Source organism: Quadrisphaera setariae (assembly GCF_008041935.1).
GTDB lineage: Bacteria > Actinomycetota > Actinomycetes > Actinomycetales > Quadrisphaeraceae > Quadrisphaera > Quadrisphaera setariae.
In genome coordinates, this window is sequence record NZ_VKAC01000003.1 from 56,382 (window position 1) to 170,690 (window position 114,309).

At 74.4% G+C, this 114,309-nt stretch carries 109 protein-coding genes (2 of these 109 running past the window's edge); 49 read left to right on the forward strand and 60 right to left on the reverse strand.

All coding sequences use genetic code 11. From position 1 onward, the window contains the following. Positions 1-727: the start of a xylulokinase gene (locus FMM08_RS05590; RefSeq protein ID WP_147925393.1), read on the reverse strand. Its footprint begins 893 nt before the window's first position; the window shows 727 of its 1,620 coding nt (coding positions 1-727); its start codon is at positions 725-727; its stop codon lies off the left edge, out of view. Positions 728-834: 107 nt separating this feature from the next. Between FMM08_RS05590 and FMM08_RS05595 the strand changes: the two genes are divergently transcribed. Together FMM08_RS05595 and FMM08_RS05600 are read left to right on the forward strand one after the other, a co-directional pair. Continuing rightward, a complete protein-coding gene (locus FMM08_RS05595; RefSeq protein ID WP_147925394.1) occupies positions 835-1,497 on the forward strand; it encodes a hypothetical protein in 663 nt (220 codons plus the stop codon). Between the two features lie 132 nt (positions 1,498-1,629). Continuing rightward, a complete protein-coding gene (locus tag FMM08_RS05600) occupies positions 1,630-3,147 on the forward strand; it encodes a PepSY-associated TM helix domain-containing protein (RefSeq protein WP_147925395.1) in 1,518 nt (505 codons plus the stop codon). A gap of 27 nt (positions 3,148-3,174) precedes the next feature. On the opposite strand, the gene FMM08_RS05605 is transcribed toward FMM08_RS05600, so the two are convergent. Further along, positions 3,175-4,164 carry an alpha/beta hydrolase gene (locus tag FMM08_RS05605; RefSeq protein ID WP_222710451.1) on the reverse strand — a complete coding sequence of 330 codons (990 nt, stop codon included), beginning with the start codon at positions 4,162-4,164 and terminating at the stop codon, positions 3,175-3,177. A 93-nt stretch (positions 4,165-4,257) separates the two neighbouring features. Between FMM08_RS05605 and FMM08_RS05610 the strand changes: the two genes are divergently transcribed. The 4 genes from FMM08_RS05610 to FMM08_RS05625 all read left to right on the forward strand — a co-directional run bounded on the left by FMM08_RS05610 (position 4,258) and on the right by FMM08_RS05625 (position 9,094). Further along, positions 4,258-5,037, forward strand: a complete 780-nt coding sequence (locus FMM08_RS05610; protein ID WP_255472092.1) for a triose-phosphate isomerase — start codon at positions 4,258-4,260, stop codon at positions 5,035-5,037. Positions 5,038-5,186: 149 nt separating this feature from the next. After that, positions 5,187-6,185 (forward strand): NAD-dependent epimerase/dehydratase family protein, encoded by a 999-nt coding sequence (locus FMM08_RS05615; protein WP_147925396.1) that lies wholly within the window; start codon positions 5,187-5,189, stop codon positions 6,183-6,185. Between the two features lie 121 nt (positions 6,186-6,306). Further along, positions 6,307-7,896 (forward strand): methyl-accepting chemotaxis protein, encoded by a 1,590-nt coding sequence (locus FMM08_RS05620; RefSeq protein ID WP_255472093.1) that lies wholly within the window; start codon positions 6,307-6,309, stop codon positions 7,894-7,896. 196 nt (positions 7,897-8,092) lie between these two features. Continuing rightward, a complete protein-coding gene (locus FMM08_RS05625) occupies positions 8,093-9,094 on the forward strand; it encodes a hypothetical protein (protein WP_147925398.1) in 1,002 nt (333 codons plus the stop codon). On the opposite strand, the gene FMM08_RS05630 is transcribed toward FMM08_RS05625, so the two are convergent. The 4 genes from FMM08_RS05630 to FMM08_RS05645 all read right to left on the reverse strand — a co-directional run bounded on the left by FMM08_RS05630 (position 8,989) and on the right by FMM08_RS05645 (position 12,883). Next, positions 8,989-9,618: a DedA family protein gene (locus tag FMM08_RS05630; RefSeq protein ID WP_147925399.1), complete on the reverse strand. Its 630-nt coding sequence runs from the start codon at positions 9,616-9,618 to the stop codon at positions 8,989-8,991. The genes FMM08_RS05625 and FMM08_RS05630 overlap by 106 nt on opposite strands. Beyond that, positions 9,615-10,493 carry a COG4705 family protein gene (locus FMM08_RS05635; RefSeq protein ID WP_147925400.1) on the reverse strand — a complete coding sequence of 293 codons (879 nt, stop codon included), beginning with the start codon at positions 10,491-10,493 and terminating at the stop codon, positions 9,615-9,617. Before FMM08_RS05635 ends, FMM08_RS05630 begins: the two co-directional genes overlap by 4 nt. A 138-nt stretch (positions 10,494-10,631) precedes the next feature. After that, the gene (locus FMM08_RS05640; RefSeq protein ID WP_147925401.1) at positions 10,632-11,984 is read right to left on the reverse strand and encodes a sensor histidine kinase; all 1,353 of its coding nucleotides are present in this window, start codon (positions 11,982-11,984) and stop codon (positions 10,632-10,634) included. Between the two features lie 125 nt (positions 11,985-12,109). Then, on the reverse strand, positions 12,110-12,883 hold the full coding sequence (locus FMM08_RS05645) for a response regulator transcription factor (RefSeq protein ID WP_222710452.1): 774 nt from the start codon (positions 12,881-12,883) through the stop codon (positions 12,110-12,112). Positions 12,884-13,057: 174 nt separating this feature from the next. Here FMM08_RS05645 and FMM08_RS05650 point away from each other — a divergent pair, with 174 nt between their 5' ends. Together FMM08_RS05650 and FMM08_RS05655 are read left to right on the forward strand one after the other, a co-directional pair. Further along, entirely contained in the window at positions 13,058-13,471 is a 414-nt protein-coding gene (locus FMM08_RS05650; protein WP_147925402.1) for a hypothetical protein, read from the forward strand. A gap of 112 nt (positions 13,472-13,583) precedes the next feature. Continuing rightward, a complete protein-coding gene (locus FMM08_RS05655) occupies positions 13,584-14,399 on the forward strand; it encodes an OBAP family protein (RefSeq protein WP_147925403.1) in 816 nt (271 codons plus the stop codon). 38 nt (positions 14,400-14,437) lie between these two features. On the opposite strand, the gene FMM08_RS05660 is transcribed toward FMM08_RS05655, so the two are convergent. Next, on the reverse strand, positions 14,438-14,641 hold the full coding sequence (locus FMM08_RS05660) for a hypothetical protein (RefSeq protein WP_147925404.1): 204 nt from the start codon (positions 14,639-14,641) through the stop codon (positions 14,438-14,440). 146 nt (positions 14,642-14,787) lie between these two features. Further along, entirely contained in the window at positions 14,788-16,224 is a 1,437-nt protein-coding gene (locus tag FMM08_RS05665) for an amino acid permease (protein ID WP_187279570.1), read from the reverse strand. Between the two features lie 99 nt (positions 16,225-16,323). Here FMM08_RS05665 and FMM08_RS05670 point away from each other — a divergent pair, with 99 nt between their 5' ends. From FMM08_RS05670 to FMM08_RS05695, 6 genes are all read left to right on the forward strand, one after another. Then, on the forward strand, positions 16,324-17,268 hold the full coding sequence (locus FMM08_RS05670; RefSeq protein ID WP_222710453.1) for an AEC family transporter: 945 nt from the start codon (positions 16,324-16,326) through the stop codon (positions 17,266-17,268). A 143-nt stretch (positions 17,269-17,411) separates the two neighbouring features. Then, entirely contained in the window at positions 17,412-18,491 is a 1,080-nt protein-coding gene (locus tag FMM08_RS05675) for a LacI family DNA-binding transcriptional regulator (protein ID WP_147925405.1), read from the forward strand. Positions 18,492-18,535: 44 nt separating this feature from the next. Further along, positions 18,536-18,937 (forward strand): BlaI/MecI/CopY family transcriptional regulator, encoded by a 402-nt coding sequence (locus FMM08_RS05680; RefSeq protein WP_147925406.1) that lies wholly within the window; start codon positions 18,536-18,538, stop codon positions 18,935-18,937. Further along, the gene (locus tag FMM08_RS05685; RefSeq protein ID WP_147925407.1) at positions 18,934-19,830 is read left to right on the forward strand and encodes a M56 family metallopeptidase; all 897 of its coding nucleotides are present in this window, start codon (positions 18,934-18,936) and stop codon (positions 19,828-19,830) included. Before FMM08_RS05680 ends, FMM08_RS05685 begins: the two co-directional genes overlap by 4 nt. A 110-nt stretch (positions 19,831-19,940) precedes the next feature. Next, complete coding sequence (locus FMM08_RS05690; RefSeq protein ID WP_147925408.1) at positions 19,941-20,702, forward strand: ATP-binding cassette domain-containing protein; 762 nt, start codon at positions 19,941-19,943, stop codon at positions 20,700-20,702. Further along, complete coding sequence (locus FMM08_RS05695; protein WP_147925409.1) at positions 20,699-22,237, forward strand: hypothetical protein; 1,539 nt, start codon at positions 20,699-20,701, stop codon at positions 22,235-22,237. Before FMM08_RS05690 ends, FMM08_RS05695 begins: the two co-directional genes overlap by 4 nt. A 12-nt stretch (positions 22,238-22,249) precedes the next feature. Here FMM08_RS05695 and FMM08_RS22885 read toward each other — a convergent pair whose 3' ends face one another. Beyond that, positions 22,250-23,161, reverse strand: coding sequence for a YceI family protein (locus FMM08_RS22885; protein WP_187279571.1), 912 nt, complete (start codon positions 23,159-23,161; stop codon positions 22,250-22,252). 265 nt (positions 23,162-23,426) lie between these two features. Between FMM08_RS22885 and FMM08_RS22890 the strand changes: the two genes are divergently transcribed. Then, positions 23,427-23,855, forward strand: a complete 429-nt coding sequence (locus FMM08_RS22890) for a hypothetical protein (protein WP_187279572.1) — start codon at positions 23,427-23,429, stop codon at positions 23,853-23,855. 138 nt (positions 23,856-23,993) lie between these two features. Here FMM08_RS22890 and FMM08_RS05705 read toward each other — a convergent pair whose 3' ends face one another. Next, positions 23,994-24,401: a hypothetical protein gene (locus FMM08_RS05705; RefSeq protein ID WP_147925411.1), complete on the reverse strand. Its 408-nt coding sequence runs from the start codon at positions 24,399-24,401 to the stop codon at positions 23,994-23,996. 158 nt (positions 24,402-24,559) lie between these two features. Between FMM08_RS05705 and FMM08_RS05710 the strand changes: the two genes are divergently transcribed. Further along, entirely contained in the window at positions 24,560-24,919 is a 360-nt protein-coding gene (locus FMM08_RS05710; RefSeq protein ID WP_147925412.1) for a hypothetical protein, read from the forward strand. A gap of 81 nt (positions 24,920-25,000) precedes the next feature. On the opposite strand, the gene FMM08_RS05715 is transcribed toward FMM08_RS05710, so the two are convergent. The 5 genes from FMM08_RS05715 to FMM08_RS05735 all read right to left on the reverse strand — a co-directional run bounded on the left by FMM08_RS05715 (position 25,001) and on the right by FMM08_RS05735 (position 30,873). Further along, positions 25,001-25,723, reverse strand: coding sequence for a cysteine hydrolase family protein (locus FMM08_RS05715; protein ID WP_147925413.1), 723 nt, complete (start codon positions 25,721-25,723; stop codon positions 25,001-25,003). A gap of 201 nt (positions 25,724-25,924) precedes the next feature. Next, positions 25,925-26,557, reverse strand: coding sequence for a hypothetical protein (locus FMM08_RS05720; protein ID WP_147925414.1), 633 nt, complete (start codon positions 26,555-26,557; stop codon positions 25,925-25,927). 72 nt (positions 26,558-26,629) lie between these two features. Further along, a complete protein-coding gene (locus FMM08_RS05725; RefSeq protein ID WP_147925415.1) occupies positions 26,630-28,036 on the reverse strand; it encodes a mannitol dehydrogenase family protein in 1,407 nt (468 codons plus the stop codon). Next, positions 28,033-29,463, reverse strand: a complete 1,431-nt coding sequence (gene uxaC, locus FMM08_RS05730; protein ID WP_147925416.1) for a glucuronate isomerase — start codon at positions 29,461-29,463, stop codon at positions 28,033-28,035. Before uxaC ends, FMM08_RS05725 begins: the two co-directional genes overlap by 4 nt. A 198-nt stretch (positions 29,464-29,661) precedes the next feature. Then, positions 29,662-30,873, reverse strand: coding sequence for a Gfo/Idh/MocA family protein (locus tag FMM08_RS05735; RefSeq protein ID WP_147925417.1), 1,212 nt, complete (start codon positions 30,871-30,873; stop codon positions 29,662-29,664). 201 nt (positions 30,874-31,074) lie between these two features. On the opposite strand from FMM08_RS05735, the gene FMM08_RS05740 reads away from it, so the two are divergent. Beyond that, the gene (locus FMM08_RS05740; protein ID WP_147925418.1) at positions 31,075-31,902 is read left to right on the forward strand and encodes a sugar phosphate isomerase/epimerase family protein; all 828 of its coding nucleotides are present in this window, start codon (positions 31,075-31,077) and stop codon (positions 31,900-31,902) included. A gap of 30 nt (positions 31,903-31,932) precedes the next feature. Continuing rightward, on the forward strand, positions 31,933-32,784 hold the full coding sequence (locus FMM08_RS05745) for a sugar phosphate isomerase/epimerase family protein (RefSeq protein ID WP_147925419.1): 852 nt from the start codon (positions 31,933-31,935) through the stop codon (positions 32,782-32,784). Positions 32,785-33,009: 225 nt separating this feature from the next. Here FMM08_RS05745 and uriH read toward each other — a convergent pair whose 3' ends face one another. Continuing rightward, entirely contained in the window at positions 33,010-33,981 is a 972-nt protein-coding gene (gene uriH / locus FMM08_RS05750; RefSeq protein ID WP_255472096.1) for a uridine-preferring nucleoside hydrolase UriH, read from the reverse strand. Between the two features lie 290 nt (positions 33,982-34,271). Here uriH and kynA point away from each other — a divergent pair, with 290 nt between their 5' ends. Further along, the gene (kynA, locus tag FMM08_RS05755) at positions 34,272-35,147 is read left to right on the forward strand and encodes a tryptophan 2,3-dioxygenase (RefSeq protein ID WP_147925421.1); all 876 of its coding nucleotides are present in this window, start codon (positions 34,272-34,274) and stop codon (positions 35,145-35,147) included. Positions 35,148-35,216: 69 nt separating this feature from the next. Here kynA and FMM08_RS23315 read toward each other — a convergent pair whose 3' ends face one another. Beyond that, the gene (locus FMM08_RS23315) at positions 35,217-37,571 is read right to left on the reverse strand and encodes a DEAD/DEAH box helicase (protein WP_369431674.1); all 2,355 of its coding nucleotides are present in this window, start codon (positions 37,569-37,571) and stop codon (positions 35,217-35,219) included. A 376-nt stretch (positions 37,572-37,947) separates the two neighbouring features. On the opposite strand from FMM08_RS23315, the gene FMM08_RS05765 reads away from it, so the two are divergent. The 3 genes from FMM08_RS05765 (at position 37,948) to FMM08_RS05775 (ending at position 41,186) form a co-directional block, all read left to right on the forward strand. Next, positions 37,948-38,904, forward strand: a complete 957-nt coding sequence (locus FMM08_RS05765) for an alpha/beta hydrolase (RefSeq protein WP_222710455.1) — start codon at positions 37,948-37,950, stop codon at positions 38,902-38,904. 62 nt (positions 38,905-38,966) lie between these two features. Next, a complete protein-coding gene (locus tag FMM08_RS05770; RefSeq protein ID WP_147925422.1) occupies positions 38,967-40,004 on the forward strand; it encodes a PucR family transcriptional regulator in 1,038 nt (345 codons plus the stop codon). A 120-nt stretch (positions 40,005-40,124) separates the two neighbouring features. After that, positions 40,125-41,186, forward strand: a complete 1,062-nt coding sequence (locus FMM08_RS05775) for an alpha/beta fold hydrolase (protein WP_147925423.1) — start codon at positions 40,125-40,127, stop codon at positions 41,184-41,186. An 87-nt stretch (positions 41,187-41,273) separates the two neighbouring features. On the opposite strand, the gene FMM08_RS05780 is transcribed toward FMM08_RS05775, so the two are convergent. Genes FMM08_RS05780 through FMM08_RS05790 form a run of 3 tightly spaced genes read right to left on the reverse strand, consistent with a single transcriptional unit; the run spans position 41,274 to position 43,851 of the window. Next, positions 41,274-41,945, reverse strand: coding sequence for a 3-oxoacid CoA-transferase subunit B (locus FMM08_RS05780; RefSeq protein WP_147925424.1), 672 nt, complete (start codon positions 41,943-41,945; stop codon positions 41,274-41,276). After that, positions 41,942-42,655 carry a 3-oxoacid CoA-transferase subunit A gene (locus FMM08_RS05785; RefSeq protein ID WP_222710456.1) on the reverse strand — a complete coding sequence of 238 codons (714 nt, stop codon included), beginning with the start codon at positions 42,653-42,655 and terminating at the stop codon, positions 41,942-41,944. Before FMM08_RS05785 ends, FMM08_RS05780 begins: the two co-directional genes overlap by 4 nt. Beyond that, a complete protein-coding gene (locus tag FMM08_RS05790; RefSeq protein ID WP_147925425.1) occupies positions 42,652-43,851 on the reverse strand; it encodes a thiolase family protein in 1,200 nt (399 codons plus the stop codon). Before FMM08_RS05790 ends, FMM08_RS05785 begins: the two co-directional genes overlap by 4 nt. A gap of 83 nt (positions 43,852-43,934) precedes the next feature. Here FMM08_RS05790 and FMM08_RS05795 point away from each other — a divergent pair, with 83 nt between their 5' ends. Further along, positions 43,935-44,822: a LysR substrate-binding domain-containing protein gene (locus FMM08_RS05795; protein ID WP_147925426.1), complete on the forward strand. Its 888-nt coding sequence runs from the start codon at positions 43,935-43,937 to the stop codon at positions 44,820-44,822. Between the two features lie 31 nt (positions 44,823-44,853). On the opposite strand, the gene pcaDC is transcribed toward FMM08_RS05795, so the two are convergent. From pcaDC to pcaH, 4 genes are all read right to left on the reverse strand, one after another. Further along, complete coding sequence (pcaDC, locus tag FMM08_RS05800; protein ID WP_147925427.1) at positions 44,854-46,029, reverse strand: bifunctional 3-oxoadipate enol-lactonase/4-carboxymuconolactone decarboxylase PcaDC; 1,176 nt, start codon at positions 46,027-46,029, stop codon at positions 44,854-44,856. Next, positions 46,026-47,225, reverse strand: a complete 1,200-nt coding sequence (locus FMM08_RS05805) for a lyase family protein (RefSeq protein WP_147925649.1) — start codon at positions 47,223-47,225, stop codon at positions 46,026-46,028. Before FMM08_RS05805 ends, pcaDC begins: the two co-directional genes overlap by 4 nt. Positions 47,226-47,343: 118 nt before the next feature. Continuing rightward, on the reverse strand, positions 47,344-47,919 hold the full coding sequence (gene pcaG, locus FMM08_RS05810; protein ID WP_147925428.1) for a protocatechuate 3,4-dioxygenase subunit alpha: 576 nt from the start codon (positions 47,917-47,919) through the stop codon (positions 47,344-47,346). Then, the gene (gene pcaH / locus FMM08_RS05815) at positions 47,916-48,752 is read right to left on the reverse strand and encodes a protocatechuate 3,4-dioxygenase subunit beta (RefSeq protein ID WP_147925429.1); all 837 of its coding nucleotides are present in this window, start codon (positions 48,750-48,752) and stop codon (positions 47,916-47,918) included. Before pcaH ends, pcaG begins: the two co-directional genes overlap by 4 nt. Before the next feature lie 125 nt (positions 48,753-48,877). Between pcaH and FMM08_RS05820 the strand changes: the two genes are divergently transcribed. Together FMM08_RS05820 and FMM08_RS05825 are read left to right on the forward strand one after the other, a co-directional pair. Beyond that, entirely contained in the window at positions 48,878-49,675 is a 798-nt protein-coding gene (locus FMM08_RS05820) for an IclR family transcriptional regulator (protein WP_147925430.1), read from the forward strand. 67 nt (positions 49,676-49,742) lie between these two features. Then, a complete protein-coding gene (locus tag FMM08_RS05825) occupies positions 49,743-50,954 on the forward strand; it encodes a 4-hydroxybenzoate 3-monooxygenase (protein WP_147925431.1) in 1,212 nt (403 codons plus the stop codon). Here FMM08_RS05825 and FMM08_RS05830 read toward each other — a convergent pair. Next, positions 50,921-51,718, reverse strand: a complete 798-nt coding sequence (locus FMM08_RS05830) for an IclR family transcriptional regulator (RefSeq protein ID WP_187279573.1) — start codon at positions 51,716-51,718, stop codon at positions 50,921-50,923. The two genes, FMM08_RS05825 and FMM08_RS05830, sit on opposite strands and share 34 nt — an antisense overlap. 177 nt (positions 51,719-51,895) lie before the next feature. Here FMM08_RS05830 and FMM08_RS05835 point away from each other — a divergent pair, with 177 nt between their 5' ends. From FMM08_RS05835 to FMM08_RS05845, 3 genes are read left to right on the forward strand one after another with little or no spacing between them, the layout of a single operon-like run. After that, entirely contained in the window at positions 51,896-52,612 is a 717-nt protein-coding gene (locus FMM08_RS05835) for a CoA transferase subunit A (RefSeq protein WP_147925432.1), read from the forward strand. Further along, positions 52,612-53,289, forward strand: a complete 678-nt coding sequence (locus tag FMM08_RS05840) for a 3-oxoacid CoA-transferase subunit B (protein WP_187279574.1) — start codon at positions 52,612-52,614, stop codon at positions 53,287-53,289. The genes FMM08_RS05835 and FMM08_RS05840 overlap by 1 nt, the downstream gene beginning before the upstream one ends. Then, positions 53,286-54,467, forward strand: a complete 1,182-nt coding sequence (locus tag FMM08_RS05845) for an acetyl-CoA C-acyltransferase (protein WP_147925434.1) — start codon at positions 53,286-53,288, stop codon at positions 54,465-54,467. The genes FMM08_RS05840 and FMM08_RS05845 overlap by 4 nt, the downstream gene beginning before the upstream one ends. Before the next feature lie 66 nt (positions 54,468-54,533). Here FMM08_RS05845 and FMM08_RS05850 read toward each other — a convergent pair whose 3' ends face one another. From FMM08_RS05850 to FMM08_RS05890, 9 genes are all read right to left on the reverse strand, one after another. Beyond that, positions 54,534-56,039 carry a benzaldehyde dehydrogenase gene (locus FMM08_RS05850; protein WP_147925435.1) on the reverse strand — a complete coding sequence of 502 codons (1,506 nt, stop codon included), beginning with the start codon at positions 56,037-56,039 and terminating at the stop codon, positions 54,534-54,536. Further along, on the reverse strand, positions 56,036-56,950 hold the full coding sequence (locus FMM08_RS05855) for a sugar phosphate isomerase/epimerase family protein (RefSeq protein ID WP_147925436.1): 915 nt from the start codon (positions 56,948-56,950) through the stop codon (positions 56,036-56,038). The genes FMM08_RS05850 and FMM08_RS05855 overlap by 4 nt, the downstream gene beginning before the upstream one ends. 8 nt (positions 56,951-56,958) lie before the next feature. Then, on the reverse strand, positions 56,959-57,741 hold the full coding sequence (locus tag FMM08_RS05860; protein WP_147925437.1) for an SDR family NAD(P)-dependent oxidoreductase: 783 nt from the start codon (positions 57,739-57,741) through the stop codon (positions 56,959-56,961). Between the two features lie 76 nt (positions 57,742-57,817). Then, complete coding sequence (locus FMM08_RS05865; protein ID WP_187279575.1) at positions 57,818-58,813, reverse strand: sugar ABC transporter substrate-binding protein; 996 nt, start codon at positions 58,811-58,813, stop codon at positions 57,818-57,820. Between the two features lie 122 nt (positions 58,814-58,935). Further along, positions 58,936-59,940 (reverse strand): ABC transporter permease, encoded by a 1,005-nt coding sequence (locus FMM08_RS05870; RefSeq protein ID WP_147925439.1) that lies wholly within the window; start codon positions 59,938-59,940, stop codon positions 58,936-58,938. Next, a complete protein-coding gene (locus FMM08_RS05875) occupies positions 59,937-61,517 on the reverse strand; it encodes a sugar ABC transporter ATP-binding protein (RefSeq protein WP_147925651.1) in 1,581 nt (526 codons plus the stop codon). The genes FMM08_RS05870 and FMM08_RS05875 overlap by 4 nt, the downstream gene beginning before the upstream one ends. A gap of 5 nt (positions 61,518-61,522) precedes the next feature. Then, positions 61,523-62,584, reverse strand: coding sequence for a zinc-dependent alcohol dehydrogenase (locus FMM08_RS05880; RefSeq protein WP_147925440.1), 1,062 nt, complete (start codon positions 62,582-62,584; stop codon positions 61,523-61,525). Beyond that, positions 62,581-63,546 (reverse strand): transketolase family protein, encoded by a 966-nt coding sequence (locus FMM08_RS05885; RefSeq protein ID WP_147925441.1) that lies wholly within the window; start codon positions 63,544-63,546, stop codon positions 62,581-62,583. The genes FMM08_RS05880 and FMM08_RS05885 overlap by 4 nt, the downstream gene beginning before the upstream one ends. Further along, positions 63,546-64,451 (reverse strand): transketolase, encoded by a 906-nt coding sequence (locus tag FMM08_RS05890; protein WP_147925442.1) that lies wholly within the window; start codon positions 64,449-64,451, stop codon positions 63,546-63,548. Before FMM08_RS05890 ends, FMM08_RS05885 begins: the two co-directional genes overlap by 1 nt. 297 nt (positions 64,452-64,748) lie before the next feature. On the opposite strand from FMM08_RS05890, the gene FMM08_RS23320 reads away from it, so the two are divergent. The 6 genes from FMM08_RS23320 to FMM08_RS05920 all read left to right on the forward strand — a co-directional run bounded on the left by FMM08_RS23320 (position 64,749) and on the right by FMM08_RS05920 (position 70,559). Further along, positions 64,749-65,345: a MarR family winged helix-turn-helix transcriptional regulator gene (locus FMM08_RS23320; RefSeq protein ID WP_222710459.1), complete on the forward strand. Its 597-nt coding sequence runs from the start codon at positions 64,749-64,751 to the stop codon at positions 65,343-65,345. Next, positions 65,342-66,097, forward strand: coding sequence for an IclR family transcriptional regulator (locus tag FMM08_RS05900; RefSeq protein WP_222710460.1), 756 nt, complete (start codon positions 65,342-65,344; stop codon positions 66,095-66,097). Before FMM08_RS23320 ends, FMM08_RS05900 begins: the two co-directional genes overlap by 4 nt. A gap of 106 nt (positions 66,098-66,203) precedes the next feature. Next, positions 66,204-67,307 carry an aromatic ring-hydroxylating dioxygenase subunit alpha gene (locus tag FMM08_RS05905; protein WP_147925444.1) on the forward strand — a complete coding sequence of 368 codons (1,104 nt, stop codon included), beginning with the start codon at positions 66,204-66,206 and terminating at the stop codon, positions 67,305-67,307. Continuing rightward, positions 67,304-68,383, forward strand: a complete 1,080-nt coding sequence (locus tag FMM08_RS05910; RefSeq protein WP_222710461.1) for a PDR/VanB family oxidoreductase — start codon at positions 67,304-67,306, stop codon at positions 68,381-68,383. The genes FMM08_RS05905 and FMM08_RS05910 overlap by 4 nt, the downstream gene beginning before the upstream one ends. A gap of 98 nt (positions 68,384-68,481) precedes the next feature. Further along, the gene (locus FMM08_RS05915; protein WP_147925445.1) at positions 68,482-69,978 is read left to right on the forward strand and encodes an aldehyde dehydrogenase family protein; all 1,497 of its coding nucleotides are present in this window, start codon (positions 68,482-68,484) and stop codon (positions 69,976-69,978) included. 89 nt (positions 69,979-70,067) lie between these two features. Further along, a complete protein-coding gene (locus FMM08_RS05920) occupies positions 70,068-70,559 on the forward strand; it encodes a MarR family winged helix-turn-helix transcriptional regulator (protein ID WP_147925446.1) in 492 nt (163 codons plus the stop codon). A gap of 144 nt (positions 70,560-70,703) precedes the next feature. Here the strand turns inward: FMM08_RS05920 and FMM08_RS05925 are convergent, their stop codons facing one another. From FMM08_RS05925 to purU, 4 genes are all read right to left on the reverse strand, one after another. Then, positions 70,704-71,507: a methylenetetrahydrofolate reductase gene (locus FMM08_RS05925; RefSeq protein ID WP_147925654.1), complete on the reverse strand. Its 804-nt coding sequence runs from the start codon at positions 71,505-71,507 to the stop codon at positions 70,704-70,706. 47 nt (positions 71,508-71,554) lie between these two features. Further along, positions 71,555-72,955, reverse strand: coding sequence for a vanillate/3-O-methylgallate O-demethylase (gene ligM / locus FMM08_RS05930; RefSeq protein WP_147925447.1), 1,401 nt, complete (start codon positions 72,953-72,955; stop codon positions 71,555-71,557). A gap of 198 nt (positions 72,956-73,153) precedes the next feature. Then, the gene (locus FMM08_RS05935; RefSeq protein ID WP_147925448.1) at positions 73,154-73,894 is read right to left on the reverse strand and encodes an SDR family NAD(P)-dependent oxidoreductase; all 741 of its coding nucleotides are present in this window, start codon (positions 73,892-73,894) and stop codon (positions 73,154-73,156) included. A 24-nt stretch (positions 73,895-73,918) separates the two neighbouring features. Continuing rightward, the gene (purU, locus tag FMM08_RS05940) at positions 73,919-74,860 is read right to left on the reverse strand and encodes a formyltetrahydrofolate deformylase (RefSeq protein ID WP_147925449.1); all 942 of its coding nucleotides are present in this window, start codon (positions 74,858-74,860) and stop codon (positions 73,919-73,921) included. Positions 74,861-75,091: 231 nt separating this feature from the next. On the opposite strand from purU, the gene FMM08_RS05945 reads away from it, so the two are divergent. The 7 genes from FMM08_RS05945 (at position 75,092) to FMM08_RS05975 (ending at position 80,898) form a co-directional block, all read left to right on the forward strand. Continuing rightward, positions 75,092-76,612 (forward strand): sensor histidine kinase, encoded by a 1,521-nt coding sequence (locus FMM08_RS05945; protein ID WP_187279576.1) that lies wholly within the window; start codon positions 75,092-75,094, stop codon positions 76,610-76,612. Positions 76,613-76,619: 7 nt separating this feature from the next. Next, positions 76,620-77,273, forward strand: a complete 654-nt coding sequence (locus FMM08_RS05950) for a response regulator (protein WP_222710463.1) — start codon at positions 76,620-76,622, stop codon at positions 77,271-77,273. A 184-nt stretch (positions 77,274-77,457) separates the two neighbouring features. Further along, positions 77,458-78,207 (forward strand): alpha/beta fold hydrolase, encoded by a 750-nt coding sequence (locus FMM08_RS05955; protein WP_147925451.1) that lies wholly within the window; start codon positions 77,458-77,460, stop codon positions 78,205-78,207. 70 nt (positions 78,208-78,277) lie between these two features. Then, the gene (locus FMM08_RS05960; RefSeq protein ID WP_147925452.1) at positions 78,278-78,556 is read left to right on the forward strand and encodes a muconolactone Delta-isomerase; all 279 of its coding nucleotides are present in this window, start codon (positions 78,278-78,280) and stop codon (positions 78,554-78,556) included. Between the two features lie 107 nt (positions 78,557-78,663). Continuing rightward, positions 78,664-78,945, forward strand: a complete 282-nt coding sequence (locus FMM08_RS05965) for a protocatechuate 3,4-dioxygenase (RefSeq protein WP_147925656.1) — start codon at positions 78,664-78,666, stop codon at positions 78,943-78,945. Then, on the forward strand, positions 78,938-79,795 hold the full coding sequence (locus FMM08_RS05970; RefSeq protein ID WP_147925453.1) for a class III extradiol dioxygenase subunit beta: 858 nt from the start codon (positions 78,938-78,940) through the stop codon (positions 79,793-79,795). Before FMM08_RS05965 ends, FMM08_RS05970 begins: the two co-directional genes overlap by 8 nt. 296 nt (positions 79,796-80,091) lie before the next feature. Next, complete coding sequence (locus FMM08_RS05975; RefSeq protein ID WP_187279577.1) at positions 80,092-80,898, forward strand: SDR family NAD(P)-dependent oxidoreductase; 807 nt, start codon at positions 80,092-80,094, stop codon at positions 80,896-80,898. Between the two features lie 230 nt (positions 80,899-81,128). Here the strand turns inward: FMM08_RS05975 and FMM08_RS05980 are convergent, their stop codons facing one another. Then, positions 81,129-82,499, reverse strand: a complete 1,371-nt coding sequence (locus FMM08_RS05980; RefSeq protein ID WP_147925455.1) for an aminomethyltransferase family protein — start codon at positions 82,497-82,499, stop codon at positions 81,129-81,131. A gap of 238 nt (positions 82,500-82,737) precedes the next feature. Between FMM08_RS05980 and FMM08_RS05985 the strand changes: the two genes are divergently transcribed. Next, positions 82,738-83,442, forward strand: coding sequence for a 4-carboxy-4-hydroxy-2-oxoadipate aldolase/oxaloacetate decarboxylase (locus FMM08_RS05985; RefSeq protein WP_147925456.1), 705 nt, complete (start codon positions 82,738-82,740; stop codon positions 83,440-83,442). Continuing rightward, complete coding sequence (locus FMM08_RS05990; RefSeq protein ID WP_147925657.1) at positions 83,439-84,458, forward strand: amidohydrolase family protein; 1,020 nt, start codon at positions 83,439-83,441, stop codon at positions 84,456-84,458. Before FMM08_RS05985 ends, FMM08_RS05990 begins: the two co-directional genes overlap by 4 nt. Before the next feature lie 41 nt (positions 84,459-84,499). Here FMM08_RS05990 and FMM08_RS05995 read toward each other — a convergent pair whose 3' ends face one another. The 12 genes from FMM08_RS05995 to FMM08_RS06050 form a co-directional block, all read right to left on the reverse strand. Further along, positions 84,500-85,489 carry a fumarylacetoacetate hydrolase family protein gene (locus tag FMM08_RS05995; protein WP_147925457.1) on the reverse strand — a complete coding sequence of 330 codons (990 nt, stop codon included), beginning with the start codon at positions 85,487-85,489 and terminating at the stop codon, positions 84,500-84,502. After that, positions 85,486-86,634 (reverse strand): FAD-dependent monooxygenase, encoded by a 1,149-nt coding sequence (locus FMM08_RS06000; protein WP_147925458.1) that lies wholly within the window; start codon positions 86,632-86,634, stop codon positions 85,486-85,488. The genes FMM08_RS05995 and FMM08_RS06000 overlap by 4 nt, the downstream gene beginning before the upstream one ends. 35 nt (positions 86,635-86,669) lie before the next feature. Beyond that, complete coding sequence (locus FMM08_RS06005) at positions 86,670-87,653, reverse strand: cyclase family protein (protein ID WP_147925658.1); 984 nt, start codon at positions 87,651-87,653, stop codon at positions 86,670-86,672. Positions 87,654-87,667: 14 nt separating this feature from the next. Next, positions 87,668-88,873: an alpha/beta hydrolase family protein gene (locus tag FMM08_RS06010; RefSeq protein WP_147925459.1), complete on the reverse strand. Its 1,206-nt coding sequence runs from the start codon at positions 88,871-88,873 to the stop codon at positions 87,668-87,670. Between the two features lie 33 nt (positions 88,874-88,906). Further along, positions 88,907-89,932: a VOC family protein gene (locus tag FMM08_RS06015; RefSeq protein WP_147925460.1), complete on the reverse strand. Its 1,026-nt coding sequence runs from the start codon at positions 89,930-89,932 to the stop codon at positions 88,907-88,909. 88 nt (positions 89,933-90,020) lie between these two features. Next, complete coding sequence (locus FMM08_RS06020; RefSeq protein WP_147925461.1) at positions 90,021-91,322, reverse strand: MFS transporter; 1,302 nt, start codon at positions 91,320-91,322, stop codon at positions 90,021-90,023. A 53-nt stretch (positions 91,323-91,375) separates the two neighbouring features. Further along, positions 91,376-92,416: a LysR family transcriptional regulator gene (locus FMM08_RS06025; protein WP_222710467.1), complete on the reverse strand. Its 1,041-nt coding sequence runs from the start codon at positions 92,414-92,416 to the stop codon at positions 91,376-91,378. Positions 92,417-92,489: 73 nt separating this feature from the next. Beyond that, on the reverse strand, positions 92,490-93,638 hold the full coding sequence (locus FMM08_RS06030) for a 5-methyltetrahydropteroyltriglutamate--homocysteine S-methyltransferase (protein WP_147925462.1): 1,149 nt from the start codon (positions 93,636-93,638) through the stop codon (positions 92,490-92,492). Between the two features lie 25 nt (positions 93,639-93,663). Then, complete coding sequence (locus FMM08_RS06035; RefSeq protein WP_147925463.1) at positions 93,664-94,896, reverse strand: cytochrome P450; 1,233 nt, start codon at positions 94,894-94,896, stop codon at positions 93,664-93,666. Between the two features lie 23 nt (positions 94,897-94,919). Then, the gene (locus tag FMM08_RS06040) at positions 94,920-95,915 is read right to left on the reverse strand and encodes a PDR/VanB family oxidoreductase (RefSeq protein WP_147925464.1); all 996 of its coding nucleotides are present in this window, start codon (positions 95,913-95,915) and stop codon (positions 94,920-94,922) included. A 48-nt stretch (positions 95,916-95,963) separates the two neighbouring features. Then, the gene (locus FMM08_RS06045; RefSeq protein WP_222710468.1) at positions 95,964-96,686 is read right to left on the reverse strand and encodes an IclR family transcriptional regulator; all 723 of its coding nucleotides are present in this window, start codon (positions 96,684-96,686) and stop codon (positions 95,964-95,966) included. Between the two features lie 26 nt (positions 96,687-96,712). Next, positions 96,713-97,219, reverse strand: a complete 507-nt coding sequence (locus FMM08_RS06050; RefSeq protein ID WP_187279578.1) for a MarR family winged helix-turn-helix transcriptional regulator — start codon at positions 97,217-97,219, stop codon at positions 96,713-96,715. A 112-nt stretch (positions 97,220-97,331) separates the two neighbouring features. Between FMM08_RS06050 and FMM08_RS06055 the strand changes: the two genes are divergently transcribed. The 4 genes from FMM08_RS06055 (at position 97,332) to FMM08_RS06070 (ending at position 101,300) form a co-directional block, all read left to right on the forward strand. Beyond that, the gene (locus FMM08_RS06055) at positions 97,332-98,270 is read left to right on the forward strand and encodes an SDR family NAD(P)-dependent oxidoreductase (RefSeq protein ID WP_147925465.1); all 939 of its coding nucleotides are present in this window, start codon (positions 97,332-97,334) and stop codon (positions 98,268-98,270) included. A 20-nt stretch (positions 98,271-98,290) separates the two neighbouring features. Further along, positions 98,291-99,154: an amidohydrolase family protein gene (locus FMM08_RS06060; protein ID WP_147925662.1), complete on the forward strand. Its 864-nt coding sequence runs from the start codon at positions 98,291-98,293 to the stop codon at positions 99,152-99,154. Positions 99,155-99,248: 94 nt separating this feature from the next. Next, positions 99,249-99,704: a MaoC family dehydratase gene (locus FMM08_RS06065; RefSeq protein WP_147925466.1), complete on the forward strand. Its 456-nt coding sequence runs from the start codon at positions 99,249-99,251 to the stop codon at positions 99,702-99,704. 48 nt (positions 99,705-99,752) lie between these two features. After that, positions 99,753-101,300 carry an acyl-CoA synthetase gene (locus FMM08_RS06070; protein ID WP_147925467.1) on the forward strand — a complete coding sequence of 516 codons (1,548 nt, stop codon included), beginning with the start codon at positions 99,753-99,755 and terminating at the stop codon, positions 101,298-101,300. A gap of 61 nt (positions 101,301-101,361) precedes the next feature. Here FMM08_RS06070 and FMM08_RS06075 read toward each other — a convergent pair whose 3' ends face one another. The 8 genes from FMM08_RS06075 to FMM08_RS06105 all read right to left on the reverse strand — a co-directional run bounded on the left by FMM08_RS06075 (position 101,362) and on the right by FMM08_RS06105 (position 110,897). Beyond that, positions 101,362-102,138 (reverse strand): SDR family NAD(P)-dependent oxidoreductase, encoded by a 777-nt coding sequence (locus FMM08_RS06075; RefSeq protein ID WP_187279579.1) that lies wholly within the window; start codon positions 102,136-102,138, stop codon positions 101,362-101,364. Between the two features lie 163 nt (positions 102,139-102,301). After that, positions 102,302-103,909, reverse strand: coding sequence for an APC family permease (locus tag FMM08_RS06080; RefSeq protein ID WP_147925468.1), 1,608 nt, complete (start codon positions 103,907-103,909; stop codon positions 102,302-102,304). A gap of 98 nt (positions 103,910-104,007) precedes the next feature. Beyond that, entirely contained in the window at positions 104,008-105,477 is a 1,470-nt protein-coding gene (locus FMM08_RS06085) for an aldehyde dehydrogenase family protein (protein ID WP_147925469.1), read from the reverse strand. Between the two features lie 3 nt (positions 105,478-105,480). Beyond that, entirely contained in the window at positions 105,481-107,199 is a 1,719-nt protein-coding gene (betA, locus tag FMM08_RS06090) for a choline dehydrogenase (protein WP_187279580.1), read from the reverse strand. 70 nt (positions 107,200-107,269) lie between these two features. Continuing rightward, positions 107,270-108,037: a FadR/GntR family transcriptional regulator gene (locus tag FMM08_RS22895; RefSeq protein WP_187279581.1), complete on the reverse strand. Its 768-nt coding sequence runs from the start codon at positions 108,035-108,037 to the stop codon at positions 107,270-107,272. Beyond that, the gene (locus FMM08_RS22900) at positions 108,034-108,789 is read right to left on the reverse strand and encodes a cache domain-containing protein (RefSeq protein WP_187279582.1); all 756 of its coding nucleotides are present in this window, start codon (positions 108,787-108,789) and stop codon (positions 108,034-108,036) included. The genes FMM08_RS22895 and FMM08_RS22900 overlap by 4 nt, the downstream gene beginning before the upstream one ends. A 279-nt stretch (positions 108,790-109,068) precedes the next feature. Further along, positions 109,069-110,208 carry an FAD-dependent oxidoreductase gene (locus tag FMM08_RS06100; RefSeq protein WP_147925472.1) on the reverse strand — a complete coding sequence of 380 codons (1,140 nt, stop codon included), beginning with the start codon at positions 110,206-110,208 and terminating at the stop codon, positions 109,069-109,071. 182 nt (positions 110,209-110,390) lie between these two features. Further along, positions 110,391-110,897 (reverse strand): phenolic acid decarboxylase, encoded by a 507-nt coding sequence (locus FMM08_RS06105; RefSeq protein WP_304653965.1) that lies wholly within the window; start codon positions 110,895-110,897, stop codon positions 110,391-110,393. A gap of 40 nt (positions 110,898-110,937) precedes the next feature. Here FMM08_RS06105 and FMM08_RS06110 point away from each other — a divergent pair, with 40 nt between their 5' ends. Then, entirely contained in the window at positions 110,938-111,387 is a 450-nt protein-coding gene (locus tag FMM08_RS06110; RefSeq protein WP_147925474.1) for a MarR family winged helix-turn-helix transcriptional regulator, read from the forward strand. Positions 111,388-111,405: 18 nt separating this feature from the next. Here the strand turns inward: FMM08_RS06110 and FMM08_RS06115 are convergent, their stop codons facing one another. Next, on the reverse strand, positions 111,406-112,269 hold the full coding sequence (locus FMM08_RS06115) for a serine hydrolase domain-containing protein (RefSeq protein ID WP_147925475.1): 864 nt from the start codon (positions 112,267-112,269) through the stop codon (positions 111,406-111,408). A gap of 224 nt (positions 112,270-112,493) precedes the next feature. Here FMM08_RS06115 and FMM08_RS06120 point away from each other — a divergent pair, with 224 nt between their 5' ends. Then, positions 112,494-114,309: the 5' portion of a putative bifunctional diguanylate cyclase/phosphodiesterase gene (locus tag FMM08_RS06120; protein ID WP_147925476.1), read on the forward strand. 44 nt of this gene lie beyond the right edge of the window; only the first 1,816 of its 1,860 coding nucleotides appear in the window; the start codon lies at positions 112,494-112,496; the stop codon falls past the right edge of the window.

Consider the following 114,309-nt stretch of genomic DNA (forward strand, 5'->3'; position numbering starts at 1 on the left):
GGTCGAGGAGGCGGGCTCCGGCCTCGGTGAGGTGGCCTGCGACCTCACCGGCGGGCAGCACCCGGGGCAGCACGTCGGTCAGCTGTCCGGCGAACCCCGCGCCGGCCAGGACGCGCTGCGCGGTGGCGAGCCGGTCGGCGTCGTAGGTGCCGGTGGAGCTGTCGATGGGGAAGACGCCGCTGGCGTCGCCCACGCCCAGGACGTGCTCTCCCGACAGCGCGTGGTGGACGTAGCCGGCGAGCGTGGTGGCGGTGGCCAGGCGCGGCAGGTGCTCCTCGCGGTCCAGCACGGCCTGGTGCAGGTGCGCGATGGACCAGCGGTGGGGCACGTTGAAGTCGAGGGCGGCGGACAGCTGCTCCACGGCCTCGCCGGTGTTGGTGTTGCGCCAGGTGCGGAAGGGCACGAGCAGCTCGTCGTCGGCGTCGAGGGCGAGGTAGCCGTGCATCATCGCCGAGACGCCCAGGCCCGCCAGGCGGGTCAGCTCGACGCCGTGCTCGTCGCGCACGGTGGCCGCCACCTGGCCGTAGGCCTCCCGCAGGCCCGCGCGGACGTCCTCCAGCGAGTACGTCCACAGCTTGTCGACCAGCTGGTTCTCCCACGTGTGCCCGCCGGTGGCCAGCACGCGGTGGTCCGGTCCGATGAGCACCGCCTTGATGCGCGTCGAGCCGAGCTCGATGCCGAGCACCGCCCGTCCCTCAGTGATCTCCGTCGATGACTGCGTCGCCACGGGCACAGCCTGCCCGATCCGTGGGAGCGTTCACACCGCGGGGCCGCCGCACGGGTGGCGAGGCGCGGACCGGCCCGCCGCAGCCGTGCCTCCGCTAGCGTCGTCGTGTGGGCGACCCGCGGACCGGCGCGCTGCGCGCGGCCCGCGGCCTCGCGCTGGCGCTCGCCGTCGTCGCCATCGCGGCCGGGGCCCACCTGCTCGGCGGCGGGCAGCTCCCGCCCCCGCTCCTGCTGGCCGGGGTGGTCGTGGCCGCGGCCTGCACCGGCCACGCCGTCACTGCTCGCCGGCTGGGCGGCCCGTCGGCGCTGGCCGTGCTCGGAGCGGGCCAGGTGGTGCTGCACGCGGCCTTCGAGCTGCTGGCCCCGGGCGGCCCGGGCGCCCTGCCAGCGTCCGGGCTCGTCGCTGCCGGCGCCCACACCCACGCCCATGCCCACGCGGGGGCGTCCCACCTCGGTCTCCCGGACCTCTCCGGAGCCGCCGACGCCGCCTCGAGCAGCTCCGACCCCGTCCTCATGCTCGCAGCGCACGTCGCAGCCACGGCCCTGACGGCCGCCGTCCTGGCGAGCACCGACCGGTCCCTGTGGCTGCTGAGGGCCTGGCTCGCGCCGCTGGTGCTGCTGCTCGCTGTGCGCGCGCCCCTGGTGCGCTCCCGCCGGGGAGGCCTGCGGGCGCCCGCCGCCGACGCTCTCCTCGCCCCGCCGCACCAGCCGGCCCTGTGCCGCACCACCTCGCGCCGCGGTCCGCCCCGGCGGGTCCTCGCGCCGGCCTGACCGCACCCCGCACCGGCGGGTGCGCGGTTCCGCCGGTCGTGCCGTCAGACCCCCGCAGACCTCGACGACGACGCTCCCGGCCGCGTGCCGGCTGCTGCGCCGTCGCGGGTCGCCGCACGTCCGGAGGACCCCGTGACCGCCTCACACCTCACCCCACCCACCGCACCCACCGCACCCGCACCCGCACCCGCCACGTCCGCAGCCGGACCGTCGGCGTGGTCGCGGCTGCGCCCGCTGGTGCTGCGGCTGCACTTCTTCGCCGGGGTGCTCGTCGCCCCGTTCATCCTCGTGGCCGCGGTCACGGGTGGCCTGTACGCCGTGGCGCCGCAGGTGGAGCAGGTCGTCTACGACCACGAGCTGCACGTGGCGCCGTCCGCCACCGCGCTCCCGCTGGACGCGCAGGTCAGCGCGGCCCTCACCGCGCGGGGCGCCGGCAGCGAGAGCACCCTCCTCGCCGTCCGTCCCGCACCGACCCCGTCGGACACCACCCGCGTGCTGTTCAGCGACCCGTCGCTGGGGGAGTCCTACCGGCTGGCCGTCTTCGTCGACCCCGGCACCGGCGAGGTCCGGGGGCAGCTGCCCGTGTACGGCACGTCGGGCTCGCTGCCGCTGCGCGCGTGGGTGAGCGAGCTGCACCGGAACCTGCACCTGGGGGAGCCGGGCCGGGTCTACAGCGAGCTGGCCGCCTCGTGGCTGGCGGTGCTGGCCGTCTCAGGTCTGGCGCTGTGGACGACGCGGCGCGTCACCTCCCACCGCCTGCGGCGGACGCTCCTGCTGCAGCGCGGCACCACCGGCCGCGCCCGCACGCGGTCGCTCCACGGCGTCACCGGGACGTGGATGCTCCTGGGGCTGCTGGCGCTCTCCGCCACGGGCCTGACGTGGTCGACCTACGCGGGGGAGCGCGTCACCGCGCTGCGCTCCGCCCTGGCCTGGGAGACCCCCGCCGTCGACACCGCCCTGGGTGACGCCACCGCCGGGGCCGGGGCGCAGGGCTCGACCGCCGGGCACGAGGACCACACCTCGATGGCGGGCACGGCAGGGATGGACGGCTCCACGCCCTCCGCTGCGGACCTGGCCGCGCAGACGACCTCCGTGCTCGCCGCCGCGCGCGCCGCGGGGCTGGACTCCGCCCAGGTCGAGGTGGAGCTGCCCGCTGACGCGACCTCCACCTGGAAGGTCGACGAGGTGCACCGCAGCTGGCCCGAGCAGGTCGGCAGCGCCGCGGTCGCCGTGGACGCGCCGACGGCCGAGGGCGGACGGCCCAGCGCTCACGTCGTCGACGTCGTGAGGTTCTCGGACTACCCGTTCATGGCCAAGATGGCCCGCTGGGGCATCGACGCCCACTCCGGCAGCCTCTTCGGCCTCGCCAACCAGCTGGTGCTGCTGGCGCTGGCCGCGGGCATCACCGCGTCGGTGCTCTGGGGCTACCGGATGTGGTGGCAGCGCCGGCCCGACAGGTCCACCCGCTGGGGCGTCGGCAGGCCGGCGCAGCGCGGAGCGCACCGGTGGCTGCCGCTGCCGGCGCTCGTCGTCGTCCTCGTGGTGACGGCCGCGGTGGCGTGGGCCCTGCCCGTGCTGGGGGTCAGCCTGGCGCTGTTCCTGCTGGTCGACGCGGTCACCGGAGCCGTGGTCAGAACGCGCACCACCTGAGCGGGCGTCGAGGGTCCCGACAGCGGCTCACCGGGGCTGAGGTGCTGACAGCTCGGCGCACCAGCGCGTGAAGCCCTCCACGAGGAACGCGGTGGCCACGCGGCTCACCCGGGCCCGCGGCGCCATGAGGTCGAACGCGTGGAAGCAGCCGGGGTAGACGCGGCTCTCCACCCGCACGCCCGCCTCGCGCAGGCGCTCGGTCCAGGCGACCACCTCGTCGTGGAACGGCTCGGCGTCGCCGACGAACGTCAGCACCGGCGGCAGCCCGCGCAGGTCCTCGGCCCGCGCGGGCGCCGCCGTGGCGGGCACGGAGGCGCTGCCGCACAGCGGGCCGAGGTAGGCGTCCCAGCCGGCGTCGTTGGTGGCCGAGCTCCACACCGGCGCGGTGCTGCCCGTCGAGGACGGCGTCGGCCGGTCGTCGATCATCGGGTACAGCGGCACCTGGAAGGCCACCGCCACGTCACCGCGCTCGCGGGCCAGCAGGCAGGTCGCGGCCGTGAGGCCGCCGCCGGCGCTCTCGCCTCCCACCACCAGCTGGTCGTCGCGGGCGCCCAGTCCGGCGGCGTGGTCTCGCAGCCAGACCAGCGCGTCGTAGCAGTCGTGCAGGGCCGCCGGGTACGGCTCCACCACCGACAGCCGGTAGTCGGGCAGGACGACGACGCAGCCCGTCGCGTCCACGAGCCGGCGGGCCGTGCCCACGCTCATCTCCGGGGAGCCGACGGCGTACCCGCCGCCGTGGACCCACAGCACCGCGGCGCTGGGTGCCCCACCGCGCTGCCGCCGGACGACGAGCGCGCGCGTCCGGCCGCCGTCGCGCCGAGGCAGCCAGCGCTGCAGCTGCTCCACGCCGCCGCCGAGGTCCTTGTGCGCCGGCGTCGGACGCATCGCGCGACCGGTGGCGGAGACCGCGTTCGCCAGCCTCACCTGGAGCCGGTGGCTGCGGGCGCTGCGCGGGGTGACCAGGCCCATGAGGGCCGCCGCCCGCCTCAGCTCCGGGTCGTACTGCGACACGTCCACCGCTGGTCTCCTCACCGCGCGCCCGCGCGGGCCGCTGGTCCCGCAGCGTGCCACCGCGCGCGACGGTGGAGCGGGACGGGGAGGATCGGGCGGGTGGACGCGGCACGGCTCTGGGTGGGCACCAGCTGGAAGATGACCAAGACCCGTGCCGAGGGCGTCGCGTGGGCGCGGGCGCTGGTCGCCGCGGCCGCCGACCGCGGGGGCGAGGAGGCCTGGGCGGGCGTGCAGCCCTTCGTGGTGCCGCCGGCCACCGCCATCTCCGACGTGGCGGCCGCCCTGCAGTCGCCCGGCACCTCCCGGGTCCTCGTGGGCGCGCAGGACGCGCACTGGGAGGACGCCGGCGCCTGGACCGGCGAGCTGTCCGTGCCCCAGCTGGCCGACGCCGGCGCGCAGCTGGTGGAGCTCGGGCACTCCGAGCGCCGCGAGCACTTCGCCGAGACCGACGAGCGGGTCGCCCTCAAGGTGTCGGCCGTGCTGCGGCACGGGCTGCTGCCGCTGGTCTGCGTGGGCGAGACCGCGCAGCAGCGCGACGCCGGCCGCTCGGTCGACGTCGTCCTCACCCAGGCGCGGGCCGCCCTCGACGCCGCGGGGGACCAGCGCTGCGTGATCGCCTACGAACCGGTCTGGGCCATCGGCGAGCACGGCCGCGAGGCCCGCCCCGAGGAGGTCGCGCCCGTGGTCGCGGCGCTCGCGGACCTCGTGGGCGAGCGCGGAGGCACGCCGGCGCGCAACCCCGTGCTCTACGGGGGGTCGGTGACGGTGGAGGGTGCGCCGGGCGTGCTGGAGGTGCCGGGCGTGGACGGCCTGTTCGTGGGGCGCACCGCCTGGCGCTCCGAGGGGTTCACCGCCCTGCTGGACCTCGCCGCGCGCTGACCCGCGGCGGCCCAGCGGCTCAGGACCCAGCACCCAGCGCCTCAGCGCAGGTCGAGGTCAGCGGCGGACCCGGCCGGGTCCGCCGCGACCGAGGCGCGTGGAGCGAGATCCACCTGCGGGTGCGACCGGCCACGGGCAGGGTGAGGCGCATGGCCACACCCCTGCGCATCCTCTTCATCGGCGGCACCGGGATCATCAGCTCCGCCGCGTCCGCGCTCGCCGTGGAGCGCGGGCACGAGCTGCACGTCCTCAACCGCGGCACCACCTCGCTGCGCCCGCTGCCGGAGCAGGCGGTCCAGCACACCGCCGACGTCCGCGATCCCGCCGCCGCGCGCGAGGCCCTGGGAGACCTCGAGTTCGACGCCGTCGTCGACTGGCTCTCCTTCACCCCCGACCACGTGCGCACCGCCACCGACCTCGTGCGCGGCCGCACCGGGCAGTACGTCTTCATCTCGTCGGCGTCGGCCTACCAGACCCCGCCGGAGCGGCTCCCCGTCACCGAGTCCACCCCGCTGCGCAACCCGTTCTGGCAGTACTCCCGCGACAAGATCGCCTGCGAGGACCTCCTCACGCAGCTGTACCGCGAGGAGGGCTTCCCGATGACCGTGGTACGCCCCTCGCACACCTACGACCGCACGCTGGTGCCCTTCGACGGCGGCTGGTCGTTCGTGGAGCGGATGCGGCGCGGGCAGCCCGTCGTCGTCCCCGGAGACGGCACCTCGCTGTGGACCCTCACCCACCACACGGACCTCGCCGGGGCGCTCCTGCCGCTGCTCGCGCAGCCGCGGGCGCTGGGGGAGGCCTTCCACATCACCGGCGACGACGCCTGGACGTGGGACCAGATCGCCCGGGCCCTGGGCCGCGCCGCCGGGGTGACCGACCCCGAGCTGGTCCACGTGCCCTCGGAGGCCATCAACGCCGTCGACCCCGAGTGGGGTGCCGGGCTCCTCGGCGACAAGGCCCACTCGATGGTCTTCGACAACAGCAAGGTCAAGGCCCTCGCGCCCGGGTGGCGCGCGGTCGTGCCGTTCGAGCGAGGTGCGGAGGAGATCGTCGCCTGGCACGACGCCGACCCCGCGCGCCGCTCCCTCGACGAGCGCTGGAACGGCGTGGTCGACGGCCTGGTGGAGCGCTTCCGGGTCCGCTGACGGTGGGCCGGCGGTCGACTGGGGGCGTCTCCCATGTCGATCAAGACCTGGGGCGAAAGTCCTCATGGTCCTCTGCCGATGGTCGGGGGGTCAGCCGCCAGCCCCCCGAACGGGAGACGCCGTGTTCGCTCGCCTGCGCGACCTCAAGGTCGCCACCAAGCTCTTCGCCGCGTTCGGCGTCGTCTGCGTCCTCCTGCTGACCGTGCTCGGCATCGGGGTGCTGCGGCTGTCCGAGGCGCAGGAGCGGCTCGACGACATGTACTCCGGCAACCTCATCTCCCTGGAGGCGCTCGCCGCGGCGCGCCTGGACATCCAGCTGCTGCGCCAGGACACCTCCCGCGCCCAGGCGGGCATCAACGACCCGAAGACCATGAAGCTGGCCCTGGACGGCAACGTCGAGCACGAAGCCGCCCTGGACGAGGACTGGAAGCGGTACGACTCCGGGAAGACGGGAGCCACCGCAGAGCAGCGCGCCGAGGCCTGGAAGCTGGTCGGCCAGTGGCGCGAGGAGCGCAAGGCCCTCTTCACCTTCGCCCAGGCGGGCGACAACGCGGGGTACAGCAAGCACCGCGACGACGTGGTCGCCCCGCTGACCACCCAGATCGCCAAGGCGATGGACGGCCTCTACGCGGCGGAGCTCGCGAACGGCGCGGCCGACGCGAAGGCCGGTGCCGCCGCGTTCCGCAGCGCCATGACCCTCATGGTCGGCGCGGCCGTCATCGCCCTCGCGATCGCCGTCACCACCGCCGTGGTCCTGGCGCGCTCCATCTCCCGCCCGCTGACCCGCGTGCTCGACGTGGTCAAGGGCCTGGCCGAGGGCCGCCTGGACCAGCGCACCGGCATCACCAGCAGGGACGAGGTCGGTCAGCTGGCCAGCGCCACCGACGAGTCGGTGGCGAACCTCGCCGGGGTGGTCCGCACCATCAAGACCCGCGCCGACGACCTGACGCGCGCCTCCGAGGGCCTGACCGGCGTCTCGGCGCAGCTCTCGGCGGGTGCCGAGGAGTCCTCGGTGCAGGCCAACCTGGTGGCGGCGGCCTCCGAGGAGATCTCGGTGTCGATGTCGACCATCGCCGCCGCCGGTGAGGAGATGACGTCCGCGATCGGCGAGATCGCCGCTTCCACCGCCACCGCGGCCCAGACCGCGGCCGACGCCGTGTCCACCGCGCAGGAGGCGGACGCGATCCTGACCCGCCTGGGCACCTCCAGCCGCGAGATCGGCGAGGTGGTCAAGCTCATCACCTCCATCGCCGAGCAGACCAACCTGCTGGCGCTGAACGCCACCATCGAGGCCGCTCGCGCCGGCGAGCTCGGCAAGGGCTTCGCGGTGGTGGCCGGCGAGGTCAAGGAGCTGGCCCGCCAGACCGCCCAGGCCACCGACGAGATCGTCGGCAAGGTCTCGGCCACCCAGGCGGACGCCGCTGACGCCACTGCGGCGATCTCGCAGATCAGCGAGGTCATCGGTCGCATCGACGCGCTCCAGGCCACCGTCGCCTCGGCCGTGGAGGAGCAGTCGGCCACGACGGCGGAGATGGTGCGGTCGGTGACCGAGGTGTCGTCAGGGACGCGCGAGATCAGCGCCAACATCGTCGGTGTGGCGACGGCGGCTCGCGAGACCACCTCCAGCGCTCAGGCCACGACGACCACCGCTGACGACCTGCAGCGCACCGCGCGCGAGCTGCGCGAGTCGGTGGCGGCGTTCCGCCTCTGAGGCCGACGTCCGGACGCCTCGGCCCGCCCCGGGCCGAGGCCGGGGGCCCGGCCCTGAACGGGACCTGAACACCAGCCTCCGCAGGCCCCCGGACGGGCCTTCCGGGTGGTGCCAGCGGCCCCCGACCTGCCTAGCGTCGACCCATGACCGCACAGACCGGGCAGACCGGCCGCTCCGGACGCGCCGAGGACCAGCGATGACCCTCCGCGTGGTGTACCGCTCCTACGGCGGCGACAACCACAAGGACCGTCCGCGCGGCTACAGCAAGCTGCTGTGCCTGCAGTCGTTCGTGCGGGCCCTGGAGGGGGTGGACGTCGACGTCGTCTTCCTCAACGACGGCCCCGTGCCCGTCGAGCTGCTGGAGCTCATGCGCGGCGCCGGCCGCGTGGAGCAGCTGGTGGGGTCGGGCATGCGCGCCTCCTACTGGGGTGCCCTGCAGCTGGCCACCCGCAGGCCCGGCTGGCACGACGACGACGTCGTCTGGTTCAGCGAGGACGACTACCTCTACCGCCCCGACGCGCTGCGCGCCCTCGCCCGAGCCGCTCAGGACCCGGCCACGGCGTCAGCGGACTACTTCGCCCTGTACGGCTCCACGCCGGGACGCTCGGTGCTGCGACCGGAGGAGAGCGAGCTGCCGGACCCGCGCGGCTGGCAGGCGGGGGAGCCGCGCGTGGTGGGCGAGCAGGAGTGGCGGCGGCTGCGCAGCACTGCCTCGACGTTCGGCGGCCGCGTCCGCGCTCTGCGCCAGGACCTGGGGATCTTCAGGCTGTGCATGTGGCCGCACAAGACGATGCTGCGCGACCACGACACCTGCCTGGTGCTCCAGGGCTCCTCGCCCTACACGGCCTCGGACCTGCTGCGGCCCGTCGTGCAGCCGGTCCTCGGCGGCGGGCGCGGGCTGAGCGGCGCGGTGCGCCACGCCGTGCTGCTGCCGTTCCTGGCGGCGACGGCCCTGCGGTCGCTGCGGCGCCCGAGCCGCCGCCGCACCTTCCTGGCCGCGGCCCCCAACCTGGCCACGCACATGGAGGACGGTCGCCTCGCTCCCGGCACCGACTGGGCCCGGGTGGCCGAGGAGGTCCGCTCCTGGGCGGCTCAGCCGCCGGTGCTCGACCTCGACGACGAGCGGGAGCGCAGCAGCTCCACGGCCACGGGGATGAGCGAGACCACGACCACCACCGCGATGATCGGCAGCAGGTAGGCGTCGATCCCCGGGATCCGCGTGCCCAGCACGTACCCGGCCAGGGTCACGCCCAGGCTCCACACGAGCCCGCCGACCACCTGCCACAGCGCGAACCTGCTGGCCGGCACCCCGACGGTGCCGGCCAGCGGGTTCATGAGGGTGCGCACCACGGGGATGAACCGCGCCAGCACCACCGCGCGGCCGTGGCCGTAGCGGTCCAGCACCTGCTGGGCTCGGCGCACCCCGGCCTGCAGCTTCGGGCGGTCGGGGCGGTCCAGCAGCGCCGGGCCCACCCGGCGCCCGATGAGGTAGCCGACCTGTGCCCCCAGCACCGCACCTGCAGCGCCGGCCAGCAGCACCCGGCCCAGCGGCAGGTGCGCCGCGCTGGCCGCGGGTGTGGCCGCGAGCAGCCCGGCGGTGAACAGCAGGGAGTCACCGGGCAGGAAGAAGCCGATGAGCAGCCCCGTCTCGGCGAACAGGATGACGAACAGCCCCACCGCGCCGAAGGAGCCGAGCAGGTGCTGGGGGTCGAGCAGGCTCATGCGGCCTCCCGGCCCGCCACCGCGCGAGCAGCGGGGCGCTGGACGTCGGCGCGGGTCACGGCCAGCACCCCCACCAGCGCGGCGATCGCGGCCAGCGCCACCACGGTCACCAGCCCGTCACCCAGCCCCACACCGCCCCCGACGTGCGCGGGCTTGCCCAGCCAGTCCGCGAACGAAGCCCCGAACGGGCGGGTCAGCACGTACGCGGACCAGAACGCCACCACCGGGCTCAGCCCCAGGCGCCAGGCGGCCAGCGGCACCAGCATCGCCGCGCCGAACAGCAGCCCCGAGGCCAGGAACCCCCATCCCAGCGCCAGGCCGGTGAGGTCACCGGCGGCGGTGCCCAGGGCGAAGGTGGCCAGCACCGTGGCCCAGTAGGAGCACTCGCGGCGGGTGGAGTCGACGGCGTGGATGGACAGCGTCCCCTCCACCTTCCACCAGGCGGTGAACAGGACCGCGACGACGACGGCCCACGCCGCGGTCGTGACCGCGTAGGACAGGCCCGTGACCACGTGGGTGATGTCGGCGGTCATGGTGCCGAAGACCGCCACCGCGGACACGGCCGTCCAGTAGCGGACCGCGGAGTACTCCCGGGCGCGCAGCTGCCAGGCCAGCGCGCCCACCAGCGATCCGACGCCCACGAGTCCGCCGAGCACGAGGCTGGTCTCGCCGAGGTAGTCCGAGGCGGCCTCGCCCATGCCGGTGGTGAGCACCTTCACCAGCCAGAACACGGCGGTGATCTCGGGGACCTTCGCGGTACGGGCGGTCGTCCAGCCCGTCGTCCAGCCGCCGCTGCGGCGGCGCGGCGTCCGCGTGGTCCGGGGAGTGGTCGGAGGCGTGGTGGTCGGAGGCGTGGTGGTCGGAGGCGTGGTCATGCAGCGGTCTCCTGGGCGGCGTCGGGGCGCAGGGCTCACGACCCTGCCCGGGCAGCGTGCGCCGCCGCTCCTGAAAACCTCCTGAGCAGCCTCCGAGGTGGGCGCCCGGACGGCCCGGCGCTCGCCCGAGGGGCGCCTTCAGCTGCCGGGGAGCACGAGGTCCACCGCTCCGCCGCCGTCCGGTCCGGCGGGGTGCGGCACCACGGCGCCGCCGGCGCCGCTGGCCAGGCGCTGCGCCAGGGCCAGGCCCAGCCCGGCACCGGGGTGCCCGTCAGAGGGGTCGGCGCGGAAGCCCGGTTCGAGCACCCTGCCGACCACGGCGGCGGGGATGCCCTCGCCGTCGTCGTGGACGCCGACCACCACGTCCTGGCCGTCGCGGCGGGCGCTGACCACCACCCGGTGCCGCGCGTGCCGGACCGCGTTGGCGACCAGCGGCGCCACCGCCCGCTCGAGCACCGCGGTCTCGACACCCGCCACCAGCCCTGCGGGCACCTCGACGGACACCGCGACGTCGTCGTCCTCGGGGGGGCGGTCGGCGCGGGCGACCGGGCCGCCGGTGACCTCCTCGACGGCGGCGCGCAGGGCGGAGGCCACGTCGCAGCGGCCCGCCGTCGCGGCGCTGGTGCGCGCCGAGGCGAGCAGCGCGTCGATGACGCCGCGCATGCGCGCGGCGGAGGCGTCCAGCACCGCCAGCGACTCCTCGCGCTGGTCGGCGGTGCGCTCGTCGGCGCGCAGCCAGTCGAGCTCGGCCTGCAGCTGGGCCAGCGGGGTCCGCAGCTCGTGGGAGAGCTCAGCGGTGAGGAGCCGCTCGTGGCGCAGCACCGCAGCGATGCGGGCCAGCAGGCCGTCGAGCGTCCCCGACAGCTCGGCCAGCTCGGTCGGGCGGTGCTCCTGGCCGAGGCGCTGCTCCGGGTCGTCGGTGCTCCACAGCTCCACCTGCGCGCTCATCTGCGCGACCGGCGCGAGGGCCCGGCCCAGGGCCGCCCGCAGCACGAGGTGCACCACCACGAGCAGGCCCAGCCCCAGCACGGCGCTGGCGACGACGGCGGTGTCTCGCAGCCGCGCGTAGGGGTTGAGGGAGGCGCTGGTCACCACCGCGCCCACGGCGTCGCCGTCCCGCTGCACCGGCAGCGCCACCAGGCGCACCGGGTCGTCGAGGTCCACGGTGCCCGCCAGGGACCCCTCCGCGCCCGTGCCCCTCCCGGCCAGGGCGTCGCGGGCCAGCGCCGCCGCGCCGTCGGTGGCCTCCTCGCCGGCGCCCCAGGGCGCCTTCACCACCACCCCGCCGGCGTCCACCACCCACGTGCCGGTGACCAGGGCGCGGTCGTCGTCGGGGCCGATGACGCTGAGCAGGCCGTCGGGCCCGATCTGGACGGCGGAGGACGCCGCCTCGGCGCGGGCGAGCAGCGAGTCGTCGGCGGCGCGGCTCAGGGAGGCGGCCACCAGCAGGTTCCCGCCCACGCCGAGGGCCAGCACCCACCCGGCGGTCACGGCCGTGGCGGACCAGGCGACGCGGCTGCGCAGGCTCCCCGGGCCGCGCCGGACCCACCACCGCGGCTGCCACCGCGCTCGAGGGCGGTCGCGAGCCGGCGCGCCACCCGCCGCGGTCGGGGCGCTCACGAGAACCGGTGACCGACGCCGTGCACCGTGGTGATCTGGTGCTGGCCGTCGCTGGCGGCCGCCACCTTGCGGCGCAGCCTCGCCACGTACTGGTCGAGGGTGTTGTCCGAGACGATGGCGCCGTGCGACCAGCCGGCCGCCGCGAGGGCCTTGCGCCGCACCACCTCGCCGGGGGCGTTGACCAGCACGGCCAGCACCCGGTACTCGGTGGGGGTCAGCGGCTGCTCCGAGACCCCCACCAGCCGGTGCCCGACAGGGTCGAGGCGCAGCGCAGCAGGCGCACCGGCGCCGGTCGCGCTGGCGCTGTCGGGCACCGGCTCCGGCGCCGGGACCGTCCCGGTGGCGGAGCCCGGGCGGTGGGCGAGCGCCCCGAGGCGCACCAGCAGCTCGGGGGTGCGGAACGGCTTGGACAGGTAGTCGTCCCCTCCGGCGCCGAAGCCGGACACGACGTCCTCCACCTGGCCGCGAGCGGTGAGGAAGAGCACCGGCGCGGTGATGCCGCGGCTGCGCAGCGCCTGGCAGACGTCGCGGCCGTCGGAGTCGGGAAGGCCGATGTCGAGCACCACCACCGCGTAGGGGCAGGTCGGGCCGGGGCCGGCGGCGGCGAGGGCGCCCTGCCCGGTGCCGGTCGCGTGCACGCGGGCGCCCGCCTCGCCCAGGGCGCGGGAGACGGCGGCGCGCAGCCTGGCGTCGTCCTCGACCAGCAGCACGGGCACCTGCTCCAGGCCGAGGCTGGCGCGGATGGCGCTGGAGGCGTGGGTGGGGCGCACCCGGCGATGATGCGGCACCGACGGGCGTTCGCGCGCCCCGCCGAGCCGCGGATGACCCCGTTCGCCTCGAGGGGCGGGGCTGTTCCTTACGGTGTAAGAACAGGAGGTCGCCGCGTCGGCGCGGTGGCTGCGGCGCCACGTCTGCGCCGCCGGCTCCAGACCGAGGAGGCCGTCGTGGCTCGTTCCGTGTCGTACTCGTCCCGCAGCGCGGCGCAGCGCCGCCGCGTGCCCACCCGCTTCGTCGCCGCCGGCGTCGGAGCCGCGCTCGTGGTCCTCACCGGACTGCTCGTGCTCGGACCGGTGCTCGGGCTCGTCGCCGCCGCCGCCAGCGCCGGGCCGCTGCTGTCGATCCCCGTCGGCTCCATCACCGCTGTGGTGGTGCTGGGGTACCTGCTGGCCCTGGGGCTGCTGGTGGCGGCGGCCCTGTCGCGGCTCCCGGTGGCGTCGTGGACGCTCGTCGTCGTCGCCTGGCTGGTGTCGCTGGTGGTGTCGGTGTGGCCGATCATCGCCACCGCCGACCAGGCCGTGGACCGGGGGCGCGACATCTGGCCCTGGATCCAGCAGCTGGTGCAGCAGGTCAGCTCCTGACGGCTCACCGCGGCTCGGCCCGCGCCTGACGGCGGTGCCCGGACCGGCTGCGGGGTAGGGGGCCTCCGGCGGGCTCGAGCGACCGGCGCCCGCCGCAGCCGAGGAGGCCGTCATGACCCGCACCTGGACCCCGTCCCCCGCCCGCACTCCTGCGGCGCCCGCCCTGCTGGACGGAAGGGCGCTCGGAGGTCTCGCGGCCGGAGCGGCCCTGGCGGCTGGCGTCGTCCTGGCGCGCAGGGTCGCGGGGGTGGCCCGTGGGAGCCACGGCACGTCGCTGCGGCTGCGGGCGCTGGACACCGCGGCCGGGGTGCTGCAGCGCAAGCGGCCCCTGGAGGCGGTGAGCACCTGCCTCAACGGGTTCCACTTCTACGCCGACGACCTCGGCCGCCAGGTGGAGGCGACCCACCTGTGCAGCCACCGGAGGCCCGGCCTGCACCAGTGCGTCATCTACGACAGCGACGCGCCCGACGCGCGCCTCATCGGCGTGGAGTACATCGTCAGCGAGGAGCGCTTCAGGTCGCTGCCCGAGGAGGAGAAGCGGCTGTGGCACAGCCACCGCCACGAGGTGCGCTCGGGCACGCTCGTGGCGCCCGGTGTGCCGCAGGCCGCCGAGCACGCCCACGTCGAGCACCTCGCCGGCACGTACGGCAAGACCTTCCACACCTGGCAGTACGACCGCGACGACGAGGTGCCCCTGGGGGTGCCCCAGCTCATGATGGCCTTCACCGGTGACGGCCAGCTGCGCCCGGACCTGCTGCGGGCCCGCGACCAGCGCCTGGGCGTCTCGGCCGAGCGCAAGCGGCGCCAGCGCGCGGACGTCGCTGTGGGCGGTCCGGTGCCGGGCGCCGACGCGTGGGAGCACGGCACCACGCCGCAGCTGCGGGTGGAGGAGGTCCCGGTGCGCCGCCCCGTGCGCCCGAGCCCCTGACGGCGCCCGGGCGGGCGTCCAGGTGACGCCCGGGAGGGCTACCCCTGGGCGCGCCGCTGCCAGCCGATGGCCTGGTCGCGCAGAGCCCTGAGCTCCTCGAGCTGGCGCTCGTAGGCGGCCTGCTCGCGCGGGCTGCGCGGCCACGTCCTCTCGCCGGTGCGGTGGTCACCCGCGTGCAGGGTGGTCAGGGCGCACCGGCGACGCAGTCCCTGCCGCCCGTGGCACCTGCTCGTCGACTCCACGTCACCTCCGGGTGCGGACCCTCGGGCGAGGGACGGCTGCGGCTGTCGCTCGACATCCTGGCGGACGCCGACCGTCCCGTGCGGCCCGGCCGAGGACCTCGACCGCTCCCCTCGGGGGGACGCGCCGACGCCTGGCAGGCCGCCTGTCAGGGCTGGCGCGCGAGCGCCGACCGCCTGCGCCCGTAGAGCGCGTACAGCGCCAGGCCCAGCAGCATCCACGCGGCGAAGACCACCCACGTCGTCCCGTGCAACCCGACCATGAGCAGCACGCACAGCGCGACGCCCAGCAGCGGCGTCACCGGGAACAGCGGCGTGCGGAAGGTGCGCGGCAGGTCGGGACGGCTGCGCCGCAGCAGCAGCACACCGACGTTCACCAGCGCGAACGCGAACAGCGTGCCGATGCTGGTGGCGTTCGCCAGCTCGCCCAGCGGCACCACGCCCGCCAGCACGGCGACGACCGCCCCGGTGATGACCACGTTGGCCACGGGCACCCGCTGGCGGCCGCTGACGCGGGAGAAGACCCGCGGGACGAGCCCGTCGCGGGACATCGCGAAGAGGATGCGCGTCTGGCCGTAGTAGACGGTGAACACCACGCTGGCGATGGCGACCACCGCGCCCACGGACAGCAGCACGGCGGGCCAGGTGCTGCCGACGGCGCTGCGCAGCACGTCCGCCAGCGCCGCCTCGGACCCGTCCAGCTGCCGCCACGGCACCGCGCCGAGGGCGGCCAGCGCCACGAGGCAGTACACGGCGGTGACCACCACCAACGAGATGAGGATCGCCCGCGGGAGGTCGCGGCGCGGGTCCCGCGCCTCCTCGCCGGCCGTGGAGGCGGCGTCGAAGCCGATGTAGGAGAAGAACACCTGGGAGGCGGCGGCCGTGACGCCGGCGGCGCCGAGCGGAGCGAAGGGCGCGAGGTTGCCCGCGCGGAAGGCCGTGAAGGCCACCGCGCAGAAGAACACGAGCACCGCCACCTTGAGGACGACGACGGCGGTGTTGACGCGGGCGCTCTCCTGCGTGCCGCGCAGCAGCAGCGCCATCGCCAGGAGCACCACCACCACGGCCGGCACGTTGAACACGCCGCCGTCCCCCGGAGGGCCGGACAGGGCCTCCGGCAGGGTGGTGCCGACGGTCGCCCGGGCGAGGTCGTCGATGTAGGCGCCCCACCCGACGGCGACCGCCGAGACGGACACCCCGTACTCCAGGAGCAGGCACCACCCGCACACCCACGCCGCGACCTCGCCCATGGTCGCGTAGACGTAGGAGTACGAGGAGCCCGAGACGGGGATGGTGCCGGCGAGCTCCGCGTACGACAGCGCCGAGAAGAGGGCGGTCACCGCCGCCAGCACGAAGGACAGCACCACCGCGGGCCCGGCCAGGGGGGCGGCCTCGCCGAGGATGACGAAGATCCCCGTGCCCAGCGTGGCGCCGATGCTGAGCGCGGTGAGCTGCCACAGGCCCATGGAGCGGCGCAGGCCGCCGGCGCGCTCGTCGGACTGCTGCGCGAGCAGCGTCTCGACGGGCTTGAGGCGCAGCCCGCCGCGCGGGGCGCGGGGACTGGCCGGTGGGGTGGCGGCGGTCACGGACGGCTCCTCCACGTGCTGGTGGTCCGGTCGCCCGAGGATGCCGCAGCCCGGTCCACCCCTGCGCGGGCGGGGTGGGCGGGGTGGGAGGGTGCCGCCGTGGTGTCAGACCTGACCGCCCTGGTCGGGACCGGGGTCGTCCCCGTGGTCCTGCTCCTGGTGGCCGGTGCTGCGCTGCGGCGCTGGGCGCTGCGCGACGAGCAGCTCTGGAGCGGGCTGGGGTGGCTCGTGTACTGGGTGTTCACGCCGGCGCTGTTCGTCTCGGTGATCGGGCAGACCGACCTGGGAGCCGTTCCGGCCGCCTCCCTCGCGCTGAGCACGGCCGTCCCGATCGTCGTCGTCACCGGTCTGGTGCTCGGCGCCGGGCTGGTGCTGCGCGCCCCAGGGCCCCGTCTCGCCTCGCTGGTGCAGGGCAGCATCCGGCTCAACACCTACGTCGGTCTGCTGCTCGCCTCGGCGCTGCACGGTGCCGCCGGGGTGGCTGCCTTCGCGCTGGCCGGCGCCCTGGTGGTGCCGCTGGTCAACGTGATCAGCGTGGTGGCGCTCACCCGCCTGGGGGACCAGGTGGCGGGGGTGCGGCCCTCGCTGCCGCGGGAGGTGGTGACGAACCCGTTCGTGCTGGGGTGCGCCGCGGGGCTGCTCGTCAACGCGGCTGGGGTGCCCCTGCCCGCGCCCGTGGTCGCGAGCCTGGACGTGCTCTCCGCGCCCGCGCTGGCCTGCGGCACCCTCGTGGCGGGTGCCGCCCTGCGGCTGCGGCTGCGCCGCTCCGAGGTCGCCGCCGTGCTCGTGGTCAGCGGCGTCAAGCTCGTGGTGCTGCCGCTGGCAGCGGCCTGGGCGGCCACCGGTCTGGGGGTGGCGGGGGCGGCGCTGACGGGCGTCGTCCTGGCGTGCGCGCTCCCGACCGCCCCGTCGTCGTACGTCCTGGCCGCGCGGCTGGGAGGCGACGCACCGCTCACGGCCTCGCTGACGGCCGTGCAGACGGTCGCGTCGGTCCTGACGCTGCCCGCCGTGCTGTCGGTCGCGCAGCTGCTCGCAACCCGCTGACTCCCACCCCGCTCGTCCTCGACGCCCCCACGGGCCCGCCGAGGTCGAGCGCCCGCGCCGTGCGGACGGCCGAGCCGAGCCGCGCCGCTCGAGGGGAGCGAGGGGTTGCTAGCGTCCGCCAGCAGCTGGTCCGGGAGGGCGCGATGGGGGACGGCGAGGGCGCCGAGGTCACGATCTACGACGTCGCTGCGGCAGCCGGGGTCGCCGCCTCCACCGTCTCGCGCGCGCTGTCCAAGCCCGGGCGGGTGAGCTTCAAGACCGCCGAGCACGTGCGCCGCGTGGCCGCGGAGCTGGGCTACCGCTCCTCGCGCATCGAGCTGCCGCTGTCGCAGCGCGGCACGGGCGTGCTGGCGGTGGTGGTGGCCGACATCGCCAACCCCGTGTTCGTGGGCGTGGTCCGCGGGGCCGAGCGCGCCGCCGACCAGCACGACCTGACCCTCGCGGTGGTCGAGACGCAGGAGTCCGAGGCCGTCGAGCAGCGGGCCCTCGCCCGCCTCGAGGCGACGGTCGACGGGTTCGTCCTCGCGTCCTCGCGGCTCACCGACCAGGCGATCCGCGCCGTGGCGAAGCGCCGCGCCGTCGTCGTCCTCAACCGGACCGTCGGGTCGGTGCCGTCGGTGGTCAGCGACAACGGGCGCGCCATCACGCAGGCCGCCGAGCACCTCGTGGGGCTCGGGCACACGTCCATCGCCTACCTCGCCGGCCCGGAGGCCTCCTACGCCGACGGCACGCGGTGGCGCAGCCTCAGGGAGGCCGGGCTCGAGCTGGACGTGCGCGTGGTGCGCGTGGGCCCCCACCTGCCGACGCTGCGCGGCGGGGGAGCGGCGGCCGCGGCGTGGCAGCAGCGGCCCACCACGGCGGTCATCGCCTACAACGACCTCATGGCCATCGGCTTCATCCAGGCCGTCACGGCTGCGGGACGGCGCGTGCCCGCGGACGTCAGCGTGGTGGGGTTCGACGACATCGTCGATGCCGAGATCGTGAGGCCACCGCTCACCACCATCGCCGCACCGACGGTGGACATGGGCGCGTCCGCCGTCGGCCACCTGGTCTCCTCGCGGCGCGACACCGCGCGTCCCAGCGCCCCTGACGGCACCACCGGCGAGCCCGTGCTGCTCCCGGCGTGGCTGGTGGTGAGGGCCTCGACGGGCCCTGCGCCGGCGCCGGCCGCCGCGGGTGGGAGCGCTGCGCGTCGGGCACCGGCCCCACGGCCCACCGGCTGAGCGACCTCGACCGGGGGCCCGCAGCTCCTGCTACGTTCTGTCACATGACGAGTCCCCAGGACTCCCGGCTGGCGGCGCACTTCGGACCGCTGGAGCTCGCGGTGCTCGAGGCGTGCTGGTCCAGCCCTCCGCTGGACGTGGCGGAGTGCTGCCGCCTCGTGGACGGCCCACAGGCGTACACGACCGTGAAGACGGTGATGGAGCGCCTCGTGGCCAAGGGGCACCTGCGGCGGCGCAAGGAGTCGAGGGCGTACGTCTACTGGCCGGCCGCGACGCGCGAGGAGGTGGCGGACTCCCTGGCCGCTGCCTCGAGCCAGCGCCTCGTCGAGGACTTCGGGCCCCTCGCGGTGGTGCACTTCGTCGACGCGGTCAAGGGCGACCCCGAGCAGCTCGCCCACCTCAAGGCCCTCCTCGACCGGATCGCCGCTGACGAGGAGCGGCGGTGAGCGACTGGTCGTGGCTCGGGTACCCGCAGGTGGTGCTCACCCTGTGGTGCCCTGTCGTGGTGCTCGGCGCGTGGCGCCTCGCGGGCCGGTGGCGGCGTCGGCTGGCGCCTCGCGAGCGGTTCTTCCTCGCGGCCACCGCGGCCCTGGTCCCGGCCCTCGCGCTCTTCGTGCCGTACCTGCCGGGCCTGGCGCTGAGGGACGCCCTGCCCTGGCGCGCTCCCATCGCCTGGGGCGTCACCAGTGCGGTGGGCGTCGGTCAGGTGACGCGGCCGGTCGCGGCGGCCCTGACGGTCCTCTGGGTGCTGCCGCTGCTCTCCCTGGCGGTCTCGTTCGCGTGCGGTGGCCTCCAGGCCCGGCGTGCGTCCGTGCGCGCGCGGCGGCTCCCGGTGGTGCGCGACGCCGGGTACGGGGTGGTGCACGAGCGGGGGTTCGTGGCGAGCAGCGTCGGGCTCCTCCGCCCGCGGGTCCTCGTGGGGATCGACGTCGTCGAGGCGTCCGCGGTCGACGCGGTGGTGGAGCACGAGAGGTGCCACTGCCGCCACCGGCACGCCCTGTGGGTGTTCCTGGCGACCTGCGCGCTGCGCGCCTGGTGGTGGGTGCCGGGGCGTCGTGCCGTGCTCGCGGAGCTGGCGCTGTCCGGGGAGCTGTGGGCGGACGACGACGCCCGGGCGCGGCACGGGGCGGCCGCTGTCGCCCGCGCGCTGTCGGTCGCGGTCGGCGCGAGGAGCGGGCCGTCACCGATGGGAGTCGCAGCGTTCACCGACCCCGGCCGCTCCCTGCTCCTCAGGGTCGAGGCGCTCGGTGCGCCTGCGCCGGTGAGGAACCGCGGGCGGGCGTGGGCGGTGCGCGCGAGCGCGGTGTGCCTGGCGGGGGTCGTCGTCGTCCTCCTCTGAGGCGGCGGGACGCGGCGCGCCACGGCGCGGGCCGAGCCGCGCGGCCATTTGCTACACGGCGTCGCAGATGTCAGGGTGGGCGCCCGCCCCACTGCTACAGGAGGTAGCGGATGACGACGACGAGCTCGCACGGACCAGCGCAGACGCCCGCAGACCGGCACGCGGCGCCTCCGCTGACCGTCGAGACCACCGGCCTCTCCCGAGCCTTCCGCGGGCGGGCCGTGGTCCGGGACGTCTCGCTGCGGGTGAGGCCGGGGCGCACCTACGGGCTGCTCGGTCCGAACGGGGCCGGCAAGAGCACCACCCTCAAGATGCTGCTCGGACTCCTCGCGCCGTCGGCAGGACGGGTGCAGCTGTTCGGCGAGCCGTTCTCGCGCGCCGCCCTGCGCCGCGTCGGCGCCAGCATCGAAGGTCCGAGCCTGTACGGCCACCTGTCGGCTCGCCAGAACCTGCGGGTGCACACGCTCCTGCTGGGGCTGGGCGACGAGCACGCCGAGCGCGCCCTGGAGCAGGTCGGACTGACCGGGACCGGCCGCGCTCGCGCCCGCAGCTTCAGCACGGGGATGAAGGGCCGCCTCGCGCTCGCCACCGCCCTGCTCGGCGATCCCGACCTGCTGGTGCTCGACGAGCCCCAGAACGGCCTGGACCCCGAGGGCATCGCAGCCCTGCGGCAGCTCGTCTCCCAGCGGACGTCGGACGGCGGCAGCGTCGTGGTCAGCAGCCACCTGCTCGCCGAGGTCGCCCACGTCGCCGACGACATCGGGCTCATCGTCGACGGTCGGCTCCTCTTCCAAGGGACCGCGGAGGAGTTCGCCCCCGACGGCGACCTCGAGCGCGCCTACTTCACCCGCACCAGCGAGCGGGCCGCGTGAGCGCGCCAGCGGCCTCGGCCGCAGGCGGCACCACCCGGCTCCAGGACGCCCTGCGGTCCGAGCTCCACCGCTGGCGCCGCAGCGCCGCCGGACGCCTGCCGCTGCTCGGCGTCGCCTTCGGCGGGCTCGTCAGCGCGCTGTTCCTCGCCTCGGGCTTCAACCGCACCTGGCCGCGGGTGCTGGCCTTCGAGAACCTGTGGGTGGTCTTCCTCGGGCCGCTGGGCGCCGCGCTGCTCGTGGCCACGGTCTGCCACGCCGACCGACGCGACCGCGGCGGGGGGACGCTGTGGCGCCCGCTGAGGCCCGTCACCGCACGCACGAGCCGCTTCGCCGTGCTCGCCGCGCTCGTCCTGGTGATGAACGCGCTCGCCGTCGCGACGCCGTTCACGGTCGCGGCCGCGCTGCTCGAGGGGCCGCCGCCGTGGCTGCGCGCGCTCGAGCTGGTCGCGGTGCTCGGGCTGTCACAGCTGGGCCTGGTGGCGCTCGTGCTGCGCGTGGCGGGCCGGGTCGGTCGCCTGCCCGCGATGGCCGTCGGAGCGGCCTGGACGATGACCGGTCTGCTCACCGCCGAGTCCCCGGCGTGGGTGGTCGTCCCGCCGGCCTGGCTGGTGCGCGGCGCCCTGCCCCTCATCGGCACCCACGCCAACGGAGTGGCGCTGGAGCCCGGTGCCGCCCTCGCGTCGGCCTCTCCGTGGCCTGCGGCGCTGCTGGGTGCGCTCCTGGCCCTGCCGGTGGTGCTCGTGCCCTCGCCCCGACCGCTCCGAGCCCCGCTCGGGCGGCGGGTGGAGGCGCGAGCGGCGGCCCCCACGTCGTCCGCGGCGCGGGTCGCGTGGACTCCGCGCGCAGCCCGCCCCGCGGACCGAGCGGGCACGCGGTCGGATGCGGTGCCCGGGAGGCCACGGGTGCTGGCCGCGGTGCTCCGGGCGACCCGCTGGACCGCGGTCGGGTGGGTGCCCGTCGCCGCCGTGCTCCTCGTCGCCCTGGTCGTGCCGTGGCAGGGGGTGGAGGCTGCCGCAGAGCTGTACGCGCTGCTCGTGCTGCCGGCCGCGGCCGCCGTCCTGCCGCTGGTCGTGTGGGGGGCGGTGGCCCAGGGGTGGGTCGCTGTCGCGAGCCGGCCGACGGGGACGTCCCGCCCCGCTCGAGCGGTCGTGGTCTCCACCGTCGCCGTGGGACTGCTGATGGACCTCGCGGTGGGGGCGGTCCTCGCCGCGGGTGGGCTGCCGGGGAGCGTCGTCGTGGTCCTGCTCCTGGCCTGCGCGGTCACCGGAACGCTGCTGGTCTGCGGGTCCCTGTGGCTGGTGGTGCGCTTCGGCGCTGCCGCCGCCCTCGGGACCGGGATCGGTGGGGTGCTGCTGGCGGCGCTGGTCGGCGGCACCGGGCTGCAGCAGCGCCTGTGGCTGGTGACCCCCTGGGCCTGGGGCGCGTGCACCGCGCGCGAGCAGCTCGTCGTCACCGTGCCTGCGGCGGTGGTGCTGGCCCTGCTCGGGAGCTCCCTGGCCGTCCGGGCCGCCCGCTCCGCGGTGCTCGCGCGCTGATCCGGGAGCGGCTCAGGTCTCGCGGACGGCCTCGAGGTCGATGGTGATGCGCAGGGTGGTGCCGAAGATCGCCACTCCCAGGCCGAAGGCCTCCCTCCACCTCATCGCGAAGTCGTCGCGGCTCAGCTGCGCGGTGGCCTGGAAGGCGACCCGGTGACCACCCCAGGGGTCGGTCCCGGTGCCGGTGCACCGCAGCCGCAGCGGCACCGGACGGGCGGTCCCGTTGAGCGTCAGGTGACCGTCCAGCTGCCACCCCCCGGCACCGTCGGGCAGCAGACCCCGCCCCTCGTAGGTGATCCACCGGTGGTTCTCGGCGTCGAGGAAGTCGGCGCTGCGCAGGTGCGCGTCCCGGGCCGCGACGCCGGAGTCGACGCTGGCGGCGTCGATGCGCACCTCCACCGAGGAGCCGCTGAAGACCTCCGCCACCTCGATGACCCCCTCCACCACGGACAGGCGCCCGCTGACCGCGGACAGGCCCAGGTGGTGGGCGGTGGCGACCAGCGAGGTGTGGTCGGGGTCGATCTTCCAGCGTCCGGCCTCAGGGAGCTCCTCTGCGCCCACACGGGCCAGGCGCAGCTCTCCGACGTCCACGACCACGTCCTCGGGCCGGGTGGCGCCGGGGGACTGCACCGCGATGGACAGGGCGTGGGGCTCGTGCCCGGCGCAGGCGACCAGCAGGGTCGCCGGGCCGGTCTCCACCTGGGTCAGGACGAACCGGCCGTCCGCGCCGCTGGTGGTCCGCGCGCTGCCCGTGCCGTCGGTGGCCAGGAGGGTGACCGAGGCCGCGGGCAGCGGCCAGCCGTCACGGGTCAGGACCGACCCGTGGACGCGCGCACCTGCGGCTCCGGTCGGCAGGTGCGGTGCGCGGCCCTCGCCGCCGTGGGCGGCGTGCGGCGGCTGGACGTCCGGGATCGGGGCGTGCACGACCAGCGGTTCAGCGACCGGCTGCGCTGCCGTGGCGCGGCGTCGTCCGGTGGGGCGGCCGAACCTCACCGCGAGCCGCCCAGCAGCATGTGGACGGACGTCATCTGCTGGTCCTGGACGTCGACCGGGGTCTTGACGGGGGCCTGCCCGGTGTCCACCTGCACCACGGTAGCCGCCGACGAAGGGCTCAGCGCGTCTCGGGCCAGCACGACGGGGGTCTGGACGCGGCCGCCAGACCGGGCCCGTGGTCGATCGAGGCTCACCGGTGTGGAGCTCCGCCTGGTTCAGCGCGGCGGCGCGCCTCCTCGCCGTCGGCGTCGTCACCGGTGCCCTCGCCGCCGTGGTCCTCGTGCTCGGCGTGACAGCGCTCGAAGGGGGCACGCTCCTCGACGTCGGGGAGTTCCTCTTCTTCGCCGCTGCGGTGGGGGCGGCGTGCGCAGTGCCCACCGCAGCGGCCTGCGCCGCGACGGGACTGGTCGTCGCTGCTCGGTGGCCTCGGCGGCGAAGGCTCGCCCTGGGCCTCCTCATGACGTGGCCGGTCGTTGCGACAGCACTGGCCGTGCGGTGGGTCGTCTCCTCCACCGACCAGGCCCCCGCGGCTGCGGCCCTCCTCGGGGGCGCGCTGCTCGGGCTCGTCGCTGCGTGCGTCGCCGTCACGCGCAGGTGGGTCACGGCTCCGCTCAGCTCTGCGTGAGCGACGAGCCGCGGTGGTCTTCTGCGGACTGACCGGGCACTGTGGGCGCTGCGCGACGGGGTGCACCGTCTCGAGGGGCTGCTCTCGAAGTCCAACGGGCCTGACCGGTGCTCCGGAGACGCACCGCCGGGGGGCGCCTCAAGCGCGAGCGGTGGTCTCAGGTCGCACGACCGCGGACAGGTGCACGGCTGCCGCTGCGACCAGTACGAGCCCGACTGAGACCACGGCCTCCTGCAGCGCGGGAGCCTGCAGGACCAGTCCCGCGCAGGTGCCAGCGCTGGTCCCACCGGCCAGCGCCTGCGCCCAGCGCTGCGCTCGCGCCGAGGCGCTCCCTCGAGCCGTCAGGGCCCTCACGACTCCCGCGACCAGTCCCGCGACGACACCGCACGCACCACCGACGAGAGCGCTCAGCACCCCCAGCCACGCCGAGTACGCGGTCTCGCCGGCCGCCACAGCGATCGTCACGCTCACCGCCGTGCACAGCCCCGAAGTGAGCAGGGCGGTCTTGACGATGTGCGAGCCGTGCAGCAGCAGGTGCCTAGGCACAGCAGCTCCCCCCCTCAGAGCACGGACCAGTCGGGGAGATCTTCGTCGGCTGAGCAGCGTTCCGTCATCCGACTCGGGAAGGAGCCGGCTGCAGGCGAGTGCGCCCGGACCAGTACCAGCAGGGGGCGATCTCCGGAGGAGGGCGCGACCATGGCCCTGTGGCCGATCGCTCCGCACCGCACCTGCACCCGGTGCGGTTCCACGAGCTGGCCGAGTGGGAGCAGGCTCGAGCGCCTCGGCACGTCTTCGTCTGGGTCGCGTTCGACCACCGGCTCGTCGCCACTGGTGAGCACGAGGGGCCTGACAACCACGCCGGCGTGTGGTCCGCCGGTGGGTTCCTGACCACCTGGCCGCAGCGACTGGTCGGCACCCCCGGCGCGTGGCTGCTCGGCCACGTCCAGCGGATGGCGCACGGGGAGGACGTGCGCGACGCCGTCCTGGCGGACTTCGCCGCGCGCCACGGCGGCGCGTCCCCCTCCACGACCGTGTGGCCGTTGGCGCTCGAGCCGCCCCGGTGATCGACCGGTGACCGGGTGCCCCAGCGCCTCCCGGTGGCTGGCCGGCAGGGGGGAGTGGGCTGCTGCGGACACCTCTCGTGGTCAGCCGCAGACCATCTCCAGGACGTCCGCCGTGGTGCGGACGTCGCCGAACGTGCGGTAGACGGTCGTGAGCGTGGCGTTCTGGGCGGTGTCGTCGACGGCAGCGTTGGCGTCGGCGACGAAGACGACCCGGTAGCCGAGTGTTGCGGCGTCGCGAGCGGACGACTCGCAGCAGACGTTGGTGACCATCCCCGTGATGACCACCGTGTCGATGTCGCGGTCCTCCAGCAGCTGGGGCAGGTCGCAGCGGTCGGGGAAGAAGGCGCTGGCTGCGGTCTTCTCCACGACCAGGTCCTCGGGGTGGACGTCGAATCCGGGCCACAGCCGCTCTCGTGGGCTCCCGCCGCCACCGGAGGCGGCGTACAGGTCCGCCACCCGCTGGCCGAAGAACTCCACGGCCGCGGGCGTGGGCGGCGTCCCCGTGCCCGGGGAGACCACCCAGGCGGTGGTGCCGCCGGCGGCGCGCAGCGCCTCGGCCAGAGCGACGATCTGAGGCAGGACCCCGCGGCAGTGGGGCAGGTCCGGCTCGTCGACGAAGAAGGGCATCACATCGATGACCACGAGCGCTGTGCGAGCCGGGTCGAGGTGCGTGTAGGCGTGCCGGCGGCCGCGGCGGGCCTCCATCCGCTCGTACTCGCGCTGGGCGATCGACCAGTCGTGGACCCTTGCGTCCAGCCCGCCGGAGTCGGTCGCGGTGACGGCGTGGTCAGGTCGGACCGGCATGGGCGCGACGCTAGCCACCGCCTGCGACAGCCGACGGCGTCGCGGCTCCGACGATGGCCGCTCCCGCCCCCCACCGGCTGCGCTGGACGTGGTGCGGGGGCGGCCGGAGCGACTGCACGTGGTGGCGGTCGCCCTGCTGCTGCTGGTGGTGCTGGGCGTGGCGCCGAGGGTGTCGACGCAGACGGTCCTGGGCGGAGGTGGTCAGCGGGGCGACGCCGACCGTTCGGCACGCCACTGCTCGAAGCCGTCGACGTCGCGCACGCCGTCGTCGAGGACCGCCCGGTAGATGTCGGCGCTGGAGACCACCGTGCCGTACTCCGACCTGCCTGCCCACCTCTCCTTGATGAGCAGGACGGCGTCGCGAGCCCCTCCGTCGAGGAGCGGGGGCAGGGTCTGCACGTGACGCAGGTCGGGCTGGCGCTCGGGCTGGTCGACGAACCAGATGTCCAGCTTCCACTCCTCGCGGTCCTCCTGGGCGGCCCTGACCTGCAGGTAGATGCCGTCGGGGTAAGTCTCCGGGTCGGTGTTGAGGCGACCGACCTCGGAGCGCACCGCGACTTCGCGCACGTCGCCGCGGGCGACCAGGTCTCCGGCGAGGAGACCCACAGCGCGGATGTCGAGGTGGTCGCAGACCACGGTGATGTCGATGTCGCGCCACACCACCAGCCCGAGGCGGGAGCTGCCCACGCGGTGCGGCCGCCCGACCCTGCGCAGCAGAGCGTCGAGGGCGAGGTCGTCGACGACCTGGTCGGCCTCGTGCTGGAGCGCGTCCTGGCGCTGGCGGCGGTGCAGGCGCTCGACGGCGTCGGACGGGGTGGGAGTGCTGGCAGCCATGGAGTCCTCCGGAGGTGGGCAGCCGCGCAACGCACCGCGACCGGCAGCGCTGGCGTGCTCGACCCCGGGCGGTCAGGCGAGAGCGTCGACCTGCTCGGCCACCAGGCGCACCAGCTCGTCGTCGTCGGTGAGACCGGTCCGCAGCAGCTCCAGCACCGCGGCGACGCTCCCGTCGCCGGAGCGCGCCGCAGCCTGCGCGGCCTCCGCGCCCGGGTCCTCGACCGGCGTCCCTCGGCCGCGCAGGTGCCAGACCCACGCCGCCACGGCGCGGGCAGCGCCGACAGGTGAGCGCCCGGCCGCACGCTCCGCCAGGAGCGTCGGCACGATCCGCACCGGCAGCTTCAGCGACCCGCCGGAGGCGATCTGGGCCAGAAGGTGCCGCACCCGCGGGTTCGAGTAGCGATCCAGCAGTGCTGACCGGTAGGTCGTCAGCTCCTCGGCCGGCATCGGCAGGTGCCGGCACGCCTCGTCCCAGTACTCCTCCACCCAGCCGCGGCAGACCGGGTCGGCGATGGCCTCGGCCACGGTGGTGCGCCCCCGCAGGGACGCGCCGTAGGCGAGCAGCGAGTGCGAGCCGTTGAGCAGCCACAGCTTGCGCTGCTCGTAGGGCCTGGCGTCGTCGACGACGAGCGCACCCGCGCTCTCCCACGCCGGGCGCCCGGCGGGGAACGCGCCGGCCAGCACCCACTCGGTGAACGGCTCGGTGGGCACGGGCGCGGCGTCAGCCAGGCCGGTGGCTTCGGCGGCGGCGCGCACGTCGTCGTCGGTGGTGGCGGGAGTGATCCGGTCGACCATGCTCGAGGCGAAGTCGACGTGCTCGTGCACCCACGCGGCCAGCCCTGCACCAGCGCTGGAGTCGACCAGGGCCGCGAGCTCCAGCACGCCCGTGCGCGCCACCGTCCCGTTGTGCGGGAGGTTGTCGCACGGGAGCACCGTGACCGGACCGGCCCCCGCAGCGCGGCGCGCCGCCAGGCCGGCGAGCAATCGGGCGGGCAGCGTCGACACCGGCGCGGTGAGGTCGGCGCGCAGCGCCGCGAGGTCGGCCGCGAGCGCGTCGTCGTCGACGGCGAGGTGCCCGTCCGCGCGCACGAGGTACGCGGACTCCGTCAGCGTGGTGGTGACGACGGCGACCTCCGGCCGGCGCAGCAGCTCCAGGTAGGTCGCGTGCTCGCTGGCGGCGTGCACCTGAGCCACCGAGCCGACGACCTCCGCGGCGTCGCCGTCGGGGTGGCGCACGAGCAGCGTGTACAACCCGTCCTGCGGAGCCAGCACGTCAGCGGCGTCGGGGCGGCGACCGGTGAACGCGGCGTAGCCCCAGTCCGGGGCGTCGGAGGCGTGCGCGGTGTACCAGGCCTGGTGGGCGCGGAAGAAGTTGCCGAGCCCGAGGTGCACCAGCCGCACCGGAGGGGCGGGCGGCGCGTCGGGCAGGGAGCGAGCCAGGCGCGTGCGCGCGGTCGTCTCCGCGGTGGTCGTGGTCACAGGCGGAAGGCCTTCCGGGGGGTGGTGGTCGTCAGGTCGACGATGGTCTCGGCCGCCTCGTCCTCCTCGAGGCGGTGCTCCACCACCAGCTGCGCGAGGTGCCCGGCGTCGAGGCGGCGGGCCATGTCGTGGCGGGCGGGGATGGAGCAGAACGCCCGGGTGTCGTCGATGAAGCCCGACGTCTTGGAGAAGCCGGCCGTCTCGGTGACGGCGGCGCGGTAGCGGCGGATGGCGTCGGGGGCGTCGAGGAACCACCACGGCGCGCCGGCGTACACCGACGGGTAGAAGCCGGCCAGCGGCGCGACCTCGCGGGAGAACGTCGTCTCGTCGAGGGTGAACAGCACCAGCTGGAAGACGGGGTGGGTGCCGAAGTCGTCCAGCACCGGCTTCAGCGCGGCCGGGAACTCCACGGTCCGCGGGATGTCGCAGCCCACGTCGTGGCCGAACCGCGCTGCCGTGGGGGTGTGGTGGTCTCGGTGCACGCCCGGGTGCAGCGTCATGACCAGGCCGTCCTCGGCGGACATGCGCGCCATCTCCCACACGAGGTGGCGGCGCAGCGCCGTGGCCCCCGCCGGTGTGAGCTCGCCCCTGCGGGCCAGGTCGAACAGGTCGCTCGCCTCGGGCTGGGTGAGCTTGTCGGCGCGGGCGTCGGCGTGGCTGTGGTCGGCCGAGACCGCGCCGTGCGCGCGGAAGTGGTCGCGCCGGTCCTGCAGGGCGGCGAGGAACCCCGCCCAGGTGCCGGTCCCCACTCGGGAGACCTCGCCCAGCCGGTCGGCCAGGGCGTTCCACCCCGGTGCGCCCACCTCGAGGTACCTGTCGGGGCGGAACGTCGGCACCACGCGGCCGTGCCAGGTGGGGTCTTCCGTGAGGGCGTGGTGAGCGGCGAGGTCGTCGCAGGGGTCGTCGGTGGTGGCGAGCACCTCGATGCCAAACCTGTCGTACAGCGCCCGCGGGCGGAACGCCTCGTCAGCCAGGGCGGCTGCCACCTCGTCGTAGATCTCGTCGGCGGTGTCTGCGGAGGGGCGCACCCGCACCCCGAAGAGCTCGGCGAGCTGGACCTCCAGCCAGTACCGCACGGGCGTGCCGCGGTAGACCGACCAGTGCGAGCACAGCAGGCGGAACGCCCGGCGGGAGGCGGCCTCGTCCAGCGGACCATCAGCCTCGGAGCGGCCGACCCCGAGGTCGGCGAGGTCCACGCCGTGCGCGTGCAGGAGGCGGGTGACGTAGTGGTCGGGCGTGATGAGCAGCGACGTCGGGTCGCGGAAAGGGGCGTCTTCGGCCAGCCAGGACGCCGGTACGTGGCCGTGCGGCGAGACGACCGGCAGGTCACGCACCTGCAGGTGGAGCCGACGGGCGACGTCGCGGACCACCGGGTCGCAGGGCAGGAGGCGGTCCGCGTGCAGCTGCAGCGGCGCGGCGGTGGCCATGGCCTCATCCTGCGGCGGAGCCCGGTGGTCGCCGCCAGCAGTTGCCGACAGTTGCCGGTGCGTGAGCAGGACGACGAGCCGCCGCACGGCGGGACCGCGCTGAGCACCGCTTCGCTGCGTGCCAGCCCGCAGGTGTGGCGCTCAGGTGCTCGATCGTGGCGGGGAGGGGGGCGGAGACGGGGCGAGAGCAGGTGGGTGTCAGGGAGCGAGGCGGGCGCGGCGCTCGGGGAAGGTCCCCTCGGCGCGGATGCGGGCGTTGAGCTCGCGCAGGTACACGTCCTCGTCGAAGTCGAGCGGCACCTCCCGGCCGAGCCAGCTCGACAGGTGGATCGCGTTGGCCAGGCGGACACCCCTGATGCCTTCGCTGCCGGGCGCGATGAGCGGCGTGCCGTGGAGGACGTTGGCGGCGAAGTTCTCCATGACGCCGGCGTGCTGGGCCCAGAACTCCACGGGGAACTCCAGCACCTCCTGGGTGTACAGGGTGCTCGGGTCGAAACCGCCGCGGAACAGGTCGCGGACCTGCTCGGCGCTCATGCCGTCGGAGATGGCGCGCTCGTCGTCGACGAGGCGCGTCACCGTGGCGCTCTTCGACCCCTCCACCACGACCTTGCCGCGGTCACCGAGGATCTCGAACCTGTCGGTGCCGACGAGGTCGTGCACGGCGGTGGTGAACGTGCCGGTGACGCCGTCGCCGTGGTCGACCACGGCGACCACCTCGTCCTCCACGGCGATGTCGCGCCGGAACCCGTAGGCCACCTTCGCGAAGACCGACTGCGGCACGCCGCAGATCCACTGCCACAGGTCGAGCTGGTGGGGTGCCTGGTTGACCAGCACGCCGCCGCCCTCACCGCCCCACGTGGCGCGCCACGCCGACTGCTCGTAGTACCCCTGGGGGCGCCACCACGTGGTGATGGTCCAGCTGGAGCGGCGGACGGCGCCGATCTCGCCGGTCTCGACGATCTCCTTGACGCGCCGGAACAGCGGGTTGCTGCGCTGGTTGAACATCATCGCGAACGTCAGCTCGGGGTGCGCCGCGGCGACCTCGTTGAGCTCGGCCACCTGCGAGGTGTGCACGCCGGCCGGCTTCTCCACGAGCACGTGCACGCCGGCGCGCAGCGCGGCGATGGCGATCTCCGGGTGCAGGTAGTGGGGGACGCAGACGACGACGGCGTCCGCGTCTCCGCTGGCCAGCAGTGCGTCGGAGCTCTCGTGCACCGGGACGCCCCACGCGGCGGCGGCCGCGCGACGCTCGGGGCTGAGGTCGGCGACGGCGCCGAGCCTCGCGCCCGGCACGCGCCCGTCGAGCAGCAGCTGCGCGTACGCGCTGCCCTCAGCGCCGGTGCCGATGATGCCGAGGCGGACGCTGCGCTCGCCGCCGTCGCCGGTGGGTCGAGTGGTCGGGTCGGGCACGGGTGCTCCTCGTCTGGACGGCGGACTGCGACCAGCCTCGTCTCGCCCGGCTGCGCCCGCCGAGCGGTTGCCACGTGTTGCCCCGCCGTCGCCCGGTCCACACCGTCGGTCGCCGTCCTCGTCGTCGTGCTGGTCCCGCGGCGGCGGCAACACGTGGCAACGCCGCGACACCGCGAGCGACCTGCCGCCACCGTGGGCGGCATGTGGACGCTGTCAGGCTTCTCCGACGAGATCTCCGACGACTTCCAGGAGCAGTGCTCGGTGGTCCGGGGCCTCGGCATGGGCCACCTGGAGCTGCGCTCCGCGTGGGGGACCAACGTGCTCGACCTCGACGAGGCGCAGGTGCGCCGCGCGCTCGAGGTGCTGCAGGCCCACGACCTGCGGGTCTCCTCGATCGGCAGCCCGGTCGGCAAGGTCCACCTGGACGCCGACGTCGCCGAGCACCTCGACCGCGCCCGCCGCGCCGTGGAGCTGGCGCAGGCGTTCGGCGCCCGCTACGTCCGCGTCTTCTCCTTCTTCCTGCGACCCGACGAGGCGCCCGAGCAGGTCCGCGACGCCGTGCTCGAGCGCATGGCCGCCCTCGCCGAGGTGGCCGCCGCCGGCGACGTCGTCTTCCTCCACGAGAACGAGAAGGGCATCTACGGAGACGTACCGGCCCGCTGCGCCGACGTGCTCTCGAGCGTGGCCTCGCCCCACCTGCGCGCCGCGTGGGACGCGGCCAACTTCGTGCAGGTGGGTGTGCGGCCCCACACCGAGGGCTACGCGCTGCTGCGCCCGCACCTGGAGTACGTGCAGGTCAAGGACGCCCATCTCGCCACCGGTGAGGTGGTGCCCGCGGGGCGGGGCGACGGCGAGGTGCTCGACACGGTCCGCGCGCTGCACGAGGACGGCTTCGACGGGTTCTTCTCCCTCGAGCCGCACCTGGCGCAGGCGCACGAGCTGGGCGGGTTCTCCGGCCCCGAGCTCTTCACCACCGCTCACACCGCGTTCACCGGCCTGCTGCGGGCCGAGTCCATCAGCTACCGCTGACCCGCTGACCGACCCCTGGAGGAGGAAGCCGTGGCGACCATCGGCGTCCAGATGATGATGCTGCGCGAGCAGGTCGAGCAGACCGGCCCGCACGAGGTGCTCCGGCGCCTGTCCGACCTCGGCTTCGACACCGTCGAGGTCAGCCAGATCCCCATGACGGCCGACGCCGTCACCCAGATGCGGCGCGCCGCCGACGAGCTCGGCACCGTCTTCGGGGCGCTGTCCGCGGGCCTGGGGCCCGGCCCCAACGACTCCCTGGTCGACGACGCCGACAAGGTGGTCGCCGACGCGCGGGCGCTGGGCTGCACGCGGGTGCGGATCGGCATGATGCCCCTGCCCGCCTTCACCTCCCACGAGGCGCTCGTGGCGGCCAGTCGCCAGGCGGAGCAGGCCGCGCGCCGGCTCGCCGACGAGGGCATCTCGCTCAGCTACCACAACCACCACGTCGAGTTCGCCCGGCGCGACGGGACCACCCTGCTCGACACCATCCGCGCCGAGGCGCCCTCGCTGACGCTCGAGGTGGACGTCCACTGGGTCCAGCGCGGCGGCCGCGACCCGGTGCGCACGCTCGGCCAGCTCACCGGAGACGTGGACCTCGTCCACCTCAAGGACTACCGCGTGGCCGTGCCCACCGAGCAGCTGCTGGCCGACGTGGCCAGCGGCGGCCCCGGGGGCTTCATGCGCGCCTTCACCGACCTCGTGCAGTTCGCCGAGGTGGGCGAGGGCAGCCTCGACTGGCCCGAGGTGGTGCCCGCGGCGCTCGCCGCCGGCGCCCAGCACCTCTTCATCGAGCAGGACGTGCAGTACGGGCGCGACCCGTACGACTGCCTGCGCACCTCGCGGGAGAACCTCGTGGCGATGGGCTTCGGGCACCTCCTCTGACCACAGCGCCTCCAGGGCGACCCGTGCCGCTGCTCGGGCGGCGCAGGCAGCCCTGGAGGCGGCTGTGGTTCGAGTGCTCGACAGGCTCAACGCAGGTCCCTTCGCAGGTGCTGGCCGGTGCGGCCCTCACCCGCCGATCGGTGGGGTGCGCTGCCGACGTGAGCCGAGCGCCGAGATGCGCAGGACCTTCACGGCTCCGTCACAGGGAGCGCGACCTCCGCGTGCTCAGCTCCTCACGGCGCCGGGCTCGCCGATGCGCTCGAGGGCGTCGACCACCAGGTCCCAGAAGCGCTCGCGGTCCAGCTCCACCGCCGCCGACGTGGCGCAGCCCGGCGGTGCGGGGGCGCGCCGGTCGGCGACGGTCATGCCGAGGGTGTGGGTGCCGGTGGTCTCCACGACGATCGGCATGCGGACCGCGCGCACGACCGTCGGGTCGATGACGTGGGCGACCGCGCACGGGTCGTGCACCGGTGGGTGCTCGAAGCCCTGGGCGTCGCGGTAGGCGCGGGTGAAGTGCTCGAAGAGCTCCCCGACGAACCGCGCGGGGCCCGTGCCCACCCGGGCGACGCGCTCCACGACGTCGGGGGTGGCCAGCGCCTGGTGCGTCACGTCCAGCCCGACCATCGTCACGTCCCAGCCGGCGGAGAAGACGATCGCCGCGGCCTCGGGGTCGATGACGATGTTGAACTCGGCCACCGGGCTCCAGTTGCCCACGGCGACGCCGCCACCCATGAGCACCACGCGGTTGACGCGCTCGACGAGGCGCGGCTCCCTGCGGACCGCCAGGGCGATGTTGGTGAGCCCACCGGTGGGGACGAGCGTCACGGTGCCGGGTTCGTGGGCCATGACCGTGTCGATGATGAGGTCGACGGCGTGCCGCGGGTCCAGCTCGAGGTCCGGTTCCACCAGCTCGGGACCGTCCATGCCCGTCTCGCCGTGGACGTCCGGAGCGGTCTGCACCTCGCGCAGCAGCGGCCTGTCGGCGCCCGCGGCGAACGGCACGCCCGTGATGCCGGCGACCCGCGCCACCACGAGGGCGTTGCGGGTGACCTTCTCCAGGGTCTGGTTGCCCACGACGGTGGTGACCGCCAGCAGCTCCACGTGCGGGCTGCCGTGGGCCAGCAGGATCGCCACGGCGTCGTCGTGGCCGGGGTCGCAGTCGATGATGATCTTCTCGGGTGCTTCGGGACGGGGCACGTCACCTCTCCTCGTCGTCGGGGCCGGGCGCCTGCGCGGGCTCGTCATCCTCGACCAGCCCTCGGTGCGGGTGCCTTGTGGGTGCCCGCGCCGCGGGGCTACCTTCTGCGGCACCCGCCTCGCGCTGCGCCCCTGCTGGTGCACGTCGGGCGGACCCAGGTCTCCCGAGACCGAGACGGACCCGCGCCCGGAGGTGACCGGACCCGGAGCCGTGGGCGCTACCGGGGCCGTCACCGGCCGGTGCGCTCCGCTCCGACCGCACCCGCCGCGCCGTCACCTCCGGAGGCACCATGACGTCCGCACACCCCACCCCCGGCACCAGCGCGAACACGCGGGAGGTCGAGGACGGCGTCGTCACCGACTTCACCCGCGAGATGTCCTACGGGGCCTACCTGCACCTGGACGAGCTGCTGTCCGCCCAGCACCCGCTGAGCGTGCCCGAGCACCACGACGAGCTGCTCTTCATCGTCCAGCACCAGACCTCCGAGCTGTGGCTGAAGCTCGTGCTCCACGAGCTGCGCGCCGCCATGGCCGCCCTGGCCGCCGACGACCTGCGCGGCGCGCTGAAGAACATCGCCCGCGTCAAGCACGTCCAGAGGACGCTCACCGAGCAGTGGTCGGTGCTGGCCACGCTCACCCCCACCGAGTACGCGCAGTTCCGCGGCTTCCTCGCCAGCTCCTCGGGGTTCCAGAGCCACCAGTACCGGGCGGTGGAGTTCGCGCTCGGCAACAAGAACGCCGCGATGCTCGCCGTCTTCGCGCACGAGCCGGCCCAGCAGGCCCAGCTGCGCGAGCTGCTGGAGTCCCCGAGCCTGTACGACGAGTTCCTCCGCCTCCTCGCCCGCCGCGGCCACGACGTCCCGCCCCTGCTGCTGGAGCGCGACGTCACGAAGGCCCACGTGCACACCCCGGAGCTGGTGGCCGTGTTCCGGCGCATCTACGAGGACGCCCGCGCGCACTGGGACGAGTACGAGGCCTGCGAGGAGCTGGTGGACCTGGAGGAGAACTTCCAGCTGTGGAGGTTCCGCCACCTCAAGACCGTCGAGCGGACCATCGGCTTCAAGCGCGGCACCGGCGGCTCCTCCGGCGTCGACTTCCTCGCGCGGGCGCTCAGCCTGACGTTCTTCCCCGAGCTGTACGCCGTCCGCACCGAGGTCGGTGTCTGATCCCTTCGTGATCATGGGCGTCGTGCGCAGTGGTGTGCGCAACGCCGATGATCACGAAGGGGGGCGGGGTCAGGGGGTGAGGCCCTCCTCGAGGGCGTCGGTGAGCAGGCCCACCAGCGCCTCCAGCTGCACGTCGACGGAGTCGCCGACCTCCTCGTCGGAGCCGTCCAGCGCCCGCGCCGCCAGTCCCGCCTTGCTGTCGATCATCGCGGCGATCCGCGCGTCCAGCGTCTGCGCCGCGATGACCCGCCACGCCGTCACCGGCTCGGTCTGGCCGATGCGGTGGACCCGGTCGATGGCCTGCGTCTGCTCCGCGTCGGTCCACGACAGCTCGGCGAGCACCACGTCGGAGGCCACCTGCAGGTTGAGCCCCACGCCGGCTGCCGTGAGGGAGCACACGACGACGGCGACGTCGGGGTCGGTGACGAACGCGTCGACGTTGCGCTGGCGCACCTCCGGCGTCTGCCCGCCGCGCACCGAGGAGAACCGCAGGCCCTGCCGGGAGAACAGCTCCTCGGCGGCGTCCATGACCTCCACGTGCTTGGCGAAGAGCACGACCTTGCCGGCGCTGCGCGCCAGCTGCGCGGTGTAGTCCGCCGCCAGCTCCGCCTTGGCCCGGCCGATGCGGCGCACCACGCTGAAGACGTTCTCGCCGGTGCCGGTCTCGCCGTCCTTGAGCTCGGCCTTGGCCACCCGCCGCACGAGCGCGGCGTCGATGACCGGCTCGGGCGCGTCAGGCGTGGCGCCGAGGGCCTCGTAGGCCTCCTCGACCACCGCGGCGGCCTCGGCCGCCGCCTGGGCGGCTGCCTCGGCCTCGGTCTGGGCCCCGATGGTCGGCACCGCGTCGGCCACGGCGTCCGCCGGCGCCTCGGCAGCAGGTACCTGCGCGCCAGTGCGGGTCACGTCGACGCGCTCGTCGTCGTCCTCCGCCCCCATGGCCAGCGCGCCGTCCAGGCCCGCGGCGGCGCGGTGCGCGAGTGCGCGGTGGTACCGCTCGACCATGCGCAGCGCGAGGTCGCGCTCGGCGGCGCGCACGGAGCGGCCGGCGGGCCCGTCGAGGTCCACGGGGAGGTCCGCCACGCGGCGGGAGGGGATGTCGGCGGCGACGTCCACCTTGCGGCGCCGCACGATGCCCATGTCCACCACGGCTCGGCGGGCGCCGGGGTAGAAGTCCGGGTCGGCGGGGGTCCTGTCGAGCTCCTCCAGGGCCTCGAGCAGCTGCGGCACCGGGCGGGTGCCGTCGGTCCAGCCGAGCAGCTGCCAGATGGCGCGGAAGTCGTCGACGTCGTTGATGAGCGGCGTGCCGGTCAGCGCCATGACCAGCGGGTCGGGCGTGCGGGTGCGGACGCGGTCGGCGATGGCCAGCACGTTCTGGGACCGCTGGGAGGTCTTGTTCTTGATGAAGTGCGCCTCGTCGACCACCATCCCGCGGAAGCCGAAGTCGCCCAGCCACCCCAGGTGGCGGTCGAGGACCTCGTAGTTCACCACCACGACGTCGGCGAAGCCGTTGACGCTCTCACCGCTGCCCTGCACCACGGTGGTGGAGCGGTGCGGCACCCACAGCCCCGCTTCGCGCGCCCAGTTGGTCTTCACCACGCTCGGGACGACGACGAGCAGCGGGTACGCCATCGCGGCCTCGGCTGCGAGCAGCGCCTGCGCGGTCTTGCCCAGGCCCGGCTCGTCGGCGAGCAGGAAGGTGCGGTGGCCCTGCGCGGCGGCGGCGACCAGCTCGCCCTGGTGCTGCATGAGGTCCTTGCCCGCCGGCGTGTACTGGGCGGTCGGCTCGGGCAGCTCCATGCACGCGGCCTCGCCGCCGCTGGCCCGCTCGAAGGAGCTCAGCAGCGCCGCGACGAGGTCCCAGCCGCCGAGGCGGCGGGGGAGGAAGGCGTGGTCGGGCTGGGGCGTGAACACGGGCGCCAGGAACGGGTTGGCCAGCTGGCGGGAGGCGACCGACGTGGGCACCACGGCGCGCTCGGAGGCCGCCGCGGGCGCCGCTGCGCCGGTGGGCGGCGCGAACGGCGAGGTGACGGCGGCCGTCGCGGTCGCCTGCTGAGCCGGGACGTCCTGCGGGGCGGGCTCGATGCCGGCCTCGCGCTGCATCTCGCGCAGCAGCGCCCGCGAGCTGGGCGCGATGACGGCGTCGTCGGAGAGCAGGTGCAGCAGCCCCGCGTCGCGCACGGCCGCCACGGCCAGCTGGGCGGCCACCTGGTCGAGGCGCTTGAGCCGCTCGGAGCGCCTGGCCTCGGTGATGGCCGCGCCCTGGACGCGGGCGCGCTCCTCGCGCAGCAGCAGCGCCACGGCCTGGAACCGCGAGCGGACAGCCGGCGTCAGGCGCCCCGTCTTCACCGCCTGCTGGACCTCGCGGACGCCGTCGGACAGGACGGCGACCACGTCCTTGCGCTGGCGGGTCGCGCCGCGGCGCACACCCCCGCCGCTGCCGCCGCTGCCGCGTCCGTCGCGGCGGGTGTCACCGCGGGTCGAGCTGCCGTTGCTGCTGCGGCGTCCGTCGCCGCCGCGCTGGCCCTGGGCCAATGCCACCTCCTGGAGGCGTCGAGGCGCCGGGGCGCCACGTCGTCACCCGCTGCCGCGGCGGCGCTCGCGCTGGAGCTGGCCGCTGGACCACCGGGCGTCGAGCCCGGGTCTTCGCGTCAGGGGGCGTTGCCCCCATGGTAGGCGGACGACGCGCCCCCTCCGGACGTGATCCCGCGACCTGCGTAGCCTCGCCGCCACCGTCCTCCGTCCGCGACCGTCGACCGCTCGTCGACTCCTCATCGACTCCTCATCCACCCAGGGAGGTGCCGTGGCCGCTCGTCCGCGCTTCGACCCCGAGCTCCGGGCCGGGCTGGCCGTCGTCGGCGGCGTCTTCCCGCCCACCATCACCCCGGAGCTCATCCCGTTCATGCGGCGCTCCTACGCCTCGCCTCCGCTGGAGGAGTCGCTGGCGGGACGGTCGGTGGTGAGCGAGGACGTGACCGTCGAGGGCCACGGGGGCACGCCCATCACCGTCTCCGTGCTCCGAGACCCGCGCCGGAGCGGCCCTCGGCCGGGAGTGCTCTACGCGCACTCGGGCGGGATGGTGTTCGGAGACCGCTTCAGCGGGCTCGACATGGTCTTCGACTGGGTGGAGCGCCTGGGGCTCGTGGTGGTCACCCCGGAGTACCGCCTGGCTCCCGAGCACCCCGACCCGGTTCCGAGGGAGGACTGCTACGCGGCTCTGGTGTGGATGGCGCAGCAGGCCGAGCAGCTGGGCGTCCGCCCCGACCGGCTGGTGGTGGGCGGAGCCAGCGCCGGCGGCGGACTGGCCGCCGGTCTCGCGCTGGCCGCGCGCGACCGGGGCGGGCCGGCGCTGGTCGGCCAGCTGCTCGACTGCCCGATGCTCGACGACCGCGGGCTCACCCCCTCCACGCGCGCCTTCGACGGCGTCGGCGTGTGGGACCGGACCAGCAACGAGACGGGGTGGAGGGCGCTGCTGGGAGACGCCGTCGGCGGTCCGGACGTGCCACCCCTCGCAGCGCCGGCGCGGGCGTCGGACCTGCGCGGCCTGCCGCCGGCCTTCCTCAGCGTGGGCGAGGCCGAGATCTTCCGCGACGAGGCGGTCGCCTACGCCTCGGGGCTCTGGGCCGCCGGGGTGGACGCCGAGCTCCACGTGTGGCCGGGCGGCTTCCACGCCTTCGACATCTTCGCCCCGCACACCGCCCTGGCCCGGTCCCTCGTGGCGGTGCGGACCGCGTGGCTGGAGCGCCTCCTGGAGGACTGACGGCCCTGGTCCGCCCGGTCGGGCGCTGGTCACCGGGCTGCCCGCGGCGCGAGGATGGACGGGTGCAGGAACTGCTCGGGCGCCTCACGGCGCTCGACCCCGACGCCAGCCACGGGCTGCGCGTCATCGCGTGCTTCGACGAGCTGGTGCTCGGCAACGTCGGCACGCGGGCCCTGCTGAGCGCGGCCGCCGCGCTGGCGGGCTGCCCCGCGGGCTTCCAGCAGGACCACCCTCCCCTGCAGGTGCGGGTGGCGGGCACCGGGGACCTCCTGCCACCCGCGCCGCCCCCGGCCGGGGTGGAGCGCGTGGACGGCCAGGTCAGCTGGCTCGACCGCGACGGTCCTCCCGGCCCGCACGACGCGATCATCGTGGAGCGGCTGGCGCTGGCACTGCGCATCCGCCACGGCAGGGGTCGAGCGGCCCTGGCCGACCGCCGCCACATGGCGGTGCTCCTGGACGCGACGGTCCCGGTGACGGCCCGGCGCGAGGCGGCCAGCGCGCTGGGGGTGCGAGGCGAGCGCCGCAGCTGCGTGGTGGTGGCGCCGCTGTTCGCCCGCTGGACGGCGCACCCCGTGGTCCCCGAGGACGTGGTGCCCTCCCCGCACGGTCCCCTGCACGTGCTGGTGGTCCCCGAGGGGGTCGAGGTGGTGGGCGCCTCGCCGAGCGGCACCAGCGCTCCGACGGCCGTCGACGACCTGCCGCGCGCGCTGCGCACGGCCACGACGGCGCTGCGCCTGTGGGACGAGGGCTGCGGCTCCACGTCGCACGTGGACAGGTTCGGCGGGCTCGTCGAGCTGCTGGTCGACCTCCCCGACGAGCCGGGCAGCAGCGGAGACGTCGACCGGCTGGAGGCCGTGGTCGCCCACGGCTGGGGGGCCACCACGCTGGAGGCCCTGGTGCAGGCGGCCTCCGTCCGGCAGGCGGCGCGCCTCGCGGGCGTGCACCACAAGACCATGACCGCGCGCGTCGAGGAGGTCACAGCGGCGCTGGGCTTCGACCCGCTGGCCGGGTACGGCCGCGCACGGCTGGGTGTCGCGTGGCTGAGGTGGCGCCTGCGGCACTCCCGCGTGCTCGACCTTCCGGCACCGCACCGGCCCTGAGCCGCGCCCGCCAGCTGGCGGGGGAGGCGACCCCGCTCGGCCGACGGCTGCCGGTTCCGCCGTCCTCCGGCCGGGGGCAGCCTTCGCAGTGACGGACGACGACGTCTGGAGGAGCGCCCCGTGATCGAGAACAGCTACTACACCCACGAGCACCACGGCGAGTACGAGCTCGTCAGCATCGGCGAGCTGCAGCTGGAGGAGGGCGGGGTCATCCCCGACTGCCAGCTGGCGGTGGCCACCTTCGGTGAGCTCAACGCGGCGCGCGACAACGCGATCCTCGTCTCCACCTGGTACTCGGGCACCCACCAGATCTGGCGCGACGCCTACATCGGCCCCGGTCACGCCCTGGACCCCTCGACGTACTTCATCGTGGTGGTCGACCAGATCGGCAACGGACTGTCGACGTCGCCGCACAACGCCACCGGGGCCAACGCCGGCATCGCCATGTCGGGGTTCCCCCACGTGCGCATCGGCGACGACGTCGTCGCGCAGGAGCGGCTGCTGCGCGAGCACTTCGGCATCGAGACCCTGCAGCTGGTGACCGGTGGTTCGATGGGCGCCCAGCAGACCTACGAGTGGGCCGTGCGCTTCCCCGAGAAGGTCGAGCGGGCCGCCCCCATCGCCGGCACAGCGCAGAACACCCCTCACGACTTCCTCTTCACCAAGGCGCTCATCGACACCATCACGTGCGACCCCGGCTTCGCCGGTGGGGAGTACACCTCCCACGAGCAGGTGGTGGACGGGCTCGAGCGCCACGCCGGCATCTGGGCCGTGGTCGGCTTCTCCACGGAGTACTTCAAGACCGAGGCGTGGCGCTCCCTGGGCTTCGAGACCGTCGAGCAGTTCATGGAGCAGTTCCTCGAGCCGTACTTCACGGCCATGGACCCCAACGACCTGCTGACCATGGCGTGGAAGTGGCAGCGCGGTGACGTCGCGCGCCACACCGGCGGTGACCTCGCCGCCGCCCTGGGACGCATCACGGCCAAGACCTTCGTCATGCCCATCAGCGAGGACATGTTCTTCCCCGTGCGCGACTGCGCCGCCGAGCAGGCCCTCGTCCCCGGCAGCCAGCTGCGCGTCATCGACGACGTCGCCGGGCACCTCGGCCTCTTCGGCGTCTCCGCGGGCTACATGCCCCAGGTCGACGCGCTCCTGTCCGAGCTCCTGGCCACCCCGGCCTGACAGACCAGCCGCAGCACGCCCCCCCGGGCTGCGGCCGTGAACCCCCCTCCGGGTTCGCCCTGGACCAGGGCGAGCCCGGAGGGGGGGTCAGCCGGCGCGGTGCAGCGGGACGGGCAGCCGGGCGGCCAGCTCGTCCACCGACGTCCCCCAGGTCTCCAGGACGACGACCCCGGGTCCGCTGACGTCGAACAGCGCGACCTCGGTGTAGACCCGGCTGACGCACCCGACGCCGGTCAGGGGGTACGTGCACGCCGGGACGAGCTTGGCCGATCCGTCCTTGGCGAACAGCGTCATCATCACGAGGACGTCCTTGGCGCCGTTCGCGAGGTCCATCGCCCCGCCGACGGCGGGGATGGCGTCCGGGGCGCCGGTGTGCCAGTTGGCGAGGTCGCCGCTCGCGGAGACCTGGAACGCGCCGAGCACGCACACGTCGAGGTGACCGCCGCGCATCATGGCGAAGGAGTCGGCGTGGTGGAAGTACGCCGCCCCCGGCGGCTCGGTGACGGGCACCTTGCCGGCGTTGGTGAGGTCGGGGTCGACCTCGTCGCCGTGGGCCTCCGGGCCCATCCCGAGCATCCCGTTCTCGGTGTGCAGCACGACGCCGGCCTCCGGGCGCAGGTGCGCCGCGACGCTCGTGGGCTGCCCGATGCCGAGGTTGACGAAGGAGCCGTCCGGGATGTCCCGGGCCACGACGGCGGCCATCTCGTCGCGCGAGAGCGGCCCGCGGTCGAGGTGCTCGAGCGTGGTCGTCGTCGTCATCGTCCCTGCTCCTCCGTGCCGGTCGTCGCCGGTGTTCCCGACGAGAGGTCGACCACGTGGTCGACGTAGATGCGGGGAGTCACCACGGCCTCGGGGTCGAGGGAGCCGGTGGGCACCACCTCGTCGACCTGGACCACGGTGACCGCGGCCGCCGTCGCCATGACGGGACCGAAGTTGCGGGCGGTCTTGCGGTACACGAGGTTGCCGACGCCGTCGGAGCGGTGCGCGCCGACCAGCGCCACGTCACCGCGCAGCGCCGTCTCGAGCACGTGCTCGCGCCCGTCGATGACGCGGGTCTCCTTGCCCTCGGCCAGCAGCGTGCCGACCCCGGTGGGGCAGAAGAAGGCGCCGATGCCGGCGCCCGCGGCGCGCATCCGCTCGGCGAGGGTGCCCTGCGGCACGACCTCCAGCTCGATCTTCCCGGCGCGGTAGAGCCCGTCGAAGACCCAGGAGTCGTGCTGGCGGGGGAAGGAGCAGATGACCTTGCGCACCCGGCCCGCGGCCAGCAGCGCGGCCAGGCCGGTGTCGCCGTTGCCGGCGTTGTTGCTCACCACCGTGAGGTCGTCGGCGCCGTGGCGGATGAGGGCGTCGACCAGGGCCACCGGCATGCCGGCCATCCCGAACCCGCCGACGAGCACCGTCATGCCGGAGGTGATGCCCGAGGCGGCGAGGGCGGCGTCGGCGGCCTCGTGGAAGTGCGTGCGGCTCACCGGCTCGCCTCCTGGTTCTCCAGGACCACGGCCAGGCCCTGGCCGACACCGATGCAGAGCGCCGCCACGCCCCAGCGGGCGTCGCGCTCGCGCAGCACCGCGGCGAGCGTCCCCAGCAGCCGCGCGCCGGAGGCGCCGAGGGGGTGGCCCAGCGCGATGGCGCCCCCGCGGGTGTTGACGAGGTCGGGGTCGACGTCCCAGGCGTCCAGGCAGGCGAGCGACTGCACGGCGAAGGCCTCGTTGAGCTCGACGGCGCCGACGTCGGACCAGCTGATCCCCGCGCGCGCCAGCGCCTGGTCCGCCGCCTCGACGGGAGCCAGCCCGAAGTCCTGCGGGTCCAGCGCGTGCGCGCCGCGGCCGGCGATGCGCGCCAGCGGAGCGGCACCCAGCGCGTCGGCTGCGCGCTCCGAGCCGATGAGCAGCGCGGCGGCACCGTCGGTCAGGGGACTGGCGTTGCCGGCGGTGATGGTGCCGCCGTCGGCGGGGCTGCGGAAGGAGGGCTTGAGCTTCGCGAGGGTCTGCGGGGTGGAGCCGTCGCGCACGCACTCGTCGCGGGCCAGCTCGACGCCGGGGACGTCGAGGACGAGCTCGTCGTAGAACCCGTCGGCCCACGCCGTCGCAGCGAGCTGGTGGGAGCGGGCCGCGAACTCGTCCTGCCGCTCCCGGCCGATGCCGAGGCGCTGCGCGAGCTGCTCGTTGCACTCCCCGAGCGACGCGGTCCACTCGCTCGGCATCGCGGGGTTCACCAGCCGCCAGCCGAGCGTCGTCGACGCCGCCGTCACGTCACCGGCGGGGTAGGCCCGCTCCGGCTTGGGCAGCACCCACGGCGCGCGCGACATCGACTCGACCCCACCGGCGACGACGACGTCGGCGTCGCCCGTCTCGATGCTCCGCGAGGCCAGCGCGGCGGCGTCGAGGGAGGAGCCGCACAGCCGGTTGACCGTGGTGGCGGGGACGGAGGTGGGCAGCCCGGCCAGCAGCACGGCCATGCGGCCGACGTTGCGGTTGTCCTCGCCGGCCTGGTTGGCGCAGCCCCAGACGACGTCGTCGATGCGGGAGCGGTCGAGCGACGGCGCCTTCTCGAGGACGGCGGACAGCGCCGTGGCGGCGAGGTCGTCGGGACGGACGCCGGCCATCGCGCCGCCGAAGCGGCCGAACGGCGTGCGCGCGCTGGCGTAGAGGTGGGCTGAGGGCATGTCGATGACGCTAGGCCGCTGATCGATCGACGTCCAAGACCGGTTGTTGCGCCACTGATAAGCGATGTGCATGAGTAGTGGTCGTGGAGACCCGGCTGCTGCGCTCGTTCGTCGTCCTCGCCGAGGAGCAGCACTTCGGGCGGGCCGCCGCGCGCCTGCACGTCGCGCAGCCCGCGCTGTCCCAGCAGCTCAAGCAGCTCGAGCAGCAGGTGGGCGCCCGCCTGCTGGAGCGGACCACCCGCCGGGTGGAGCTCACCGCCGCGGGCGCGCTGCTGCGCGAGCGCGCGCTGCGGGTGCTGGCCGACCTCGACCGGACCGCCGCTGACCTCGCGCTCGTGGCCGCCGGCCGGTCCGGACGCGTGCGGCTCGGCTTCGTCGGGACGGCGACCTACGCCCTGCTGCCCAGCGTCGCGCGGCGCGTGCGCTCCGAGCTGCCCGACGTCGAGCTGGTGCTCCACGGCGAGCAGCTGGCCCCCGCCCTGCTCGACAGGGTGCTCGCCGACCACCTCGACCTCGCGGTGCTGCGCCCCTCCGGTCCGGCGCCCACCGGGCTGGTGGTGGAGGAGCTGCGCCGCGAGCCGCTCGTGGTGGCGCTCCCGGCGGGGCACGCGCTCGCAGGGCTCGACGAGGTGCCGCTGGCCGACCTGGCGGGGGAGCCCCTCGTGGCGCACCCCTCCGGCCGGCGGTCGACCCTGCAGCCCCTCGTGCTCGACGCCTGCCGCGCCGCGGGCTTCGAGCCGGAGGTCATCGAGGTGGGGGAGACCGGCACGCTCGTGGCGCTGGTCGCCGCGGGCCTGGGGTTCGGGCTCGTGCCCGACGCCGTGCGCGCGCTGCGCCTGGACGGCGTCGTCTACCGCCCGCTCGCCGGAGACCCGGTGCAGGTGCCGCTCGCCCTGGCGCACCGCGCCGACCCGGCCCCGGTGGTGCAGCGCGTGGCAGCCCTCCTCCGAGCCGCCACCTCACCCCCGTGACCACCGCCACGTCCGTCGTGGGACGGGGGCCTCAGGCCTCGCCGTCCTCGGCGAGGACCTGCTGCGCGACCCGGAACGCGGTGTTCGCGTCGGGCACGCCGCAGTAGATGGCCGCCTGGAGGATGACCTCCTTGATCTCCTCCACGGTCAGCCCGTTGCGGCGCGCGGCGCGCACGTGCATCGCCAGCTCCTCGTGGTGGCCGCGGGCGATGAGGGCTGTGAGCACGCCCACCGAGCGCGAGCGCCGGTCCAGGCCGGGCCTGGTCCAGATGCCGCCCCAGGCGTACTCGGTGATGAACTGCTGGAACTCGCGCGTGAGGTCTGTGGCAGCCGCCGTCGCCCGGTCCACGTGGGCATCCCCGAGGACCTCGCGCCGCACCACCATCCCCGCGTCGCGCACCTCCGCCAGCGTCAGGGCGCTGCGCGCCGCGCCCCGGGCGTGCTCGCGCACCAGCGCGGCGACCCGCTCCGAGGCCTCCACCGGAGCGAGGTGCGCGACGTCCTCCAGCACCACCAGGCGCCCGCGCTGCACGCCCTCGGCCACCTCCCGCAGGCTCTGCGGCGGGGTGGCAACGTCGTGGGCGCCGGCGAGCGCGAGCACCGGCGCGCCCACCTCGCCCAGCCTGCCGCGGACGTCGAAGGCCGCCAGCGCCCCGCACACGGCGGCGTACCCGGCGTCGTCGGCCTGGGAGAGCGCGTGCAGCAGCGCTGAGCTGCGGGCGGGCTCGCGCTCGACGAAGCCGGGTGCGAACCACCGCTGAGCCGAGGCTGACACGAGCGACGGCGTGCCCGAGGCGCGCACCGCCGCAGCGCGCTCGGCCCACGACTGAGGGGTGCCGATGGCCGCGCCGGTGCACAGCAGCACCGCCGAGCGCACGCGGGCGGGCGCGTCGAGGGCCAGCTGCAGGGACACCGCCCCGCCCACGGAGTCACCGGCGACGTCGAAGGTGGCGCCCGGTCCGGCGAGGGCGTCGACGGCGGCGAGCACGTCGGCCGCGAGGTCGGCGATCGTCAGCTCGGTGCCGTCGGCGGGCACCCAGGGGTTGCGCCCGTGACCGGGCAGGTCCCAGGCGACCACGTGGAAGGCGTCGCCGAGGTGCTCGGCCGCCGCGGACCACAGCGCCTCGACGCTGGTGCCCAGCGAGGGGCCGACCACGAGCAGCGGCAGGCCGTCGTGCCCGGCCAGCCGGACGAGGGTGGTGCTCACAGGTCCTCCTGCACGGTGCTGTCGGTGCTCTTCGCGGGGTGTGCGAGGTGGTCGGCCGCCCGGGCGAGCGCCGCGTCGACGAGGTCGTCCACCAGGCCGAGGTAGTCCCCGGACGCCGGTCTGCCCGTGAGCGCGGCCATCGAGTGCTGCTCGGCGCGCACGGCGTCGTCGAGCTCGCGCAGCCGGGCGGCCATGCGCGCGGAGTCGACGTGGAGGCCGCGCAGCAGCTCGCTCGTCTGGCTCGCCGCCACGGCGGTGCGGCGCAGCAGCAGGGCGAGGGTGTGCCACTCCACGTGCCAGCCGCCGTCGGCGCGCTCGTCGACCTGCTCAGCCGCGGCCAGGTGGAGGCTCGCGGCGAGCTGCGGGGCGGCCAGGGCGGTGCGCCGCACGAGGACGGCGAGGGTGGGGTTGGCCTTGTGCGGCATGGTCGAGGAGCCGCCCGCGGAGCCGTCGCGGAGCTCACCGACCTCGGGTCGCCCCAGGGCCAGCACGTCGTTGGCGATCCGCCCCCACGCGTCGGTGGCGGTGGTGGCGGCGTCGCCGAGGCGCGTCACCGGGGTCCGGCGGGTGTGCCACGGCGGCGACGGGTCCAGCCCCAGCGCGGCCGGCACGGAGGTGCGCAGCGCGCGGGTGCGCTCGGCTCCGGCCAGCTCGACCACCGCGGACAGGGTCCCCGCGGCCCCGCCCAGCTGCACGGGCCAGCGCAGCGCCGCCAGGGCGTCGTCGGCGTCGAGGAGCCCGTGGAGCCAGCCGGCGGCCTTGGCGCCGAAGGTCGTGGGGACCGCGGGCTGCGTGAGGGTGCGCGCCACCAGCGGCGTGCTCCGGTGCTCCTCGACGAGCGCGGCGAGGCGCTCCACCTGCGCGCCCAGCTGGCGCCGCACCGCCGTGACGGCCTCCCGGGCGCACAGGAGGACGGCGGTGTCCATGACGTCCTGGCTGGTCAGCCCGCGGTGCAGCCAGGTTCCCGCGGTCTCCTGGCCGGCCGCGCGCAGGTCGGCGCGCAGAGCCGCGACGAGCGGCATGACCGGGTTGCCGCCCGACTCGGAGGCCTCCGCCAGTGCCCGCTGGTCCACGTCGCTGACCAGGGAGGCCAGGTCCGCCCGCGCCTGCGGCGGCGCCACCGCGGCGTCCACGAGCGCGTCGAGCCAGACCTGCTCCACCCGCACCGCCGTGCGCAGCAGAGCGGCGCCGCCCATGAGCCCGCCCGCCCGGTGGTCACCGGGCCACCACAGGCCGTCGGCGGGGGAGCCCGTCACCGCTGGCACGTCGTCGTCATCGCCGTCGTCCACGCCCTCGATCCTGCCGGGGAGCCGGTCACCGGCCCGCGCGGGGATGGGCCAGGAAGACCGTCTCCCGCTCGCCCTGCAGCGCGATGTCGAAGCGCAGGCCGTCCTCGTCGTCGACGCACAGCAGGGTGCCCGAGCGGTCACCGGCGGACCGCAGCAGCGCGTCGGGCTCGGCGCCGTCCAGCGGCAGGTAGGCGCGCGTGAAGAGGCGGTGCATGAGGCCGCGGGCGAAGACGGCCACCGCGAAGAACGGCAGCCCGCCCTCCACGGAGCCCGGGCGCAGCGTGGTGAACGCGTACCGGCCGGTGCGGTCGGTGCTGCAGCGGCCGAAGCCCGTGAACGCGTGGCCGTCGCGGCGCAGGGAGCCGTGGCGCTGCACCACGTGACCGGCGGGGTCGGCCTGCCAGATCTCCACGAGGGCGTCGCGCACGGGCAGCCCGGAGCCGTCGGTGACGGTGCCGTGCAGCAGCAGGGCCCCGGGGATGCCGGGGGCCACCAGCTGGCGGTCGCCGTCGTAGGGGAGCGCGTAGTGGAAGAACGGGCCGACCGTCTGGCCCGGCGTCGGCGGCAGGGCCGCCGCAGCGCCCGTCGTCGTGAGGGTCATCGGCCGGCCTCCTCGTCCTCGCTGCGCTCCACGTCGAGGTCGCCCTCGAGCGGGGTGCGGTGGCTCCCGGTGAGCACCACGTCCCACCGGTAGCCGGTGGCCCACTCGTGCTGGGTGAGGTCGTGGTCGTAGGTGGCCACGAGCCGCTCGCGCGCCCTCGGGTCCACGATCGACTGGTAGATCGGGTCGAGGGCGAACAGCGGGTCTCCGGGGAAGTACATCTGCGTCACCAGGCGCTGCGTGAAGTCGGTGCCGAACAGCGAGAAGTGGATGTGCGCCGGACGCCACGCGTTGTGGTGGTTGCGCCACGGGTACGGGCCCGGCTTGATGGTGGTGAACCGGTAGCGGCCCTGGTCGTCGGTGATGCAGCGGCCCACGCCGGTGAAGTTCGGGTCCAGCGGTGCCGGGTGCTGGTCGCGCTTGTGCACGTACCGACCGCCCGCGTTGGCCTGCCAGACCTCCGCCAGCTGGTGGCGCACCGGGCGCCCGTCGCCGTCGAGCACGCGGCCGGTCACCACCATGCGCTCGCCGATCGGCTCACCGCCGCCCTGGATGGTCAGGTCGGACTCGAGCGGGTCGACGTCGCGCTCGCCGAAGCACGGGGCCCACAGCTCCACACCCTCCGGGTCCGCGTGGTGCAGGTCCTTGGTGGGGTGGCGCAGCAGGCTCGAGCGGTAGGGCGCGTAGTCGCGGCGCGGCTGGAGCTCGTCGGCGCCCGCGGCCTCGTAGGCGCGGCGGTGCTCGGCGATCTCCTCGTCGATGACGTGCTGGTGCACGAGCCCCGTGCTGGGGTGGCGCGTCGCTGCGCCCTGGATCACCCGCGAGCTGCTCATGCCGGTGACCGTAGGGCCGCCGAGCACGACGCACCCGCACCCGCTTCCGGCCAGCGGAAGTCCCTTCGGGTGGTCGCCACCACCCCGCACTCCCGCCGCGGCCCCGCCGGCGCCAGACTCGCCCCGTGGCGGGAGGCAGCAGGGCGGCGGGGGCGAGCGTCACCTCGCGCGCCCTCAGCCTGCTCGCCGCCTTCGACGACGAGCACCGCCGCCTCGGGCTCACCGCGCTCGCGGAGCGCGCGCGGATGCCGCTGCCCACGGCGCACCGGCTGGTGGCCGACCTCGTGGAGTTCGGCGCGCTGGCGCGCACGCCGTCCGGCGACTACGTGGTGGGCCGGCGCCTGTGGGACATCGGCCTGCTCGCCCCCGTGCAGTCAGGGCTGCGCGAGGTGGCGTCACCGCACCTGCAGGACCTCTTCGGCGCCACCCGCGCCACCGTCCACCTCGCGGTCCGCGACGGCGTGCGCGCCCTCTACGTGGACCGGCTGCGCGGGAACGCCTCGCTGCCGGTTGTCGCCACCGTCGGGTCGCGGCTGCCGCTGCACGCCACGGGCGTGGGCAAGGTGCTGCTGGCGCACGCGCCGCAGCCCGTGCAGGAGGAGGTCTTCCGCGAGCTGCCGCGCCTGACGCCCTTCACCATCACCGCGCCGGGCAGCCTGAGGCGCCAGCTGACGCTCGTGCTGCGCGACGGCTACGCCACCACCGCCGAGGAGATGGGGCTCGGCGCCTGCTCGGCGGCCGTGCCCGTGTCGCAGCGCGGACGGGTGGTGGCGGCGCTCGGCGTCGTCGTCGCCTCCCTCACGCGCGACCGGCCGCGGCTCGTGGCCGCCCTGCAGGTGGCGGCCCAGGGCATCTCCCGGTCCCTGGAGCGGGCGCCTGCCGTGGGCGCGGAGGGCGACGGGGCCGCCGAGAGGGCGCTCTGAGCGCGGGGCTTCCGCCCAGCGGAACCCCCGTGTTGGTGATCGCGGTGGCGCGGCGTTCCATGGGCGCATGACGCAGAGCGGCGGCACCCGGACCACCACCCGCACCCAGGTGGGCATCGTGGGCGGCGGCCCGGCGGGGCTGATGCTGGCCCACCTGCTCGACCTCGCCGGCATCTCGACCGTGGTGGTGGACGACCGCACCCGCCACGAGATCTACACGACGGTGCGCGCCGGGATCCTCGAGCACGACACCGTCCGGCTGCTGGTCGACTCCGGCGCCAGCAGGCGGGTGCTCACCGAGGGGTACGAGCACGAGGGCATCGAGCTCGCGTTCGGCGGGGGCCGCCACCGCATCGACTTCGCCGAGCTCGTGGGCGCGTCGGCGTGGCTGTACCCGCAGACGGAGGTCTTCGCCGACCTCGCCGACGCCCGCGAGCGCGCCGGCGGTGACGTCCGCTGGGGCGTGCGCGGCACCGAGGTGCTCGACACCACCTCCGACGCCCCGCGCATCCGGTTCACGGCGGCGGACGGCAGCGCGCAGGAGGTGGTGTGCGACCACCTCGTGGGCGCTGACGGCTCGCGCAGCCAGTGCCGGCGCTCGATCCCCGAGGAGGCGCGGGTGCAGACCGGCAAGGAGTACCCCTTCGCCTGGTTCGGCATCCTCTGCGACGCGCCCCCCAGCGCCCCCGAGCTGGTCTACAGCCACTCCCCGCTCGGCTTCGCGCTGGTGAGCCAGCGCACCGAGTCGGTGCAGCGGATGTACTTCCAGTGCGACCCCGACGAGGACGCCTCCGCCTACAGCGACGACCGGATCTGGTCGGAGATGGCCGCCCGCCTGGCGCCGAACGGCGTCGAGGTCGTCCAGGGGCCCATCACCTCGAAGGCCGTCCTGCGCTTCCGCAGCTTCGTGCACGAGCCCATGCGCCACGGGCGGATGCTGCTCGCCGGTGACGCCGCGCACACGGTGCCGCCCACCGGTGCGAAGGGCCTCAACCTGGCCCTGGCCGACGTGCGGCTGCTGGCCGAGCTGCTGGAGCGGGCCGTCAAGAAGGGCGACGACGACGCCCTCGAGGAGTACACGGGCCGGGCGCTGGCGCGCGTGTGGAAGGCGCAGCACTTCTCGTACTGGATGACGACGATGCTCCACGCCCTCCCGGGGGCGACGCCGTTCGACGTGCGCCGCCAGGAGGCCGAGCTGGCCTCGCTGGTCTCGAGCCGCGCGGGGCGGACGTTCCTGGCGGAGGGCTACACCGGCTGGCCGGAGCGCGCTGCTCGCTGAGCGAGGCCCTGGCTGAGCCGGTGGGCGTGGTCGAGCAGCAGCCGGCCCAGCACCCGGCGGCGCTCCGGGCCGAAGCGCGTCTCCACACCGGTGAGGCTGAGCGCACCGCTCGGCTCGCCGGTGTGGTCGAACACGGCCGCGCCCATGCCCCAGCTGCCCTCCACGAGCAGAGCGGGGTTGGTGGCGTACCCGTCGGTGCGGGTCTGCCGCAGCCGCTCGCGCAGGGCCGCGTCGCCGTGCGCCTCGCCCCAGGCGGCGGTCAGGTCGTGGGCGGTCAGGTAGCGCTCGGCCTCGGCGGTGGGCAGGTGCGCGAGGATCGCCAGCCCCGCGGAGGCCACCCCGAGCGGAAAGCGGACACCCTCGTGCAGCACGAAGGAGCGCAGCGGGAAGCTGCCCTCCTCGCGCAGCAGGCACACGGTCTCGTCGCCGCGGCGCACGGAGTAGAACGCGCTCTCGCCGGTGGCTCCCGCCAGTGACCTCACGACGTCGCGGGCCAGGGCCGTGACGTCGTAGCGGCGCGCGGCGACGGCGCCCAGCAGGTAGGTCTCCGGCCCGAGCAGCCAGCGCCCGGTGGTGGTCGGTCGGTCGAGGAGCCCGTCGCGCGCCAGCGCGCTGGCGATGCGGTGCGCGGTGGACCTGTTGATGCCCGTCGCCGCGGCGAGCTCGGTGGTGGTGAGCCCCTCGGCGGGGGCGCGGCCCACGGCCCGCAGCACCGCGCTGGCGCGGCTCACCGCCTGGTCACCACCCGTCGCCGTCGTGTTCACTTGGTGAACGGTAGCGAGGTCGATGTGCACGTGCTGACCGATCTCACCCGTGATCGCCCGACCGCTTGCCGTGCCGAGGGAGGCGTTCGTAGCGTGCGGGAGCGGAGCGACGCAGCCGTCCACCTGGTGGTCGTGCTGCGCCGCACAGATGCGACGCCGAGCACGAGGGAGTGGCTTGTGGCACTGGAGCGCTGCGCCAGCGCGCGCGAGGCCCTCGAGGGAGTGGTCCACGACGGGATGACCGTGGCGGTCGGCGGGTTCGGCCTGTCCGGCATCCCCACCAACCTCATCCGCGCGCTGCGCGACACCGGGGTGCGCGACCTCACCGTCGTCTCCAACAACATGGGGGTGGACGGCAAGGGGCTCGGCCTGCTGCTGGAGGCAGGGCAGGTGCGCAAGGTCCTGTCCAGCTACGTGGGGGAGAACAGGCTGTTCGCGCAGCAGTACCTCTCCGGCGAGCTGGAGGTCGAGTTCGTCCCGCAGGGCACCCTCGCCGAGCGGCTGCGCGCCGGTGGCGCCGGCATCCCCGCGTTCTACACGGCCACCGGGTACGGCACCGAGGTGGCCGAGGGCAAGCCCACCGCGGAGTTCGACGGCGTGCACGCCGTGCTGGAGCGCGGCATCGTCGCCGACCTCGCCCTGATCCGCGCCCACACCGCTGACCCCGCCGGGAACCTCCGCTACCGCCTGGCCGCCCGCAACTTCAACCCGCTCGTGGCCACCGCGGGCCGCGTGACCGTCGTGGAGGCCGAGCACCTGCTCGAGACGTTCCTCGACCCCGACGACGTCGTCACGCCCGGCGTCTTCGTGCAGCGCCTCGTGCAGGTCGAGGACACGACCAAGGACGTCGAGCAGCGCACGGTCCGCCCGCGCCGGGAAGAAGGAGCCGCCTGATGTGGACCCGTGACGAGATGGCCGCCATCGCCGCCGAGGAGCTGGAGGACGGCGCGTACGCCAACCTCGGCATCGGCATCCCCACCCTGGTGGCCAACCACCTGCCACCCGGGGTGCACGTGACCTTGCAGAGCGAGAACGGCCTGCTCGGCATGGGCCCGTTCCCGTACGAGGGCGAGGAGGACGCCGACCTCATCAACGCCGGCAAGCAGACCGTCACGCTGCTGCCGGGCGCCGCCGTCTTCGACTCCGCGACGTCGTTCGGGATGATCCGCGGCGGCCACATCGGCGTCGCCGTCCTCGGGGCCCTGCAGGTCTCCGGCTCCGGCGACCTCGCCAACTGGCAGGTGCCCGGAAAGGTGGTCAAGGGCATGGGAGGGGCGATGGACCTCGTGGCGGGCACGCCCCGCGTCGTCGTCCTCACCGAGCACGTCGCCAGGGACGGCTCGCCGAAGGTGGTCGAGCGGTGCACGCTGCCGCTGACCGGGGTCGGTGTGGTGGACCGGATCATCACCGACCGCGCGGTCTTCGACGTCGTCGACGTCGTCGACGACGGCGGGCGCCTCGTCCTGCGCCGCCTGGCGCCCGGGCAGGACCTGGAGGAGCTGCGCTCCCTCACGGGCGCGCCCTTCACCGCCGACCTGGACGGCAGTGCGCTCGAGGGGGCCGTGCGATGAGCGGCTCGCGCTCCGCCGTCGTCGTCGGGTACGCCCGCACGCCGTTCGTCAGGTACTGCGGCCGCTTCGCCGCCGTGCCCGCCGTCGACCTGGGGGCGCACGCGATCCGCGCGGCGCTCGCCCGCGCCGGTGTCGAGGCGGCCGACGTGCAGCGCGTGCTCGGCGGCCACGTGCTGCAGGGCGGGGCCGGGCAGAACCCCGCCCGCCAGGCGGCCGTGGCTGCCGGGATCCCGCTGACCACCCCGGCGAGCACGCTCAACGCCGTCTGCCTGTCGGGCGTGCAGGCCGTGGCCGACGGCGCTGCGCTCATCGAGGGCGGGCGCGTCGACGTCGTCGTCGCGTTCGGGATGGAGTCGATGAGCCTGGCGCCGCACGTCGCGCCGATGCGCTCAGGGCAGCGGTACGGGGCGCTGGAGCTGGTGGACACCCTCGAGCACGACGGTCTCACCGACGCCACCGAGCGCCGCTCGATGGGCGCGTCGACCGAGGCCCGCAACGCCGGGCTGGGGCTGGCGCGGGCCGAGCAGGACGCGTGGGCCGCCGCCAGCCACCGGCGCGCCGCGGCGTCGGAGCAGTGGCTGGCGGGAGAGGTCGAGCCGTTCGCGGTCCCGACGCGCAAGGGCACCGAGCTGGTGACCTCCGACGACGGCGTCCGCCCTGACACCACCGCGGAGGGCCTCGCGCGGCTGCGCCCCGCGTTCTCCGCTGACGGAGGCATCACCGCCGGCAACGCCTCGCAGGTCACGGACGGTGCAGCGGCGCTCGTGCTGACCAGCGCCCGGTGGGCGGCGGCCCGGGGGCTCGCGCCGCTGGCGGAGGTGCTGGCGACGTCGTTCGTGGCGGGGCCCGACGTCTCGTTGCACGCCCAGCCCGCAGCGGCCGTCGAACGGGTGCTGGCCGAGGTGGGTGCCTCGGCGCACGAGCTGGCGAGCCTGGAGGTGAACGAGGCGTTCGCCGCGGTGGCCGTGCACTCCACGCGGCTGCTCGGGGTGGATCCCGAACGCGTCAACCCTCACGGCGGCGCCATCGCGCTGGGGCACCCGCTGGGTGCGTCCGGGGCGCGGATCGTCGGGACGCTGGCGCGCACGCTGGTGGACGTCGGCGCGGGGAGCCTCGGAGCGGCCGCGCTCTGCGGGGGAGGCGGGCAGGGCGCCGCCGTCCTCCTGCGCTCCCTCTGACCCTCCGTGGTCGTGGGCGTCTGCCACCTCGCAGGGTGGCGGACACCCACGACCACGGGGGAGGGATCAGAGGGGGTACTGGCCCGGCTCGCGGCGCAGGGTGATCCAGCGGGTCTCGGTGAACGCCTCCACGTTCGCCTGCGCCCCGCCGTGGCGCGATCCCGTGCCGGAGGCGCCGACGCCGCCGAACGGGGTGTTGGCCTCGTCGTTCACCGTCTGGTCGTTGATGTGCACGATGCCGGTGGGGATGCGCCGGGCCAGGTCCAGCGCCCCGAGCGCGTCCTTGCTGACGATGCCCAGCGACAGCCCGTACTCGGTGGCCGAGGCCAGCTCCACCGCCTCGTCGTCGGTCGCGTACGACACCACCGACGCCACCGGCCCGAAGACCTCCTCGCAGTACGCCTGGGCGTCCTTCGGGGTGTGCGCCAGCACGGTGGGGCGGTAGAAGAGCCCCTCGTAGGTGCCGCCGGCGCGCAGCTGCGCGCCCTGGGCGACGGCGTCCTGCACGAGCGAGTGCACGCGGTCGCGCTGGACCTCGTCGATGAGCGGGCCGAGGTGCACCTGCCCGGCGGCCGGGTCACCCACGTGCATCGAGTCGGCCTTGGCAGCGAGCTTCTCGACGTACTCGTCGAAGACCGACTCGTGCACGATGTGGCGCCCCACGGTCATGCAGATCTGGCCCTGGTGGAGGAACGAGCCCCACGTGGCGAGGTTGACGGCCTTGTCGACGTCGGCGTCCTCGCGCACGAGGAAGGCGCTGTTGCCGCCCAGCTCCAGGTGCGCGCGCTTGAGGTGGCGCCCGGCGAGCTCGCCCACGGCGCGCCCGGCGCGGGTGGAGCCGGTGAACGCGATGACGCGCACGCGGGGGTCGGTGACGAGCGCCTCGCCGACGTCGGCGCCACCGGGCACCAGCTGCAGCAGGCCCGGGGGCAGGCCCGCCTCCTCGAAGATGCGCACGAACGCCACCCCGCCGGTCATGACGGTGCGGGGGTCGGGCTTGAGCAGCACGGCGTTGCCCAGGGCGAGGGCCGGGGCGACGGCGCGGATGCCGAGGATGAGCGGCACGTTGAACGGGGAGATGACGCCGACCACGCCCACCGGAACCTGCTCGGCCAGGGACAGGCGCGGCTGCTCGCTGGACAGCACCGTGCCCAGCGGCGCCGAGGGCAGCGAGGCCGCCTCGTAGCACTCGGCGGCGGTGACGTGCAGGGCGAAGCCGGCCAGCGGCGGGATGGCGCCGACCTCGCGGATGTTCCAGCCCATGACCTCCTCGGCGTGCTGCTCCCACAGCTGCCCGGCACGGCGCAGGACGGCGGCGCGCTCCGGGTGCGAGGTGGCGGCCCACGCCTTCTGGGCGCGGGCGGCGCCCTCGGCGGCGCGGGCGACGTCGTCAGGACCGGCGATGCCGACCGTGGCGATGGTCTCGCCGCTGGCGGGCGCCAGGGAGGCGAGCGTCGAGGCTCCCTGCACCCAGCGGCCGTCGATGAAGATCTTCCCGCTGACGGCCGCCTCGTCGATGAGGCTCCCCGTGGGGGCGGGCGTGGTGGTGCTGGTGTGGGCGGTGGCGGTCATCGTCGAACCTCCTGCTGGGTCGGGACTGCCGGGTGGAGCTGTCGGGTGCTGGCCGCGTGGTGCACCAGCTGGAACGCGCGCTCGGCCAGACCGAGCCCGTCGTCGTACGGCGAGCGCCAGATGGCCAGCGCGTCGGCGACGGCGCCCGGCATCAGCGCACGGGAGAAGGCTTCCACGCCCACGCGCCCGGTGTACCCCCCGGCCAGGGCCGACCGGAGGACCCCGGCCACGTCCACCGCTCCGGTGCCGAGGTCACCGCGCCCCGACTGCCCCAGCTCCAGGTAGCGCAGGTGGGGCAGCGCCGTGAGCACGGCGCCGGGGAGGTCGGCCTCCTCGATCCCCATGTGGAACGTGTCGAGGTGGATGCCCAGGTGGTCCGAGCCGCTCGCCTCCACGTACCGCACCGCCTGGGCGGCGGTGTTGACCAGGCCCTCCTCGTAGCGGTTGAGCACCTCGAAGGTGAGCTGGACGCCGCGGCCCGCCGCCAGGTCGGCCACCTCGCCGACGACCCGCGCGCTGCGCTCGAACGCGGCGGGGTCCGGAGCTGCGGCCGGCTTGCCGAACAGCCCGTAGGGGACGCCGTTGAGCTGGTCCGCGCCCACCGCGACGGCGAGGTCCACCGCCGCGAGGAGCGCCGCGCGCCCGGCGGCGCGCTCGTCGTCGTCGTCCGAGGAGACGTCCTGGCCGGGGGCGAGGCCGACCATGGCGATCGGCGCCAGGTCCGCCCGCTCGAAGGCCGTCCGCAGCGACGCGGCGTCGGTGTCCGCCGGCACGAGCGGGGGCAGCACCGCCCGCCGGTACCCGATCTCGCGCAGCCGCAGGAGCACGGGTGCCAGTGCGTCGCCCTCGGGCGCCACCGGGAGGGCTGCGGTGTGGAAGGCGAGGTCGGGCCCGTCCGCCGCGGAGGACACGCCAGGCCTCAGAACGTCGGCAGGTCGAAGCGCTGCTTGAAGACGGAGTAGCCGTCGTCGCAGCTCACGACCGTGCCGTTGATGACGTTCGACGCGTCCGAGGCGAGGAACGCGACGACGTCGGCGACCTCCTCGGGCTGCGTCATCGTGTTGCGCAGCAGCTCGGAGGCGAACAGCGCCCGCAGCTCGGGGCTGAACTGGTTGATGATCGGCGTCGCCACGCGGCCCGGGGTGATGGCGACCACGCGGGTGCCCTGGTGGGCCAGCTCGTACGCCGCGGAGCGCGTGAAGGAGATGACGGCGGCCTTCGCCGCGCTGTAGGTGAAGGCCAGCTCCGCCGCCTGCTCCCCGTAGATGGAGGAGGTGTTGATGATGACGCCGCCACCGCCCTGGGCCCGGAACTGCCGGCCGGCGGCGAGGATGCCGTAGTACACGCCGTCCTGGTCGACGCGGATCATCGGGGCGTAGTCGACCGCGGGGTCGTGCTCGAGCAGCGGCTTGCCGCCGGCGATGCCGGCGTTGTTGAACATCACGTCGAGGCGCCCGAAGCGGTCGACCGCGGCGGCGACGGCGGCCTCGACCTGCTCGAAGACGGACACGTCGACGCCCACGGACGCGACCGACCCCGGGGTCCCCTCGTCGGCGACCTCCTCGGCGGCGGCCTTGGCGCGGACCTCGTCCACGTCGGCGACCACCACCTTGGCGCCCTGCCGCAGGAACGCGCGGACCGTCGCCAGCCCGATGCCGCCGGCACCCCCGGTGACCAGGGCGACCTTGTTCTCGAGTGTCATGCTCATCTCCTCTGTGGAGACGTCCGGCGCCCGGCCGGGCGGGACGGGAGGCCCCGCCCGGCCGAGCGCGAGGGCGTCAGCTGCCGAGCTTGTCCGACGGGGTGATCGAGGCGGCGTTGTCCTTGGTCACCAGCGTGGTGGCCACCGCGTCGAAGTTCTTCGACGGCTTGGTGCCGTCCTTCTGGTAGGCCGTGATCGCGTCCTCCACGGTCTTGTTCACCGTCAGCCACGGCTGCTCGACGGTGGCCACCAGCGGGCTGCTCCCCGACTGGATGGCGGCGAGGGCCTCGCTGGAGGCGTCACAGCCGGTGACGATGGCCTTCGAGCCGGACTCGCTCACGCCCTGGGCGGCGCCGAGCGCGGCGTCGTCCCAGCCGACCCAGACGGCGTCCAGGCCGTTCGGGTTGGCCGTGAGGTAGTCGCTGACGAGGGCGAGCGCCTCGGTGCGGCCCGTGGCCGGGGACTTCACCTTCTGGATGGCCCCGCCGGCGATGTTCGCGCCCGCCTTCTTCAGCTCGGCCTCGGCCAGGCTGGCGCGCATCCGGATGCCGGGGTGCGGGTCGTGGCCGATGACCATGACGTTCTTGCCCTGCAGGCCGCCCAGCTGCGTGCTGATCTCCTGCACGGTCTGGTCGGCGATGCCCTGCTGGTTCGAGGTCACGTTCAGCGCGAAGGCGTCGTTCGCCTCGGTGCCGGCGTCCACCGCGAAGATCGGGATGTCGGAGTCCTTGGCCGCGGTGACGATGGAGCTGATCGAGGCGACGTCGGTGTAGCCGTCGAAGATGGCGTCGGCGCCCTGCCCGATGGCGCTCTCCACCTGCGGGTTCATCTTCTGGAAGTCGAAGTCGCCCTGGATCATGGTCAGGTCCCAGCCGTTGGTCTTGGCGTCGGCCTGGACCTGCTTGACCCACCAGGCGCCGATGGGGGTCTGGTTGCCCGAGGTGAAGGCGATGACCTTGAAGGGCTTGCCGCCGTCGCCCTCGCCGCTGCCTGCGGCCTGGCCGCTGCCGCCGCACCCGGACAGGACGGTGGCCGCGGCGATGGCAGCTGCGGCGAGTGCGGTGAACCTCATGCGCATGGTGACTCCTTCGTCAGTGCGTGGAAGACCTGCCCCGCGGCGGACGCCGCGCGGCTGAGGACGTGTGGGGGACCGGCTGGGCGCCGCAGCGCCCGCGGGGGTGGTGATGGAGGTGGTCAGCGGCTCCGCGTCTTCAGCGACGAGAGCGTGACGGCCGCGATGATGATGATCCCGGTGACCACCTGCTGGACGTAGGAGTTCACGCCCAGGATGTTGAGGCCGTTGCTCATCACCCCGATGATCGCGACCCCGATGACCGTGCCGCCGAGGTTGGCCGCCCCGGAGCGGATGACGGTCATGCCGAGGAAGACGGCGGCCACGGAGAACATGAGGTTGTCGCTGCCCTGCACGGCGCTCGACGAGCCGAGCCGGGCGGCGAGCAGCACGCCGCCGATGCCGGCCACGAGGCCGGCGACGGTGAAGGCGAGGAGCCGCGAGCGGCGCACGGAGATGCCGGACAGCCGCGCCACCTCCACGTTGCCGCCGATGGCGTACCAGCTGCGGCCGGTGGTGGTGAAGCGCAGCACGGCCCACGCCACGAGGGCGATGAGGACGGCGAGGTAGACGGGCATCGGGATGTTGAACAGGCGGCCCTGGCCGAGCTGCGTGAAGCCGGCCGGGAAGTTGAACAGCGTGGTGCCCTCGGTGACGAGGTAGGCCGCGCCGACGATCGAGGTCATCGACGCCAGCGTCGCCACGAAGGCGGACAGGTTGAGGTAGGCGACCAGCAGGCCGTTCACCAGCCCGATGGCCAGTCCCACCGCGACCGCGGCGACCACCGCGACGGTCACGGACTGGCCCGCGGTGAGCAGCGCGCCCGCCACCGACCCGGCGAGGCTGGACGTCGCCGCCACCGACAGGTCGAAGTCTCCGACCACCATGACGACGGTCTGGGCCACGGCGATGATCGCCAGGATCGACACCTGGTAGAGGATGTTGCGGACGTTGGTGAAGGTGAGGAAGACGTCCGGCCTCATCGCGAAGAAGAACAGGACCAGCACGACCAGGGCGAGCACGGTGCCGCCCGAGAGGGCGCGCTGGCCGAGGGACCTGCGGGGCACGGCGAGCACCCCTGCCGAGGTGTCCTCGATCCCCGGGTTGCGGGTGGGGGTGGCGGTCATCGCACGTCGGCCTTTCCGTAGCAGTACGACAGCAGGACTTCCTCGTCCGCGTCCGCGGCGTCGACCTCGCCGGAGACCCGGCCCTCGTGCATGATCAGGACGCGGTCGCTCATCCCGATGAGCTCCGGCAGCTCCGAGCTGACGGCGATGACGGTGGTGCCCCCGGCGGCCAGCTGCCGGATGAGGCGGTAGATCTCTGCCTTCGTCCCGACGTCGATGCCGCGCGTCGGCTCGTCCATGAGCAGCACCTTGGGCCGGCGGGCCAGCATCTTGGCCAGCACGACCTTCTGCTGGTTGCCGCCCGACAGCTCTCCGACGGGCTGGCGCGGGCTGTGCGCCTTGATCTGCAGGTCGCGCATGCCCCGCTCGACGATGGTGCTGATGCGGGCGCCCGAGACCAGGCCGCCGGTGCTGACGGTGGGGATGTTGGCCAGGGCGATGTTGTCGCGGATGGTCGCCCCGAGCACCACGCCCTGGCTGCGCCGCTCCTCGGGGACCAGCGCGACGCCGGCCTCGAGCATCTGCGGGACCGCGGCGCGCGCGGGGACGGCCCTGTCACCGACGGTGATGGTCCCGGAGGTCTGCTGCTGCGCCCCGGCGAGGATGCGGAGCAGCTCGCTGCGCCCGGACCCGGCGAGGCCGCCGATGCCCAGCACCTCCCCGGCGTGCGCGGAGAAGGACACGTCCTTCACGCGGCGCCCCTGCAGCTCCGAGACCGAGATGGTCACCTGGTCGGTGACCGTGCCGCGGTCGGGGTAGAGGGACCCGGGGTCGCGGCCGACCATCGTGGAGATGACCTCGTCGATGGTGGAGGCGCTGACGTCCTTGGTGGTGATGTGCGACCCGTTGCGCATGATGGTGAGGCGGTCGCAGAGCTCGAAGACCTCCTCCAGCCGGTGCGAGACGTAGACGATCGCCACGCCCTCGTCGCGCAGGGACCTCAGGACGACGAAGAGCTCGCGGATCTCGGTGTCCGTGAGGGAGGCGGTGGGCTCGTCGAGGATGAGCACCTTCGCGTCCGTGGCGAGGGCCCGCGCCACCGAGACCATCGTCTGCTGCACCGGGGAGAGCTCTCCGGCCAGCAGGTCCAGCGGGATCCGCTGGTTCAGCCGCTGCAGGTGCACCCGGGCGCGCTGCCGCATCCGCCGCCAGCTGACGAGCCCGCCCCGCGACGGCATCTGCTCGCCGAGCAGCACGTTCTCCGCCACGGAGATCGAGGGGATGATCGACAGCTCCTGGTAGAGCGCCACCACGCCGGCTCGGTTGGCGGCGCGGACGCCGGTGAACTGCACCTCCTCGCCGTCGCGGACCACGGTGCCGCCGTCGGGGGCGTACACCCCGGTGACCACCTTGATGAGCGTCGACTTGCCCGCCCCGTTCTCGCCGAGCAGCGCGTGGATCTCCCCGGGGCGCACGGCGAGGTGGGCCCCCTGCAGCGCGTGGACGCCGTCGAAGTGCTTGGAGACGTCACGGGCCTCCAGCGCGAACGGGCCCGGCGCGGCAGCGGCCGGTGCAGCAGCAGCCGTCGTCGTCGTGAGCGCCGGCGACGACGAGGTGGGCTCCGCGGGTTCCGTCATGAGCGTCACACCAGCTCCTCGACGTCGTTGCAGCGGATGACGACCTTGGGGAACCTGCCCGACAGGTGGACCTCGAAGGCCTCCTCGGCGTCCTCGAGGTCGACCACGGCCTGGGTGAACTCCTCGAGCTGCAGGTGGGGGAGCAGCTGCAGCGCGCGGGGGAAGGCGTACGGGGAGACGAACAGGCCCGTCAGGGTCAGCTCGCGCAGGTAGAGGTACTCGGACAGGTCGAGCGGCAGCTCGTAGCCGGTCGGGTACATCGCCCCGTAGACGACGGTCCCGCCCTTCGCGGCGATGTCGAGCAGGCCCCGGGTCGCGCGGGTCGAGCCCGAGGCGTCGATGACGACGTCGTAGCCGCGCCCCTGCGTGATCTCCATCGCGCGCTGGCCCTGGTCGTCGCTGACCGGGTCGATGACGTGCTCGGCGTCGCAGCGCTGCGCGAGCGCTCGGCGCTCCGCGATGGGCTCGATCATCGTGAGCGAGGTGGCGCCGTACCGGCGCATGACCTGCAGCGCCAGCTGCCCGATGGGGCCGCCGCCGCAGACCGCCACGCGGTCGCCGACGCGGATCCTCGTCTTGTCGGCGATGCGCACCGCCACCGAGACCGGCTCCAGCAGGCAGCCCTGGAGCAGGGAGACGGCGTCGGGCAGCTTGTAGACCTGCGACTCGTGCCAGGTCACCGTCTCGGACATGCCGGGGCGGTTGTAGTCCTGGATGTGCTCGCAGAACTGCTGCCTGCCCTCCTGGCAGGGCCGGCAGGTGCCGCAGAAGCGCAGGAAGTTGCCGGCGACGCGGTCGCCGACGCGCAGCCCGTTCCGCGTGGCGCGCTCGCCCAGCGCCTCCACGACGCCGGACACCTCGTGGCCGAGGCCGATCGGCACGTCCGTGCCGAAGAAGCCCTCGGCCAGGTGCGGGTCGGAGCCGCAGATCGCCGCGTACGCCACGCGGATGCGGACGTCCTCCGGGCCCAGCGGCTGGTCGGGGAAGTCGACCACGCCGATGCGGCCGCGGGCGCCGGCATCGGCGGCCCTGAGGCTGCCGATCTTCGTGACGGCGACGGTCCTCACGGCCGGGCTGCCAGGACCCGCCGCGTGGCGGCGACCGTGGCGGACAGCCCGTAGCCGTGCTTGTCGCGCAGCTGCTCGTCGTCGCCGAAGCCGGCGTACACCTGCGGGATGCCGAGGCGCTCGAAGGCGGTCAGGTGGATGCCGCGGTCGGCGACGACGTCGGCCACCCGCGTGGCCAGCCCGCCGTAGGCGAGGTGGTCCTCGAGCACCACGAACCGGCCGCCGGTCTCCTCGGCGCACTGGGCGATCAGGTCGGCGTCGATCGGCTTGAGGGTGAACATGTCCACCACGCGGACCGAGCGGCCGTCCTCGGCGAGGGCCTCAGCGGCCTGGAGGGCCTGGGCCACCGTGGTGCCGTGGGTGAAGATCGTGGCGTCGGTGCCCCGGCGGGCCACGATGCCCTTGCCGATGCGGATGTCGTGCTCGCCGGGCTCGTAGAGCACGACGTCCTTCTTGCCGACGGCGAGGCGGATGTAGATGGGGCCCTGCATCGCCATCGACTGGCGGATGACCTCGCCGACCATGAGCGGGTCGCCGATGGAGGTGACGGTCATGTTGGTGAGCGCGCACATGAGGGCGAGGTCCTCGACGGCGTAGTGCGTGGAGCCGCCGTTGCCGACCAGTCCGCCGTGCGTACCGATGATCTTGACGGGGAGGTTGGGGTAGCAGACGTCGGTGCGCACCTGCTCCAGCGCCCGCATGCTGAGGAAGGGGAGCATCCCGGAGACGACGGGGATGTTGCCGTCGTAGGCGAGGCCGGCGGCGATGCCGACGCAGACCTGCTCGGCCAGGCCGACGTCGAGGAACCGGTCCGGGTACTTGTCCCGGAACTCCACGAGGGTCGCCCCGATGTCGGGGGTCAGCACCCACAGGTTCTCGTGGGTCTCGCCGAGCTCGGCGAGGGTCGACCCGATGACGGAGCGGGCCGACAGCATCTCGCCGAAGGTGAAGGTGACGGGCATCAGACGTTCTCCTTCGCGGCGCGGGTGGAGGTGCCGCGCGAGGCGGCGTAGGCGGTGTTGAGCGCGGTGAGCGCCCGCTCCAGGTCGGCCTTGCCGAGGGAGCCGGCGTGCCAGGCGAGGTTGCGCTCCATGAAGTCGACGCCCTTGCCCTTGACCGTCTCGGCGATGACCACGGTGGGGCGGTCGCTGCTGGGCGCAGGCAGCTCGTCGACGGCGCGGACCAGAGCGGCCATGTCGTGGCCGTCCACGTGCACGACGTTCCAGCCGAAGGCGGCCCACTTGTCGGGGTACGGCTCGAAGACCACGCGCTCCTCGGCCATGCTCGTCATGAGCTGGCGGTTGCGGTCGACGAACGCCACCAGGTTGCCCAGCTTGTTGCTGCGGGCGGCCATCGCGGCCTCCCACACCGAGCCCTCGCCGGTCTCGCCGTCTCCCAGCAGGCAGAAGACCCGGTGCTGCTCGCCGCGGCCGCGTGCGCTCAGCGCCATGCCGACGGCCAGCGGAAGGCCGTGCCCGAGGGATCCCGTGGAGGCCTCCACGCCGGGCAGCTGCACCTTGCACGGGTGCATGCCGTAGGCGCTGTCGAGCTGGCCGTAGCTGTCGACGATGCCCTCGTAGGAGAAGAAGCCCCGGATGGCCATCGCGATGTACATGCACACCGCGGCGTGGCCCTTGCTCAGCACGAACCTGTCGCGCTGCGGGTTGGCGATGTCGTCGGGGTCGACGCTCATGCCGTACTCGAAGAGGACGGTGAGGATGTCGGCGGCGGACAGGTCGCCGCCGATGTGCACGGCCCCCTCGTAGGTGCCGCACAGCTCGAGCAGCTTGGTGCGCAGCTCGTGGGAGAGGTCCTCGAGCTCGGCGACGCTGAGCTCTCGGGCAGCCGTCAGGGGTTGGGCGGTCATCGCGTGTCTCCTCGTCGATGCACACGGGTACGGGGCCCCCGGTCGTGCGGGAGCGGTCTGCGGCGCGTCGTCGACGCCGGCAGCGAGTGGTGCCACCTGGGTGGAAGGCCCTCCGACGTCCGTGTCGGCGAGCGGTGTGCCGGAACGTAACAGCCGGCGGGTTGACATGTAAACACCGTCATGGAACAACTTGTTGGGTCGTCGACGAGGATGGCGGCACGGGGCCGCAAGGGTGCACGCCCTCTTCCGCCTGGTGGAAACTCGTCAGACCCCGACAGCTCCTGGAACGAGGCCCCCATGACCAGCGCGCACGAGTGGCCCAACGGCGGTCGCGCCGCCGAGGACATCGTCACCGAGCCCCTGAGCACGCGGATCGACCTTGAGGAGTTCACCCCGCGCCTGGTCTACCTGGTCTCCAACGCGCTGGTGTGGCAGGAGTCGCACGAGATGCGCCGCCGCTTCGGCCTGGGCACCAACGACTGGCGCGTCATCTCCGCGCTGGGCTGGCGCCCCGGGCTGTCGGCCACCGAGGTCGCGGCCTTCCTGGGCGTCAACAAGGCCGTGGTGTCCAAGAGCGTCGCCGTGCTGGTCGACCGCGCGCTCGTGGCCCTGCTGCAGGGGCCGCGCGGATCGCGGCCGATGTACCTCACCCGCGCCGGGGCGCAGATGCACGACCAGATGGTCCCCGTCTCGAGCCGGGGCCACGAGCTCATCACCACGGGCCTCGAGCCCGAGCAGGTCGCGCGGCTCAACGAGCTGCTGCGCGAGATGCTCGGCCAGCTGCGCGGCCAGAGCGTCGAGGGGGACGGCGCCGTCCCCGTCGGCGACATCGTCCAGCCGCCCGTGCGCCTCGAGCCGCGGCGCCGCAACGACGAGGTGCCCGGAGAGCCGTGACCCTCACCACCCGCACCCTCGCCGTCCTCAGCGCCTTCACCGCGCGCCACCCGCGGCTGCGGCTGGCCGAGGTGGCCGTGGCCAGCGGGCTGCCGCTCACCACGGCCCACCGCATCGTCAACGACCTCGTGGCCTGGGGCGCGCTGGAGCGCTCCTCCGACGGCACCCTCTCGGTGGGACTGCGCCTGTGGGAGCTCGCCTCCCTGGCGCCGCGCGGACCCGAGCTGCGCGAGGTGGCGCTGCCGTTCCTCGAGGACCTCTACACCGCCACGCGGGAGAACGTCCAGCTGGCCGTCCGCGAGGACCTGGAGAGCGTGTTCGTCGAGCGGCTCACCGGCCCGGACTCCGTGGGCGTGATGACGCGCGTCGGCGCACGCTTCCCGCTGCCGTCCACGGGGGTGGGTCGCGTGCTGCTCGCGCACGCCCCCGCCGCGGTGCAGGAGGCGGCGCTCGCCGTGCCCCTGCGCCGGTGGACCGAGCGCACCGAGACCGACCCCGAGCGCCTGCGCGCGCTGCTCGCCGAGGTGCGCCGGACCGGGGTCGCCTTCAGCGACCAGCAGGTCACCGACGGAGCGGCGTCGGTGGCGGCGCCGGTGCGCCGCGGTCGCGGGGAGGTGGTGGCCGCCGTGTCGGTGGTCTACAGCACCGCCCGCACCACCGCGGCACCCCTCGTGCCGGCCGTGCGGGCCGCCGCGCTGGGCATCTCCCGCGCTCTCGCCGCCCGCGCGGACGCGCACCACTCACCGCGCTGACCAGCGTCCCTTCCGCCTGTCGGAAGGGCAGGCGCGGCGGCTCGTCGTCGTCGTCGATCCTCCCCGGACCACGACGACGTGACGCACCACGGTGAGGAGCACCCCCATGACCGACGTGCAGGCAGAGCCGCTGGCCGCACCCGGGCAGGTCAACGCCAAGATCTTCCCGTTCCCCCTCAACGCCTGGTACGTCGCCGCGTGGGACCACGAGGTGACGTCCAAGAAGCCACTGGCGCGAACGGTCGCAGGGCAGCCGATGGCGCTCTACCGCACGGCCGACGGCCGCCCGGTGGCCCTCGCCGACGCCTGCTGGCACCGCCTGGCGCCGCTGTCGATGGGGAAGCTCGTCGGGCGCGACGGCATCCAGTGCCCGTACCACGGTCTGCAGTACAACTCCGCAGGTCGCTGCACCAAGATGCCCGCGCAGGAGACGGTCAACCCCAGCGCGCTGGTGACCTCCTACCCGGTGGAGCAGCGGTACCGCTACGTGTGGGTGTGGCCCGGAGACCCGCTCCTCGCGGACCCGGCGTCCATCCCCGACATGCACCAGATGGACTCCCCGGAGTGGGCCGGGGACGGCCTCACCATCGAGGCGCCGTGCAACTACCAGCTGGTGCTCGACAACCTCATGGACCTCACGCACGAGGAGTTCGTGCACCACTCGAGCATCGGCCAGGAGGAGCTGTCCGAGTCGGACTTCACCACCCGCCGCGAGGCCGACGGCTCGGTGACGGTGACGCGGTGGATCCGCGACGTGACGCCGCCGCCGTTCTGGCTGAAGAACATCCGCGACAGGTTCCCCGGCTTCGAGGGCCGCGTGGACCGCTGGCAGATCATCCACTACTACGCCCCGTCGACCATCTGCATCGACGTGGGTGTCGCGCCCACCGGCACCGGCGCGCCCGAGGGCGACCGCAGCCAGGGCGTCAACGGGTACGTCATGAACACCATCACGCCCGAGACCGAGCGGTCCTCGCACTACTTCTGGGCGTTCATGCGCAACTACCGCCTCGACAGCCAGCTCATCACCACGCAGCTGCGCGAGGGCGTCCACGGCGTCTTCGGGGAGGACGAGGCGATGCTCGCCGCGCAGCAGCGCGCCATCGACGCCAACCCCGGCAAGGAGTTCTACTCCCTCAACATCGACGCCGGCGGCATGTGGGTGCGGCGCATCCTCGACGAGATGCTGCGCGCGGAGGGGCGCGCGTGAGCGCACCCGCGCTCCCCGGGGCGGTCGGCCCTGCGGGGGCCACGACGACGGCGGTGCGGCCGGCGCGCGTCGTCGAGGCGCGCGACGTCGCCGACGGGGTGCGGCGCGTGGTCCTCGAGCACGCACCCGGCCGCCCCGCCGAGCCCGGCGCCCACCTGCAGCTGGTCGTCCACGTCGACGGGCCCGGCGGTCGGCGGAGGGAGGTGCGCTCGTACTCCGTGGTCGACGCCAGCCCCGACGGCACGCGCTCGGCGATCTCGGTGCTCCTCACCCCCACCTCGCGCGGCGGCGGCCGGTACGTGCACTCCCTCTCCGCCGGGGACGACGTCGAGTGCAGCGCGCCCCTCCAGGGGTTCCCGCTGCGCCTGGGCGCCGGGCGCTACCACCTGGTGGCCGGCGGCATCGGCATCACCGCACTGGTGGCGATGGCCCGGCACCTGGCCGCGCGCGGCGCCGACGTGGTCCTGGACCACGTGGTGCGGACGCGCTCGCGGGCCGCGTACGCCGACGACCTCGCCGCGCTGCTGGGGGACCGGTACCGGCTCCACGTCGACGACGAGCACGGCGCCTTCGACGTCGGCGCGCTGCTCGACGAGGTCGCTGCCGCCGACGGTGACGGGGAGGGGGCGGTGCCGGGCGGTGCTGAGGCGTACGTCTGCGGTCCGATCCGCCTCATGGACGCCGTGCGCCGCGGCTGGGAGGCCCGCGGCCTGCCGGCCAGCACGCTGCGGTTCGAGACGTTCGGCAGCTCCGGCTGGTACGCGCCGCAGCCCTTCACCGCCTGCATCCCCGAGATCGGGCTGCGCACGACCGTCGGCCCCGACACCACCCTGCTGGAGGCGCTGCAGCGCGCCGGCGCGGACCTCATGTACGACTGCCGCAAGGGCGAGTGCGGCCTGTGCCGCATCGACGTCGCCTCCGTGCGCGGCGTCCTCGACCACCGCGACGTCTTCCTCAGCCGCCGCCAGCAGGAGGCGGGAACGTCGATGTGCGTGTGCGTCTCGCGCGTCGCCGCCCTCCCCGCCGCTCAGGGCGGTGACGGCCAGCCCGCTGAGCTGGTGCTGCGCCTTCCGTAGCGTCCGCCACCTCGACCGCCCGCTCGGTCTTCACATGTCAAGTCCAAAGGTCCATGCTGGACCTGTCGATCCCTCCAGCACGAAGAGGTGCTCACCAGATGACTGACACGCTCGACGCCCCCGCCGCCTCCCAGACCGCTCCGGTGGAGACCGGGCTCTACATCGGAGGGGAGGCGCGCACCACCTCCGACCACCTCGACGTCGTCGACCCCGCCCGTCCCTCGCGGGTGGTGGGGCGCGCGGCTGCCGCCACCGCCGCGGACGTGTCCGAGGCCGTCGCGGCGGCGAAGGCGGCGTTCCCCGCCTGGGCCGCCCTCACGCCGGCGCAGCGCGCCGAGCAGATGACGGCCGCCATCGCCGACCTCGCCGCCGAGCGCGACGGCGACGCCGCCGTGCTCGCCCAGGAGAACGGCAAGGTCGTCCACGAGGCCTGGGTCGACGCCCTCGTCTTCGAGATCCGCTGGCAGCTCGCCCTCGCCCACACCGACGAGGTCGAGGCCGCGACGGTCCTGCCGCCCGCTCCGGGCATCGCGGTGGAGACCACGGTCTCCTACCAGCCGCTCGGCGTGGTGACCGTGATCGTGCCCTTCAACTGGCCGCTCGCCATCCTGGCCGCCGCCCTGCCGCACGCGCTCCTCGCCGGCAACACCGCGATCGTCAAGCCGCCGCCCTCGGCGCCCCTGGCCACCGCCCGCCTCGTGCAGCGCGTGGCGGAGAAGCTGCCTCCGGGCGTGCTCAACGTCATCACCGGGCGAGACTCCGAGATGTCCGGCCTGGTGGAGAACACCGACGTGGCCAAGGTCTGCTTCACCGGCAGCGTCGGCGGCGGCAAGCGGATCATGGAGATGGCCGCTCGCAGCCTCACGCGCGTGACCCTGGAGCTGGGTGGCAACGACCCGGCGATCATCCGCGCGGACGCCGACCTCGGCGACGAGGCCCTCGACCGCCTCTTCGGCGCCGTCTACGACACCACCGGCCAGATCTGCATGAACGCCAAGCGGCTGTACGTGCACTCCTCCCGCCGCGACGAGCTGGTGGCCGGGCTCTCGGCGCGCCTCGAGCGCACCAAGCTGGGCCACGCGCTCGAGGAGGGCACCACCATGGGGCCGCTCCACTCGCGCGCCCAGCGCGACTTCGTCGCCGAGCTCATCGCCGAGGCCGAGGAGTCCGGCGCCACGGTGCTGCGCTTCGGCGAGCTGCCCGGCGGCGACCTCGCGGACGGCAACTTCCTGCAGCCGGCGATCGTCGTCGACCCGGCGCCCTCGCTGCGCGTGGTCACCGAGGAGCAGTTCGGCCCCGTGGTCCCGGTCATCTCCTTCGACGACGACGACGAGGCCGTCCGCGCCGCCAACGACACCTGGAGCGGCCTGGGCGGCTCGGTGTGGACCGAGGACCCGGAGGCGGCCACGCGCATCGGCAACCGCCTGGCCGTCGGCTACGTGTGGGTCAACGACCACGGCGCCAACCGCCTCGACCTGCGCGCGCCCTTCGGCGGCATGAAGCAGTCGGGCATGGGCCGCGAGCAGGGCATCGCCGGTGTCCGCGCCTTCCAGGACACCCGGTCCGTGGCGCGCGCCGCGGCGCCCGACGCCTGACGGACGGCGGGGGCCGGCGCGCCGCGCACGGCATGCTGGCCCCCGCCCGCGCCGGCGCGCCCCGCCCGGCCCCGACCCCCGGGAGAGCCGTGCCCGACGCCCCCGACGACGCCGTGCTGGAACCGCTGCCGCGGACCCTCCCCGCCGACGCGTTCACGCCGCGGCTGCTCGCCCTGGTGAGCAACGCGCTCGTCTACCGGGAGTCGACGCTGCTCAAGGCCGAGTTCGGGCTGGGCACCAACGACTGGCGCGTCCTCGCGTCACTGGCCGTGCGTCCGGGCATGACGGGCGCCGAGCTCAGCGACTTCCTCGGCACCGCCGAGGCGCTGGTCTCGCGGAGCAACCGCGTGCTCACCGAGCGGGGCCTCATCACCAGCAGCGGCGGCCCGGGGCGTTCGCGGCACCACTACCTCACCGCCGAGGGGGCGCGGTTGCACGACCTCATGCTCCCGGTCTCCGCCGCAGGCCAGGACGTCGTGCTGGAGGGCCTCTCGCCAGCGGAGGTGGAGCACCTCAACACCGTGCTGCGGGGCATGCTCGCGAGGCTGCGCACAGCCGGCCCCCACCCCCACTCCCCATGATCACGGGCGGTGGTGTTGGCAGCGTCCATGATCACGGACGGGGGTGGTCACAGGTGACCGCGGGTGTGCTGGGGGGTGACGACCCGCGGCCACCTGGTGCCTCGGGGCTCCTGCGACCCTCGGGGAGCACTCAGGAGCACGCGCTCAGGGGTGGGTGGCGCGGAACTGCTGGGCCCACTCGGCCGTGGCCCGCAGGCCACCGAAGGTGTAGAGGTGCAGCTTGACCTCGCCGTGGACGGCCGGGTCCAGCTGGGCCGCCACCGCCTCGAGGAACCGGTCCGGGCCGGCGGTGCCGAGCAGGTTGGTCAGCGACAGGCCGTACTTCTTGGCGATGCCCGCGCTGGTGCCCACGCCGAAGCGCTTGGCGTAGCCCAGCAGCCGCTTGATCCCGGCCGGCCCGGGCACGCCCACGCGCACCGGGAGGTCGACACCGCGCGCGCGGACGGCGGCGAGGTAGGTGAGCACCGCGTCGGCGTCGAAGCCGAACTGCGTGATGACCGTCCCGGGCAGCTGCTGCTCGCGCAGCGCGGCGTGCTTGCCCTCCAGCGCCTGCCACAGGACGGGGTCGCCGATGTCGGGGTGCCCCTCGGGGTACCCGCTGACGCTGACCCGCTGCACGCCGTACCGCTGCAGCAGGCCGCTGCGGATGACGGCGAGGGAGTCCTCGTACGGCCCCTCCGGCGTGGCGGGGTCACCGCCCACGACGAACAGCTCCTCCGTGGCGCCGACCCGCTGCAGCTCGGTGAGGAACTCCTCCAGCTGGGCTTGCGAGGCCAGGCGACGCGCCGAGACGTGGGGGACGGGCACGAAGCCCCAGTCCTTGACCGCCGCCGAGGCGGCCACGCGCATCGGCAGGTCCTCGTTCGCCAGGTAGGTGACGTTGATGCGCGTGCCCGCGGGGAGCGCCGACCGGGCCTCGTCGAGCTTCTCGACGTCCTTGCCGGTCATCTCCAGCGAGAGGTCGTCGAGCAGCGACGACGGCGAGACGCCCACCGTCACCGCGCCCCTGCCGTGCGCCAGCCGGCCTGGTACGACTCGCGCGCCACCTTCGAGTACGGGGCGGGGCTGACGACGGCGCGCACGGACACCTGCTCGTGGGGCTCCACGGTCGTCTTGGCCGAGCCGCCGTCGGGCTCGCCCCACACCACGCGGACCTCCGCGCCGACCGGCACGCCCGGGTCGACGGTGGCTAGCGACAGGCCGGTCCGCTCGTTGGGGCTGTAGCCGGTGAACAGCGACAGGCCCACCTGGTGCCCGTCGCCGTCGAGCACGGCGTCGTAGTTGGAGGAGCCGTAGTTGGCGTTGGGCAGGTCGAACCACTGCGCGCCCGGCTCCGGGGCCAGCGGGGAGGCGAGGATCTCGCCCAGGTCCTCCGCGTTCCACGCGAGGGTGACCTTGCGGCGCTGCTCGGCGGGGACGACGGCCTGGAGGGCGTCGCGGCCGATGAAGTCGTGGTCGAACTTCACGAACGATCCGTACCCCAGCTCCCAGGGGTTGAGGTAGTAGTCGCGGATGTCGGACGACACGTAGCTGCCGGCGAGGGCGTTGGTGGCCTCGTAGCCGTCAGCGGGGAGCCACTCGCGGTAGGCCTTGAGCTCGTCGGAGGTGTAGACCGCGGGCAGGGGGGAGGGGATCCAGCCCGACTCGAAGGTGTTGCAGGAGTAGGCGCGCGAGCCCGAGGGCTCCAGCCCGAACTCGGCGCCTGCCTCCAGGATCGCGTCCCGCACGGCGTCGTACGTCTCGTACGGGCCCCAGATCTCCAGACCGGGCGCACCCGCCATGCCGTGGCGCAGGGTGCGGACCTCGAGCCCCGCGATCCGCATCCGCCCCATGCGGAAGAACTTGACCTGCTCGACCGGAGCGCCGTTGAGCTTCTCGATCACCGGCCAGGCGTTCGGGCCCTGGATCTGGAAGCGCCACAGCTCGCGGGTCACGGCCCTGCCGTAGGGGCGCGAGGGGGAGCGCTCGTCGCGGCGGACGTCGACGTCGTAGCCCTGCTGCGCCTGGTAGGTGAGCCAGTTCGCCACCGGCGCGCGGCCGACGAACGTGAACTCGTCCTCGGCGTCGCGGAAGAGGATGCCGTCACCGATGACGCCGCCCTCGGGGGAGACGGGCACGAACTGCTTGGCGGTGTCGACGGGGAAGGTCGCGGTGCTGTTGATGCCGGTGTCGGTGAGCAGGCGCAGCGCGTCCTTGCCGGACACGAAGAGGTTGACCATGTGGTGGGACTGGTCGAACAGCACCGCGGTGTTCCGCCACGCCTTGGCCTCGCGGCGGAAGTTGGTGAACTCCGCCGGCACCACCGGGTAGATGTAGGTGCCGAGCGTCGAGCTGCGGAGCAGCTCGACGGTGCTGCCTGCCGCGTCCAGCACGTCCTGGAGGTTCTTCGCGCTCATGGGCGTCCTTCCTGCTGAGGGGCTGGTCGTGCGAGGCGCCTCGACGTCGAGGTCCGCCGGACCACCCGCGCTCACGCTAGGCAGCCTCCGCGCTCCGTCCGACGGCGCGATGACGGGTCCTGCCCTGCAGCGGCGACCACGGCGCGTGCGTCATCTGTCGCGGTCGAGGACGACGACGACGGCGGTGGCGTCGCCGCGTCAGTGCAGGAGGCCGCCGCCGTCGCAGACGACGGTCTGGCCGGTGATCATCCGGGCGTCGTCGCCCGCCAGGAACGACACCAGACCCGCGAGGTCCTGCGGCTGCCCGCGCCGGGGGATCGCCTGCTGCGCCATGGTCCTGTTGAGGTCGGCCTCGGTCGAGTGCTGGCGGATGCCGGGCGTGGCGACCTGCCCCGGCACGGCCGCGTTGACCGTGATGCCGTGCGGCCCCAGCTCCCGGGCCAGCACGCGCGTGATGCCCAGCAGCGCGCCCTTGCTCGCGACGTACCCGAGCTGGCCGGGGCTGCCGGTGAAGAAGGTGCGGGAGGCGATGTTGACCACGGCTCCGCGCCCGCTGGCCACGAGCTGCTCGTGCGCGGCCTGCACGGTGAGCACCGCGCCGACGGCGTTGACGGTGAGGTAGCGGAGCAGCTCCTCCTTGGAGCTCTCCCGGTAGGACGTGCGCGGCGACAGTAGACCCGCACCGTTGACGAGGACGTCCAGACCGCCGTCCTCGCGCGCCACCCGGGCGAACGCGGCGGTGACGGCGTCGGGGTCGGTGACGTCGCACGCGAGCAGACGCAGCCCCGGCAGGGGCTCGCCCGGGTCGAGGTCGAGGACCGTGACGCGGTGCCCGTCGCACAGCAGCCGCTCGGCGACGGCGCGGCCCAGACCCCTCCCGCCTCCCGTGACCACGCTGGTGCGGGGCTCCTCGCCGCCGGCGGTGTCGGACCCGGTCATGGCGGCCATCCTGCTCTCGCCTCCTCAGAGGACGACGGTGGTTCCCTCGTGGCGCAGCACCCGGTCCTCCACGTGCCAGCGCACCGCACGCGAGAGCACCGCCCGCTCCACGTCCGCGCCCAGGCGCACCAGGTCCGGGGTGTCGTGCTGGTGGCCCACCCGCACCACGTCCTGCTCGATGATCGGGCCCTCGTCCAGCTCGGCGGTGACGTAGTGCGCGGTCGCCCCGATCAGCTTCACCCCCCGCTGCTTGGCCTTGGCGTAGGGACCGGCACCGATGAACGCCGGCAGGAAGGAGTGGTGGATGTTGATCAGAGGGCAGCCCACGCGCTCCAGGAACGCCGGGGTGATGATCTGCATGTAGCGGGCCAGCACCACCAGGTCCACGTTGCCGGCCAGCAGCTCCAGCACGCGGGCCTCGGCCTGGGCGCGGTTGTCGCGGGTGGCGGGGACGTGGACGAAGGGCACCCCGAAGGAGCGGACCTCCTCGGCCAGGTCGGGGTGGTTGGAGATGACCATCGCCACGGTCATGGGCAGCTCCCCGCGCCGGGTGCGCCACAGCAGGTCCATCGCGCAGTGGTCGGTCCTGGAGACCATCAGGGCCACCCGCTGGTGGTGGGCGGCGTCGGTGAGGGTGAAGTCCATCTGGAAGGGGGCTGCGACCTGCTCGGCGAAGCGGGCGTGCAGGTCGGGCAGGGCTGCGGGCAGGGCGGGCAGGTGGAACTCGGTGCGCTGGAAGAAGGTGCCGCCTTCGGGGGCGGTGGAGTGCTGGGCCAGGGAGACCACGTTGGCTCCGGCTGCGGTGAGGAAGGTGCTGACGGCGGCGACGATGCCGGGCTGGTCCTGGCACCGCACCAGCAGCCGGCCCAGGTCGGCCGTTCCTGCGCCGGCGGTCGCTCCTGCGCTGGTGAGGGGGACGGTCCTGCTGGTGGGGACGGCCACGGCCGTCGGGGTCGTACTGCTCATCGGTGAACACCTCCGCCCCGACCGTAGGGACGCCGGCGGTCCGACGCCTCGGCTCCCTGCCGGGGGTCACCCGGCGGGGGCGGAGGGGAACCGTGCGGCGATCGGCCGGTGGAGGCGCGACGTTCGACGTACGCCCGGGTGAGCGTCGTGGTCGACCCTGGGTCGGTGCCACCATCTGCCCGGGACCGGCCGACGACGGCCGGCCCGCGGGCGGACGGCGGAGGCGCGGGCGTGGACGTTGACGGGTGGGGCGCCCTCGCGGTCGCCCACAGCCCCGACGGGCTGGCCGTGGTCGCCCGCGACGGTCGCTTCCTGGACGTCAACCCCGCCGGCGCGCGGCTCTGCGGCGCCGCCGCCGAGCAGCTGGTGGGCACACCGTCGCCGTTCGGGGGCACCGGTCCGCGGGCTGACGACGACGTCGTCGAGTGGAGCGGTCCCGGTGGCCTGCGGCGCGCGTTCGCGTGGACCTGCTCGCCAGTGCTCGGCGGCGGGGAGCGGGTGGTGTCGTTCCGCGACGTCAGCGCGGCCCGGCAGCAGGAGCGCCGGCTCGCAGCCACGGCGCGGGCGGCGTTCAGCGTGACCGCGGAGCGCTCGCTCGCCAGCACCCTGGAGGCGCTGGCGGAGGAGGTGCTCCAGGCGGCGTCGCTGGCCGGTGTGCAGGTGCTCCTCGCCACGCCCGCGGGAGCGCGCCTCAACGTGCTGGGCACCGCCGGCTTCAGCCGCATCCCCGACTTCTTCGACCGGCTCCTGGAGTGCCGAGCGCGGGGCGCGCGCCTGGAGATGGTGGAGGCGCTGCACTCGGGAGTCCCGCGGGTGGTGCACCACCGCTACGACGCCGTCATGGCGGACCCGGCCTGGGAGCCCCTGCGCGACCACCTCGGGGCCACCCCCTGGGACGCCTTCGCCAGCGTTCCGCTGCGCATCCGGGGCGGCACCGTCGGTGTGCTCAACGCCTTCTTCGCGCCCGGACAGGTGGTGGGCGAGGAGGAGCTGGGCTTCCTCCTCGCCATGGCCGGGCAGGCCGCCGTCGCCGTCGACCACGCCGAGCTGTTCCAGCGCCGCATGGACGAGGCGCGCCGCGAGGAGCGCCAGAAGCTGGCCCGCGACCTGCACGACTCCGTCGTCCAGCAGGTCTTCTCGATCATGATGCAGGCCGGGTCGCTCGGCGTGCTGGCCCGACGTGGCCTGCCACCCACGGCCGAGAAGCTGGCGGCGGTGGCCGGAGAGCTCAGCGGGGCCGCCGCGGACGCCCTCGCCGACCTGCGCGGCATGGTGGTGGAGCTGCGGCCCGCCGTGCCGTCCGGCACCAGCCTCGGCACGGCGCTGCGCTCGCTCCTGGAGGCCACCGCCGCCCGCAGCGGCCTGCGCTGCGACCTCGCCATCGACGACCCCGACGGCGACCTGCTGGCCCTGGACGAGCAGCTGGCCGAGGACGCCTACCGCGTGGCCAGCGAGGCGGTCCACAACACCGTCAAGCACGCCGCGGCTGCGTCCCTGGGCGTCTCGGTGCTGGTCAGCACCACCCCGAGGGGTCTCCAGCTGGCGGTCGACGTGGTCGACGACGGTCGCGGCGTCCCGTCGGAGGGCGACCACCGCGCTGCGGACCCGCTGCGCTCCGGCGGCTACGGCATGACGGCGATGCGCGAGCGCGCGCACCGCTGGGGAGGAGAGGTCGAGGTGGTGGCTGAGGACGGCGGGGGGACCCGCGTGCGACTGCGCGTGCCCGTGGTGCGCGCCGAGGAGAGGCGGTGAGCGGCAGGTGAGCGGCATCAGGGTGCTCGTGGTCGACGACCACGCCGTGGTGCGTCGCGGGGTGGTCGCCTACCTCGACGCGCTGGAGGACGTCGAGGTGGTCGGTGAGGCCGAGGACGGACGCGCGGCGCTGGATCGGCTGGCCGAGGCCGCGGTCCTCAGCGAGCTGCCCGACGTCGTGCTCATGGACCTGCAGATGCCCCGCCTCGACGGCGTCGCCGCCACCGAGGAGGTGGTGCGGCGCTTCCCCGGCGTGAAGGTGGTCATCCTCACGAGCTTCGGGGAGACCGAGAGGGTGCACGCCGCGCTGGAGCGGGGCGCGTCCGGCTACCTCCTCAAGGACGCCGGCCCGGCCGAGGTCGAGGCCGCGCTGCGCGCCGCCGTGCGCGACGAGGTCTTCCTCGACGCCGCCGTCACCCGTCGCCTGACGCAGGAGATGCGGGCGCCCCGGGTCGGCCTCGGCGCCCTCACGGCCCGCGAGCGCGAAGTGCTGGTGCTGGTGGCCGAAGGGCGTTCGAACCAGGAGATCGCCGACCGGCTCTTCATCAGCGAGCGGACCGCGCGCACCCACGTGAGCCACCTGCTGGCCAAGATGGGGCTCTCCTCGCGCACGCAGGCGGCGCTGCTGGCGGTCAAGGAGGGGCTGGTCAGCCCGACCTGAGCAGGGCCCCGAGACCGGCGACGGGCGGGACGGATGACGTAGGCGCACCTGCCGCCCCGGTGGTCCCGGGCGCGACCGCGGCCCGTGGACCGGTCCGGGCGGCCCTGCCTACGGTGGACACCGGCGACGGTGCCCCCCTGCGCGTCGTCCGTCCCGTCCCGGACGACACAGGAGGCATCACCCGGTGAGCACGTTCGTCCTCGTCCACGGCGCGTGGCACGGCGGCTGGTGCTGGGACCGCGTGGCCCCGCACCTGCGCGCCGCCGGCCACCACGTGGTGGCCCCCACGCTCACCGGCCTGTCCGAGCGCGCGCACCTCCTCTCCCCGCAGGTCGGTCTGGAGACGCACGTCGAGGACGTCGTGCAGGTGCTCGACGTCCTGGACAGGTCGCAGGACGACGACGTCGTGCTCGTGGGCCACAGCTACGCCGGGCAGGTCGTCACGGCAGCCGCGGACCGCCGCCCCGACGTCGTGTCGCTGCGCGTGCACCTGGACGCGTTCGTCGGCGAGCACGGGGAGTCCGCACGAGCCCTGCTGCCCGAGCGCGTGGAGCACCACTGGGCCGAGTCCGCCGCCGAGCGCGGCTTCGGCTGGCTGGTGCCGGTGCGGTCCCTGGAGGTGCTCGGCGTGACCGACCCGGCCGACGTCGCGTGGCTGACCCCGCGCCTCACACCCCACCCGTGGCGCACCTACACCGACGCGCTGTCGCTGACCGGAGCTGCCGAGGTGGTGCCCGCGGCCTTCGTGGAGTGCACCGACTGGATGGGCGTCTTCGCCGGGCAGGCCGAGCGAGCCCGAGCCCGCGGCTGGCCCGTGCGGCAGCTCGCCACCGGGCACGAGGCGATGGTCACCGCCCCCGAGGCGCTGGCTGCGGTGCTCCTCGAGCTCGCCGCCGCGCCGCGAGGGGCGACGCGGCGCGCGTCGTCGTCCTGAGCCCGTCCCGACCACCCGAACCGCCCCCGAACCGCCCCCGAACCACTGCCGACGACGACAGGAGAGGCCCGTGGAGTTCCTCGTGCGGTCCGAGAACCGCATGCCCCCCGAGACGCCGCCGGAGGTGCGCGAGCGCATCCGCACCGCCGAGCGCGTGCGAGCCCTCGAGCTGCGGGAGGCCGGGATCCTCAAGCGGCTGTGGCGCGTGCCCGGGCGCACCGCGACCATCGGCCTGTACGAGGCCCCGGACGCGACCGCCCTCCACGACGCGCTCGCGTCGCTGCCTGCGGCGCCCTGGCTCGACGTCACCGTCGAGGCCCTGGCCACGCACCCGCAGGAGCGGTCGTGAGCGCCTCGACGGACGGGGCGGCGACGGGCGCTGTCAACGGGGGTGGCCGCGTCGACGTCCCGGGCACCCCGATCTTCGACGGCGCCACGAGCCGGCGCGGGATCCGCATGAACAAGATGTTCATGAGCCTGCGCACCGCCGAGGCGCGCGAGCGCTTCACCGCGGACGAGGCCGGCTACTGCGCCTCGTTCGGGCTGTCGCCCGAGCAGCAGCAGGCGGTCCTCGACCGCGACTGGCAGGCCATGATCGACCTCGGCGGGAGCATCTTCTACGTGTACAAGCTGGCGATGATGGACGGCCGCTCGATGCAGTACCTGGGGGGCGTCTTCACCGGCACCTCCGAGGAGGAGTTCCTGGCGGCCCTGCGTGCGGGAGGACGACGTGGCTGAGGTCATCTGGGGTCTGGCGACCTCGCACGTTCCGTCGATCGGTGCGGCGATGGACCGCGGCAAGACCGAGGACGAGAGCTGGAAGGACCTCTTCGACGGGTACGCGCCGGCGCGCGCGTGGCTGGCGGAGCACCGGCCCGACGTCGCCGTCGTCATCTACAACGACCACGCGAACGGCGTCGACCTCGACGTCGTCCCGACGTTCGCGATCGGCACCTCCGACCACTACGACGTGGCCGACGAGGGGTTCGGCAAGCGGCCCGTGCCCGACGTCGTCGGGCACCCCGAGCTGTCGCTGCACCTGCTGGAGAGCCTGGTCGACGACGGCTTCGACATGACGGTGTTCCAGGAGCTCGACGTCGACCACGGCCTGACCGTGCCGCTGTCGGTGTGGACGCCTGACCCGGGCGAGGCGTGGCCGTGCCCGGTGGTGCCGCTCCTGGTGAACGTCATCCAGTACCCGCAGCCGACGGCCGCTCGCTGCTACGCGCTGGGGCAGGCGCTGGGCCGGGCGATCGCGAGCTTCCCGCAGGACCTCACGGTGGGCGTGCTCGGGACGGGCGGCATGTCCCACCAGCTGGCGGGTGCTCGCGCGGGGTTCATCAACCCCGAGTTCGACGCGATGTTCATGGAGGCCGTCGAGACCGACCCGCAGCGCCTGACGCAGCTGTCACGGCAGGACTACGTCCGCGAGGCCGGCTCCGAGGGCATCGAGATGATCATGTGGCTGGTCATGCGCGGGGCGATGGCCGCGGAGGTCACCAAGGTGCACTCGCACTACTTCGTGCCGGCGTCCAACACCGCTGCCGCCGTGGCGCTGTTCGACAACCGCGCTCCTGCACCGGCCTGACGCCGCACGCCGACCGCGGGTCCCCGCGCACCCCGTCCAGCCGCGGGTGGCGGGGGCCCGCCCCCAGGTGTCGCCGGACCCCGTCCGTGATCATGGGCTTCCCGTGCAGTCTCGGCCGTGATCATGGGCGCTGGCCACCAGCGGTGTCTGGCCGCCCAGCTGTGTCAGGCCGTGGAGGCCTGATGATCCGGCTTCCACGACCTGGCACCGCGCCGGGACCTGGCACCGCGCGGTCCGGCGGAGCCGACAGCCCGGCAGCCCGGTACACCGCCAGACCTCCGAGAGGACCGATCTCCGTGGACGACCTGACGCACCTCTTCGACCTGTCGGGCCAGGTGGCGCTCGTGACGGGTTCCTCGTCCGGGCTGGGCCAGGCCGCCGCCGAGGGGCTGGCGCTCGCCGGCGCGCACGTCGTGGTCCACGGGCGCCACGCCGAGCGCACCCGTGCCGTCGCCGAGGGGATCGCTGCGGCCGGAGGCTCCGCCAGCGCCGTCGTCGGCGACGCGTCTGACCCGGCGTGGGTGCGTGCTGCCGTGGACGGGGTCGTGGCCGAGCGCGGTCGGCTCGACGTCGTCATGGCCAACGCGGGGGTGGCGGGCGGGCCGAGCTACCGCACGGAGGAAGGGCGGATCGCCGCTGTCTCCGACGCCGAGTGGCAGTCGACCCTGGCGAACAACCTCACGTCGACGTTCAACACGCTGCGCGAGGCCTCGCGGGTCATGGGTGACGGCGGGCGGATCATCGTCACGTCTTCCACGGCGGGGCTCCGCTCGGACCCCTTCGTCGGGTACGGCTACACGGCCACCAAGGCGGCTCAGGTCAACCTCGTCCGCCAGCTGGCCCTCGAGCTCGCGCCCCGCGGCATCCGCGTCAACGCGCTGGCGCCGGGTCCCATCAAGGGCACGCGCATCGGCGGTGACGCCGTGCTGACCCCCGAGCTCGAGCAGCTGTGGGTCGACACCATCCCCCTCGGCCGGATGGGCCTGGCCGACGAGATCCGCGGGCCGGTGCTGTTCCTGGCCTCTGCGGCGTCGTCGTTCGTCACCGGTGCGGTGCTGCTGGTGGACGGCGGGGCTCTCGACCTCTCCCACGCCGCGTACTGATCGCGGCGGCAGGCTCCCGCGCACCGGCGTCCGGCCGTGGGTGGTGGGGGCCTGCGTCGCGCCCCCTCTCCGTGATCATGGGCCTCCCGAGCACCTCCACCTCGTGATCATGGGCGTCCCGAGCGCTGACGGCTCGTGCTCGTGGCGCTGCAGAGCCCGGAGGTGTTCGGGAAGTCCATGATCACGGACGGAGAGTGCTTCGGAAGCCCATGATCACGGGCGAGGTGGGGTCAGCGAGAGCGGTAGCTCTCCCGCGCGAACTGCACGAACGGCACCGGCGCCACGGTCGCGCGGACAGTCCGCTGCTCGTGCGGCTCCACCTGCGGCTTGGTCGAGTTCGGCGACTCGCCCCACAGGACCTCGACGCGGGTGCCCGGCTCGGCGTGCTCGGCGTCGACGACCGCCAGGCTCACGAACGCCCGCTCGTTGGCGAGGTACCCGCAGTCGAGGGAGAGGCCGACGGGGGCGCCGTCGCGGAGCACCGCGTCGACGTGGTGGGTGGCGTACCGCGCCTTCGGCAGCTCGACGTGCTTCGCGCCCGGTCCGGGGCGGAACAGCGACCCGATGGCGTCGGCGACGTCGCCGTCGTCCCAGACCAGCGTCACCTTCGTCCGGGTGGTGCTGGCCGCTCGGCGCTCCAGCGCCTCGCGGCCGATGAAGTCGTGGTCGAGCTTGACGCTGCGCCCGTAGCCGACCTCGAACGGGTCGAGGGAGTAGGCGGCCACGTCGTCGGAGGAGAAGCTGCCCCCGAGCGACCCGAGCTTCGCCGCGGGCAGCCACGCCCGGTACTCGGCCATGAGCGGGTGGTCGGAGAAGATCGCCGGGAACGGCGCCGGCACCCAGCCCGACTCGAGGTTCGACGTCGAGTACGCCTTCGCCCCGGCGCGCACCAGGCCGTGCGCCTCGCCGGCTCGCAGCAGTGCTGCGAGGACGGCCTCGCCGTCGGGCCAGGGTCCGAACAGCTCGAAGCCGGGCTGGCCGGCCATGCCGTGCCGCAGGGCGGTGACGCGGTGCCCGTCGATGGTCAGCTGCGTGGTGCCGAAGAACTTCACCTCGGGCACGGGGGCGCCGCTGGCGGCCTCCACCACGGCGAGCGCGGTGGGACCCTGCAGCTCGTAGCGGTACAGCGCCGGCGGGCCGGAGGTGCGCACGGCGGAGTTGTCATCGCGCCGGGTGGTGGCGTCGTAGCCCCCGCGCTCGAGGTGGAACTGGACCCAGTCGAGCACGAAGGGGTGCCCCACCAGGTCGTAGAGGTCTTCCTCGAGGTGGAAGAGGATGGCGTCGCCGATGAGCAGGCCCTCGGGGCTGACGGCGATGAACTGCTTGGCCTTCCCCACGCCGAAGCCGGTGAAGGAGTTGACGGCGAGGTCGCTGAGGAGGCGCTCCGCGTCGGGCCCCGAGATGAACAGGTCGGTCATGTGGTGCGACTGGTCGAGCAGCGCGCACGTGGTGGCCCAGGCGTGCTGCTCGGAGCGCCAGTTGGTGAACTCGGGCTGCACGGGGAAGGTGGTGGCGCGGCTCTGGAGGTCGCGCAGGAGGTGCACGGGGCTGCCGGTGCGGGCCAGAGCCGCCTCGACGGTCTCGGAGGTCTCGCGGGTCATGGTCGGCGTCCTTTCGTCGGTGGAGGGAGCCGTCCCAGGGGTGCTGCGGACGGTACGGAGCGGCGCCGCGCCCCGAGAACCCGCGGATGACGACGACGACGCGACGTGCTCGCCCGTCCCCACCGCGACGGATGACGCACGCGCGGAGGTGGTGCCGGGGCCTACGGTCGGCCGTGGGCGGCGCTGCCCCGGCGCCCGCTGGCGACCAGCTGCCGAGCAGCGCAGGAGAGGTGCACGCATGACGAGGACGGTCGTGGTCACGGACCCGCCGCGCGCCGACGTCGAGGACGCCGCCGGGCTGGGGCGCTTCGGCACGGCCACCGTGCACGAGGCGCAGGGGCGCCGCGGCTACCTCGGCCCGCAGCACCGCCCCGCGTGGCCGGGCGCCCGGATCGGCGGGACGGCCGTCACGGCTCTGTGCTGGCCCGGCGACAACCTCATGATCCACGTGGCCGTCGAGCAGTGCCGCGAGGGTGACGTGCTCGTGGTGGCCACCACCTCGCCGTCGGTCGACGGGCTCTTCGGCGAGCTGTTCGCCACCGCGCTGGCGCGGCGCGGCGTGCGGGGCGTGGTGCTCGACACCGGCGTCCGCGACGTCGCCGAGCTGCAGCAGATGGGCTTCCCCGCGTGGTCGCGCGCCGTCAGCGCCCAGGGCACGGTCAAGGCGACGCCCGGCTCGGTGAACGTGCCCGTCGTCCTCGGCGGGCAGGTCGTGCACCCCGGTGACGTGGTGGTCGGCGACGACGACGGCGTCGTCGTCGTCCCTCGCGGCGACGTGGCCGCCGTGCTCGCCGCGGCAGCGGCCCGCGAGGAGAAGGAGGCGACCAACCGCAGGGCCTTCCAGGAGGGACGTCTCGGCCTGGACGTCTACGGCATGCGCGGCAAGGTCGCCGACCTCGGGATCGAGTACGTCACCCACGACGAGTGGCTCCGGCAGCAGTGATCATCGACTGCCACGGGCACTTCACCACCGCCCCGCAGGCGCACGCGGACTGGCACGGGGAGCTGCTCCGGGCCTGCGAGGCGGGGGACCGGCCCGCGCCCTACCCGCACGTGCCCGACGACGACGTCCGCCGCGCCGTGGAGGGCAGCCAGCTGCGCCTCATGGACGAGCGCGGCGTCGACCTCACGCTCTTCTCGCCGCGCGCCTCGACGATGGGTCACCACCTCGGCGACGAGACCACCAGCCGCGCCTGGAGCGAGGTCTGCAACGACCTGGTCGCCCGCGTGGCCGCGATGTTCCCCGGGCGCTTCGCCGGGGTGTGCCAGCTGCCGCAGTCGCCGGCCTCGCCCCCGTCGGCCTCGGTGGCCGAGCTGCGGCGCTGCGTGGAGGAGCTGGGCTTCGTCGGCGCGAACCTCAACCCCGACCCCAGCGGCGGCGCGTGGACCTCGCCGCCGCTGGGCGACCGGTCCTGGTACCCGCTGTACGAGGTGCTGTGCGAGCTCGACGTGCCCGCGATGGTGCACGTCTCGGCGGTGACCAGCCCCGCGCTGCACGCCACCGGCTCGCACTACCTCAACGCCGACACCACGGTGTTCATGCAGCTGCTGCAGGCGGACCTGTTCCGCGACTTCCCCTCGCTGCGGGTCGTCATCCCGCACGGCGGGGGAGCGGTGCCGTACCACTGGGGGCGCTTCCGCGGCCTCGCCGACATGCTCGGCCGTCCGCCGGTGGAGGAGGCGCTGCTGGGCAACGTCTTCTTCGACACCTGCGTCTACCACCAGGCCGGGGTCGACCTCCTGCTCGACGTGGTGCCCACGGCCAACGTCCTGTTCGGCTCGGAGGTGGTCGGCGCGGTGCGGGGCGTCGACCCGAGGACGGGACACCACTTCGACGACACCAAGCGCTACGTCGACGCGGCCCGTCTCAGCGACGAGCGGCGCGCCGACGTGTACGAGCACAACGCCCGCCGGATCTACCCCCGCCTCGACCAGCACCTGCGGGCGGCCGGGCGCTGACGCAGCACGCCACCGCCCGGCCGCCCGGTCAGGTCGCCCGGTCAGGCCCTCCGGTGGCGCTCGCGGGAGCGGCGCCGGGCCGGGCCCACCGCGGGGAGGTCGGACAGCGCCGGCCCCGCCACGACGCGGTTCTCCACGGCGCCGAGGCCCTCGGCGCTGAGCCGCACCACGTCGCCGGGCACGAGCGGGGGCGGGTCCTGCCGGCCCCGGTGTCCCCAGAGCTCGGCCAGGCAGCCACCGTTGCCGCACGTCCCCGAGCCGAGCACGTCTCCGGGGCGCACCCAGGTGCCGCGGGAGGCGTACACGAGCATCTCCTCGAAGGTCCACGACGCGTTGGAGAGCAGGTCGCGGCCCACCTCTTCGCCGTTGACCTGCGCCACCAGCTCCAGCGCCAGGAAGCCCTCCCCGTCGCGCAGGTGCTCCAGCTCGTCAGCGGTGACCAGCCAGGGCCCGAGCGTGGTGGCGGAGTCCTTGCCCTTGCACGGGCCCAGGCCGACCGCCATCTCGCGCCGCTGGAGGTCGCGCGCGGACCAGTCGTTGAAGAGCGCGTAGCCGAAGACCGCCTCCCGCGCCTGCGGCAGGGACAGGTCGCGCCCGGCGCGGCCGACCACGCAGGCGACCTCCAGCTCGAAGTCGAGCTGGGAGGTTCCCGGAGGCACCGGCACGTCGTCGTGGGCGCCGACGAGGCCGTGGGGGTTGGTGAAGTAGAAGGTCGGCGCCTCGTACCAGGCCGCACCCACCTGGGCGTCCGGGGAGCCGCCCCGCACCATGCCCTCGACGTGCTCCTCGAAGGTGACGAAGTCGCGCACGGACGGCGCGGTGACGGGCGGCAGCAGCCGCACGTCCGCCACCGGGACGGACGGTTCCCTTGCGGCCTCGTCGCCGGCGTCCCTCGCCGCGGGCAGCCCCGCGACCACGAGGTCCAGCACGGACGCTCCACCGGGCAGGGCGTGCACGCGCTCGTCGCCGTCGTCGCCCAGCACCACCCCGCTGAGCTCGCGTCCGTCGTGCTCGTACCTGGCGAGCCTCATGCCGGTGCCGTCACGAGCTCGAAGACGCGCCCGGCGACGCCAGCGACGTCAGCCTCCTCGCGGTTCGTGTGGTCGAGCATCCACCGGGCGATCTGCACGCTGCTGTCCACCACCGTCCGCACCCGCTCGAGGCGGCGCTCGGTGTAGGCGGCCCACAGAGCGTCGTCCGCCGCCTCCCGGGTGGTGAGCAGCTCGGCGAGCACGGCGGCGTCCTCGAGGGCCAGCGCGGCGCCCTGTGCGATGGTCGGGGGGCAGGAGTGGGCGGCATCACCCACGAGCACCACCCGGCCGCGGTTCCACGGCCCGTCCACGAGGTGCGTCTCGAAGCGCGCGTAGTTGACGGGGGTCTCGTCGGTGAGGCCGGCGCGGATGGCGTCCCACGGGCCGTGGTAGCTCGAGGCCAGGTCGCGGAAGACCGCCAGCTGCTCCTCCCGCGACAGCCCGGAGCGGTCCTGCGCGTCCTCCACGAGGTAGGCGTAGAGCGAGTCCTCGCTGGTGGGGCAGTAGCCGGCGATGTGGCAGCGGCCCCCGTAGACGAGGTCGGTGCGGACGACGTCGACGGGGCGGGCGGCGTGGACGCGCCAGATGCCCATGCCCACCGGGCGGGGCTCGGTGTCGACGCCGATGGCCCGACGCGTCCAGGAGTGGATGCCGTCGGCGCCCACCACCACGTCGTAGCGCTTCCCGGTGGTGCCCTCCGGGCCCGCCAGCTGCACGTCGACGCCGTCGTCGTCGGGCTCCAGGGCCACCGGTGCGGTGGACCAGTGCAGCGCGACGCCCACCTCCCGCGCGCGGGCCACGAGCACCGCGGCCAGCTCGGGCCGGGACATGCCGACCGTGCCCGGGAGGTCGGGGCCGCCGGTGTGGACGTCGGGCAGCTCGGCCACCAGCGTGGCGCTCGGGTCGGGCAGGCGGATGCCGAGGGAGTCGAAGGCGTACCCGGACGCCCGCACCTGCGGCCACACCCCCAGCGAGCGCAGCACGCGCAGCGCGTTGCCCTGCAGCGTGATGCCGGAGCCGGTGGTGGACGGCGCGGGTCGTGCCTCGACGAGGTCGACGGCGACGCCGGCCTGCGCGAGCAGGACCGCCGCGGCGCACCCGGAGGCGCCGCTCCCGATGACGAGGGCTGTGGAGACTGCGGGCATCGTCGCTCGCTCCTTCTCTGCGGTGAGGGGGAGGGTCAGGTGATGGCGATGGGGTTGACCGGGGAGCCGACGGCACCGGTGACGGGCAGCGGCGCGGCGACCAGCAGGAAGCTCCACCGCCCGGTGCGCGCGCAGTGCTCGGCCAGCGCGTCCGGGTCCCACATCTCGCCCAGGAACAGCCCGATCCGCGGGATGGCGATCTGGTGGAGGGGCTGGAAGGCGTCGTCGAACTCGTTGGGCCTCACCTCGAAGCCCCACGTGTCCGTGGCGACGGCGGCGATCTCCGAGCCGTGCAACCAGTCGGCCGTGGTGAACGACAGGCCCGGAGCGGGACCGCCGGCGTAGTCGCCCCAGCCCGTGCCCGCCGCGGTGCTGCGCCGGGCGCGGGTGAGCTGGCCGGTGCGGACCACCAGCACGTCGCCGCGCTGCACGGTGACGCCCTGCGCGGAGGCGGTGGCCTCGAGGTGGTCGGCGGTGACGGCGAAGCCGTCGGGCAGCTCACCGGGCGTGCCCAGTCCCGCTCCGAGGTGCCGCCCCACGTCGAGCAGCACCCCACGCCCCGCGAACCCGTCAGCGACCGTCTCGATGCCGGTGACCTGGTCACCGGCGGCGGTCACCACCTGGCCGGCGCGGCGGCCGTTCCAGGCGCGGCCCCGGTCGAAGATGTGGCCCAGGCCGTCCCACTGCGTGGCGCACTGCAGCGGCATGGCGATGACGTCGTCAGCGCCGCCGATGCCGTGGGGGAAGCCCTGCACGCCCGCCTCGGCGTCGGTGCCCGTGTCGGTCATCGTGTGGACCGGGTTGAAGCGGCGCCGCCACCCCTTCTGGGGTCCGTCGGTCTCGAAGCGCAGGGACAGCGAGAAGGAGCGCCCGTCCACCACGGACGCGGCGGCCCGCACGCGTGCGTCGTCGTCGAGGTGGTTGAGGGTCCCGCGCACGTCGTCGTCGCCCCACCGGCCCCAGTTGGAGCACCGCTGCGCCGCCGCGGCGATGGCGCCCTCGGGGTCGGAGCGGTCCAGCTCGACCGGCGGGGTCACTTCGTGGTCCCGCCGATCCGCTCGGCCACCCAGTCGGCGATGAGGTCGGTGGCGACGTCGCCGTTGTCGACGCTGGAGTGCGCCGTGCCCCCGGTGCGGTCGGTGAAGACGACGAGCTCGCGGTCAGGGCTGCCGACCAGCGCGTCGTAGGTGCGGTGCGCCATCTCCAGCGGGATCTGCCTGTCGTGCTGCCCGTGCGTGACGAGGAAGGGGACCCGGATCCCGTCGAGCACGCCGTCGAGGTGCATGCGCTCGGCGACCTCGAAGAAGGAGTCGATGTCGTCGACGCCGAAGACCCACTGCACGTGGTCCCAGTAGTGCGGCACCGGCCGCTCGCCCTGCTCGGCGCGGCGGGCCTGCTGCACGGCGCGCCAGTCGTGGTTGGCGCCCCAGGAGACGCCGAGCGCCCAGCGGGGGTCCTTCGCGACGGCACGCGGGGCGTAGTACCCGCCCAGGCTGACCCCGGCCACACCGATGCGCTCGGCATCGGGGCGCTGGGGCAGGTCGAGCGTCGCCGGGTCGGCGACGAGGTGGTCGAGGACGACGCTCGCCCACTGCTCGGCCTCGGGGACAGCGGGCATCCCGTGCAGGCGCAGCGCCTCACCGGTGCCCGGCTGGTCGAGGCTGAGGGTGGCCACGCCTCGGCGCGCGAGCTTCTCCACCGGGCCGGTGCGGTAGAGCATCTCCTTGGTGGAGTCGAGGCCGTTGAGCAGCACCAGCAGCGGGACCGGGCCGGTGAGCGGCCTGCCGTCGGCGTCGAGCGCGGAGCGCCAGATCGCCGAGAGGTGAGCGTCGCGGTAGGGGACCTCCACGCGCACGGCCGGGTCGCGGGAGAGGTCCAGGCCGCGGGCGAAGACCCGCAGGAACTTCGCGTACAGGGCCTGCCGGGGGCCGGGGCCCGCCGGCTGCAGCCGCTCGGCGGTGATGAAGAGGTCGGCGGCGCGGTCGAGCTTGGCGCCGGCCGAGAGGGCGCGGCCGGCGGCCTCGTCCTCTGCGGCGAGCTCGACGAGCACGTCACCCCGCGCCTCCAGCGCCGCCAGCAGGTCCGGTGGGGTGGGCTTCTCGCCGCGCTGGGCGGCGGCGAGCAGCGGACGGCAGGCGGCGTCGACCTCGCCGATCGGCGCGCCCATGGCCAGCGCCAGGTTGACGGCGAGGTTCCAGACGTAGCCGCCGGGCAGGTCCGGCGGGAAGTAGGCGAACACGGTGCTGTCTCCTTCCTGCGTCCTCGTGCGCTCTCAGCCCTGGCCGTGCACGGCATAGGGGTTCAGCAGCGCCTCTTCGGTGCCCGGGAGCACGCCCTCCTCGGTGGCGGTGGGGCGGCCGGGGTCCGGCGGGAAGGACTCGGTCATGCTCATCGGCATCACGGAGTTGCGGTAGATGCTGTTCGAGCCCTCCGACGGCGTCCACGTGTGCGGCACCCAGTCGGGCACGTAGTTGCGGTAGCCGCCGGTGTTGAGCTCGATCCGCAGGCCGCTGGGCTCGCGGAAGTACAGGTACGTCTGCTCGCCGATGCCGTGGATGGACGGGCCGTACTCGATGCGGGCGCCGTTCTCCATGAGGACGTCGGCCGCGACGAGCAGCTCCTGGTGGGAGTCGGTCCAGAAGGCGATGTGGTTGACGCGCCCGCCGCGCGTGGAGGAGTCGAGGACCACGCCGAGGTCGTGCGACTTCTCGTTGGTGGTGATCACCCCGAAGACGGTCACCGGGGCGTTGTCGAGGTCGGTGAAGGCCATGGTGCGGAACCCGAGCACCTCGGAGTACCAGGCGCAGAAGCCCCGCACGTCGCTGGCGGCGATGGTGACGTGGTCGAGGAAGCGCGGCGCCGCTGCGTGCGAGGAGCGCTTCTCGGGGCGGTCGGGGAAGACGGACCGCAGCTCCTCCGGGGCGCTGTGGCGGGGGACGTCGTAGTACAGCTCCATGGTGTGGCCCCACGGACCGGTGAAGCGGTAGGAGCGCCCGTGGCCCTGGCGGCCGTCGCTCCACGTCCCGCTGACGCCCTTGGCCTCCACGCGGCGCCCGGCCTCGTCGAGCGCCTCCGGGGAGGTGGTGCGCCACGCCATGGTCACCAGGGCCGGCTCGGCGCCGTGGGAGACGACGAGGCTGTAGGGGTGGTAGTCGCCCCAGCAGCGCAGGTAGACGGAGCCGTCGGCGTCGCGGTCGACGACCCGCAGCCCGAAGGCGGCCTCGTAGAAGGCGGCGGAGGCCTCCACGTCGGGCGAGGCGACCTCGAGGTGGGCGAGGTGGGCGAGCAGCTTGATCATCATCGATCCTCTCGGCGGTGAGGGGGCGTCAGGACGAGCCTGGACCTGACGCGGTCATCAGGGAAGGTGAACCTGGTGATGCGTCACATCAGCGAGGCTGATGCCCTGCGGCCACCCCGCGGACCGTGCGGTCCCGGGTGACGGCGACGACGAACGCCGCCAGGGCCAGGGAGAGCACGGCGACGACGGCGAGGGCGGCGGCCAGCTCGCTGAGCGCGGAGTGCAGGGCCTGCACCACCAGCGGGTTGAGGAACTGGCCGATGAAGAGGCAGCTGGTCCACAGGCCCGTCGCGCGGCCGCGCTGCTCCAGGGGGACGTCGCCGAGCGTCCAGGCCAGCACCGTCGGCAGCAGCAGGCCCGTGCCCGCCGAGCAGACCACGGCCCCCACGAGCATGACGGGCACGGACGACGCGAGGGCGATGACCACCAGGCCTGCGCCAGCGAGCGCCAGGGCGAGCGGCAGCAGCGTGCGCTCCCCGGCACCCCGGCGGGCACCCCAGCGGGAGAAGCTCGCCGCTGCTGCGCACGTGGCGACGGCAGCCGCGGCGCTGACCGCCCCGATCACAGCGGTGGAGGTCACCCCGATGCTGTCCAGGGCGAACGACAGCTGCACCAGGGGCGTGTAGAAGATGATCCCGCCCACGAAGGTCACCAGCAGCGGCCACCGCAGCGAGCGCAGGTCCAGCGGGGCCACCGCTCCTGCGAGACCGCTGCCGCCGGGACCGGTCAGGGCGCGCTCGACGGAGGCCGGCTCCCGCAGCACCAGGGGCGTGACGACGGCGGCGAGCAGGCCGACCGCGTAGAGCCAGAAGGGCGCCCGCCACGAGGTGGCGCCGAGTGCGCCACCCGCTCCGATGAACACCACCGCGGAGGCGGAGGTGGCCACCGACTGCAGGCCGAACAGCTGGGTGCGACGGACCCCGTCGAAGAGGTCACCGATGAGCGTGACCACCGCGACCATGATCCCGGCCTCGGCGACGCCGACGAGGGCGCGGCTGGCCACGATCGCCGGCAGCGCGTCGAGCCACAGCGGGGCGGTGCCGAACAGGGAGTAGAGCACCAGCGACACGACCAGCAGCCGCACTCGGCCCACCCGGTCGACGAGGCGACCGGCGAACGGCGCCACCACGGCGATGAGCAGCGCCGGCACCGTCAGCGACATCGGCACCAGCACGTCGACGCCCGGCTGGTCGGGGAACGACGCGACGATCGCCGGCTGGACCGGGGCGATGAGCACGGCTCCCAGCACGGACAGGCACGACAGCGCCAGCAGCGCCGTGCCCTGGAGGGCGCCGGCTCGAGGAGCGGCGGCCGGGGCGCTGCCTGGGACGGCGGGAGCGGGTCCTGCCCCCCGGTCCTGCCGGGTGGGGACGGGTCGTGAGAGCGGCACCGGTGCCTCCTCGCGCGGGCCGCGTCGTCGCGGCCGGAGGCCTTCGAGTGTGTTCAGGAAGTGCGCGCTGAGGCCATGCCCGGTTGCTGATGCCGGCCATCAGCGGCGTCGATGCCCTGGTCCGCGCCGTCCGAGCCGTCCGCGCCGTCCGGCGCAGCCGGCCCGTCGCCGTCGTCGTCGTCGAGCGACCGGGCGGCGCGGCGCACGAGGTGGCGCAGCCAGGTGTGCTCGACGTCCCGGGTGAACGCCGGGTGCCACCACATCGCCTCGACGAGCGGGCTCAGCGCCACGGGCGGCTCCAGCACGCGCACGCCTGAGCCGGCGGGCAGCCGGGCCGCCAGGCGCCGCTGCAGCAGGCCGATGCGGCCGCTGCCGGCCACCAGGGCCGGCACGGTGAGGAAGTGCTCGACCACCACCTGCACCTGCGGCTCCAGCCCCTGCGTCCGCAGCTCCCGCGCGGCGGGGGTGGAGGCGTGGGCGCCGTGGTAGGTCGCGACCCACGGCAGCTCCTGGAGGTGGCGCGGCTCGAGCCGCTCGCCGACGGCCGTGTTGTCCTCCGCGACGAGGACCACCCAGGAGTCGCGGAACAGGTCGACGTGGGGCAGGTCGACCAGGGTCCCGTGCGGCATGACCATGAAGTCGTTCCGGGCCAGCACCCGCTCGGCGTCCTCCACCAGCAGGGGGACGTTGGTGGCGAAGCGCAGGCGCATCCGCGGTGCCTGGCTCGACAGCTGCGCCGCCACCCGGCCTCCCAGCACCTCGGTGGCGTAGTCGCTGGTCAGCACCGAGACGTCGCGCACCCGAGAGGCGGGGGAGAAGTCCGGCTCGGCGCTGAAGGCGTGCTCGACGCTCGCCAGGGCGATCCGCACGCGCTCGCGCAGCTGCACCGCCAGCGGCGAGAGCTGGCTGCCGTTGCCGACCCGCACGAGGAGCGGGTCGTCGAAGTGCCGGCGCAGCCGGGACAGGGACGCCGAGAGCGCGGGCTGCGACAGGCCCATCGCCTCGGCCGCCCGCGTGACGCTGTTGTGCTGCAGCAGCGCGTCGAGCGCGAGCAGCAGGTTGAGGTCGAGGCTCGCCAGCTTCACCGGTGGCACGTGGCGCATCCTGGCAGGGGCGCGCCCGGAGGTCGCAGCCTCCGGGCGCTGACCACCCGCCCGGACGCGGGGGTCAGCCCCAGACGCGCTGGGCCACCCGCACGATGAGCTCGAGCTTGCGCCACTGCTCGTCCTCGGTGAGGTCGTTGCCCTCCTCGGTGGAGGAGAACCCGCACTGCCCGCTGAGGGCCAGCTGCTCCAGCGGCGCGAAGGTCGCGGCCTCCTCGATGCGGCGCACCAGGGCGTCCTCGTCCTCCAGGGCCGGCACCTTGGTGGTGACCAGGCCCAGCACCACGCGCTTGCCCGGCGGCAGGAAGCGCAGGACGTCGAGGGAGCCCGACCGCTCGTCGTCGAACTCCAGGAAGTAGCCGTCCACGCCGAGGGAGTTGAACAGCGTGTCGGCGATCTGCTCGTAGCCGCCGGTCTGCGCCCACGAGGAGCGGTAGTTGCCGCGGCACAGGTGCGTGGCGACCTTGAGGTCTGTCGGGCGGTCGGCGATGGCCGTGTTGAACAGGTCGATGAACGCCGGTAGCCGGCTCTCCGCGAGCCCCGCGCCCTTGGGGTCCCCGAAGAAGGTCAGGGAGACGTCGTCGAGCTGGGCGTACCGCAGGCCCTGGGCGTGCAGACGGCGCAGCTGCTCGGCGTACGCGGCGGCGATGTCGGCGCGCAGCCTCGCGTCGGCCTCCGTGCCCGGGCCGCCCTCGCCGTAGGCCTCGGTGCCGTCGAGGGGGATGAAGGTGTTGTGCACCTGGTTGGGGGAGGGCATCGTCAGCTTGGGGGTCTGGCCCTCGCCCACCTCAGCGGCGGCCTGCTGGAGGAACGCCAGGTGGTCGGCGAAGACTGTGTGCTCCAGGTGCACCGGCGCGGTGGCCTTCACACGGGTCAGCGGGACGTCGACGGGCTCGCCGTCCAGGGTGTGGAACTGCCTCGTGAACGCCTCCTTCACCTCGATCCCGCCGAGGGAGAGGATGAAGTCCTCGTGCCAGTAGTGGCGGCGCAGCTCACCGTCGGTGACCACGCGCAGCCCCAGGTCGGCCTGGCGGCGCACGACGTCGCGGATGGCGGTGTCCTCCACCTCGGCCAGCTGCTCGGCGGTGATCTCGCCGGCGGCGCGCTGCTCCCGGGCCCGCCGCAGCGCGGGCGGGCGCAGCAGGCTGCCGACGTGGTCGGCGTGGAAGGGGACGACCGCGGTGTCGGACGGGGCGGCGGTGCTCGACGTCATCGCCCCAGTCTGCCGAGCGCAGCTCTCAGACGACGAGGCGGAGGGGCAGCGACTCCCAGGAGCGCAGCGTGGTGTTCAGGTGCCGCACCGGCTCACCGGCCAGCTCCACCCGCCGCACCCGCGCCAGGAGCGCGAGCAGCAGCGACTCCGCCTCCAGTCGCGCCACGTGCTGCCCCACGCACTGGTGGATCCCCATCCCGAAGCCGACGTGCCCCGACGGGTCGCGGTGCAGGTCGTAGGCGTCCGGCGCCTCCCAGCGGCGCGGGTCGCGGTTGGCGGCGGCGAAGGAGACGAGCACCTTCACCCCGGCGGGGACGACGACGCCGCCGAGCTCCACCGGCCGGGCGGTGGTGCGGAAGAACGCCTGCACCGGAGAGGACCAGCGCACCGCCTCGTCGAAGGCCACCCGCACGAGCGAGGGGTCGGCGCACAGCTGCTCCCACGCGCCGGGCGCCACCGCGAGGGCGTGCAGGAGCGCGCCGATGCCGTGCACCGTCGTGTCGACACCGGCGGTGAGCAGCGAGCGCACCACGAGCGGCGCCTGTGCTGGGGTCAGCTCTCCGCGGTCGGCGGCGGCCCAGATCTCGGCGCCGAACCCGGTGGGCGCGAGGTTCTCGCGCTGGCACTGCTCACCCACCCACGCCGCGTGCTCGGCCATCCCCGCGGCGCCCGCCACCACCAGCGGGTGGTCGGTGGCGGCGAAGGCGTTGAAGGCGTGGTCGCCGTAGGGCAGCAGGTGCTCCCGGCCGTCGGCGCGCAGGCCCACGGCGTCGGGGAAGACGCGCAGCGGGAACGCCGCGGCGAGATCGATCACGCCGTCCGCCTCCACGGCAGCGCCGCCCGGGAGACCGTCCAGCAGCTCGCCGAGAAGGCGTTCTGCATCCGCGGCCCAGCCCGCCCGCAGCCGCTGCAGCGCTCGCGGGCCGAGCACCCGCGCCAGCACGCTGCGGGGGGCGTCGTGCGCTGGCGGATCGGCTTCGAGCAGCAGCGACGGCGGACGCCACGGCGGCTCGGTGCGGAAGTTCGACAGGCCCACCCCCGCGGACGACTCCAGGTCCTGCCAGTTCGCGAGCGCGGCCCGCACGTCCTCGTAGCGCCCCACGGCCAGCGCGTCGCAGCGGGGCAGCCGCACGAGGCGACCGGCCTCGCGGAGCGCTGCCTGGCCGGGCAGCGGGTCGCGCAGCACGTCGAGGTCGAAGGGGTCGAGGTCGAGCGCCGGCAGGTCGTCGAGCGCGCGGGCAGGGGGCGGGGTGGTCATCGGAGGCTCCTTCGACGTCGTCGTCACAGGTCCAGCACGAGGCGGTCGCTGCGGGAGCGGGAGACGCACAGGAGCATGCAGTCGCCCCGCTCGCGCTCGGCCTCGTCGAGCACGGAGTCGCGGTGGTCCGGGACGCCGGCGAGCACACCGGTCTCGCACGTGCCGCACGTCCCCTCGCGACACGACGACAGGACGGCGGCACCGGCTGACCTGACCGCCTCGAGCACGCTGACGTCGCGCGCCACCTCCACCTGCGCGCCGCTGCGCTGCAGCACCACGGTGAACGGGGCGTCGCGCACCGGGGCGGGGGGCTCCGCGGCCGAGAAGCGCTCGGTGCGCAGCTGACCGGGCGGGCAGTGCCGGGCCACTGCGTCCAGCAGCGGCGCCGGTCCGCACGCGTAGACGCGGGTGCGGGCGTCGAGGCCGCCGAGCAGCGGCTCCAGGTCGAGGCGCTCCCGCTCGTCACGGGCGACGACGACGAGGCGTTCGCCGTCGTCCTGCTCTGCGGTGCTGTCCGCCAGCTCTGCCAGCTCGTCGAGGAACGGCATCGACGCGCGCGTGCGTCCGGCGCAGACGAGCCGCCACCGGGCCCCGAGCCGGCGGGCGGCCTCGACCATGGGCAGCAGGGGCGTGATGCCGATGCCACCGGCGATGAACAGGTAGTCCTCCGCCGGGTGCAGGTGGAAGTGGTTGCGGGGGCCGCCGACCTCCACGAGGTCTCCGACCGCGAGGACGTCGTGCACCCACGACGAGCCGCCTCGACCCCCGAGCTGCGGCTCCTCGCGCCGCACCGCGACCCGGTAGGTGCGGGCGTCCCAGCGGTCGCCGCACAGCGAGTACTGCCGTCCCTCGCCGGTGGGGAGCACGAGGTCGATGTGGGACCCGGGGGTCCAGTCGGGCAGGCGGCCGCCGGCGGGGTCCACGAGGGTCAGGGCGACGATGCCGTCGGCCACCGCGTCCTTGGAGGCCACGCGGAGGGCGGTGCGCCGCGTCGACGGCGGGGCTGACGTCGCTGTCATGCCTGGAGCGTCGAGGTGGCGCGCGCGGCGCCGACAGCGGGTTCTCGCTCAGTGAGAGGTCAGCCTGCGGCTGGCACCACGAGCGGCGGCGCGCAGCGCGGTCACGTGCGTGCGGGCATCGGCGTCGTTCGGGACGATCACCGACAGCGCCGCCACGACGGCCCCGCTCGCTGAGCGCACCGGCACGGCGACGCCGCAGGCATCCGGGTGGAAGTGCCCCCTGCAGACGGCGGCGCCCTCCCGGCGGACCCGGTCGAGGGCGGCCCGCAGCGCTCGGGGCGTGGCGATCGTCGCCTGCGTGAAGGTGCGCAGCGGGCCGGCGAGCACCTCCTCCTGCAGCTCGCGCGGCGCGTGCGCGAGAAGCACCAGACCCGACGACGACGCGTGCAGCGGCAGGCGCCCCGCGATCCGCGTGTAGTTGATGACGGCGTCCGGCGCTGACAGCCGCTCGAGGAAGAGCACCTCGCGACCGTCGAGCACTCCCAGCTGCGTGTGGTGTCCGACGACGGCGTGCAGGTCCTCCATGACGGGCATCGCCGCCTCGCGCAGGGTGAGCGCGGGGGAGGCTCGCGAGCCCAGCTCCCACAGGCGCATCCCCAGACCCACCCGTCGGTCGGGCTCGCGCCGCAGCAGGCCCAGGTCGACCAGCTGGCCGACCATGCGCGACGTCGTGGCCAGGTGGAGCCCTGACCGGCGGGCCACCTCGGTGACCGCGAGGGTGTCCTCCCCCGGCCGGAACGCCTCGACGATGCGGACCGCGCGGCCCAGCACCGACGCCGGGGGAGGGGCCGGAGCGCTCAGGCCCGCTCCGCCGTCGTCGTCGTGGAGGGCTGGGGGCCGAAGACGAGCGTGCGCAGCAGGGCGCGCAGGGCCTCCCGCTCGTCGGGGGACAGGGGCGCCAGGGACGCCTCCTCGGCGGCCGCGGCGAGGGCGGCGGCCTCGGCGTGCACCCGCCGCCCTTCCGCTGAGGCCCGCACGAGCCGGCGGCGCCGGTCCCGCTCGTCGGTGTCGCGCGTCACCAGACCGCGCGCCACCAGCTCGTCGACCAGCGCCACGATCTGGCTCGGGTCGAGCTCGAGCAGCGTGGCGAGCTCGCGCTGCGTCAGCGGGTGCGGCTCGCAGGCCGTGGCGAGCAGCGCGTAGGAGCGCGCCCGCAGGTCCAGCGGCCGCAGCGCGTGGTTGAGGCGCCGGGTGCCGGCGGCGAACGCCTTGACGGCGAGGAACTCCACGTCGTGCGCCAGGGCGGCGCTCGCGAACCGGTCCGCCAGCTCCGCCGGCACCGCTGGGCTCCCGTCGTCCACCACGCGCTGATCCTGCCCTGCGCAGCTCCGCGAAGAGAACCGTTGAATTTCTCAACGATCGCCCGTACTGTCGTCCACCACCGGGACACCGGCACACCGACGTGCGGAGGACGACGTGAACACCCCCCTGACCGACCGCGTGGCCATCGTCACCGGGAGCGGCGCGGGCCTCGGCGCCAGCTACGCCAAGGCCCTGGCCGCCGCCGGCGCCGCCGTCGTGGTGAACGACGTCAGCGCCGAGGCCGCCGAGCGCACCGCCGCCGAGATCCGCGACGCGGGCGGGCGCGCCGCCGTCGTCGTCGCCCCCGTCGGGCCCACCGAGACGGCGCAGCAGCTGGTCGACACCGCCGTGGAGTCCTTCGGTCGCCTGGACGCGCTGGTCACCAACGCGGGCGTGCTGCGCGACAGGTCGCTGCTGAAGATGACCGACGACGACTTCGACACCGTCATCGGCGTGCACCTGCGCGGCACGTTCACGTGCGTCCGCGCGGCGTGGGCCCACTTCAAGGAGACCGGCACCGCCGGCCGCATCGTCACCATCGGCTCGCCCACGGGCCAGCGCGGCACCTTCGGCCAGACCAACTACGCCGCCGCCAAGGCCGGCATCGTCGGCATGGTCCGCACGTGGGCCCTGGAGATGGGCCGCTCGGGCACCACCGTCAACGCCGTCGTGCCCGTCGCGGCCACCGCGATGACGCGCACCGTCCCCTACTTCGCCGCCGCCATCGAGGCCGAGGACGCCGGCCGGCCGATGCCCGACTTCTACCGCAAGGACCTCGGCTTCGGCACCACCGACGACGTCGCGGGCCTGGTCGTCTACCTGGCCTCCCCGCAGGCCGAGGGCATCAACGGCCAGGTCATCGGTGTCGGTGGTGACCGCCTGCAGCTGTGGAGCCACCCGGAGCCCGTGCTCACCCTCGAGCAGGACGGCGGCTGGAGCGCCGACGCCGTGGCTGACGTGGCCGCTGCGCAGCTCCGCGAGAACCTCCAGTCCGTGGGGGAGCGGTTCCCGGCGCTGCCCGCCGAGCTCGACCGCAGCACGCAGGCGTCGTGACCACCGGCAGCGCCGCTCGCATCGACGTCGACGCGATCGACGCCGTCGACGTGCACGTGCACGTCGAGGAGGGCTGCCACGGCGAGACCGCCCTCCCCGAGGAGTTCGCCGCCGCCGCAGCGAAGTACTTCCGCAGCGACGGCGTCGGCCGGGACCTGCAGGCCATCGCCGACCACTACCGCGAGCGCCGCACCGCCGCCGTGGTCTTCACCGTCGACGCGCGCACGCAGCTGGGGCGGGTCGGGGTGCCGGTGGCGGAGCTGCTCGATGCGGCGGCCGACCACGCCGACGTGCTCATCCCGTTCGCGTCCGTGGACCCGCGCCGCGGAGCGACCGCCGTGGCCGAGGCGCGCAGCTTCGTGCGCGACCACGGCGCCCGCGGCTTCAAGCTGCACCCGACCCTGCAGGGCTTCGACCCCAGCGACCCCGAGCTGCGCCCGTTGTGGGCCGAGATCTCCGACCTCGGCGTGCCGGTGCTCATCCACTCGGGGCAGACGGGCATCGGCGCCGGGCTGCCCGGCGGGGGTGGGCTCAAGCTGCGGTACTCGAACCCGATGCTGGTGGACGACGTCGCCGCGGACTTCCCCGACCTGCGGATCATCCTCGCGCACCCCTCGGTGCCCTGGCAGGACGAGGCGATCTCCATCGCCACGCACAAGCCGAACGTCTTCATCGACCTGTCGGGGTGGTCGCCGAAGTACTTCCCCGAGCAGCTCGTGCGCGCCGCCCGCAGCTTCCTGCAGGACAAGGTGCTGTTCGGCTCGGACTTCCCGCTCATCACGCCCGACCGGTGGATGCGCGACTTCGAGGGCCTGGGCATCGACGGCCCGGTCCGCAGCAAGATCCTCAAGGACAACGCCGTCCGCCTGCTCGGCCTCGCCTGAGCGCGCAGCGCCCTCACCGACCCACCTCAGCGACGACGCCCTCGTCGTCGTCGCCAGACCACTCCCGCAGCCACCTCAGACCAGGAGCGCTCCCATGGCCGCACGCACCACCACCCTCGCCGAGCTGCCGGGCCTCGCCGGCACCGAGATCGGCACCTCCGAGTGGATCACCGTCACCCAGGAGCGGATCGGCACCTTCGCGGACGCCACCGACGACCACCAGTGGATCCACGTCGACCCCGAGCGCGCCGCCAGCGGCCCCTTCGGGGCACCCATCGCGCACGGCTTCCTCACGCTGTCGCTGTTCATCCCGCTGTGGTCGCAGCTGCTTGAGGTGAGCGACGCCACCACCCTGGTGAACTACGGCCTCGACAAGGTCCGGTTCACCTCGCCGGTGAAGGCCGGGTCGCGCGTCCGGCTGGTCGCCACGCTCACCTCCGTCACCGAGGTCAAGGGCGGCCTGCAGCTGGCCGTCTCCGGAGTCCTGGAGCTCGAGGGCAGCGAGCGCCCGGCGCTCGTGGTCGAGTTCCTCTCCCGCGTCTACGGCTGAGCCGCGGGCGCCACCGACCAGCAGCACTGCGTCGAGGGGGACGACGACGTGGTCGAGGGGCAGGGGATCGGCAGCTGGCTCCGCCTGCGCGCCGTGAGGTCAGCGGGCCGGGTGGCCCTGGTGTTCAACGGGGCGGAGCTCACCTACGACGCCCTGGCCGACAGGGTGGACGGCATCGCCGCCGGGCTGCGCGCCCGGGGCGTCGAGCGCGGTGACCGGGTCGCCTACCTCGGCGACAACCACCCCTCCTTCGTGGAGGCGATGTTCGCCACCGCGCGGCTCGGCGCCGTCTTCGTGCCGCTCAACACGCGGCTCGCCGCCCCCGAGCTCGCCTTCATGCTCGCCGACTGCGGCGCGGGGGCGCTCATCAGCACGCCCGCCCTCGCCGGGAGGGCCGACGAGGCCGCTGCGGGGTCGGCGCAGCCGCTGGTGCGGGTGCGGGTCGGTGCCGACGGAGAGGACGGGGCTGGTGACGGCTTCGAGGAGCTCCTCGACGCACCGCCGCTGACCGACCTGCCCGCTGTGGGCCTGGACGACCCGGCGCTCATCGTCTACACCTCGGGCACCACCGGCCGGCCGAAGGGCGCGGTGCTCACGCACGGCAACCTCACCTGGAACGCCCTCAACGTGCTCGTCGACTACGACGTCACCAGCGCCGACCGCGCCCTCATGGTCTCTCCGCTCTTCCACGTCGCCTCGCTCGGCATGGGCTGCCTGCCCGTGCTGCTCAAGGGGGCGACCCTCCTGCTGCAGGAGCGCTTCGCGGCCCCTGACGCGCTGGCCGCGATCGAGCGCCTGCGCGCGACGTCCATCAGCGGCGTGCCGACCACGTTCCAGCTCATGGCCGACGACCCGTCCTGGTCCACCACCGACCTGTCGTCGCTGCGGCTCATGACGTGCGGCGGCTCTCCGGTGCCGGACCGGGTGCGCGAGGCCTACGAGGCGCGCGGCCTGCGCTTCTCCGGCGGCTACGGCATGACCGAGGCGTCGCCGGGCATCACGCTGCTGCCGCCGCAGCACACGGCCGCGCACCCGCGCTCGGCCGGCCTGGCGCACTTCTTCACGCGCGTCCGCATCCGCGACACCGCCACCGGCCAGCTCGCCGCGAACGGTGCCGCGGGGGAGGTGGAGGCCCTCGGCCCCAACGTCTTCCAGGGCTACTGGGGCGACCCGGCGGCCTCGGCGGACGCCCGCACCGCCGACGGGTGGCTGCGCACCGGAGACGTCGGGGTGCTCGACGCCGACGGGTTCCTCGTCATCGCCGACCGCCTCAAGGACATGATCATCTCGGGTGGGGAGAACGTGTACCCCGCCGAGGTGGAGAACGCCCTCATGGGGCTGCCGGGGGTGACGGGGGCCGCGGTCATCGGTCTGCCCCACGAGCGGTGGGGGGAGGTGCCCCACGCCGTCGTCACCCTGGCCCCCGGTGCCTCGCTGGACGCGGCGACGGTGGTCGAGCGGCTGTCGGCGTCGCTGGCCCGGTACAAGGTGCCGCGCACGCTGGAGGTGGTCGCCGAGCTGCCCCGCACGGCCAGCGGCAAGGTGCCCAAGCGTCTGCTGCGCCAGCGGCGGACCGCTGCCGCCGGCGATTCGTGACACCGAGCCCTTCGCCGAGCGGCTGACCACCTGTTCTGTCCGCGTCGAGCACCGGCGGGCCTCACGACCGCCCGCGCTCCTCGGCGACGGAGTTCGCCCCGTCCACCACGAGCACCTGGCCCGTCAGGTAGGACGCGCCGGGCGAGGCGAGGAAGGCGACCACCGCCGCTACCTCCTCGGGCCGCCCTGGACGTCCCAGGGGCGTGGCACGGCCCATCTCCAGCTCGTGGTCGGTGGAGGAGGCGGTGGCGATCCACCCGGGCGCGACGGCGTTGCAGGTGATGCCCCGCGGCCCCAGGTCGACGGCGAGCGAGCGGGTCAGCCCCACCACGGCGGCCTTGGCCGCGTGATACGCCGCGTCACCGCCGTAGGCCATCACCGGTCCGGACACCGAGGACACGTTGATGATGCGGCCGCTGCCAGCGGGCAGGTGGGGGAGTGCGGCCCGCGTCACGTAGAAGGTGGTGTCGAGGTTGCGGGAGATGCCGGCGCGCCAGTCGGCGTCCGTGGTGGTCTCCGCGGGGGAGGGTTCCTCTGCGCCGTAGACGGACAGCATGCCGGCGTTGTTCACCAGCACGTCGATGCCGCCGAACGTGGTGCGGGCCAGCTGCACCAGCTCCCGCGCCGCCCCCGGGTCGGTCAGGTCGCCGACGAAGCCGGCGGCCCGACCGCCCTCGTCGACGAGCTCTGCGACGCGCTGCTCGATGCGGGCCGTCGTCGAGGCGACCACCACGGCGTGCCCGTCGGCGAGCAGACGGGCGCAGGCGAAGCCGATGCCCTCCCTGCTGCCCGCGCCGGTGACCACGGCCACGCGGCGCTGCTGCTCCTGCGACGACACCGGTATCCCCTCTCTCCAGGAGTGCACGATCGCACTGCTCGCCCACCACCAGAGTCGGGGGACACGCTGCGGGCGTCCCACCGCACAGGTGGGACGCCCGCAGCTGCTGCCGGCCGGAGCCGACCTGGAGCCGAAGCCGAGCTGAGCCGGGCTCGGGCCCGGGTCAGGGAGCCTTGCTCGTCGGCGCAGTGCTCGAGTGGCTGGCGAGCACGCCCGAGCGGTGGCGCAGCCGGGCCCGGTAGTACAGCGCGCCGCCGCCCACCACCACCACGATGAACAGCACCGCTCCGTACTGCAGGTACCAGTGGTACGGCGGGGCGGCGTTGTAGACGTCGCGGCGCGGCCACAGCAGGTTGGTCATCATCGCGACGCCCCACAGCACGGCCAGCACGTTGACGGGCAGGCCCCAGCGGCCGAGGGAGAAGGGGGCGCGGGTGCCGTCGGGCAGCGGCCGCGGCCACGTCCCGCGCAGGCGCGCCACCAGCAGCGACACCGTCACCACGAGGTAGGCGAGGTAGATCATGCCGACCGCCAGGCTGGTGATGACCGTGAAGATCTGCGGCTGGCCGACGTTGACCACGAGCACCACCAGCGCCAGCACGCCGACCACCACGGCCGGCAGCACGGGCGTCTTGAAGCGCGGGCTGATGTGGGCCAGCCTCTCCGCGAACGGCAGGTTGTTGTCGCGGGCCATCGCGAACGCCATGCGCACCGTGGCCGTGTGCACCGCCAGGGAGCACACCAGGACGGCGACGACGACGCACACGAGGAACGGCACGCCGAAGCCGCTGCCCACCGTGGCCAGGACCAGGTGCTGCAGGCCGCCGGCCGGGTCTCCGATGAGCGGGTCGTCGAGGTCCGGCGCGGACATGAGGGCCATGAGCAGGATGAGCCCGCCCAGCACGAACGAGGCGACGACGGCGCGCAGCACCGCCCGCGGCGCGGTGCGGCGCGGGTCCTTGGTCTCCTCGCCGAGGGAGCTGGCGGTGTCGAACCCGTACATGACGTAGCCGGACGCCAGCGCCGCCACGAGGAAGGCGCCGAAGTAGCCGCCCGGGTGGTCCAGCCCGACCCCGCGGGTCTCCAGGACGACGCCCGGCCCGCGCTTGATGTGCAGCGCCAGCAGCACGATGATCGCGACGGCGGCGATGAGCTCGATGAACACGCCCGCGGAGTTGATGCGGCTCATGAGCTTCACGCCGAAGGCGTTGACCACGGTGGTGAAGACGATGACGACGCCGCCGAGGATGACGGCGTTGAGGGCGTAGGCGACCGGGTCGTCGGCGGACCCGACGAACTGGAAGCCCGACCACAGCTGCGGCAGCGTCAGCTGGAAGGCCAGCACCACGGCCGACAGCGTGACGATGGACGCGATGAGCATCGTCCACCCGGCGATCCAGGCGACCGTGGGCGAGGCGAGCTGCTTGGTCCAGTTGTAGAGCGAGCCGGCCACCGCGAACCGGCTGGAGAGCTCGGCGAAGACGAGCGCCACCAGCAGCTGGCCCACGAAGACGATCGGCCAGGACCACAGGTAGGCGGGGCCGGCTGTGCCGTAGCCGAAGTAGAAGAGCTGGAACGTGCCCGTGAGGATGGAGATGTAGCTGACGCCCGCGGCGAAGCTGGCGAAGGAGCCGATGCTGCGCTCGAGCTTGGGGGTGTAGCCGTACTCGTCGAGCCCGTGGCTGTCCGCACCGTCGGCGCTGTCAGCGCTGCTGGGGCTGCTCTTGCTGGGGGTGGCGACGGGCGTGCGTTCTCCTCGTGTGGTGCTCACCGGGACCTCCTGGGTCCGTCGGCGCCGGGCTTCGGGGCTCCGGCGCGGCTGCGGGGTGGCGTGGTGCTGGGTGGTGCGGGCGGTGCTCGGGGTGCGTGTCAGCCGGCGAACCAGCCGGCGGGCCTCGGGGCGGTGTTGCGCCAGACGTGCTTGCTCTGGCGGTACTCGGCCAGGCCCTCGGGGCCGAGCTCGCGGCCGTTGCCGGAGCGGCCCCAGCCGCCCCACTCGGCCTGCGGCACGTAGGGCCCGAAGTCGTTGACCCACACCGTGCCGTGGCGCAGCGCCGCGGCGACGCGCTCGCCGCGCTCGACGTCGGCGGTCTGCACCCCGCCGGCCAGGCCGTACGCGGTGTCGTTGGCCAGGGCGACCGCCTCGGCCTCGGTGCGGAAGCGCTCCACAGTGAGGATGGGGCCGAAGGTCTCCTCCTGCACCAGCCGCATCGCCCTGTCGCAGCCGTCGAAGACGGTCGGCTCGTAGAAGAAGCCGTCCTGCAGGTGCTCGGCCTCGGGACGCTTCCCGCCGGTGAGCAGGCGCGCGCCCTCGGCCTTCCCGAGCGCTACGTACGCCTCGACCTTCTCGCGGTGCGCCGCCGAGACCAGCGGTCCGGTCTCGCTGGCCGGGTCCAGACCGCTGCCCGTCCGGATCCGACGGGCCCGGTCGACCACGCCGGCCACCAGCTCGTCCGCGATCGACTCCTCGACGATGAGCCGGGTGCCGGCAGAGCAGACCTGCCCGGAGTGCAGGAAGGCACCGGTGAGCACGAGGTCGACGGCGGTGGCGAGGTCGGCGTCGGCGAAGACGACGTGCGGGTTCTTGCCGCCCAGCTCCACCGTGACCCGCTTGACCGACTCCGCCCCCGCTCGCAGGATGCGCTGGCCGGTGGCCAGGCCGCCGGTGAAGGAGACCAGGTCGACGTCGTCGTGCTCGGTCAGCGCCGGGCCGACCACCGGGCCACCGCCCAGCACGAGGTTGACCGCCCCGTCGGGCACGCCCGCCTCCGCGAGCAGGCGGATCAGGTGGACGGTGGTGAGGGGGGTGACCTCGCTGGGCTTGAGCACGGTCGTGTTGCCGGCCCCGAGCGCGGGGGCCACCTTCCACGCGATCTGCAGCAGCGGGTAGTTCCACGGCGCGATGAGCGAGCACACCCCGACGGGGGCGTGCACGACGCGGCTGACGACGTCGTCGCGGCCCACGTCGACGGTCCTGTCGACGTCGCGGAGCACCTCGTCGGCGTAGTAGCGGAACACCGCCGCGACGTCGTCGACGTCGATCCGGCTCTCCGCCAGCGTCTTGCCGGTGTCGAGGGTCTCGGTGCGCGCGATCTCCTCCTTGTCGCGCTCGAGCAGCTCCGCGGTGCGGCGCAGCACCTTCGAGCGGTCGTCCACGGGGGTGGCGGGCCAGGTGCCCTCGTCGAAGGCGCGCCGCGCCACGGCGACCGCTGCGGCGGCGTCGTCCGCGGTGGCCTCGTCGACGGAGGTGAAGGCCCGGCCGGTGGCGGGGTCGATGACGTCGCGCTGCCCGCCGTCGGAGGAGGAGCGCCAGCGGCCGTCGATGAAGAGGTCGGGCACGGCTCAGACCTCCAGCGCGTGGGGCTGGGCGGTGGGGGTGCTGTTGCGCGGGTCGCCCTCGGGGTACAGGGGCATGCCGTCGCGGTGGCGGTAGAACGGCACGTGGAGCGCGGGCAGCGGGGTGTTGCCGGCGATGAGGTCGGCGGCCTTCTCGGCCATCATCATGATCGGCGCGTAGATGTTGCCGTTGGTGACGTACGGCATCGCCGAGGCGTCCACCACCCGCAGGCCCTCGGTGCCGTGCACCTTCATGGTCAGCGGGTCGACCACGCTGTCCGGGCCCGTGCCCATCTTGGCGGTGCACGAGGGGTGCAGCGCCGTCTCGGCGTCCTTGGCGACCCAGTCGAGGATCTTCTGGTCGGTCTCCACCGACGGTCCGGGGGAGATCTCGCCGTCGCTGAAGGCGGCGAACGCCGGCTGCTCGAGGATGGTGCGGGCGGCGCGCACCATCTCGATCCACTCGCGCCGGTCGTTCTCGGTGGACAGGTAGTTGAACCGGATGGCCGGGCGCTCCAGCGGGTCCGTGCTCCTGATCTTCAGGCTGCCGCGGACGTCGGAGTACATGGGGCCGATGTGCACCTGGTACCCGTGCACCGATGCGGGCTTGGACCCGTCGTAGCGCACCGCGACGGGCAGGAAGTGGAACATGAGGTTGGGGTAGTCCACGCGGTCGTTGCTGCGGATGAAGCCGCCCGCCTCGAAGTGGTTGGAGGCGCCCACACCGCTCTTGAAGAAGAGCCACTCGGCACCGATGCGCGGGGCCCGCGCCTTGCTGAGCCACGGCCCCAGCGAGACCGGCTGCTTGCAGGCGTGCTGGACGTACACCTCCAGGTGGTCCTGGAGGTTCTGGCCCACGCCGGGCAGGTCGACGGCGCTGCGGATGCCGAGGGCGGCGAGGTCGGAGGCGTCACCGATGCCCGCGAGCTGCAGCAGCTGGGGCGTGCCGAACGCCCCGCCGCACAGGACCACCTCGCCGGCGTCGACGCTGCGCTTGAGCTTGCCGCCGCGCAGGTAGTCCACGCCCACCGCGCGGGCGCCCTGCATGCGGACGCCGGTCACCGTGGACAGCGTGTGCACGGTGAGGTTCTTGCGGTCCATCACCGGGTGCAGGTAGGCGCGGGCGGCGCTGAGGCGCTTGCCGTGGCGCACGTTCCTGTCGAAGGGCGCGAAGCCCTCCTGGCGGTAGCCGTTGACGTCGTCGGTGAGCGGGTGCCCGGCCTGCTGCACGGCCTCGAAGAACGCGCCGAACAGCGGTGAGTTCGCCGGCCCGCGCTCCAGCTCCAGCGGACCGGAGCCGCCGCGCCAGGCGTCCGCGCCGGCCAGGCAGTTCTCCATGCGCTTGAAGTAGGGGAGCACGTGGGCGTAGTCCCAGGTCTCCATGCCGGGGTCGGAGGCCCACCGCTCGTAGTCGAGCGGGTTGCCCCGCTGGAAGATCATCCCGTTGATGCTGCTGGACCCGCCGAGCACCTTGCCCCGCGCGTGGTAGACGCGACGGCCGTCCATGTAGGGCTCCGGCTCGGAGGAGTACTTCCAGTCGTAGAAGCGGTTGCCGATGGGGAACGGCAGCGCCGCCGGCATGTGCACCAGCGGGTCGAGCGAGAAGTCGCTGCGGCCGGCCTCGAGCACCAGCACCGAGGTGGACGGGTCGGCGCTGAGCCGGTTGGCCAGCGCGCAGCCGGCCGAACCCCCTCCGACGATGACGTAGTCGTAGCGCTTGCTCACGGGGTGCCTCCAGGGCTGAGCGGGGACGGGACTGGTCGTGCTGGTCGTGCTCGTGGGTGCTGGGTGCGGGTCAGCCGCTGCGCGCGATGACCTCGGCGAGGTGGGCCTCGATGACGTGCCGCACCTCGTGCTCGCTGTGCAGCTGCCCGAGGTGGTGCGCCTGCTCGGCATCACCGCGGGCGATGGCCGCCACGAGCGCGGCGTGCTGCTCGGCGACGGCGGCGGTGGGCAGCTCGCCGTCGACCTCGTGCCACAGCAGCGGGGCGATCTCGCCGCGCAGCTGCACGCTGGCTGTGGTGAGGCGCAGCGACTGCGCGGCCCCGGCCAGGGCGATGTGCAGGCGGCTGTCGGCCAGTCGCAGTTGCTTGGTGCTGGTGGCCACCTCGAAGGCCGCCACCAGCTCCCGCAGGTGGTCGACGTCGTCGTCATCGGCCCGTTCGGCCGCGAGCCGGCAGCTCGTGGCGGTGATGCTGCCGGAGAGGTCCCCGAGGTCGCGCAGCCACTCGGTGCTCAGCTCGCGCAGGCGGGCGGCCACCTCGTCGGGGGAGACCGCGGAGGTGTCGGTGACGAAGCTGCCGCCGCCGTTGCCGCGCCGGGTGGTGATGACGCCCCGGTCGCGGAGCATCGCCAGCGCCTGGCGCAGCTGGAGCACCGTGACCCCGAGCTGCTCGGCGAGGTCCCGCTCAGGTGGGAGGCGCGTGCCCGCCCCCACCAGGCCGACGGTGATGGCGGTCTCCAGCTGGGCGGCCACCTGCTCCGCCCGGCCGCCGGAGCCGCCGGCATCGCCGAGGGCGGTGACCAGCGCCAGCGGAGCGGCGACGAGCAGGCCGCTGCTCACCGCTGCCCCAGGGCGACCAGGCGCCAGGACGAACGGCCGGGCACCCGCGAGGGCACCGGCACCTCGACCTCGACAGCGTCCTTGAGCTGCGGGGGCACCCGGCTGCCGGAGGTCAGCAGCGCGGTGTTGGAGACGACCACGCGGTCGTTGGCGGCCAGCAGCGCCACCGCCGGCCGGCGCCGGCCCACCTGCTCGAGGAACGCAGCCTCCAGCCAGGCCATGTCCAGGTCGCCGCCCACGACCAGCTCCGCGCCCGGCGCCACCACCAGCGGGACGGTCAGCGTGGTCGTGTAGACGTCGCAGCCGCCGGCGTCGAGGTAGGGACCCACCGCCACCTGCCGGCCGGAGTCGAGCGGGGCCCGGAACCAGGGGCGGGCCTGGTAGTCGTAGTAGCCCAGGGCGCTGGGGTCGAGCACGTGCGTGGCGAACGCGGGCTCGCCCGACGGTCCCCGGCGCCACCACTCCATCCAGCGGTCGGTGTCGGCGAGCACCCCCGGACCGACGGCCACGCCGACGCCCTCCAGGGGGTTGGGGCGCGGGGCGAGCACGCTGCGGAAGAGCGGGTGCAGCGCCGTCAGCGACGACCTCGTGGCGGCGCGGCCGCTGCTGGCGAGCACCTCCGCCGTGCGCTCGCGGACGGCCTCCACGGCGTCGAAGGCCGCGTCGATGGCGCCTCCCAGCTGCTCGCCGGTCCGGTGCAGCAGCTCGCCGGTCTCGGGCGCGGCCGACGGTGTCGTCGGTGGTGTGCTCATGGAGACCTCCCGCGTCGGGGTGGGGCGTGGCGAGTGCGGACCGAACGGCGCCGAGCGGCTGTGCTCGACGCCAGACCTTCTTCTTCGAAGTTTCGAATCCGAATGTTCCACGGGTGTGTCCGGAGGGTCAAGGCCTCGTGTCGACTTCCTCTCGCGCCCGGGCGATGCCGCTCCCGTCGACGTCGACGGCGACGCGCGCGGTGTGGCGGCCCGTTCCGGCCGTCTCGCCCCAGGGCGTCCGTGAGGGGGCTCATCGCTGTGCCCGCGGGGACGCTGACCTCAGCCGCGAGCGGGCGCAGCCCCCACGCGGAAGCGCTCGGGGGCGGGTGCTGAGCCGGTGGCGACGTCGGCCGCGAGCTCTCCGAGCAGCGGGGCGAACTTCGCCCCGTGGCCCGAGCACGGCGACAGCACCGTCACCCCGTCGACCCCGTCGACGACGAAGTCCTCGGTGGGGGTCGTCGTGTACAGGCACGTCGTCTCCGCGTACGGCTCGGGGACCAGCCCCGGGAGGTGCTCCCGCACGTAGGCGGTGACGCGCTCGCGGTTGGAGGGATCGACCGCGCCGCTGCGCCGCGACGCCGAGCCGATGCTGCGGCCGGCGGCGTGCTCGGCCACCTTCTGGCCGGCGGAGCCCGCGTCACGGCCACCGGGCAGGGAGTAGGCGAGGATCTGCGGGGTCTTGTGGATGGTGGTCGGCCAGGTGCCGTGCGGGTGGGCGTCCCGGTAGGGGAAGTGGAAGGCGTTCTCCTCGGTCACGTCCAGGCGGGGGAGCGCGGCGACGAACCCCGCGGGCAGCGCGAGGCGCTGCACGAGGTCGGGCAGCCACGCCCCGGCGGCCACCACGATGCGCCCCGCGGTCAGCGAGCGACCGTCCTCGGCGCGGGCGACGAACCCGGTGGCGGTCCGCTCCAGGGAGCCCAGCGGCCAGCCGGTGAGGATGCGGGCGCCGTGCGCGCGGGCCTGGTCGAGCATCGCCAGGACCGCCCCCTCGGCGTCGATGACCGCTCCTCCGGGCTGCACCAGCACCTCGCCGTCCACCCGCAGCTGCGGCCAGCGGGCGCCGGCCTCCGCGGCGCTGAGGAGCTCGTGCTCGACGCCCACCTCCTCGAGCACCCGCGCCAGGGCGCGGGGGTCGCGCAGCGGGCCGTGGTCGACGGCGGGCGCCGGGGCCAGCAGGGATGCTCCGTGCTCCCGTGCGAGCTCGACCCAGCCCGTCGCCGCATCGACGACCATCTGCGCGTAGGCGCGCTCGGGGTAGGCGTACCGGAAGATGCGCGCGGAGCCGTGGGAGCTGCCGTCGTGGGCGGCGGGCTCGGTGCGCTCCACCACGGTGACCTCGTGACCGCGCTGGGCGAGTCGCCAGGCCGTGGCCGCCCCCGCGAGGCCGGCGCCGACGACCAGGTGCTCGGTGGTGCGCACGGCGGGGACCTCCGGGAGGTGGGGGCGATGTCGACGTCGACGTCGAGACCGGTGCCGCGGACGGGCACTGCGCCAGGGTGCCGCACCCGGTGCGCGCGCCGTTGTCAGGCGGGCGGTCTGGTCCCCGGTGCGACCGGGGCGTCGCGGAGGCTCGCGGGGCGCGACGCTCCGGCGTCGTCGGATCAGTTCCGACGGGTGAGGAAGTCCGCGGGCAGGTCCTCCGGGGCGACGGAGATGACCGACTCGTCGTCGACGCCCACGTGCTCGAACAGCTGGATGTCCGCGAACTCCGGCACCACGTAGATGGGGTACGTCGGTCCCTGGTCGCGCAGTGCGCGCATCTCGTCCAGGTGGTCGTTCTGGTAGAGCACCGTCGTCGACCCGTCCAGCTCGATCCAGTGCGGGAAGAAGATGGTCCCGTGCAGGCGGCGGGCCTCGGGCATGACGTTCACGACCACGCTGGTGCCCGTCGGCTCCGTCCAGGACACCTTGTGCACGCCGGGGACCAGCTCGACGAGGTCGACGTGCTGGTCGCGGACCCACCGGCCGCCCACGTGACCGCTGTGGATGCGGTAGTCGATGGTGTGGTCGTTCTTGACGTACATCTCGTAGGTCCAGCCGTTGGCGTACGTGTAGAGGAAGCGGTGGCCGGCGAGGGTGCTGATGCGCGTGGTGTCGGTGGTGGTCACCAGTTAGGTTTAAGTCAAACACTGTTTGGAGTCAACTCGGATGTCTGACGACAGGTCGCAGACCGCTGCCCAGCTGGGACAGGCGCTCGCGCCGCTGAGGCGCGGCATCACGCGCGCGGTGAGGAGCCGGGCCGGCCTACCGGACCTGCCGGACAACCAGGTCGAGGTGCTCAGGGCCGTGGTCGCCGAGCCGGGGCTGAGCACCGGCTCCCTGGCCGTCCGGCTGCAGCTGGCCCGACCCACCGTCAGCAACCTCCTCAACGCCATGCGCCGGGCAGGGCTTGTCGAGCTGCGCCGCCGGGACGACGACGCGCGCGCGGTCGAGGTGTTCGCCGCGACGGAGGCCGTCGACCTCCTCGCCCGGTTCGACACCGTCAGCACCGAGGTCCTCGTCGAGGCGCTCGACCGGCTCTCCCCGGCCGACCGGCGAGCCCTCGGACGCGCGCTCCCCGCGCTGCAGGCGCTGGGCGCCGTCTTCGCGTCGAGGTGAGCTCGGCGTCGTCTGGCCTCACGTGCCCACGGCCTCCACGATCCGCTGGGCCATCCGATCCGCACCGAGGTGGTCATCGGCCGTCACCGTCACCACGGCATCCCCTGTGAAGATGAGCATCTGCCCGTGCGCGCCGTGCAGGCGCCAGGCAGGTCCGGGTCCGCCCCAGCCACCGAGCGCGTAGTGGGTGTACCCCGGGCCCGCCTCACGCACGGTCCACCCCGAGTGCATCGCGTCGACCCAATGCGGCGAGACCAGCGGCCGTCCCTCCCAGGCGCCGCGGTCGCGCAGCAGCTGTCCGAGGAGCGCGAGCTCGCCGCTGCGCAGGTGCAGACCCTCAGCTGCCTTGACGTGCCCCAGCGGGCACCGGTCCCAGTCGGGGACGTCGATGCCCAGCGGTTCGAACAGGCGGCGGCCCACCCAGGCGTGCACATCGCCGACCGCGGCTGCCAGAGCACGCATCGCGGTGTAGGTGCTCGCCGAGGAGTAGGAGAAGGCCCGGTCCAGCGCGGGCCGGGACAGGAACGCGGCGGCGACGTCGGGCACGTCGGTCGTCCACGTCGGTGACCACGGCATCTCGATGCCGCTGGTCATCCCCAGCAGGTGGCGCGTGGTGACCGCGCTGGCACCACCACCCGTGGCCAGGTCGGGCAGGTAGCGCGCCACCGGTGCGTCGACGTCGAACAGGCCCGCGTCGCAGGCGGCACCAGTCGCGAGCACGCAGACGCCCTTGGCCACCGAGTGGACGTCACGGGCGAGGTCCTCGGACCACCGGTGCACCACCTGCTCGTCGTCGACCTGGACGTGCACCGCGTGGGCCCTGAAACCCAGCTCCTCGACGTCAGAGACGACGCGGCGCAGGACGGTCTGCGCCCGGCTCATGGAGCGAGTCTGCCGCGGTCCCGGCCGGCCTTCGCGCCGGTGCGACCTCGGGCGCCTGCGAGCGCCTTACCGCGGAGGGCCGATGCCTGAGGAGGCAGCACCTGTTCTGCGGTGTCCCTCGCGTGTTCACGCCAGCGCCCCCGCGACCCGGGCGAACAGGACCGGACGGATGATCGAAGGCCGGGTCTGGTCAGGTGGGCGGGACGTCCGCCGATGGTGACTGCGTGCACCTGGGACCACGAAGGCGCCACCGCGGCGCTGCGCGGTCCCTCGTGCGCCGCCTGAGCGTGCTCCCGCCCACGGCCACTCCTGCAGCGATGGCCGCGCAGGTGCAGGTGCAGTTCTTCGCAGGAGCCGTGCTCGCGGTGGTGCTCAGCGCACTCCCCGGTCAGGAGGGGGCCCTGGTGGGCGCCCTGCTGGCCAGTGCGGCCTTCGCCGTGGGCCTGGCGCTGGTGGTGCGCTGGCGCGGGGGCCTGCGAGCCTGGGCGCTGCACACCATCCTGGTGCTCGGCTCGCTCATCGTGACCGTCGCGGCGATGGTGGCCAGCGACTCCGACACCAGCATCGCCTTCGCCTTCTGCTACTCCATCATGGTCGTGGTCGCCATCGCCTCGGCGTCCTGGCGCGGGGTGGCGCTGCACGTGGCGCTGGCGCTGACCGGGCTGTTCCTGCAGCACAGCTGGGGCGGAGTCGGCAGTCCCACCACCATCGTGATCATGGCGTTCATCCTGGTGCTCCTGGCCGTCTTCACCGGGCGCATCGTGCACGCCACGGTGGCCGCTGAGATCGACGTCCTGACCCGCCTGCCCAACCGCCGCGGCTTCGAGCGAGCCGTGACGCGCGCGCTGGGGCGCAGCGCGGCGACGGTTCCCAGCGCGGACGGGGCGAGGCAGCTCAGCGTCGTCGTGGTCGACCTGGACCACTTCGAGGTCATCAACCGCACCCGAGGGCAGGCGGTGGGCGACGACGTCCTGCGCTCGGCAGCCCGTGCCCTGCGCGACCTCGCCCCTGGTGGCGCAGCGGTGGCGCGCCTGGACGGGGACCTGTTCGCGATGGTGCTGCCCGACCACAGCGCGGCTGCCGTGCTCGACCTCGCGCACCGCGTCCAGCAGGCGCTGAGTCCCGTCGAGGCCTCCCTCGGCGTCGCGCACGTCGAGCCCGACGAAGACGGGGGCGCGCTGCTGCGCCGCGCGGAGTCCGCGCTGCACAGCGCCAAGGGCGGCGGGCGCAACTGCATCCGCCTGGCCGCCCCCGAGGACGCGCGCCTGCTGCGCGCGCTGCGCACCGCGGTGGCCACGTCCAGCATCCAGGTGGCGCTGCAGCCCCTGGTCGACCCCACGAGTGAGCGCACCGTCGGTGTGGAGGCGCTGGCCCGCTGGCTGGACGACGTGCACGGGTGGGTCTCACCGGGCGTCTTCATCCCGCTGGCGGAGAAGAACGGACTGGTCCCCGACCTCGGCGCGGCCGTCCTCGAACGCGCCTGCCGCGACGCCGGGGTCCTCGTGGCCCACCTGGGCCGCCCGCTCATGCTCACCGTCAACGCCTCCGGTGGGGAGCTGGTGCGCGAGGAGTACGTCCAGCAGGTCGCCGAGGTGCTCCAGCGCACAGGGTGGCCGGCCCACGACCTGGTCATCGAGGTCACCGAGAGCAGCCTGGAGGCCGCCTCCACGGCGACCATGGCCACCGTGCGGCGGTTGCAGGAGGTGGGGGTGCGGATCGCGATCGATGACTTCGGCACCGGCTACTCCGCCTTCAGCCAGCTGGACGCGATCCCGGCGGAGTACCTCAAGCTGGACACGTCCTTCACCGCCGCCACCACCACCAGCCCCCGTCGGCGGGCGATGCTGTCGGCGCTGGTGGGCCTGTGTCGTGACCTGGGGATCAAGGTGATCGCCGAGGGGGTGGAGACCCCCGAGCACGCTGCGCTCGTCGCTGAGCACGGGTGCGACCTGGCGCAGGGGTTCTACTTCGCCAAGCCCCAGTCCGTCGGCGACCTGATCGCCTCTCTCGACCGAGTGCCCCACCGCACGACCCAGCAGG

Coding starts and splice junctions, on each gene's coding strand:
- FMM08_RS05615 (WP_147925396.1), top strand. CDS start 5,187: ATGGCCACACCCCTGCGCATCCTCTTCATCGGCGGCACCGGGATCATC.
- FMM08_RS05625 (WP_147925398.1), top strand. CDS start 8,093: ATGACCCTCCGCGTGGTGTACCGCTCCTACGGCGGCGACAACCACAAG.
- FMM08_RS05630 (WP_147925399.1), bottom strand. CDS start 9,618: ATGAGCCTGCTCGACCCCCAGCACCTGCTCGGCTCCTTCGGCGCGGTG.
- FMM08_RS05635 (WP_147925400.1), bottom strand. CDS start 10,493: ATGACCACGCCTCCGACCACCACGCCTCCGACCACCACGCCTCCGACC.
- FMM08_RS05655 (WP_147925403.1), top strand. CDS start 13,584: ATGACCCGCACCTGGACCCCGTCCCCCGCCCGCACTCCTGCGGCGCCC.
- FMM08_RS05675 (WP_147925405.1), top strand. CDS start 17,412: ATGGGGGACGGCGAGGGCGCCGAGGTCACGATCTACGACGTCGCTGCG.
- FMM08_RS05680 (WP_147925406.1), top strand. CDS start 18,536: ATGACGAGTCCCCAGGACTCCCGGCTGGCGGCGCACTTCGGACCGCTG.
- FMM08_RS05690 (WP_147925408.1), top strand. CDS start 19,941: ATGACGACGACGAGCTCGCACGGACCAGCGCAGACGCCCGCAGACCGG.
- FMM08_RS05715 (WP_147925413.1), bottom strand. CDS start 25,723: ATGCCGGTCCGACCTGACCACGCCGTCACCGCGACCGACTCCGGCGGG.
- FMM08_RS05720 (WP_147925414.1), bottom strand. CDS start 26,557: ATGGCTGCCAGCACTCCCACCCCGTCCGACGCCGTCGAGCGCCTGCAC.
- uxaC (WP_147925416.1), bottom strand. CDS start 29,463: ATGGCCACCGCCGCGCCGCTGCAGCTGCACGCGGACCGCCTCCTGCCC.
- FMM08_RS05740 (WP_147925418.1), top strand. CDS start 31,075: ATGTGGACGCTGTCAGGCTTCTCCGACGAGATCTCCGACGACTTCCAG.
- kynA (WP_147925421.1), top strand. CDS start 34,272: ATGACGTCCGCACACCCCACCCCCGGCACCAGCGCGAACACGCGGGAG.
- FMM08_RS05780 (WP_147925424.1), bottom strand. CDS start 41,945: ATGACGACGACGACCACGCTCGAGCACCTCGACCGCGGGCCGCTCTCG.
- FMM08_RS05790 (WP_147925425.1), bottom strand. CDS start 43,851: ATGCCCTCAGCCCACCTCTACGCCAGCGCGCGCACGCCGTTCGGCCGC.
- FMM08_RS05805 (WP_147925649.1), bottom strand. CDS start 47,225: ATGGGCGGCGCCGCTCTGCTGCGCACGGCGGTGCGGGTGGAGCAGGTC.
- pcaG (WP_147925428.1), bottom strand. CDS start 47,919: ATGACCCTCACGACGACGGGCGCTGCGGCGGCCCTGCCGCCGACGCCG.
- pcaH (WP_147925429.1), bottom strand. CDS start 48,752: ATGAGCAGCTCGCGGGTGATCCAGGGCGCAGCGACGCGCCACCCCAGC.
- FMM08_RS05825 (WP_147925431.1), top strand. CDS start 49,743: ATGACGCAGAGCGGCGGCACCCGGACCACCACCCGCACCCAGGTGGGC.
- FMM08_RS05840 (WP_187279574.1), top strand. CDS start 52,612: ATGTGGACCCGTGACGAGATGGCCGCCATCGCCGCCGAGGAGCTGGAG.
- FMM08_RS05845 (WP_147925434.1), top strand. CDS start 53,286: ATGAGCGGCTCGCGCTCCGCCGTCGTCGTCGGGTACGCCCGCACGCCG.
- FMM08_RS05850 (WP_147925435.1), bottom strand. CDS start 56,039: ATGACCGCCACCGCCCACACCAGCACCACCACGCCCGCCCCCACGGGG.
- FMM08_RS05860 (WP_147925437.1), bottom strand. CDS start 57,741: ATGACACTCGAGAACAAGGTCGCCCTGGTCACCGGGGGTGCCGGCGGC.
- FMM08_RS05865 (WP_187279575.1), bottom strand. CDS start 58,813: ATGAGGTTCACCGCACTCGCCGCAGCTGCCATCGCCGCGGCCACCGTC.
- FMM08_RS05870 (WP_147925439.1), bottom strand. CDS start 59,940: ATGACCGCCACCCCCACCCGCAACCCGGGGATCGAGGACACCTCGGCA.
- FMM08_RS05875 (WP_147925651.1), bottom strand. CDS start 61,517: ATGACGGAACCCGCGGAGCCCACCTCGTCGTCGCCGGCGCTCACGACG.
- FMM08_RS05885 (WP_147925441.1), bottom strand. CDS start 63,546: ATGCCCGTCACCTTCACCTTCGGCGAGATGCTGTCGGCCCGCTCCGTC.
- FMM08_RS05890 (WP_147925442.1), bottom strand. CDS start 64,451: ATGACCGCCCAACCCCTGACGGCTGCCCGAGAGCTCAGCGTCGCCGAG.
- FMM08_RS23320 (WP_222710459.1), top strand. CDS start 64,749: ATGACCAGCGCGCACGAGTGGCCCAACGGCGGTCGCGCCGCCGAGGAC.
- FMM08_RS05905 (WP_147925444.1), top strand. CDS start 66,204: ATGACCGACGTGCAGGCAGAGCCGCTGGCCGCACCCGGGCAGGTCAAC.
- FMM08_RS05915 (WP_147925445.1), top strand. CDS start 68,482: ATGACTGACACGCTCGACGCCCCCGCCGCCTCCCAGACCGCTCCGGTG.
- FMM08_RS05925 (WP_147925654.1), bottom strand. CDS start 71,507: ATGACCGGCAAGGACGTCGAGAAGCTCGACGAGGCCCGGTCGGCGCTC.
- ligM (WP_147925447.1), bottom strand. CDS start 72,955: ATGAGCGCGAAGAACCTCCAGGACGTGCTGGACGCGGCAGGCAGCACC.
- FMM08_RS05935 (WP_147925448.1), bottom strand. CDS start 73,894: ATGACCGGGTCCGACACCGCCGGCGGCGAGGAGCCCCGCACCAGCGTG.
- purU (WP_147925449.1), bottom strand. CDS start 74,860: ATGAGCAGTACGACCCCGACGGCCGTGGCCGTCCCCACCAGCAGGACC.
- FMM08_RS05965 (WP_147925656.1), top strand. CDS start 78,664: ATGAACAAGATGTTCATGAGCCTGCGCACCGCCGAGGCGCGCGAGCGC.
- FMM08_RS05980 (WP_147925455.1), bottom strand. CDS start 82,499: ATGACCCGCGAGACCTCCGAGACCGTCGAGGCGGCTCTGGCCCGCACC.
- FMM08_RS05985 (WP_147925456.1), top strand. CDS start 82,738: ATGACGAGGACGGTCGTGGTCACGGACCCGCCGCGCGCCGACGTCGAG.
- FMM08_RS05995 (WP_147925457.1), bottom strand. CDS start 85,489: ATGAGGCTCGCCAGGTACGAGCACGACGGACGCGAGCTCAGCGGGGTG.
- FMM08_RS06000 (WP_147925458.1), bottom strand. CDS start 86,634: ATGCCCGCAGTCTCCACAGCCCTCGTCATCGGGAGCGGCGCCTCCGGG.
- FMM08_RS06015 (WP_147925460.1), bottom strand. CDS start 89,932: ATGATCAAGCTGCTCGCCCACCTCGCCCACCTCGAGGTCGCCTCGCCC.
- FMM08_RS06030 (WP_147925462.1), bottom strand. CDS start 93,638: ATGACGTCGAGCACCGCCGCCCCGTCCGACACCGCGGTCGTCCCCTTC.
- FMM08_RS06035 (WP_147925463.1), bottom strand. CDS start 94,896: ATGACCACCCCGCCCCCTGCCCGCGCGCTCGACGACCTGCCGGCGCTC.
- FMM08_RS06040 (WP_147925464.1), bottom strand. CDS start 95,915: ATGACAGCGACGTCAGCCCCGCCGTCGACGCGGCGCACCGCCCTCCGC.
- FMM08_RS06065 (WP_147925466.1), top strand. CDS start 99,249: ATGGCCGCACGCACCACCACCCTCGCCGAGCTGCCGGGCCTCGCCGGC.
- FMM08_RS22900 (WP_187279582.1), bottom strand. CDS start 108,789: ATGAGCACACCACCGACGACACCGTCGGCCGCGCCCGAGACCGGCGAG.
- FMM08_RS06110 (WP_147925474.1), top strand. CDS start 110,938: ATGTCTGACGACAGGTCGCAGACCGCTGCCCAGCTGGGACAGGCGCTC.
- FMM08_RS06115 (WP_147925475.1), bottom strand. CDS start 112,269: ATGAGCCGGGCGCAGACCGTCCTGCGCCGCGTCGTCTCTGACGTCGAG.